Annotated in this window: 75 protein-coding genes; 43 read left to right on the top strand and 32 right to left on the bottom strand. The window is 41.8% G+C overall.

Annotation, left to right across the window (positions count from 1 at the left end; genetic code table 11):
- Positions 1 to 377: 377 nt before the first annotated feature.
- The 6 genes from ACTQ9S_RS13020 to ACTQ9S_RS12995 all read left to right on the top strand — a co-directional run bounded on the left by ACTQ9S_RS13020 (position 378) and on the right by ACTQ9S_RS12995 (position 6013).
- A complete protein-coding gene (locus tag ACTQ9S_RS13020; RefSeq protein ID WP_440455170.1) occupies positions 378 to 1436 on the top strand; it encodes a TRAP transporter substrate-binding protein in 1059 nt (352 codons plus the stop codon).
- 21 nt (positions 1437 to 1457) lie between these two features.
- On the top strand, positions 1458 to 1985 hold the full coding sequence (locus ACTQ9S_RS13015) for a TRAP transporter small permease (protein ID WP_068038174.1): 528 nt from the start codon (positions 1458 to 1460) through the stop codon (positions 1983 to 1985).
- Between the two features lie 35 nt (positions 1986 to 2020).
- A complete protein-coding gene (locus ACTQ9S_RS13010) occupies positions 2021 to 3271 on the top strand; it encodes a TRAP transporter large permease (protein ID WP_440455169.1) in 1251 nt (416 codons plus the stop codon).
- 44 nt (positions 3272 to 3315) lie between these two features.
- Positions 3316 to 3966 carry an IS1595 family transposase gene (locus tag ACTQ9S_RS13005; RefSeq protein ID WP_440455168.1) on the top strand — a complete coding sequence of 217 codons (651 nt, stop codon included), beginning with the start codon at positions 3316 to 3318 and terminating at the stop codon, positions 3964 to 3966.
- A 343-nt stretch (positions 3967 to 4309) separates the two neighbouring features.
- Positions 4310 to 5356, top strand: a complete 1047-nt coding sequence (locus tag ACTQ9S_RS13000; RefSeq protein ID WP_068038170.1) for a 5'-nucleotidase — start codon at positions 4310 to 4312, stop codon at positions 5354 to 5356.
- A gap of 51 nt (positions 5357 to 5407) precedes the next feature.
- The gene (locus ACTQ9S_RS12995) at positions 5408 to 6013 is read left to right on the top strand and encodes a rhomboid family intramembrane serine protease (protein ID WP_068038167.1); all 606 of its coding nucleotides are present in this window, start codon (positions 5408 to 5410) and stop codon (positions 6011 to 6013) included.
- On the opposite strand, the gene ACTQ9S_RS12990 is transcribed toward ACTQ9S_RS12995, so the two are convergent.
- The 3 genes from ACTQ9S_RS12990 to ACTQ9S_RS12980 form a co-directional block, all read right to left on the bottom strand.
- Entirely contained in the window at positions 6010 to 6555 is a 546-nt protein-coding gene (locus ACTQ9S_RS12990; RefSeq protein WP_350657338.1) for a hypothetical protein, read from the bottom strand. The genes ACTQ9S_RS12995 and ACTQ9S_RS12990 overlap by 4 nt on opposite strands.
- A gap of 176 nt (positions 6556 to 6731) precedes the next feature.
- Positions 6732 to 8600: a sodium:solute symporter family protein gene (locus ACTQ9S_RS12985; protein WP_068038161.1), complete on the bottom strand. Its 1869-nt coding sequence runs from the start codon at positions 8598 to 8600 to the stop codon at positions 6732 to 6734.
- Positions 8601 to 8603: 3 nt separating this feature from the next.
- Positions 8604 to 8864, bottom strand: coding sequence for a DUF4212 domain-containing protein (locus ACTQ9S_RS12980; RefSeq protein ID WP_068038159.1), 261 nt, complete (start codon positions 8862 to 8864; stop codon positions 8604 to 8606).
- A 1263-nt stretch (positions 8865 to 10127) separates the two neighbouring features.
- Between ACTQ9S_RS12980 and ACTQ9S_RS12975 the strand changes: the two genes are divergently transcribed.
- Positions 10128 to 11624: an alanine/glycine:cation symporter family protein gene (locus tag ACTQ9S_RS12975; protein WP_068038156.1), complete on the top strand. Its 1497-nt coding sequence runs from the start codon at positions 10128 to 10130 to the stop codon at positions 11622 to 11624.
- Between the two features lie 101 nt (positions 11625 to 11725).
- Here ACTQ9S_RS12975 and ACTQ9S_RS12970 read toward each other — a convergent pair whose 3' ends face one another.
- Complete coding sequence (locus ACTQ9S_RS12970; RefSeq protein WP_440455167.1) at positions 11726 to 13663, bottom strand: 4Fe-4S dicluster domain-containing protein; 1938 nt, start codon at positions 13661 to 13663, stop codon at positions 11726 to 11728.
- A 394-nt stretch (positions 13664 to 14057) separates the two neighbouring features.
- On the opposite strand from ACTQ9S_RS12970, the gene ACTQ9S_RS12965 reads away from it, so the two are divergent.
- The 4 genes from ACTQ9S_RS12965 (at position 14058) to ACTQ9S_RS12950 (ending at position 17801) form a co-directional block, all read left to right on the top strand.
- On the top strand, positions 14058 to 14759 hold the full coding sequence (locus ACTQ9S_RS12965) for a DUF1285 domain-containing protein (RefSeq protein ID WP_440455166.1): 702 nt from the start codon (positions 14058 to 14060) through the stop codon (positions 14757 to 14759).
- A gap of 185 nt (positions 14760 to 14944) precedes the next feature.
- Entirely contained in the window at positions 14945 to 15913 is a 969-nt protein-coding gene (gene murI / locus ACTQ9S_RS12960) for a glutamate racemase (protein WP_440455165.1), read from the top strand.
- Positions 15914 to 16079: 166 nt separating this feature from the next.
- Complete coding sequence (locus tag ACTQ9S_RS12955; RefSeq protein ID WP_440455164.1) at positions 16080 to 17141, top strand: DUF4062 domain-containing protein; 1062 nt, start codon at positions 16080 to 16082, stop codon at positions 17139 to 17141.
- A gap of 360 nt (positions 17142 to 17501) precedes the next feature.
- A complete protein-coding gene (locus ACTQ9S_RS12950; RefSeq protein WP_068038150.1) occupies positions 17502 to 17801 on the top strand; it encodes a hypothetical protein in 300 nt (99 codons plus the stop codon).
- 153 nt (positions 17802 to 17954) lie between these two features.
- Here the strand turns inward: ACTQ9S_RS12950 and ACTQ9S_RS12945 are convergent, their stop codons facing one another.
- From ACTQ9S_RS12945 to msrA, 4 genes are all read right to left on the bottom strand, one after another.
- Positions 17955 to 19397 carry a lytic murein transglycosylase gene (locus ACTQ9S_RS12945; protein ID WP_440455163.1) on the bottom strand — a complete coding sequence of 481 codons (1443 nt, stop codon included), beginning with the start codon at positions 19395 to 19397 and terminating at the stop codon, positions 17955 to 17957.
- A gap of 254 nt (positions 19398 to 19651) precedes the next feature.
- Positions 19652 to 20365, bottom strand: coding sequence for a DUF1499 domain-containing protein (locus ACTQ9S_RS12940; protein WP_440455162.1), 714 nt, complete (start codon positions 20363 to 20365; stop codon positions 19652 to 19654).
- A 68-nt stretch (positions 20366 to 20433) separates the two neighbouring features.
- Positions 20434 to 21099, bottom strand: coding sequence for a thiopurine S-methyltransferase (gene tmpT / locus ACTQ9S_RS12935; protein ID WP_440455161.1), 666 nt, complete (start codon positions 21097 to 21099; stop codon positions 20434 to 20436).
- A 175-nt stretch (positions 21100 to 21274) separates the two neighbouring features.
- The gene (msrA, locus tag ACTQ9S_RS12930; protein ID WP_440455160.1) at positions 21275 to 21796 is read right to left on the bottom strand and encodes a peptide-methionine (S)-S-oxide reductase MsrA; all 522 of its coding nucleotides are present in this window, start codon (positions 21794 to 21796) and stop codon (positions 21275 to 21277) included.
- A gap of 280 nt (positions 21797 to 22076) precedes the next feature.
- On the opposite strand from msrA, the gene cmoA reads away from it, so the two are divergent.
- The 3 genes from cmoA to benE all read left to right on the top strand — a co-directional run bounded on the left by cmoA (position 22077) and on the right by benE (position 25259).
- Positions 22077 to 22850: a carboxy-S-adenosyl-L-methionine synthase CmoA gene (cmoA, locus tag ACTQ9S_RS12925; RefSeq protein WP_068329580.1), complete on the top strand. Its 774-nt coding sequence runs from the start codon at positions 22077 to 22079 to the stop codon at positions 22848 to 22850.
- A 62-nt stretch (positions 22851 to 22912) separates the two neighbouring features.
- A complete protein-coding gene (gene cmoB / locus ACTQ9S_RS12920) occupies positions 22913 to 23959 on the top strand; it encodes a tRNA 5-methoxyuridine(34)/uridine 5-oxyacetic acid(34) synthase CmoB (RefSeq protein ID WP_440455159.1) in 1047 nt (348 codons plus the stop codon).
- A 100-nt stretch (positions 23960 to 24059) separates the two neighbouring features.
- Positions 24060 to 25259 (top strand): benzoate/H(+) symporter BenE, encoded by a 1200-nt coding sequence (gene benE, locus ACTQ9S_RS12915; RefSeq protein WP_068038126.1) that lies wholly within the window; start codon positions 24060 to 24062, stop codon positions 25257 to 25259.
- Here benE and ACTQ9S_RS12910 read toward each other — a convergent pair.
- Positions 25256 to 25474 (bottom strand): DUF2788 domain-containing protein, encoded by a 219-nt coding sequence (locus tag ACTQ9S_RS12910; RefSeq protein ID WP_068038123.1) that lies wholly within the window; start codon positions 25472 to 25474, stop codon positions 25256 to 25258. The two genes, benE and ACTQ9S_RS12910, sit on opposite strands and share 4 nt — an antisense overlap.
- Positions 25475 to 26138: 664 nt before the next feature.
- On the opposite strand from ACTQ9S_RS12910, the gene argS reads away from it, so the two are divergent.
- The 3 genes from argS to ACTQ9S_RS12895 all read left to right on the top strand — a co-directional run bounded on the left by argS (position 26139) and on the right by ACTQ9S_RS12895 (position 30083).
- The gene (gene argS, locus ACTQ9S_RS12905; protein WP_350657348.1) at positions 26139 to 27968 is read left to right on the top strand and encodes an arginine--tRNA ligase; all 1830 of its coding nucleotides are present in this window, start codon (positions 26139 to 26141) and stop codon (positions 27966 to 27968) included.
- A gap of 69 nt (positions 27969 to 28037) precedes the next feature.
- Complete coding sequence (locus ACTQ9S_RS12900) at positions 28038 to 28853, top strand: SPOR domain-containing protein (protein WP_440455158.1); 816 nt, start codon at positions 28038 to 28040, stop codon at positions 28851 to 28853.
- 135 nt (positions 28854 to 28988) lie between these two features.
- The gene (locus ACTQ9S_RS12895) at positions 28989 to 30083 is read left to right on the top strand and encodes a PTS transporter subunit IIC (RefSeq protein WP_440455157.1); all 1095 of its coding nucleotides are present in this window, start codon (positions 28989 to 28991) and stop codon (positions 30081 to 30083) included.
- A gap of 109 nt (positions 30084 to 30192) precedes the next feature.
- Here ACTQ9S_RS12895 and ACTQ9S_RS12890 read toward each other — a convergent pair whose 3' ends face one another.
- The 6 genes from ACTQ9S_RS12890 to rdgB all read right to left on the bottom strand — a co-directional run bounded on the left by ACTQ9S_RS12890 (position 30193) and on the right by rdgB (position 37751).
- Entirely contained in the window at positions 30193 to 31155 is a 963-nt protein-coding gene (locus ACTQ9S_RS12890; RefSeq protein WP_440455156.1) for a c-type cytochrome, read from the bottom strand.
- Between the two features lie 319 nt (positions 31156 to 31474).
- Positions 31475 to 32491, bottom strand: coding sequence for an SDR family NAD(P)-dependent oxidoreductase (locus tag ACTQ9S_RS12885; RefSeq protein ID WP_440455155.1), 1017 nt, complete (start codon positions 32489 to 32491; stop codon positions 31475 to 31477).
- 295 nt (positions 32492 to 32786) lie between these two features.
- On the bottom strand, positions 32787 to 34061 hold the full coding sequence (clpX, locus tag ACTQ9S_RS12880) for an ATP-dependent protease ATP-binding subunit ClpX (RefSeq protein ID WP_440455154.1): 1275 nt from the start codon (positions 34059 to 34061) through the stop codon (positions 32787 to 32789).
- A gap of 191 nt (positions 34062 to 34252) precedes the next feature.
- Positions 34253 to 34888, bottom strand: coding sequence for an ATP-dependent Clp endopeptidase proteolytic subunit ClpP (gene clpP / locus ACTQ9S_RS12875; protein ID WP_203226545.1), 636 nt, complete (start codon positions 34886 to 34888; stop codon positions 34253 to 34255).
- 502 nt (positions 34889 to 35390) lie between these two features.
- Positions 35391 to 36734 carry a trigger factor gene (tig, locus tag ACTQ9S_RS12870; RefSeq protein ID WP_068038105.1) on the bottom strand — a complete coding sequence of 448 codons (1344 nt, stop codon included), beginning with the start codon at positions 36732 to 36734 and terminating at the stop codon, positions 35391 to 35393.
- 411 nt (positions 36735 to 37145) lie between these two features.
- Complete coding sequence (gene rdgB / locus ACTQ9S_RS12865) at positions 37146 to 37751, bottom strand: RdgB/HAM1 family non-canonical purine NTP pyrophosphatase (RefSeq protein WP_440455172.1); 606 nt, start codon at positions 37749 to 37751, stop codon at positions 37146 to 37148.
- Positions 37752 to 38307: 556 nt separating this feature from the next.
- On the opposite strand from rdgB, the gene ACTQ9S_RS12860 reads away from it, so the two are divergent.
- The gene (locus tag ACTQ9S_RS12860) at positions 38308 to 38937 is read left to right on the top strand and encodes a superoxide dismutase (protein WP_068038098.1); all 630 of its coding nucleotides are present in this window, start codon (positions 38308 to 38310) and stop codon (positions 38935 to 38937) included.
- Between the two features lie 107 nt (positions 38938 to 39044).
- Here ACTQ9S_RS12860 and ACTQ9S_RS12855 read toward each other — a convergent pair whose 3' ends face one another.
- The 4 genes from ACTQ9S_RS12855 to ACTQ9S_RS12840 all read right to left on the bottom strand — a co-directional run bounded on the left by ACTQ9S_RS12855 (position 39045) and on the right by ACTQ9S_RS12840 (position 42881).
- Positions 39045 to 39797 (bottom strand): IS5 family transposase, encoded by a 753-nt coding sequence (locus ACTQ9S_RS12855; protein WP_440455153.1) that lies wholly within the window; start codon positions 39795 to 39797, stop codon positions 39045 to 39047.
- Positions 39798 to 39943: 146 nt separating this feature from the next.
- Positions 39944 to 40678, bottom strand: a complete 735-nt coding sequence (locus ACTQ9S_RS12850) for a hypothetical protein (RefSeq protein ID WP_440455152.1) — start codon at positions 40676 to 40678, stop codon at positions 39944 to 39946.
- Positions 40679 to 40776: 98 nt separating this feature from the next.
- A complete protein-coding gene (locus ACTQ9S_RS12845; protein ID WP_440455151.1) occupies positions 40777 to 41595 on the bottom strand; it encodes a DUF72 domain-containing protein in 819 nt (272 codons plus the stop codon).
- A 206-nt stretch (positions 41596 to 41801) separates the two neighbouring features.
- A complete protein-coding gene (locus ACTQ9S_RS12840) occupies positions 41802 to 42881 on the bottom strand; it encodes a polyprenyl synthetase family protein (RefSeq protein WP_440455150.1) in 1080 nt (359 codons plus the stop codon).
- 721 nt (positions 42882 to 43602) lie between these two features.
- Between ACTQ9S_RS12840 and fadB the strand changes: the two genes are divergently transcribed.
- The 4 genes from fadB to ACTQ9S_RS12820 all read left to right on the top strand — a co-directional run bounded on the left by fadB (position 43603) and on the right by ACTQ9S_RS12820 (position 48692).
- Positions 43603 to 45762: a fatty acid oxidation complex subunit alpha FadB gene (gene fadB, locus ACTQ9S_RS12835; protein ID WP_440455149.1), complete on the top strand. Its 2160-nt coding sequence runs from the start codon at positions 43603 to 43605 to the stop codon at positions 45760 to 45762.
- Positions 45763 to 45989: 227 nt separating this feature from the next.
- Positions 45990 to 47162: an acetyl-CoA C-acyltransferase FadA gene (gene fadA, locus ACTQ9S_RS12830; protein WP_350657357.1), complete on the top strand. Its 1173-nt coding sequence runs from the start codon at positions 45990 to 45992 to the stop codon at positions 47160 to 47162.
- A 251-nt stretch (positions 47163 to 47413) separates the two neighbouring features.
- Positions 47414 to 47989 (top strand): isochorismatase family protein, encoded by a 576-nt coding sequence (locus tag ACTQ9S_RS12825; RefSeq protein ID WP_068038081.1) that lies wholly within the window; start codon positions 47414 to 47416, stop codon positions 47987 to 47989.
- A gap of 100 nt (positions 47990 to 48089) precedes the next feature.
- The gene (locus ACTQ9S_RS12820; protein ID WP_440455148.1) at positions 48090 to 48692 is read left to right on the top strand and encodes a DUF1287 domain-containing protein; all 603 of its coding nucleotides are present in this window, start codon (positions 48090 to 48092) and stop codon (positions 48690 to 48692) included.
- A gap of 115 nt (positions 48693 to 48807) precedes the next feature.
- Here ACTQ9S_RS12820 and asd read toward each other — a convergent pair whose 3' ends face one another.
- Complete coding sequence (gene asd, locus ACTQ9S_RS12815; protein WP_440455147.1) at positions 48808 to 49647, bottom strand: archaetidylserine decarboxylase; 840 nt, start codon at positions 49645 to 49647, stop codon at positions 48808 to 48810.
- Between the two features lie 121 nt (positions 49648 to 49768).
- On the opposite strand from asd, the gene dtd reads away from it, so the two are divergent.
- From dtd to phoR, 3 genes are all read left to right on the top strand, one after another.
- A complete protein-coding gene (dtd, locus tag ACTQ9S_RS12810; RefSeq protein WP_440455146.1) occupies positions 49769 to 50224 on the top strand; it encodes a D-aminoacyl-tRNA deacylase in 456 nt (151 codons plus the stop codon).
- Between the two features lie 198 nt (positions 50225 to 50422).
- A complete protein-coding gene (gene phoB / locus ACTQ9S_RS12805; protein ID WP_068038064.1) occupies positions 50423 to 51127 on the top strand; it encodes a phosphate regulon transcriptional regulator PhoB in 705 nt (234 codons plus the stop codon).
- A gap of 62 nt (positions 51128 to 51189) precedes the next feature.
- Positions 51190 to 52290 carry a phosphate regulon sensor histidine kinase PhoR gene (phoR, locus tag ACTQ9S_RS12800; RefSeq protein WP_440455145.1) on the top strand — a complete coding sequence of 367 codons (1101 nt, stop codon included), beginning with the start codon at positions 51190 to 51192 and terminating at the stop codon, positions 52288 to 52290.
- Between the two features lie 68 nt (positions 52291 to 52358).
- Here phoR and ACTQ9S_RS12795 read toward each other — a convergent pair whose 3' ends face one another.
- Positions 52359 to 52949: a M23 family metallopeptidase gene (locus ACTQ9S_RS12795; protein WP_440455144.1), complete on the bottom strand. Its 591-nt coding sequence runs from the start codon at positions 52947 to 52949 to the stop codon at positions 52359 to 52361.
- A 209-nt stretch (positions 52950 to 53158) separates the two neighbouring features.
- Between ACTQ9S_RS12795 and ACTQ9S_RS12790 the strand changes: the two genes are divergently transcribed.
- Entirely contained in the window at positions 53159 to 53845 is a 687-nt protein-coding gene (locus tag ACTQ9S_RS12790) for a putative quorum-sensing-regulated virulence factor (protein ID WP_440455143.1), read from the top strand.
- 2 nt (positions 53846 to 53847) lie between these two features.
- On the opposite strand, the gene ACTQ9S_RS12785 is transcribed toward ACTQ9S_RS12790, so the two are convergent.
- Complete coding sequence (locus ACTQ9S_RS12785; RefSeq protein WP_440455171.1) at positions 53848 to 54693, bottom strand: alpha/beta hydrolase family protein; 846 nt, start codon at positions 54691 to 54693, stop codon at positions 53848 to 53850.
- A 568-nt stretch (positions 54694 to 55261) separates the two neighbouring features.
- Between ACTQ9S_RS12785 and ACTQ9S_RS12780 the strand changes: the two genes are divergently transcribed.
- Complete coding sequence (locus ACTQ9S_RS12780) at positions 55262 to 55954, top strand: TIGR00730 family Rossman fold protein (RefSeq protein WP_068038053.1); 693 nt, start codon at positions 55262 to 55264, stop codon at positions 55952 to 55954.
- A 142-nt stretch (positions 55955 to 56096) separates the two neighbouring features.
- Here ACTQ9S_RS12780 and ACTQ9S_RS12775 read toward each other — a convergent pair whose 3' ends face one another.
- Positions 56097 to 57692 (bottom strand): FAD-dependent oxidoreductase, encoded by a 1596-nt coding sequence (locus ACTQ9S_RS12775; RefSeq protein WP_440455142.1) that lies wholly within the window; start codon positions 57690 to 57692, stop codon positions 56097 to 56099.
- A gap of 594 nt (positions 57693 to 58286) precedes the next feature.
- Here ACTQ9S_RS12775 and ACTQ9S_RS12770 point away from each other — a divergent pair.
- Positions 58287 to 58721 carry a COG4315 family predicted lipoprotein gene (locus tag ACTQ9S_RS12770; protein ID WP_440455141.1) on the top strand — a complete coding sequence of 145 codons (435 nt, stop codon included), beginning with the start codon at positions 58287 to 58289 and terminating at the stop codon, positions 58719 to 58721.
- 476 nt (positions 58722 to 59197) lie between these two features.
- Positions 59198 to 59476: a type B 50S ribosomal protein L31 gene (locus ACTQ9S_RS12765; protein ID WP_068038044.1), complete on the top strand. Its 279-nt coding sequence runs from the start codon at positions 59198 to 59200 to the stop codon at positions 59474 to 59476.
- Between the two features lie 113 nt (positions 59477 to 59589).
- Here ACTQ9S_RS12765 and ACTQ9S_RS12760 read toward each other — a convergent pair whose 3' ends face one another.
- The 5 genes from ACTQ9S_RS12760 to ACTQ9S_RS12740 form a co-directional block, all read right to left on the bottom strand.
- A complete protein-coding gene (locus tag ACTQ9S_RS12760; protein ID WP_440455140.1) occupies positions 59590 to 60432 on the bottom strand; it encodes an SGNH/GDSL hydrolase family protein in 843 nt (280 codons plus the stop codon).
- Entirely contained in the window at positions 60426 to 61823 is a 1398-nt protein-coding gene (locus tag ACTQ9S_RS12755; protein WP_440455139.1) for a nicotinate phosphoribosyltransferase, read from the bottom strand. Before ACTQ9S_RS12755 ends, ACTQ9S_RS12760 begins: the two co-directional genes overlap by 7 nt.
- Positions 61824 to 62035: 212 nt before the next feature.
- Positions 62036 to 63088, bottom strand: a complete 1053-nt coding sequence (locus ACTQ9S_RS12750; protein ID WP_440455138.1) for a bifunctional nicotinamide-nucleotide adenylyltransferase/Nudix hydroxylase — start codon at positions 63086 to 63088, stop codon at positions 62036 to 62038.
- Positions 63089 to 63488: 400 nt separating this feature from the next.
- Positions 63489 to 64118 (bottom strand): glutathione S-transferase family protein, encoded by a 630-nt coding sequence (locus ACTQ9S_RS12745; protein WP_068329525.1) that lies wholly within the window; start codon positions 64116 to 64118, stop codon positions 63489 to 63491.
- A 149-nt stretch (positions 64119 to 64267) separates the two neighbouring features.
- Positions 64268 to 65245 (bottom strand): alpha/beta fold hydrolase, encoded by a 978-nt coding sequence (locus tag ACTQ9S_RS12740; RefSeq protein ID WP_440455137.1) that lies wholly within the window; start codon positions 65243 to 65245, stop codon positions 64268 to 64270.
- A 597-nt stretch (positions 65246 to 65842) separates the two neighbouring features.
- Between ACTQ9S_RS12740 and nfuA the strand changes: the two genes are divergently transcribed.
- A complete protein-coding gene (nfuA, locus tag ACTQ9S_RS12735; protein ID WP_068038023.1) occupies positions 65843 to 66526 on the top strand; it encodes a Fe-S biogenesis protein NfuA in 684 nt (227 codons plus the stop codon).
- Between the two features lie 233 nt (positions 66527 to 66759).
- Positions 66760 to 68082 (top strand): O-acetylhomoserine aminocarboxypropyltransferase/cysteine synthase family protein, encoded by a 1323-nt coding sequence (locus ACTQ9S_RS12730; RefSeq protein ID WP_068329520.1) that lies wholly within the window; start codon positions 66760 to 66762, stop codon positions 68080 to 68082.
- An 83-nt stretch (positions 68083 to 68165) separates the two neighbouring features.
- Here ACTQ9S_RS12730 and ACTQ9S_RS12725 read toward each other — a convergent pair whose 3' ends face one another.
- Positions 68166 to 69188: an adenosine kinase gene (locus ACTQ9S_RS12725; protein ID WP_068038016.1), complete on the bottom strand. Its 1023-nt coding sequence runs from the start codon at positions 69186 to 69188 to the stop codon at positions 68166 to 68168.
- Positions 69189 to 69240: 52 nt separating this feature from the next.
- Positions 69241 to 70185 (bottom strand): 16S rRNA (cytidine(1402)-2'-O)-methyltransferase, encoded by a 945-nt coding sequence (gene rsmI, locus ACTQ9S_RS12720; protein ID WP_440455135.1) that lies wholly within the window; start codon positions 70183 to 70185, stop codon positions 69241 to 69243.
- A gap of 248 nt (positions 70186 to 70433) precedes the next feature.
- Between rsmI and ACTQ9S_RS12715 the strand changes: the two genes are divergently transcribed.
- The 8 genes from ACTQ9S_RS12715 to hisC all read left to right on the top strand — a co-directional run bounded on the left by ACTQ9S_RS12715 (position 70434) and on the right by hisC (position 79065).
- Positions 70434 to 70928, top strand: coding sequence for a YraN family protein (locus tag ACTQ9S_RS12715; RefSeq protein WP_440455134.1), 495 nt, complete (start codon positions 70434 to 70436; stop codon positions 70926 to 70928).
- Positions 70929 to 71236: 308 nt separating this feature from the next.
- Positions 71237 to 72085 (top strand): BON domain-containing protein, encoded by an 849-nt coding sequence (locus ACTQ9S_RS12710; protein WP_068329515.1) that lies wholly within the window; start codon positions 71237 to 71239, stop codon positions 72083 to 72085.
- 278 nt (positions 72086 to 72363) lie between these two features.
- The gene (locus ACTQ9S_RS12705) at positions 72364 to 73359 is read left to right on the top strand and encodes an alpha/beta hydrolase (RefSeq protein WP_440455133.1); all 996 of its coding nucleotides are present in this window, start codon (positions 72364 to 72366) and stop codon (positions 73357 to 73359) included.
- Positions 73360 to 73556: 197 nt separating this feature from the next.
- Positions 73557 to 73808, top strand: a complete 252-nt coding sequence (locus ACTQ9S_RS12700) for a BolA family protein (protein ID WP_068038007.1) — start codon at positions 73557 to 73559, stop codon at positions 73806 to 73808.
- 83 nt (positions 73809 to 73891) lie between these two features.
- Complete coding sequence (gene murA / locus ACTQ9S_RS12695) at positions 73892 to 75160, top strand: UDP-N-acetylglucosamine 1-carboxyvinyltransferase (RefSeq protein ID WP_440455132.1); 1269 nt, start codon at positions 73892 to 73894, stop codon at positions 75158 to 75160.
- 120 nt (positions 75161 to 75280) lie between these two features.
- Positions 75281 to 75976 (top strand): ATP phosphoribosyltransferase, encoded by a 696-nt coding sequence (hisG, locus tag ACTQ9S_RS12690; RefSeq protein ID WP_068038001.1) that lies wholly within the window; start codon positions 75281 to 75283, stop codon positions 75974 to 75976.
- A gap of 280 nt (positions 75977 to 76256) precedes the next feature.
- Positions 76257 to 77552 carry a histidinol dehydrogenase gene (gene hisD, locus ACTQ9S_RS12685; protein WP_440455131.1) on the top strand — a complete coding sequence of 432 codons (1296 nt, stop codon included), beginning with the start codon at positions 76257 to 76259 and terminating at the stop codon, positions 77550 to 77552.
- 364 nt (positions 77553 to 77916) lie between these two features.
- Positions 77917 to 79065, top strand: a complete 1149-nt coding sequence (hisC, locus tag ACTQ9S_RS12680; RefSeq protein ID WP_068037995.1) for a histidinol-phosphate transaminase — start codon at positions 77917 to 77919, stop codon at positions 79063 to 79065.
- A gap of 147 nt (positions 79066 to 79212) precedes the next feature.
- Here hisC and ACTQ9S_RS12675 read toward each other — a convergent pair whose 3' ends face one another.
- Together ACTQ9S_RS12675 and ACTQ9S_RS12670 are read right to left on the bottom strand one after the other, a co-directional pair.
- Positions 79213 to 80955: an anthranilate synthase component I family protein gene (locus tag ACTQ9S_RS12675; protein WP_440455130.1), complete on the bottom strand. Its 1743-nt coding sequence runs from the start codon at positions 80953 to 80955 to the stop codon at positions 79213 to 79215.
- Between the two features lie 3 nt (positions 80956 to 80958).
- Positions 80959 to 82209: a beta-ketoacyl synthase N-terminal-like domain-containing protein gene (locus ACTQ9S_RS12670; protein ID WP_068037989.1), complete on the bottom strand. Its 1251-nt coding sequence runs from the start codon at positions 82207 to 82209 to the stop codon at positions 80959 to 80961.
- 632 nt (positions 82210 to 82841) lie between these two features.
- Between ACTQ9S_RS12670 and ACTQ9S_RS12665 the strand changes: the two genes are divergently transcribed.
- From ACTQ9S_RS12665 to fusA, 4 genes are all read left to right on the top strand, one after another.
- The gene (locus tag ACTQ9S_RS12665; protein WP_440455129.1) at positions 82842 to 83981 is read left to right on the top strand and encodes an EcsC family protein; all 1140 of its coding nucleotides are present in this window, start codon (positions 82842 to 82844) and stop codon (positions 83979 to 83981) included.
- A gap of 393 nt (positions 83982 to 84374) precedes the next feature.
- Positions 84375 to 84749: a 30S ribosomal protein S12 gene (gene rpsL / locus ACTQ9S_RS12660; protein ID WP_010200611.1), complete on the top strand. Its 375-nt coding sequence runs from the start codon at positions 84375 to 84377 to the stop codon at positions 84747 to 84749.
- Between the two features lie 202 nt (positions 84750 to 84951).
- Positions 84952 to 85425 carry a 30S ribosomal protein S7 gene (gene rpsG, locus ACTQ9S_RS12655; RefSeq protein ID WP_068037983.1) on the top strand — a complete coding sequence of 158 codons (474 nt, stop codon included), beginning with the start codon at positions 84952 to 84954 and terminating at the stop codon, positions 85423 to 85425.
- Between the two features lie 394 nt (positions 85426 to 85819).
- A complete protein-coding gene (gene fusA, locus ACTQ9S_RS12650; RefSeq protein ID WP_440455128.1) occupies positions 85820 to 87946 on the top strand; it encodes an elongation factor G in 2127 nt (708 codons plus the stop codon).
- The last annotated feature ends 216 nt before the right edge of the window (positions 87947 to 88162 follow it).

Here is an 88162-nt window from a genome sequence, read left to right as displayed (position 1 = left end):
CCCCCCCAACGTTAATTCGTTGGGGGGGTTTCTTTGTTTGGCTTTTATTCCTAGCTTCTATTATTTAAAAACCTAATTATATCCAATGATTACATATCGAGTTTAAAAAAATAAACTGATTATGTCTATTTAATTTTATGGGATACTTCGATTATTCAGCTAAAATGATTTGACTTATATCATTATAACTGATAATTTTAAAGAGTATTTTTATTTATAAGCTATAACAAGTATCTCGTAACGTTATAGGAAAGTATTGTTTATGTAATGGATTTCGAATAAACTCTTAATAGTGTTACAAACAGAGTTTTATAATTAATTGGTTATTAAATATAAAGTCTTACTCCCTTTCACGTGATTATCAAAAGGAATTGATAATGAAGTTAGCTCCTCTTTTTTCAATAGGTGCATTGGCAGCCATGAGTCTTATTGGTTGTTCTAATCAAACGTCTGATAATGCTGATACTTCATCAGCTGCTTCTGAAGAAACTACTGTTCTGCGTTTTTCACATTTTTGGCCAGCTACATCTTCTATTAGTACAGAAGTATTTGAGCCTTGGGCTAAACAAATAGAAACAGATTCTAATGGCCGTCTAAAAGTTGAGTTGTATCCATCAGCTGGTCTTGCTAAAGCCGATGTGACTTATGAATCTGCTGCCAAAGGTACGATAGACATTGGTTCGCAAGCACATGGCTATACTAATGGTCGTTTCCCTCTAACTCAGATTACTGAGCTTCCTGGTTTATCTAATTCAGCCACTCAAATGGGCTGTATGTTACAAACCTTATATGATGATGGGACGCTTGCTGGTGAATATGAAGATTCGCATCTATTATTTATGTATGGTGCTGGACCTGGCTCTCTGCATACTACAGACAAGTTGATTCGTACACCAGCAGATATGAAGGGTATGCGTATCCGTCGTCCTTCTGCAGTTGCTGGTGACATTATTGAAAGTGCTGGCGCTTCACCTGTAGGGTTACCTGCTAATGACATGTATACCTCTTTACAACGTGGTGTTGTTGATGGTTTGAGTTTCCCTTGGGAGGCAGTCACAGCTTTCAAAATTGATGAAATAACGAAGTATCATACTAATATTCCCTTTTATAGTTCAGCTCTTATGGTCACTATGAATAAGGACAAATATGAAAGTCTGCCAGATGATTTGAAAAAGGTTCTTGATAAAAACTCAGGTATGGCACTTACCAATAAAGTCGGTGAAGTATTTGACAAGCATGATCAGATGGCAATACAAGCGGCTAGAGATAAAGGTGATGAAATTGTCGAAATCCCTGATCCACTTAACGATCCTGACTGGAAAGGTCCGCTTGAAAAAGGAACACAGAAATATCTTGCTGATGTCAATGCTTTAGGCTTGGATGCCGATGGTGTTTATGAAAAAGCCAAAGCCGCCAGTGCCGCCTGCAAAGTTTAACCCATTAAAGGCAGTCCCCTTATGGCATTTTTAATCAAAATCAGCACCCTCATCTCCAGACTGTGCCAGTTTATTGGTGGCGTCAGTCTGGTCATCATCGTCTTAACCACCATGCTAGACGTCATTGCCCGCTATGTCTTTAAGCTTACGGGCGGTGAGTTTGGCTTTACCGTCAAAGGCAGCGTCGAGATCGTCTCCTACTTCATGTTGTTTGCGCTCCTTGGCGCCTTTGCCGCCTTTGTCGAACGCTCACAAATCATCGTCGACGTCTTTACCCAAAAAATGTCCCAAGCCATGAAAGGCTACATGATGGGCACCTTTATGATGGGCTTCTTTATTATCGGCATCGTCTTCACTTGGGGACTGTATGAAAGCGCCATTGACGCCATAGAATACGGCAAAGTCACCCAAGACCTGCGCATCTCCATGATGCCCATCTACGCCATCAGCGCCTTCTTAAGTCTACTGCTGGCCATACGCTCACTAATTGAATCCATCAACATCTTTAAAACGGGCGAGTTCTTTGACGCCGAGGAGACAGGCGCATGAGTCCAGAAACTATCGGAGCCATCGGCTTACTTGTCATGATCCTGCTGGTCGTGGTCCGTGTCCCCGTGGCACTTGCCATGCTTGGTGTTGGCCTGGTCGGCTTTGGCGCCGTTACTTCCACAGGGGGCGCTTTGCAAATGCTCAAAGACATCCCCGTCGACGTCTTAGCAAAGTACGACTTTAGTGCCATTCCTTTATTTATATTGATGGGGGTCTTTGCCACCCATTCTGGTATGGCCGGCAAACTCTTTGAAGCCACCCGCACCATCTTTGGCGGCGTTAGAGGCAGCCTAGGGATTGCCGGTATTGGCTCCTCCGGCATCTTTGCCTCCATCTCAGGATCATCCCTAGCTACCGCCTCTACCATGACCAAAGTGGCCTTACCGCAAATGGAGAAGTACGGCTATCAGCCAGGCTTTGCCTGCGGCATCTTAGCCGCGGGTGGAACGCTCGGTATCATGATCCCGCCCAGTATTGCCTTACTGGTCTATGCCATCCTAACCCAGCAGTCAGTCGGTGACATGTTTATCGCAGGCTTCCTGCCTGGCATGCTTGGGATGGTGATGTACTCAATCACTGTCATGATTATGGTGCGCTGGAAACCGCATTTAGCCCGTCGCGGAGAGCCAACCTCTTGGAAAGCCAAACTGTTATCACTGACAGGTTTGATCCCCTTTAGCTTTATCTTTATCGTCATTATTGCCGGTATTTTCTTTGGTCTGTTTACCCCAACCGAAGGGGCAGCAGTCGGCGCCTTTGTCTCTTGGGCCTATGCTGCGGCCAAAGGCATGCGTATGCAAGGGCTCAAGCAGTCATTGATTGAAACCTTAGCACTGTCTGCGGTGGTGTTCTTTATGCTGCTGGGGGCAGAAGCACTCGGCTACTTTGTCTCAGTCTCGCGCCTGTCTTATTCATTAGCGACATGGATCGGGGGACTGGCAGTTAGTCCGATGATTGTTCTCATCTGCATCTTATTTATGTACTTCTTGCTTGGGCTGTTTATGGATGCCCTAGCGATGCTGGTGATTACCATTCCAGTGGTGTTCCCGATCATTTTAGCGCTCGGCTATGATCCAGTCTGGTTCGGTATCATTGCGGTATTGACGGTGGAGCTTGGCCTGATTACGCCGCCGATGGGAATGAATATCTTTGTGATTAAGGCGATGGCGCCACATATTAAGCTGTCTGATATGTTCCGTGGGGTGGCGCCCTTCATTGTCTCTGATGTGATTCGCTTGGTGATTTTAGTCGCTTTCCCAGCTATCTCTTTAGTGTTGTTGAATTAAAGATGGGGCTGTCCTAGATAAGTAAAATAATCTAGGATAGTCATATGAGAAAGAGTAGATTAAGTTGGTACAAACAAACTAAGCTTATCGAACTATTTGTTGCCGGTTCTACCGCAAGAACAGCAGCAAGCTTAGTGGGTGTTAATAAAACAACAGCTAGCTATTACTTTCACAGGCTAAGACTATTGATTTATGAAAATAGTCAGGAGCCAGGCCTTCTAGAAGGCGAAATAGAAGTTGATGAGAGCTACTTTGGCGGCAGACGCAAAGGCAAACGTGGTCGCGGTGCTGGTAACAAAGTTCCTGTTTTTGGACTGCTTAAGCGCAATGGTAGTGTCTATGCTTGTATCATCCCTGATGCCAGAGCTGATACCTTAATCCCTATTATAAGAGAGAAAGTAAAGCCTGATAGTATCGTTTACACGGACTCCTTTAGAAGTTACAACGCACTTGATGTCAGTGCGTTTACCCATTATCGCATTAATCATTCAAAAGAGTTTGTACAAGACAGTAATCATATTAACGGAATAGAGAACTTTTGGAGTCAAGCAAAGCGTCATATGCGTAAATATAATGGCGTCCCAAAAGAGCATTTTCATCTGTTTTTAAAGGAATGTGAGTGGCGTTTTAACTACAGTGATCCGAAACGTCAATTACGTCAGCTAAAACAATGGGTTAAAAAGGAACTGAACTAGTTATCTAGGACAGCCCCTTAAAGATTAATGACGCAGATAGACTGAGTAGATAAGTATAAGTAGGTAAGTATAAGCCTTTAGAATCAAATTGTGTTTTTCGGCCATATTGTTGCAATAACAATATGGCTTTTTTGTGGATTCACTATAAAGTCATTTACTCAGCTGATGCCGCATAAGATTAAAATAAACGTTAGAGCAGATAGTTAACCGTATTTATTACTTTAAACTTACTAACTACATTGTATTGCTGTATCAGTTCTTATGATTATAAGAACATAGAAGATGTAGTAAACTGGATACTTGGAGTTTTGAATGTATAAAAACATTATAAGTAGAGACCCTCATGGCAGTTGATTTTAGTAATACTCTGATAGTTGCAATCTCTGCAACCGCGTTATTTGATCTATCAGAATCAGAAACTCATTTATTACAATTATTGCAGCAGCGACCTAATACTGCTGTTAAAGAATTTCGTGATTATATGGCAGCACGTGAGAACGACGATTTAAGTATTGGTGCAGGATATCCGCTCATTAAGGCATTGCTTAATCTAAATCAATATAGTCGTCAGCACACAGATTTAGACATCGAAGCACCTCTAGTTGAAGTAGTTATTGTCTCTAAAAGTAGCCCTGATACTGGTATTCAAGTATTAAACGCTATTCGTGAATATAAATTAAATATATCGCGCTCAGCTTTTATTTCGGGTAGTCCAGTCGCCCCCTATATTGCTGATTTCAACGTTGATTTGTTTTTGACAACCAATCGTGATGATGCCCAGCAAGTTGCAGATGCTAATATCTGTGCTTGTGCAATACTTGATGCGACTCCTGTAAATACCTATGAGCTTGACACTGAACAGCTGCGTATTGCTTTTGATGGTGACGCAGTGCTGTTTGATGATTCAGGGGAGTTACTATATAAGCAAAAAGGGTTACGTGCTTTTCATGAACGTGAAGCACAAATGCATGATTTGCCTATTGAGAAAGGCCCATATGCTGAGTTGTTAATTAAGCTCTCAAGCTTACAAGAACGACTACCAGCACGACTACATCATTGTCCGATAAAGATTGCACTAGTCACTGCACGTAATGCACCTGCCGACTTGCGAGCTATCAAGACGCTACGTGAGTGGGGAGTAGATGTCGATATGGCATTTTTTTTAGGAGGGCTTGAAAAGACAGCAGTACTCAAAACCTTTGCGCCCCATATCTTTTTTGATGATTCTATTCAGCATATCGATGCTGCGCGTAGCTTTGTGCCTACAGCATTGGTGCCTTATCATTCAGAGTCGTTATTACACGCTAACAGCTATTTAACGGCCAGTAAAGATGCTTCATCGCTGTCTTTTACACCTGTGCAGCATCCTTCTTCTTTAGTAGACCAATAATATGAAAATGTTTCAATCTAGAGCAATAAAGACTAAAGGAAAAGATAAGAGATGAATTGGCGACAATTATTAACGTTGGTTATGGTTCGGCTTAAGCAGGTTGTTGGTTTATATGCGTTTGTACTAGTGCCGATGTGGGGCATGTTTTTTTTGAATAAAGTTGCCCTATTTGGTATGTGGAACATTTTCGGTATCGTGCCACGTGCATTAGATATAGGCAGTATGATCGGTGTATTTGCCTCATGGACAATGCACGGAAATTTCGCCCATCTATTAGGCAATACGTTAACGTTATTACAGATTTTGTTTTTGTTTGGTCTATTTGAAAATAATGCCTATCGCACGGTTCTAAAGCTGATCGTCGCTTCGGGGTTAGTGACTTGGATCATTGGCTCACCATTATCCATTCATATCGGCGCATCAGGGCTTTGTTTCGCTATGCTTGGTTACATGATAGGAGGGGCAGTATTTGCTCGGCGTTGGGGATATTTGCTTGCATGCATTATCATGGGAACAGGCTATTGGCTCACTATCAAGCAAGGCTTAATGCCACAATCTGGTATCTCATTTGCGGCGCACTTCGGTGGTTTATGCGCCGGTTTACTGCTAGGAGCGAACTCAAAGCATGCTTATACAAGTATGAGTGATCGTTATTAGACTTTATTTGAGCACAAACTAATAAATAACGGATCATCTGTCGCCAATTCTCGCCATGCAGTAGTCTTTTTTACATGCTCATCAATTGTAAGCTTGCTACCTTTCTCTGGTAGCACATAATCTGCACGTGCAGGAGTGTTGCAGTCTACGACTTGTGCAATCTTTTGCACACTTCTACGTCTTTCAAACAGATATAAATTAACCAAATATACATTTGGATTATCTACTTGTACGCTGGCATTACCAGTATCTGCTGCTATAAAGCGTAATATCTGTGGTTTAGCATAAGACCATGGACGGAACCATTCTGTACTTTCAGCTGTTTTGACAACGTTCACACCTGCAGGTAGCTTACTCACTTGTTGATCGTACCAGTTATACTCTTGATGTATTTGAAAGCCAAAAATACCAATAGCGGCAAATAAAGGAATCAGCCATTTTGGTGCGCGTTTGCCAGCCAGTTTACTGAGATGAGTTATAACTAGTGCTAAACCAGCCATACCAAATGCAGCAGCGATGGTAGCGATAAACTCAAAAAGCATAAAATCTTCCTTAATGCGATAGGCACGTTTAATTAAACACGTTTAATAAATTAAAAACCTAAAATTATTTATTATAAATATGAGATAAAAAAATCACTCACAAGCAGCTGCTGCCTGTGAGTGATAGATATAACTATAAACGATATGTCTAGCAGCTAAGATTATTAATTAATCAATTAGTGATCAACAGCACCGCCAGCGCCACGTGGAGAACGTACGCTCTCAACCAACTCTTGGATATGGGCTGGTGGTGGCGCAGTAGCGTAAGATACAGCGAACGCTACGATAAAGTTAAGTAAGGCGCCAACCGCACCAAATGATAATGGTGAAATACCAAACAACCAATACTCTTCAGTATCAGGGAAGTTAGCAGTACCACTAATGAAGAACCAACCTTTAAAGACAAAGATATACACTAAGATAGTAATTAAGCCTGTCAACATACCAGCGATAGCGCCTAGATTGTTAATACGCTTAGAGAAAATACCCATCATTAGTACAGGGAATAGTGATGCGCCTGCAATACCAAAGGCCAGTGCCACCACCTGTGCGGCAAACCCTGGTGGATTAATACCCAGATAAGTAGCTACTACGATCGCTACACCCATGGTGATACGAGCATATTTTAGCTCTTGTGCATCAGTGATATTTGGGTTTAGGTTACGTTTGATCAAGTCATGACTAATCGCTGATGAAATAGCAAGTAGTAGTCCAGCTGCTGTTGATAGTGCTGCTGCTAGACCACCTGCAGCGATAAGACCGATAACCCATGGTGGAAGATTCGCGATTTCTGGGTTAGCGAGTACTAAGATATCAGCATTTACATCAAGCTCGTTACCAGCCCAACCTGCATTTGCAAAGCGACCATCGACTTCTAGATCATGTGCTGCTTGTGCTTCTGCAACGGCTGTAGTTGCTGCTGCAACATCGCCACCTTCAGCTTCGGCAGTGTTCAATGCTAGCTGAGCTGCACCAAGTCCACTATCGCTATATAGCTGGATACGACCGTCATTGTTCAGATCGTTGTATTTAATGAGACCCGTATCTTCCCACGTTCTCATCCAATCTGGACGTTGATCATATTCTAAAGGCGCTTCAGCCACACCTTGTGGATAAACTGTATCGATCAAATTTAGACGTGCCATAGCACCTACTGCTGGAGCAGTAAAGTACAATAACGAGATGAATACTAGTGTCCAACCTGCTGTCCAACGTGCATCAGCCACTTTAGGTACAGTGAAAAAGCGAATGATAACGTGTGGTAGACCTGCTGTACCTATCATTAGAGATAAAGTAAACAGTACCATATTCAATTTGTTAGGAACATCAGCCGTATAAGAGGCAAATCCTAAGTCGGTAACGACTTGGTTAAGCTTAGTCAAAATAGGGATACCTGATTCGACATGGTTTGAGAACAAACCAAGGCCTGGAATCGGGTTACCCGTCAATTCAAGTGAGATAAACACCGCAGGGATGGTATAAGCAATCATTAGAACCACATATTGCGCAACCTGCGTGTATGTAATCCCTTTCATACCACCTAATACGGCATAGAAGAATACAACGATTGCCGCAATGATCAGACCAGTTGTGTTTTCAACTTCTAAGAAGCGTGAGAAAGCAACGCCAGCACCAGTCATCTGACCAATAACGTAAGTGGTTGATGCGACAATCAAGCAAACGACTGCAATCATAGCAGCAGTCTTCGAATAAAAGCGGTCACCGATGAAGTCAGGGACGGTAAATTTGCCGAACTTACGTAGATAAGGTGCTAAGAGCATGGCCAATAGAACGTAACCACCTGTCCAACCCATCAAATAGGTAGAAGCGCCATAACCACTAGCAGCAATAAGACCTGCCATTGAAATGAATGACGCAGCACTCATCCAGTCAGCAGCTGTTGCCATACCGTTAACGACCGGATGTACGCCACCGCCAGCAACATAAAATTCACTAGTTGAACCTGCGCGCGCCCAGATAGCAATACCGAAGTATAAAGCGAAGGATAGACCTACAAAAATAATATTAATCGTAAATTGACTCATGCTCTATTCCTCGTCTACGCCATATTGTTTATCTAACTTATTCATACGCCAAGCGTAAAAGAAAATTAAGATGATAAATACCCCAATAGACCCCTGTTGAGCGAACCAAAAGCCTAAATCAGTACCACCAATTTTGATACCTGCTAAGAGAGGACGTAAAAGAATAGCAAAACCATAAGAACATAGTGCCCAAATAAATAGGCTACCTAAGATAAGACGAATATTGGCGCGCCAATAACCGGATGGATCGTTGTGGTTCTCCATAGGACAACTCCTTTTGCCTGACATAAATACAAGATTATTGATTGGAGCCTAACAAGTCACTTTGGTTTAGCGTATACCATCTAAGGCAGTATTGTTTATATCGTAATTATAAAGCCATACGGCATAAACAACTAAAACAGAATGATCAACTAGTATCAATAATCAAAAGTTACTAACAACATGAGCAAGTTTTACACTATCTTTTATAAGACTAAAGCCTTGTAAGAAATAATAGCAACTGGCTCGATACCACTGAAAATAGATTGTAAGGTACTAAATTTAATATTGTAGATACTGAGTAACATTATAAATAGGTTGGTTGTATTCATAGAGGAAGGTATATGTGGTATAACGTTCCGCTGTTTTCTTTATCTCGTCTTCCTGACGACGTTATTTGTAAGAAATCTTTCAATCTAAGTCTAAAATATCTAAAGATAAGAATTCAAACTAAGTTCTATAGGGGTTTATTGCCCTAAGATAAATATTGTTTTTATTATTAAGTTTAATTATTAAATCTAATCATTTGAGCCAATTAAATTTTGTATGTGCAGTTAATGTTTATTACAATAAGTGGATATGTATATACGAATTATCTTAAATAAATAAGAGTATTATATTGGCTATACCAGTCAAACAAACATAGACGTTGACCTAGTACTAAACTGGATAGTCATAAACTTATTAGGAATATATACAAAATTTGTGTAATTAACAATAAGTAAATTTAAATTACTTATTGTAACTAAATGTTTATTTAACAGAAATTTAACTCAATCTACACCAAAAATAACGCTGATAGTGATTGTCAATCTATCGTTTTAGGTTAAAAGTCTTAAAATTCCATAAATATATTAATGATTATATTCATTATATGCCATTTATATTATAAATAAAAAATTGAAAAATATAATACAGATTGATAGTAGGCCTTTAAACACCGACAATCTAAAGAAATTCATTGAATAGCTAAGAAATCTTATTCTAGTTTAGATCCGTCATCTTTTGGCTGAATAGAGTAAAAGAGCTAAAACCATCATAGTAAGTTAAAATACAAATACAGAAGTGCTATGTGCAGTTATTGTGTATGTAAGGATATGAGACGCTTTGAAAAATGATCGAAAATAACCTTCGTATTACTAGTTGTTCATGTAGTTGCTCTATAGATTTTGGTGTGGAAATAATAAGTACAGAATCAGTAGGTAGAAAATACAAGTTTACGATGTGATTCAAAGCATCACTAATATATGAAATGAAGGTGAAAAAATGGGTGAAGGGATAGCAGGTCTGTTTAATAGCATCGTAAATTATGGTGTTAGTATAATTTGGGGTAACAATGATTGGTTGATTGTTAATAACCCTTGGTATGGGCTGTTAATGTTCGTACTAATTGGTGCTGGTCTTTATTTTACTATTGCCACACGCTTTATTCAGTTTCGACACTTTGGACACATGTGGAAGTTGTTACGTGTCTCTAACCAAGGACGCAAAGATGGTGGTATCAGCTCCTTTGAGGCCTTAATGACGTCTCTTGCAGCGCGTGTTGGTACTGGTAACTTGGCAGGGGTAGCGATTGCTATCTATCTTGGTGGGCCAGGGGCTGTGTTTTGGATGTGGATGACTGCGATCGTCGGGATGTCGACCAGCTTCATCGAGTCAACCCTAGCGCAAGCATATAAAGTACCACATAATGACAATGTTTATCGCGGTGGACCCGCTTATTATATTGAGAAAGGCTTAGGTAAGCGCTGGCTGGCGATATTTTTCTCGTTATGTTTGCTAGTCGCCTTCGGTTTAGCTTTTAATGGTGTGCAGTCAAACACCATCGCACAGGCAACTAATGAAGCTTTCGGTATTCCAACGTGGATGACGGGTATCGTATTGGTAGTATTGGTAGCACCAGTAGTATTCGGTGGCTTACGTTCGGTTGCGCGTATCGCGGGTAAAATCGTACCAGTAATGGCTATCTTATATATCTTATTAGCACTATTTATTATCGTTACTAACTTTAGCCAATTCCCAGCAGCGATTGCCTTGATTGTGAAGTCAGCATTTGGTTTTGAACAAGCAGCAGGTGGGGTGATTGGTTATGGTATTGCTCAGGCTATGATTAACGGTATCAAGCGTGGTTTGTTCTCTAACGAAGCAGGTATGGGTTCAGCACCTAACGCTGCGGCGACTGCGAAAAGTCATCCTGACCATCCAGCAGTACAAGGGTTTATGCAAATGTTGGGTGTCTTTATGGACACGTTAATAATTTGTACTGCAACTGCGTCAATCATTATCTTATCTGGCGTGGTCGATCCTAATGTTGAGCAAGAAGGTATCCAGCTGACTCAGTTGGCACTATCGCAATATGTTGGTGATTTGGGTGTTATATTCGTCGCGATTGCTATTTTCTTTTTCTCATTTACGTCAATTATCGCCAATTATAGCTACGGCGAGTCAAATCTTGAATTCATCTCTGGCGCCAAAAATGCCAAAGTGATGATTATGATATTCCGCTTCATGGTCTTAGGTATGGTGTTCGTTGGTGCAATTGCTAGCCTACCAGCGATATGGAACTTTGCTGACTTATCAATGGGTCTTATGGCCTTGACCAACTTAATAGCTATTCTAATTTTGTCACCTGTGGCACTAAGAATATTGCGCGACTATGAGCGTCAAGTCAAAGAAGGCAAAACGGGTGATCAGATCAAATTCAATCCTGATGACTTTGTGAAGTTAAAAGACGAAGCTAATCGCGATGCTTGGACCGATTAGCCTTTGTCATTAAGTTATCAAATGAATGTATGAGCATTAAAAAAACCGCCCTTATTATTAAGAGCGGTTTTTTATTAAGCTATATCTATATCAATAATGGTTTACATGTTTGGATAGTTAGGACCGCCGCCGCCTTCTGGCGTTACCCATGTGATGTTTTGTGAAGGATCTTTAATATCGCAAGTTTTACAATGCACGCAGTTTTGCGCATTGATGACAAACTTAGCGCCTTCAGCATCTTTTACCACTTCATAGACACCAGCTGGACAGTATAAACGCGCTGGCTCAGCATACAAAGGTAGATTAATAGAAACAGGTACAGTAGGATCCGTTAACTTTAAATGCGTTGGCTGGTTCTCTGCATGGTTAGTGTTAGAGATAAATACTGACGATAATTTATCAAACACCAGCTTACCATCAGGCTTAGGATAAACTGGCTGATAGGCATGGGCCGCACGATCGAGCTGATCGTAATCCTTTAAGTTATCATGAATAGTCAATGGCATCTTGCCACGTAGAATATTTTGGTCGATAAAGTTAAAGGCCCCGCCCATCCATTGACCCATACGGTGCATGGCAGGAGCAAAGTTACGTGCTTCATAGTTATCTTGATACAGCCATGACTCTCTATACATAGTGCTGTAGGCGACTACATCATCATGCTGACGGTCGGCCTTTAATGCTTCGAAAATAGCTTCAGCAGCGAGCATGCCTGACTTCATAGAGGTATGTGTACCTTTAATCTTCGCAGGATTCAAGAAGCCAGCATCATCACCGACAAGTACACCACCTGGGAAAGTGAATTTCGGTAAAGAGTTAAGGCCACCTTTGGTTAAAGCGCGTGCCCCATAAGAGATACGCTTACCACCTTCTAAAACGTTGCGAATGAGCGGATGCAGTTTGAGGCGCTGCATTTCATCAAACGGTGACATATATGGGTTGGAGTAGGACAGATCGATGACCATACCAAAGCTGACTTGGTTGTTTTCATCAAAGTACAACCACCAGCCGCCAGTAGAACCAGTATCAGTTAATGGCCAACCTGAGCCATGCATGACCACACCTTGCTCATGCTTATCTGGTGTCACTTCCCATAGCTCTTTTAGACCAATACCATAGTGCTGTGGGTCAGAATCTTTATCAAGACCAAATCGGCTGATTAAGCGCTTACCAAGGTGACCACGGCAGCCTTCAGCAAAAATAGTATATTTGGCCAGTAACTCATAACCCGGCTCAAAACTAGACTTGGCTTCACCGTCAGCTGCAACGCCCATATCACCCGTCAATATGCCTTTTACTGAGCCATCATCATTATATAGGATGTCAGAAGCAGGGAAGCCTGGGAACATCATGACTTCTAGCTCTTCGGCCTGCTCAGCGAGCCAGCGTACGACATTAGCTAGCGAGACGATATAGTTGCCTTCATTGTGCATACTAGCTGGGATGATTGAATCCATAAGTTTGGTACTTTTGGTCGCAGAACCAAGCATATAGACACGATCTTCAATCGCTGGCACATTTAAAGGCGCGCCTTTGGCTTTCCAGTCAGGTATTAACTCATCCAAGGCGCGTGGCTCAATAACAGCACCAGATAAAATATGCGCACCAAACTCAGAGCCTTTTTCGACGACACATACCATAAACTCATCGTTGCCCGCTTCGATAGCCAACTGCTTTAAACGAATAGCCGCTGATAGACCAGAAGGTCCGCCACCTACGACAATTACGTCAAACTCCATTGATTCGCGCTCAATTTCGGGCTCTACTGGAGCAGGCTCAGGGGCTGTTTCAGCAGGTGCTTTGTCAACTGGGTTGTGTTCGACGGCTTCTTCTTCAACCGCTTCTTCAGCTACAACAGTTTCGGCTGGAATCTCTTCAGCGGGAGTATTTTCAACAACTTCTTGAGTCGCTTCTGTGGACTCTGGTTTTGTCATATCTGGATTCGATGTATCTGGTTTGGTGGTGTCTACAGTTGCTGGCGTGTCAGTATTGACGATATCAGCATCAACGACTGGCGTTTGTTTATCTTGCTCTTGCATACCTACTCCTAAACTCTATAGTGGCTTGTCTATGGGTATCATTGGGGGCGCAATTAAATAATATGGCTTGCGACACGGTTACCTCTCAGACATGTGGCTGCCCGATAAAAACTGTCTTTGCGGCATTAATCGACAATATCGTCATTGAGATCATATTAATGAACAACATAGTAAGGGATGATTAAAACGACATACCTATCATCATTTTAATAAAAAATCGTTACTCATTATAAAAGAAAAGTCCTACAAACACGATACGCATTTATAGATATCGGTGTTAAGGTAAGACTAATACGATGAGCATACAAAGTCTAATCGTTTTATCATACCCGAAACTAAAATTAATAGTAATGCTGTCGTTGCCAAACTCTGACTAATATTAGGAAATAACGCTATGAGTAGTAATATAAATGATGGTGTTGAAACTGGCAATTTAGCAAGTAGTTCTATAGCTGACAACGTAAATAATAGTGGAACCACCCAAGATTTTAGCAATTTAGATTCCCTTAGTAACTACTTAAAGTCTTCAGCCGGTACGCGTCAAGGACGTTCTATACCACCTCTTGATGAGTGGCATCCAGAGCAGGTTGCTGATATGGATTTGGTCATTAAGGCCAATGGCGAATGGTGGCACGAAGGTGGCTTGGTGACCCGGCAGTCATTGGTGAGTCTATTTGCGACTATTTTGTGGAAAGAAGAGAGTAATGGTACTTGTGAGTATTTTTTAAAGACTCCAGTGCAAAAGTTGCGCATTCAAGTTGAAGATGTACCGTTATTGATTAATGATGTGGGCATTTTCACTGAGAATGGAGTAAGCTGGTTAGAGTTTACAACCACGACTGGTGATGTGGTACGTCTAGATAACGAGCACCCTATTGAACTACGCTCTTATAAGCCAACCGTAGCTCAAGAAGATATTGCAAAAGAGCAAGTGCGTCCTTATATGCTTGTTCGTAACGACTTAACGGCCCTCATCGGTCGTAATACGTTTTATCACTTAACAGAAATTGGTAAGTTGACAGAGCAGAACGATGAAGTGATACTCATTTTAGAAAGTGGTGGCAAGTCTTATCAACTATTAATGCCTGATAGCTAATTCTTCACTTTTTGTAGCATGAATTAATGTACAAAACTGTGTGCTAAACGCTAGCATGTTTTAAAATAGGTATGTTTTATAGTCCTCCTTTACTAAATTGCATGGCAATACACTGTGAACCAATATATCCAGCCTACTAGGCAATATCTCAATTATAAAATATACCATAATGGCAGTACTATCCTATGAGTACTGCCGATTCCGTCTCGCCTTCAATAACGTATAGACTCTCTGCTAATGATAGAGCATTTATCAATAAACCCTTTGTTGATGACAGTCTTTTGGTTAGCAAAGGCAGGTCAGCGAATATAGCTAACAGTAAAACTAGCTCGGCACCGATTGGTCTATTTGACTCAGGGATAGGTGGTCTTTCTGTTTATCTGCATTTAGCACAGCAGCTGCCTGCTGAACGTTATATTTATTATGCTGATACTCTGCACGTACCGTATGGCAATCGTGATAGCCAAGATATTGAAAAACTGACACTAGTAGCAGTAGAATGGCTATACCAAAGAGGCTGTAAACTCATCGTTATTGCTTGTAACAGTGCTTCTGCTCATGGGCTAGAAGCGGCACGTCGCCATTATCCAAACCTTCCTATTGTTGGTTTAGTACCAGCACTCAAGCCTGCTATAATAGCTAGCAATAGTGGTCATGTGGCAGTACTGGCTACCAAAGCTACTTTAGATGGAACATTGCTCAATCAAGTTATTACTAATATTGCGATGCCCAATGGTACTCAAGTAACCAAATACTTTGATCCGCAGCTGGTGCCGTGGGTAGAGTCTGGAATGCCAGAGACATCTGAGGTCGCGCAACGTTTACGACAACAAGTACAATGTTTTGCGCATGTTGGGGTCGATTACCTAGTGTTAGGGTGTACTCATTATCCTTTTTTTAAAGAGTTTTTGATTAATGAGATTAAAGCGCAGCAATTAGCCATACAAGTGGTAGACTCAGGACAGGCCATCGCCGCACGTGTACAGTCTTTGCTTGCTGAAAAAAACCTATTAGCTCAAGCCAAGGTTTCAGTAACGACTCATAATAACGAAAGACCGCCACTGATTTTTTATGCAACTAAACATGATGATAAGCTGGATAGGTTGATAACGCGTCTTTTAGGGGTGCAAACACAAATCCAGTATATGCTTTGATTGTTAGGCTGAGTCTTCGTACATTAATTTATAGCAGTTCACCATACTATCATTATCAGAATAATTCACTATTAGAATAATTGACATAAAGCACTCACAAACTGCCTGTATTTTGCTAAGATTGTGCTAGGTTAAAGTTTGTAAAAAATAAGTTGTTTAGGCGCTTTTGACTGTCATTACTATCATTGTCGTTGTAGAGGTTATATTGCAAAGTCGTCGCTATCACGTTCATATAATATGCGTAGCCCATGAGCAGCCGTTAATATTAGACGGTTTGGCAGTGTTTTTTCAATCGCGCGCGTTTTTAACTTATGATATTTCGCCTAGACTGCCGCAAGCCTCTTTATATGGGCGGCAATGTATTGACTCTTGCGATCATACGGTCGTTATTGTAGGTGACAGCTATGGCACGACACAGAATTTAGGGGTCAGCCAAATGCATCTGAGCTATTTGAGTGCTAAAGCGAAGCTCAAACCCATGCTCATTTTTATTAAATCTCAAAGTCACGATATTGACACGGGTCGTCAACTGCATGATTTTACCCGTCTGGTCGAGCAACAAGTAGAAGATGTCTATTATTATGATGACAGTACTAATATCGATGAGCTTCTCAAGACCGCTTATAACAATGTAGCTGCTAAATGGAATCTGAGACCAAGCTGGGTAAAAGCAGATGATATTAAAGAGCCTCTCATACAGAGTAATTTAACTCAGCAAGGCTCTACGCTAGAAACGGGTACTCCTACTGACGTAATTCGTAAATCCTATAATCCTACCGACAATCTCATTAGCCCGCCAACTGAAAGCGATGATGTGACGGATAACGTAACGCAATCAATTAATCTATTAGAAAAATTCGATATGAAGTACAGTGCTCAAGCTTATGAGGGTGGTAACTTAAGCGATATTACAATGACAACGAGTCTGACTTGGGAACAAGTGTTACATGCGCTGGTACGAATGCCTGGGGCTTTTTCCAGCCACGGTTTACAAGGCTGTCTAAATCGCTTAATCGCTGTTAAGGCAGATAAAGATATCAAAAAAAAGATGCCCAATGTTCATGCAGTCTCGCGCTGTCAAATTGCTCAAGATGACTTAAACAAATTACAGAACCTATTAATTGCTGCGAATTGGATTCAATTGACAGCTTCAGGTGCAAGAACGTCGCAAGAATTATGGAAGCTAACTTTCTATGCCAAAAAGCTATTTGAAGAGAACCAACAGTAAGTAAATCTACTAATCTACTCTGTACGTTAAATTATTCATATAAATGCATTATTAATGTTTGCCTTTCATAGTATTTAGCCGACAAAATCAGTAAGTGCTATCGTTGTCTATGATAGACAATGACAGACTACGTTTTGTAATACAAAGCATACGTGTCAGCGGTTGTTAATCTATTATACACTGGCGATAATAGGGTAGTAGATAAGGTTAATCTGTTAGCAAACAGATTGATCGACGCGAATAACCTTTATAAATAAAGCAAACTTATAAAAAAGCGTTTTTATAATATATCTATAAAAAATGATTTTGTGGAATTTTGCATATTGAACCAAATATTTTAAACTATTAAAGGAGAGCGTAATGACTAACTCTAAACATGATGAGCTAAATCATGAAATTGATGGCCTAGAAAAAGCTATGCATGATGCCGATCAGTTTCGTACATTAGAAGAGCAAGTGGCAGACATGAAACGTCGCGGCATTGATCCTAGTCAAGCCTATAAGGACTTGGATAGAAAAGAGGAAGATAATGATTGGGGCGATGCAACTTGGAAAGAAAATGGTAAGTGGGAGCCAAAAACGCCAGCTGACTTAGATGAAAAAGCTCGCGACAACTGGGATGGCGACAACGGCAAACCGAATCCACCACCTATCGTTTAAACGTTGCTTAAGTATCAACATTATTAGGTAGGTATCTTTGCACAAGTCTCCTAGCAACCAAAAAATATAAAAAAGCCACGCTATCATTAGCGTGGCTTTTTTGTGACTAAACTGAATAATTAAACGAAAATAATATTAATCTACTATTTGCAATTATGAGCCTTCATCGACTCTGACTAAGCGCGTTACGCCATCAATACCGACTACACGACGATAGCGGACATTACTTGAGGTTGCAGGCTGGCTCGGTGATGCATATGAAGGATTACTTGGGGTAATCGTCGTCTGCTGTTGAATCAGCTGACCCATACGATCAGCGGGTGCTGGCATAGAAGGTCGAGAGCTTCCTGGTTGAACATGACCTTGCATGATTTGGCGATGGAACTTTTGCCCTGCACGTCCGTCAGCTGGGAAAATACCACGGCTAGATTGATACTGCTGTATAGCGGTACGAGTATTATCCCCAATGATGCCATCGACACCGCCAATATCATAACCAGCATTTAATAAGGCTTGTTGGATATCTTTGGCTTGCTGACGACTGATACCTGGGTCATCCGTTGGCCATGCCGTTATAAAGTCAGTTTTACTGCTGTTTTCGCTAGTAATCAAATCAGATAGATGGGCAATCGCAAGCGCGTAGTTTTCTGAAGCGTTATATGAATAAAAAGTATCGAAGTTTTTACCCACTAAAAATGCAGGACCCTCAATACCAGCAGGAAGTAACAAACCTGCACTGCTAAGATCAGAAGGTAACGAGTTGCCATTAGCCAGCGTTAAACCTTGATTGCGCCAGTGGCTCATCGACTTTTTATCTTTACGATTGGATGCTGCCCAAAATCCGTTAGGCAATTTGACTTCGTAGCCCCAAGGCTCACCGGTACGGTAGCCGCGTTTATCTAAGAAGTTCGCGGTAGATGCTAGCGCATCGGGCACGTTATTGACTAAGTCGCGATGACCGTCACCATCAAAATCGACGGCCAACTCTAAAAAGGTGCTTGGCATAAACTGCGTCTGCCCAAAAGCACCTGCCCACGAGCCAGTCATGTCGTTTGGTGCGATATCGCCATTTTGTACGATTTTGAGCGCGTTGGCATATTCACCTTGAAAGTAGCTTTGACGACGATCAAAACAAGATAAGGTAGCCAACGATTCAAACAATGGTTTTTTGCCTAATGTCTGCCCAAAGTTCGACTCTACGCCCCATACACCCAGTACGTGTTCTGCTTTAACACCATAACGTGATTCAATACTACGCAAAGTATCTGCCCATTGGCGCTTGGCACGAATACCATCTTCTACGCGCTCTTTATCTACCAATACTGATAGATAATCCCAGACGTCCTTTTGAAACTCTGGTTGATAGTTTAACGACTGAATGACACTAGGGTCAGGCTGAGTGGGACGATAATTATCAAAGGTAGAGCTATTAACTCCACGGAATTTGCTTGAGTTTTTTAAATCATCTAGACATTGCTGAAATTCAGTATTGGATAAATTTGGTGCTTCTGGTCGAGCGGCTTGGGCAGTACTGGCTAGACTAAAGCCAATAGCAGCAGCCAATAAAGATAAAGTGGACAATGGAGTCAAACGCATGAAAATATCCTATAAACGTAAAGTGTGACAGATAAGGTAAGATGCTCAAAATATAGTATGACAATAGTGCTTTAGAGTAACCAATATCAACGATAAAGAAAAGGTATCGAAGTACTAAGGCTATAAATAATTACTATAGATTGATATAGGTGTGAGATTAGGAGAAGGTTTTGGATAGAGCACAGTTATAGTTTTTGACATCAACCCCAAACATAGTTTGGAGTCAATAAAATGCTATTCATATTTAAACCCAACTACTCCCCCAAAACTCCCTCAAACTCTTCAATAAAGGTACGAATGCGCTCTGCATTTTTGCCCAAATCGCTACCGCCAACCCGTGATTTACTGCGAATATCGACCAGACGTTCGCTACCTTCATCAGTTACACGTATGACGACATCATCTTGAAAGCCAAACCATGTCGTAGTATCTGTGGCCTCAATGATACCTGCGCTCGCATCATTATTTACGAGCTCCCAGCCCAAATTATTGACGGCTTTTTCGGTAGCTTCCATTAGTTCAGACTTTGGTTGCGTATAGGTTAGTGTTTGCAGTTCAGGATAGGCATCACGTTGTTGCTCTGCAGTCTCAATGCCATCGTATGCGGCAGGATTTGGTGCGTCAGCGCGTAGTGGGGCAATAGCCACAAATTCAGGTGGGTTAATTAAATCGGTCGAAATATCATGGATAGGCGGTACACTTTTAGCAGTATTCATCATGCTAAGCGGAATAATGATAGCAATCGCAGAAAGTACCACTGCTGTCAATGCGCTACTAAGCCTGACTGTATCACGCTTAAATAACACTTGTATACCCAGCAGTACAAGTGCAGCGATGCCAGCAAACACGCCAAATTTGAACCCTGTAAATGCAGTACCTAAGTCAAGAAGACCAAATTTATAAAGCGGACCTGGTAATGCGACCAGCAAAAAGGCGATTAAGCTTACGATACTAACTAGAATTTTCATTAGATCTCTCCGTTATGATTGAATCACTGCTTAACCATCATTTGATTATTGCTTAGTCATGGCGCTAATTAATCACGTTTATTATTCAACAGCCAAACATGCTCTGTCACTGCCAACTCTGGCGCTGAATGTAAACTTGCGACGACGCTTTCAAGCTCAGTAATTTGATAATGGCTACCGTAATATTGCTGCACTTGTGGGCCACTAATTGAAAATGGCGGTCCATCCTTTTTATTTTGATCATAATTTAACGTTAGTAAAATTTGTGAAGTATTGCGACTTAGCTGCCGTACTTGCTCACTATACTGTGGACGCATATCGGCTGGCAAAGCAATTAATGCGGCTTTGTCATACACCGCATCAACGCCACCGATATCTTCAGCTGTCAGCGCAAAAATATCAGCGACCCATAGCGTGACTGTCTGTTCTGCAAGCGGACCCTGATAATATTTAACGGCTGGATTATCTAGATGCTGATAGACGGTAGGGGAGATATTTTGCTCAGCAAAAAATTCTTGTACGGCTGTCTCAACCAATTCAACGCCAATTACATCATAGCCCTGTGCTGCTAGCCAAACCATATCAATGGACTTACCACATAAAGGCACAAAGATGCGGCTCCCAGCAGGCAAGTTTAAATGGTTAAAGTGCTTCATTAATAATGGATTAACTTCAGACTGATTAAAACCGATTCGTTTCTCCTGCCAGCGTGTTTGCCAAAATTCAGGGTTCATACGTTCGCCTTTATTCATTAAGGTTTATATTATTAGTTATTTTTATAATAACCTTTTAAGTGATAATGCTAAAGGTATTAAAAAGCCAAACACTTATATAATAAGCATTTGGCCTTAATTAAATACTACGCTAGAAATTTGTTATAAATGAATAACTTCTTATTCAATCCATTGGTTAGCTCACCATGTATTTACTAAATTCTTTACGTAATTTGGCAAGCTTTGGTGGTATCGCAAAGTTGCAATAAGCTTGTCCTGGGTTTCTGTTAAAGAAGTCTTGATGCGTTTCTTCCGCTTGATAGAATTCAACAGCAGGATGTACTTCTGTGACCACATTGACGCCCATATCGCGCAATTTATTGATGGTACGGTCAACGGTTGGTTTTTGATTTTCGTCAGTGTAGAACACCACGCTACGGTACTGACTACCAACATCATTGCCTTGACGATCCATCGTGGTGGGATCATGGGTGGCAAAAAACACATCGAGTATTACCTCTAACGGTACGATGGATTCATCAAACTCAACATTGATAACTTCAACATGTCCGGTGTTGCCACTGCAGACCGCTTCATAGTTAGCAGATACCGCGTCGCCACCCATATAACCTGAGACAACAGATTGCACACCTTTTACTGATAAAAATACTGATTCGGTGCACCAAAAACAGCCACCGCCTAATATAATGGTTTGCATAGTTTTTCCTATTATTATTGCTATAAAGGTGAGCTAAGGTCTTTATTTGGTTGCAATGTTTTCATTTTTCAATTACTTATTGCTTTCAATAATTTATTACCCTTAGCTCTACTTAATCAGCTTAACAGGCGAGCCAAACGCGATAAGTAACAAACAGTAATGTTATAATGGGCTTTTGCTACGTTAGTCTGCTCTGGGCTAATGGTATCAATCGAATCTTCTGAACACTTCCCAACCAAAGTTCCATTATGGAAACCAAAAATCAAAAACGAGTCGCACCATGAGCCAAGCCAAGCCTGCTATCAAACATGACACCTTATTTACCACACCGCTCGATAAAGCCGCGCGTTTTTCTTTCGATGAGCAAGTGGTGGCTTGTTTCCCTGATATGATTCGTCGCAGTGTCCCTGGTTATGGTCAAGTGCTGGCGATGCTGCCCATATTCGCCCGTCGTCATTGTAAGTATCGTCAACAAGATGATAGCGGTCAGCGTGTCAGTCGTATTTATGATTTGGGCTGCTCACTTGGTGCAGCAAGCATGACGTTGGCAGGCGAGTTTGAGCCGCAAGATTTGCAGATTAAAGCGATTGATATCTCACCAGCGATGACGACTGAAGCGACTACTTTACTGAGTGATAATTATCCTGAGCATGACATTGAAGTCATCACTGCCGATATCCGCGATGTCAAGCTTGAACCATGTGATATGGTCATCTTAAACTTAACCTTACAGTTTTTACCAGCTGCTGATAGGGTGGCGGTATTAGAGAATATCTATAACGCCTTGAGCGAGGGCGGCATATTGGTGCTGACTGAAAAGACCCATGCTTTTGATGAACAATACGATGCGTGGTTGGTTGAGCGTTATTATGATTTTAAACGCGCCAATGGCTATACTGAAATGGAAATCAGCGGCAAGCGTAATGCGCTAGAAAACGTCCTTATTACCGATACCTTAGACGAGCATCATGCGCGTTTAACACAGGTTGGTTTTGAGCGTCATCTTACGTGGTTTCAGTTCTTAAACTTTGTCTCTATTGTGGCGTTTAAATAAAAACTATTCTTGGCAATATAGTCTTTTATAATATCCTTCGATCAACATGGTAATCCGCTTTTATGCTTAACGACACTATTCTCCACGCCGAACGTGAACTGTATTTAACCTTGCTCGCATTAGCGCAGCAGCAGCCAAGCGCTTATGAGTGGCTGGCGCAATTGCCGAAATGGCTAGGTGATATAAAAGACAAAGCCAACTATGCGCATGCGCCTGCTTACCAAGCGTCGGTGGCGCGTTTACCAGAACTAACCGTTAATACTGTCGATCTGGATAGTGATGTCTTGACGATTGAGGCAAGTCTTAATGACTCTCAGCGCAAACAAACAACAGCGTTATTAAAGCAGCTAATGCCGTGGCGTAAAGGGCCGTTTAAAATTGGTGGTCAGATTGGCGATGATGAGTTAGGTATTAAGATTGATACCGAATGGCACAGTGATTGGAAATGGCAACGGGTTGTACCGCATTTGGGGACATTAAAAGGTCGGCGGGTATTAGATGTCGGTGGTGGCTCTGGTTATCACGGTTGGCGTATGGCAGGCGCTGGTGCGGATACGGTTATTATCATTGATCCGTCTTGCTTGTTTTACCATCAGTTTATGGCGATTCGTCATTTTGTTGGTACGGCAGATGCTCATGAGACAGGCCGCTACCGTACCCATTATATTCCTGTACCGCTTGAAGCTTTGCCTGAGCACAGTCAGCTATTTGATACCGTATTTAGTATGGGTGTGCTTTATCATCGTCAGTCACCGTTTGAGCATTTGCAACAGCTCAAAGGGCAGCTGGTAAAAGGTGGTGAGCTAGTGCTTGAGACTCTAGTCATTGAAGGCGATGCCAATACCGTACTGGTGCCGCATGACCGTTATGCACAGATGAATAATGTATTTTTTTTACCGTCAGTTGCGGCCTTAATCGGCTGGTTGGAAAAAGCAGGGTTCACTGACGTGCGTTGCGTAGATGTGGCAGTGACCTCGACTGAGGAGCAGCGCAAAACTGAATGGATGACTTATCACTCGTTAGCAGATTTTTTGGATCCCAATGATTCTACAAAGACCGTTGAAGGCTATCCTGCACCGATGCGTGCGACCATCATTGCCAAGAAATAAATTTGATTAGAAGTCGCTGCTGACAGATCGTTAATACTCAATACAATATCTTTTTCTATAACCGCCCTGACTGATTACTGCTGAGTTGCAAGGACGCAATATGGCCAGTTTAATAAAAACTTTGAAAAATGACTGGTCGTTATCAGCATCGGTAGCAGGTTTTTTGGCCGTGCTTATCGCTTATGCAGGGCCGTTGGTTATATTTTTTCAGGCGGCGCAAGCAGCGCAAGTATCCGATGCAATGATGGCTTCTTGGATTTGGGGCATCTCTATCGGTGCTGCCATACCTGGTATTTATTTATCTATCAAATACAAAACGCCCATTGTGGCTGGTTGGTCGGCGCCCGGTACGGCATTATTGGTTACTTTATTTCCAGAGATGAGCATCAATGAAGCGGTCGCTGCTTACATTATCTCCGCCGTTGTTATCTTTTTAGTCGGTATCACTGGATCCTTTGACAAAATCTTAAAATGGATTCCAAACGGCATTGCTGCCGGTATGATGGCGGGTATTTTATTTCAATTTGGCTTGGATCTGTTTGTGGCGACGGACACGATGCCTGTCATTGTCTTTAGTATGCTGGCATGCTATTTGTTGGCCAAGCGTTTCTCACCACGATATACCATGATTTGGGTGTTGTCATGCGGCGTTATATTGAGTGTTTTATTTGGCAAAATGAATCCTGTCGATATTAACTTGACAATAACCATACCTAAATTCATATCGCCAGAATGGACGTGGCGCTCGGTATTTAACCTTGCGCTTCCGCTTATTCTTGTCAGCTTAAGCGGACAGTTTTTGCCCGGTATGGCTATCCTAAGATTGAGTGGCTATGACACGCCAGCGAAACCTATTGTAAGTGTTTTTAGCGTTGCTTCTATCGCAGTCGCTTGCGTCGGTGGCATTACCATTGCGTTGGGCGCTATTACTGCCGCTCTATGTACCGGAAAAGATGCACATGAATGTAAAGACAGGCGCTATATTGCTGGTATCGCCAACGGTATCTTTTATATCTTAGGAGGCTTGTTCGCTGGTAGTATTGTGGCGGTATTTAGCCTGCTACCTAAAGAGTTGATTGCAGCGCTGGCAGGACTTGCACTAATTAGCGCTATTTCAGCTAATATTCATATTGCGATGAAAAATGACAGTCAAAGAGAGTCGGCCTTGATTACTTTTTTAGCCACTGCATCTGGTATGCAGTTTCTAGGGTTGAGCTCGGTATTTTGGGGTGTGCTTATCGGTATGATTGCCTATTATGTATTAGAGCGTATTATGCATTCGTCAACGATAAAGGCTTAGATCAGCCACTTTTTAAAGGCGACTTCTAATAGCAGCTTGAGCAAGAAGCCCACAAAACCTGCTCCCAAAGCTAAAAATATCCAAAAAGTACCAGCGCGACCAGCTTCGGATTTTTTAGAAATATCCCAAACAATAAAGAATAGAAACGCAATAAATATGGGTAGCAATACGTACAGTCCCCAACTGGTAACGGTACTAGCAGCAATAGCAAACATGGCATAATCCTATAAAGTAGTAACGTGTCCTCTATTTATATCTATTATTCTATAGCTTCTTTTCGTAACAATCGCCCTAACAAAGAAAGCGGGTCACCACTTATAAAATAAGCAGTGATAAATAAAATAAACGAGCAGTAAATAGAGGAGTACAATACAAACCGTCATTATAACGCGGAAGTGAGTTGGTATAAACTGTCGCTATTAGTGGGGCAACAGGAACGCTACAATTAGCATGGCAAATTTATCATCGCCAATTAGCAATATCATCCTATTCATACCGTATTAATTTGGCCTAAATTAAATTAAAAGGCTGACAAGTCTGTTATCTATATTAATTATCAGTGCCAGCTATCATAACAGTAAGATTTTAGCGCTAATTTTGGTGCAAATAGTGCAATAAAGCGCAAAGATTGTTATATTTACAGGTTACTTATCTTTTTACACTAATTTCTCCCCTACAAAGTCAGTCGCTATAGTCAATCCACTATAAAAGAGTTACAGCATTAACCTCGCTTGAAGTATTACTTATACATCTGCACTCGGTTGCCTTGACCCTCTTTTAACTTGAATCAACTATATTATAATAAGCAGTTATCGACTGCGCGCATTCACTACATTTCATACTGTTTTTTGTTGTTTATTTAATTGAGTTCAAATCCCTATGTCACAAGCCCAAATTGATACGCTAGCATCCCTATTTAATGATGCTATTCGCACCCTACAAGCTGATGGTGAGCTACCAGCTGATTGGCAGAATAATAGCCAAATTACTCGTACTAAAGACCTTAGTCATGGTGATTTTGCTAGTAATATCGCGCTCACGGCTGCCAAAGCAGCTAAGACCAACCCACGTCAGCTTGCTGAAAAGATTGTCAGCGCGTTACCTGAAAACCAAAATATTCGCCAAGTAGAAATCGCAGGCCCGGGGTTCATTAATGTATTCTTAAATGCCGAAGCTAAATTTGCCGTATTGGACGATATTTTTAAGTTGCAGGAGCGTTTTGGTTTAAGCGATCAGTTTGAAGGACAAAAAGTACAAGTTGAGTTCGTTTCTGCCAATCCAACGTCTAGCCTACATGTTGGTCACGGACGCGGTGCCGCATTCGGTATGAGCGTGGCAAACCTGCTTGAAGCAATCGGTTATGACGTTACGCGTGAGTATTATGTCAACGATGCCGGTCGTCAAATGGATATCTTGGCGACCAGTACTTATTTACGTTATCTAGAGACCAATGGTGAGCAAATAGTATTCCCAGTCAATGGTTATCAAGGTGACTATGTCAGTGATATTGCCCAGACATTAAAAATGCAACATGGTAATAGCTATGTACATAGCTTTGCAGAAATTGCTAAAGATGTGCCAGAAGATGCTCAGTTTGAGATAAACGCTGATGGCGAAAAGACATTGCTGTCAGGCGATAAAGAAGCGCACATCGATGGGCTTATTTTCAACAGCAAAGCCTTGCTTGGCGATAGCTATGAGCTGTTTTTAAATGCGGCATTAAGTAGTATTTTAGCCGATATCAAAGACGACTTAAACGACTTTGGCGTACGCTATGAATGCTGGTTCAGTGAAAGATCTATTGATAGCGAGATTGAACCTGCCCTGCAAGTGTTAGATGAAAAAGGCTATCTATACGAAAAAGACGGTAATATTTGGTTCAAATCGACTGATTTCGGTGACGAAAAAGATCGTGTTGTACGCCGTGCTAACGGTCAGACGACCTATTTTGCTTCTGATATTGCTTATCATAAAAACAAGTTTGATCGCGGTTTTGATAAAGTCATTAACGTCTGGGGCGCAGACCATCATGGTTATGTACCACGGGTAAAAGCGGCACTATTAGCGCTTGGTATCGATGCTGAACGTCTTGATGTGGTATTGGTACAGTTTGTGGCATTATGGCGCGGTAGTGAAAAAGTGCAAATGTCGTCACGTTCGGGCAAGTTTGTCACCTTACGTGAGCTGCGTCACGAAGTGGGTAATGATGCGGCGCGTTTCTATTATGTGGCACGCAAACCAGAGGTACATGTTGATTTTGATTTAGAGCTTGCCAAATCACAAAGCAAAGATAATCAAGTTTATTATATCCAGTACGCACATGCGCGTGTTTGCCGCGTGTTAGAGAAGCTGCAAAAAAGCGGTCTTGTTGTGAACGATGCGATTGGTCTTGAGCATCAAAACTTGCTCACTGCCCCTAATGAAGATGAGCTGATTAAACTACTAGCAGGTTATCCGGCGACATTACTACGAGCCGCGACAGGTTACGAGCCGCATGTATTGACCAATTATCTAAAAGATTTAGCCGCGTTATTTCATGGTTGGTATGACACCAATCGTATTTTGCCTGTAAGCTTGACCTCAGGTGAGACGCCAAGTCAGGAAGAAGTTGATTTGATGCAAGCGCGTCTACGTTTGTCTAAAGCCGTACGTCAAGTATTGGCCAACGGGCTTAGTTTATTAGGGTTGTCTGCACCGTCTAGCATGTAGTACAGATACAGGCGACTGATAGCAATAATTTGATTATGATAGATAGATTCAGTAGGGAGAAAGAGATCCATGCTAGCCAAAAAACCTAAAGGTGCGACTGAAAAGCGCAAATCAAGTAGCGTATCAGGCTTATTATGGATGTTTGTCGGGGCCATATTAACCCTTATGATCGGGGTATTTTTATACCTCTCACCATTATTTAACTTTAGTCCTGCTGATAGCACTGCTGGGACAGACCCTGATCGTCAGGTACAACAACGTGTTGAGACCGATACTGATAATAGCGATTATGAGTTCTATGATATTTTGCCCAATCAAGAAATGGCCACTATTCCTGATGAAGATATTGGTGAGACAGGTGATGGTCAAGTAGGTGATATGGGTGCTTTTGAGCCAGATGTGGTTGTCACTCAGCCTGAAAATAACTCTGCCAGTCGCAATGATGATACAGGTAACTTCGGTATCTCTGAAAGCACCGTTATTGAGCCTAATCGTGGTAATAGTGCGGCAACTAACAATAGTGGCGATGATATTGTTATTGTCGAAGAAGATGCAACCTATGATGGGTCAGCGCCTGCTGGAAATACGGCAAACCGAGCAAATAATACAGGTGCGGGTACTGCAAGCATCCAACAAGCTAAACCTGCTGCCACTTATATTTTGCAAATCAATAGCTTCGGTGATGCGGATGAAGCCGATCGCCGCCGTGCGCAAGTACTGATGGCTGGTGTAGACGCTAGAGTTGTGAAAAATACGACGGGTAATGGTCTGCCAATTTATCAAGTCATTTCGCGCCCGATGAATAGCCGTCAAGCAGTGACCACTGCACAGCAGCGCTTACAAAATAATGGGATCGACTCCATTATCGTTGAGCAGCGTCGTTAGTTTTAACTATCTATAATAGTTTTAGTCATCTGTTCATGATAAAAAAAGCGTCGTAATGACGTTTTTTTTATCTCTTATTTTTACTCAGCTGTTTTATTGTACCTTGCTTATCAAACATCCACGAAGAGTATAGCTATGACTGTATCTAACTCCGCAACAGCATCTACTGGCATGATTAAAACATTTTTTCAAAAGTATTTTATCGATGCCTTTACAGGTATGGCTCTAGGTCTGTTTGTCACCCTGATTGCTGGTCTTATCATCTCACAAATCGGTGACTGGTTAGACTTGCCCGCATTGGTCGCTGTCGGCAAGCTGGCTTCGATTTTGATGGGCGCTGGTATCGGAGTGGGTATTGCTTATTACCTTAAAGCACCAACGTTAGTCATGCTCAGTTGCTTGGTAGCAGGCATGCTTGGGGCACATTCTGAAGCACTAATGGCAGGGACGCTTTTCACGTCGCAAGTGGGCGGACCTGCAACCTTTGTGGCTTTACCTGGTAATCCGATAGGGGCGTATCTGGCCTCAGTATTCGCCTATCGCGCTGGTACTTGGGTCGCGGGTAAGACTAAGCTCGATATTTTGTTGGTGCCGTTATTAGTATGTGGTGTTGCTCTATTGGTCTGTGCGCTACTCAATCCACCTATCGTCGCAGCTGTCGATGCCATTGGACAAGGTATCCAAGCGGCCACTGAGCTACAACCATTATTAATGGGTATTGTCATTGCAGTGGTGGTTGGTATTTTATTGACACTGCCAACTTCAAGCGCGGCGATTTGTATTGCCATTGGGCTTGGTGGTTTGGCTGGTGGGGCAGCTGTCGTTGGCTGCGCAGCACATATGATTGGCTTTGCCGTTGCCAGTTTCAAAGATAACGGTGTGAGTGGTGTAGTATCTCAAGGTCTCGGCACGAGTATGCTACAAATTCCTAATGTATTAAGAAAGCCGCTAATACTATTACCAGCCGTTATCGCTAGCGCCATCGTCGGTCCTATCGCGACGGTAGGCTTTGGACTAGCCTGTACGGCTACAGGCGCTGGTATGGGAACTGCGGGACTGGTCGGCGTGTTTGGCGTTATTGAAGCGTCGCAAGGTATTATGAGCACAACGGAGTTATGGACAGCGATTATTTTATTAATGTTTATATTACCAGCTGTGATTGCTGGAACAGTCGCTTATGTGATGCGCCGTATGGGCTGGTTAGTTGCTGGTGATATGAAGCTGCCTTAAGCTTTATAAGTTTGAATATCTTTAATGATTTCTAAAATAGAAAAGCCCAGCTATCTAAATTAACTGGGCTTTTTATACGGGAAATTTTGGCTATATCTTAAGCGCCTTTTTAACGACGAACATCTTTGGGGGCATCACCGTTTGGCCAATCTTTATCTTTATTAGCTTTTACAGGGCGTGGTAAATGAGTAAAGTAGCCAGCAATATCGACCGCTTCTTGATCACTTAGCGAGTTGCCTTGCCCAAATGGCATTTTACCTTTGATAAAGGATGCAGCGGTATAAGTTCGTGCCATACCTGCGCCATCGTTAAAGGACTTGTCTCCGGCAACAGCTGGATAAACATAGGTGCCATCATCGTTATACTGACCTTCTCCATTCTCTCCATGACAAACGCTACATTTTTCAGCAAATAGTTTTTTGCCATTATCACTGTTTGGCTCTAAGGTTTTATCTACCTTAACAAAGCCACGGCCTTCAGGTGAGACGCCGTAAGGTAAGTCTTGCGACAACCAGCTCATATAAGACACCATTGCGTTCATATCATCTGAACCTAAATCAAGCGCCTTGCCATTCATTGAGCGCTCAAAACAACCATTGATCCTCTCTTGAATGGTATTGACACGACCAGCACGTGTGCGATAAATAGGATAAATACCTGGCATACCGTTCCAAGGTGCAGCATAGGCTTCTGAACCGTTGCCCAAGTGACAGCTGGTACAGTTAAGCTGGTTGCCCACGTTATCTGGCAATTCTTTATAAGTATGATTGGCAATTTGTAGGCCACGGCGTACCGCTGCGCCAAATTCATCATTTGGAATAGTAGACTCATCTGGCATGCTAATGGTTAGTTTGGCACTTGGCTTTGCGATCATGTCCTCTCTAATTTCTGCTGCACGTGCTTCAAGTGATTTTACTCGTGCTAAGGCTTCAGCTTCTTCGACACGGTCAACAGCCTTGGTATCAGTTTCACTACAAGCTGTCATGCTCGCAGTACCAATAGTAAGGATAGCAGCCATGAGGATGGAAAGGGAAGGCTTGACCCTTAAGTTGGTTCGTAAAATCATTTTCATTGGAATATCCTTATTATAAAAAATAATATGTAAATCCGTATTTTCGTGATAATTTAATCTGCATGATGACAATAATAAACTTAAATTTCGTGAAAACGATTGAATAAGCAATCAATCTGTGAGTTGCCAGTAACATGATTGTATCAAATATAAATATATAAAGTATATAAAAACGTAAAGTGTTTTTATATTTAAGATAAATGTTAATTTAATTTTATTAAATATAAGAACCTTTCTATTATTCTATTGATTAAAAAAGCGCTTAAACATTGCTAATGTTTGAGCGCTTTTTTGTGTGAATAAGGATTTCTAAACAAGGCTATTTAACTGGGTTTGGTTTTTTATTACGACTCGGCTTTAACTTACGAGACAACTTATTGACGTTGTTTAACACTTGACTATAACGTGATGGAAATACGCGCTGTACAGCATCTATCATCTTGGCATCATTACCAATCAAACAGCGTGGCTGATTGGTCGCGGTAGCATGCAAGATAATCGAAGCGGCCTCGCTGGCATCAAATTTTAAAAATTTATTAAAACTTCTAATAGCTTTTGGGCCAGTACGCATGCCAATGTCGTTTATGCTGTCATTACCGCGTGCACTGTTGGCGATATTGGTTTTGATACCACCTGGATGGATACAAGTTGCTGACACGCCGCAGCGCTGGATATCTAACTCTTGGCGCAGGCTTTCGGTAAAGCCGCGTACAGCGAATTTGCTGGCGTTATAAGCAGATTGTGAAGGCTGAGCGGTTAAGCCAAACAGGCTCGAGATATTTACGATATGACCATGCTCATTAAACTGGCGTGACTTATTGTCTGTCTTAGCAGCACTGCTATCGGTTTCACTGAGTTTTACGCTATTTTTAATCAAAGGCAAAAACGCCTTAGTGCCATAAACCACACCCCAAAAGTTGATATCCATTACCCATTCAAGTTCGCTAATGCTACTGCCCTCTACGGTAGAGTAGAGGGCCACGCCTGCATTATTAAAGATAAAATTTACTTTGCCATGATTGCTCATGACCTCATCTGCCCAAGCTTCAACCGCTTTATTGTCTGAGACATCGAGTATTGTGGTGGTCACTTTTATATCGTAACCAACGAGTAAACCCTTGGTTTGTGTCAACTGCTCAGCATTGATATCGGATAGCGCGACATGACAGCCCATTTGCGCTAAATGAATGGCAATCTCGCGCCCCATGCCAGAGCCGGCACCAGTGATAGCCCCGACATGATCGCGATAATAGGGGGCAATGTCATGGTCTTGATTGGATGAAAAAGGCAAGTGTTGGCGTAATGAGCTCGCCATAGCAGTAACGTTATTCAGCATAACAAACAGTCCTTTGTTATAGTAATTAATGGTCAGTATCTAAACTTAAGATTCAAGATGAATGACAGCAGTTAAATATGGGGATTAAGACAGAATATCTACATTAGCATGATTTTAATTTTATCTACTTATCATTAATAGACGCAGCTGTCATTTTCGGTGTAATGGACATTTTGAGGATTCAGTGAAGACAAATAAACAGACATAAAAAAAGCGTCTTAGCACGATATGCTAGACGCTTTTTCTACAGTGATAGCCAGTTAATGATAATTAACTGTCTTAATTGAACAATAAATTAAGCAATTTTAGGTGTTTTACCTTCGTTGATAACCTGCTCATCAACCATTACTGTTTTGGCGTTCTTCATTGATGGTAGCTCATACATCGTTTCAAGTAAGGCATTTTCAACGATAGAGCGCAGACCACGGGCACCCGTTTTACGCTCCATAGCTTTTTTGGCGATAGCAGCAAGCGCTTCATCGGTAAAGCTAATATCAGCACCTTCCATATCGAACAGATATTTGTACTGCTTAACTAGAGCATTCTTAGGCTCTGTCAAAATCTGTTTAAGGGCTTCTTCATCCAGCTCTTGTAATGCAGCTAGTACAGGTAGACGACCAATCAATTCTGGAATAAGACCAAATTTGATTAAATCTTCTGGCTCAACTTGTTGTAGTAAGTCTGAACTGCGACGGCTGTCATCTTTTGAGCTCACATCAGCATTAAAGCCAATACCGCCTTTTTCAGTACGCTGCTGAATCACTTGATCAAGACCTGCAAATGCACCACCAACGATGATGAGGATATTGCTGGTATCTACTTGAATTAGCTCTTGCTGTGGATGCTTACGTCCACCGTGTGGCGGGATAGCAGCTACCGTACCTTCGATAAGCTTTAGCAAGGCCTGTTGTACGCCTTCGCCTGACACATCACGAGTGATAGACGGGTTATCGCCTTTTTTACTGATTTTATCAATCTCATCAATATAGATGATGCCTTGCTCAGCTTTACTCACATCATAATCAGACGCTTGCAATAGCTTTTGTACGATGTTTTCAACGTCTTCACCGACATAACCTGCTTCGGTCAAAGTAGTAGCATCAGCCATCGCAAAAGGCACATCTAATAGACGCGCCAATGTTTGCGCCAGTAAAGTCTTACCAGAACCTGTTGGACCAATCAGCAAGATGTTACTTTTAGCCAACTCAACCATTGCATCGTCAGCGCCAATTTTAGCTTTTTTACTGTCATTAGCTAAGGTTTGGCTGACTTTTAGACGCTTATAATGGTTATAAACGGCAACAGCTAACGCCTTTTTAGCAGCGTCTTGACCGATAACGTACTCATCAAGCTTGGCACGCAACTCTTTAGGCGTTGGCAATTTTTTATTGACCCATGAGGTATCGATATCGCCATCAGAGTCATCATCGGTAGCACTATCAGCGATTAAATCAGTACATAATTCAATGCATTCGTTACAGATATTGGCATCATCAGCAGCAATTAGTTGCTTAACTTCGCTTTTGGCTTTACCACAAAACGAGCAATGCGGGTTGTTATCTTCTGCCATATACAGGCACTCCTAAAATTTAAAACTCATACCATTCCCAAGAAACAAGCTAACACGCAGTCATTAAAACTGATCAGAATCGCGAAGTCTACAGGCGTAGTACTTACGCTCATCTTCCGCGTTAAATTTAGTTTTTGGAAAAGGTATTATCGTTAACTTCATATTATATAGCTGCAAAGCAGATGCTTCTATTACAACGAAGCAGGGCGGCGTTCTAATACTTCATCAACCAGACCGTATTCTTTTGCTTCTTTGGCATCTAACCAAAAGTCACGCTCAACGTCTTTTTCGATTTTCTCTACTGGTTGACCAGTACGCTCAGCCAAAATCTCGTTTAAGCGCGCACGAGTTTTTAGAATTTCACGAGCATTAATTTCGATATCTGTTGCCTGACCTTGAGCACCACCTGAAGGCTGGTGAATCATGACGCGAGAATTGGCTAGCGCATAACGTTTGCCTTTTTGACCAGCGGCCAACAGGAAAGAACCCATGCTATAAGCACCGCCCATACAAATGGTAGATACTTCAGGCTTGATAAAGTTCATGGTATCAAAAATAGCCAAACCGGCACTCACTGAACCACCTGGCGAGTTGATATATAAATGAATATCTTTATCAGGGTTTTCAGCTTCTAAGAATAATAGCTGCGCTACGATAAGGTTAGCCATATGGTCTTCGACTTGACCGGTCAAAAAGATAACGCGCTCACGTAATAGACGCGAGAAAATATCAAAAGAGCGTTCACCGCGTGACGATTGCTCAACGACCATCGGTACTAAAGCACCTTGAGTATTTTGAGCGCTTTGCACATTAGTGTGTGCACTCATTAGCATATCGAAATGAGGGTTAGCAGTGATGCGTTCATAATCTGTCATAAAATGTCCTATAAATAAATAATTGCATAAAATAGTTATATAGAATGAGCTAAGGATTTTGCAATGATACGGTGTAATAGCTGTACGTTAAATAGCGTATCGAATAATAATCGTGTTTAAGTGTTATAAAATATTAAACTCTGCTCAACATGAATTTGCTGTAATCAACAATAATTATGATTCATTACAACAACTGGAACTATGATAACTGGTTTAATTATTGGGCTGTATCTAATTTCAGTTAACTTTAATAATAATGCTCAATAACTGTGCTTTCATAATAGCTACGTTCACAATAACTACTTAAACCACTATATGAAGAATTGTCCCCTATTGATAGGGTGTCTGTGCACAATTATCAAGGGGCTAGCCCATAAACCACGAATAAAAATGCCCTAACAAGTTGTCAGGGCATTCATAATACATTCTAAACCAATAGCGCTAAAACGCTAAATTACATAGCTTGTTGCTGTTGTTGCTGAGCAGCAAGTAGGTCTTGGTAGCTAACTTCTTTGTCAGTTACTTTACCTTGCTCGATTAGATAATCAACCACTTGGTCTTCTAGAACCACAGACTCAATGTTTGCACGTTGTTGCTTATCAGTCGTGTAGTACTCAATTACTTCTGCTGGATCTTCGTAGTTTTCTGCTGCTTCTTTAATGAAGGTTTCAACGCGATCTTGATCTACTTCTATTTTTTGCGTGTCGATAACACGGGCAACGATGATACCAAGACGGGCAGCACGTAGCGCTTGCTCTTCAAACAGCTCGTTTGGCAGCATGTCTTTATCAAAGCTCTCAGCATTCGCACCGAACTGCTGAGAAAAACGTTGCATCATCATGTTGCGTTGACGCTCGATTTCTTGCTCTAGCATAGCGTTTGGTACGTCAAACTCGTTCTTTTCTAACAATGCATCAAAAGTCGCTTGCTTAACTTGGCTACGGGCAGCGTTTTTAATTTCGCGTTCCATGTTTTTGCGCACGTCAGCTTTTAGCTTCTCAACACCGCCTTCTTTTACGCCGAATAGCTCAAGGAACTCTTCATTGATTTCTGGTAGCTTAGACTTTTCAACCAATTTTACGTTGATTTTGAACTGTGCTTCTTTACCAGCCAAGTTTTCAGCTTGATAATCTTCTGGGAAAGTTACGTCGATTGTTTTTTCTTCGCCAGCTTTCATGCCTTTGATGCCAGCTTCAAAACCTGGAATCATCTGGTTGCTACCGATGACTAGTTTGAAGTCTTCAGCAGAGCCGCCTTCGAATTTTTCGCCGTCGATTGAGCCTTCAAAGTCAAAAGTAACCTGATTGCCTTTATCAGCTTTACCTTTTTTCTCAACGAACTCTTCACGCTGCTTTTGCAAGTTTTCGATCATGGTGTCAACGTCTTCCTCTTTAACAGACGCAGAATGACGCTCAACTTCGATCTCATTAATACCTTGGACGTCAACTTCTGGGAAGATCTCAACAGTCGCTTGATAAACTAAGAAGTCGTCTTCAAGTTTTACATCGTCAATATTAGGCATGCCTACGGCACGGATATCTTCAGATTTAATCGCTTCAAATACAGTATCGCGGATGACATCGTTGATAACTTCTTGTTGAATACCAGCACCATACTGAGAGCGGATATGCGACATAGGGACGTTACCTTTACGGAAACCGTCAATCTTGGCAGTTTTCGCAACTTGGCGAATACGACCTTCAACTTTGTTTTGAATTTTTTCGACAGGAACTTTCACAGTCAGCTGAGTTTCTTTTTCTGACAGCTTGTTGGTTGTGACTTGTAAATCTGTAGCCATGTTGATTACACCTTTATGATTAAAATAACAGGCAATCGCACCTCAAAATACGTACGGGTTATGTCGATTGCCATTGGAATGAATAGGGTTTTCGATACTTATATCTCGATAATCAGATAGAGCAAATAACCATATCTGATATCCAATATCGAGAGTGAATCACTAGCGTTCTCTACCTAATGCGCTTCAATCACCATTGCTCTTTCATAAATGGTAGAGATAACCGGATTCTTTCGATAAAATTTTAAAAGTAGAACAGTATAATCTATCTGTTAATTAAAGTAAAAGCTATCTGTCACGATAGGCGGTAGGCAAAATCGCTAATAAACTTATACTAAAAATTAATACTGAGAAACTTATATTAATAAAAACTACTAATTGTACTGACTATCAATGGTTATAACTAAATAACTATAACTGTTGCAATAGTTGCTGAATAGCTTGACCACGATGGCTGATGCTATTTTTATCAGTGGCGCTTAAGCTTGCCGCTGTCGCTCGTATATCTGCCAACCAAAACAGTGGATCATAACCAAACCCACCATCACCATGCGGTGCATCTAAGATTTCACCGTGCCACAAGCCTTGTGCGATAATCGGTAGGGGATCATCAGCATGGCGTACCATTGCTAGTACGCAAACAAACATGCCTTTAATAGGAGCATCTGGTTGCTCATCACGGATAGGCTGCAAGTCAGTGACGAGCTTGGCGTTGTTTTTGGCATCATTGCCGTGCTCACCTGCATAGCGAGCCGAGTAGATGCCCGGTGCATTATCCAATACGGGAACGCATAAGCCTGAGTCATCGGCAATAGCAGGTAGTCCACTGACTCGGCTAGCGTGACGCGCCTTAATAATGGCATTTTCAACGAAGCTTAAGCCGTCCTCGACAGCGTCATCAATGTTTAACTGCCCTTGTGGTACGATAGTAACGTCTAAGTTGGCTTCAGCGAACAGTCTTTTAAATTCTGCGAGCTTGCCTTTATTATTACTGGCGAGTACCCATTTTTTTGGCATGTGATTTTGAGTAGATTCGGGTGATGATGAAGCATAGCTCATAAGATACGTCCGTTATTGTTTGATGAAACTGACTAGGTTTCAGAAAGTTTAAAGGCTCTAATATGCTGACTATATTATCGCATAACCTTTTTCGCTCAAAATAGTTGCGTTATTCATACTGAAAATTAATAATAAGAGTTAACGGAAAATAGTTACCTTTATTCGCAGTATTTAGCGTTTAAAGCCTTATAAATAGGGACTATAACATTCGGTAACTGATATTGTCCTAATGTGTTGCTATAATAGCTGGCAAGCTACAGTGAATTATAGCTTATAGCTTGTGAATTTAAAGTTAATAATAGCTTTTAAGTCAATCACTTGGCTTTTGAGTGAATAACAATGCTTACGCTAATTTGTTTAAATTAGCCTTTAGATTCATCCTGATGGGACTAGCTCATCAAGCAATAACGTTCATTCATTAACAATAAACCCAGCCAATTTAGCTCGGTGTTTTGTGTATTGTCTTTAAGATAAACAAAATACGAGTGGCCAAATAAGCAAGGATAAAATAACTATGTCAAAGATTACTTTACCAGACCTACCTTATGCAAAAGACGCACTTGAGCCGCATATCAGCGCTGAGACGCTAGAATATCATCATGATAAGCATCATGCTGCCTATGTAAACAAGTTAAACGATTTGCTGCCAGGTTCTGGTCTAGAAGACAAAACATTGCCAGAAATCATCGAAGCGACGTCAAAAGATGACAGCAAGCAAGGTATGTTTAATCAAGCAGCGCAAGTATGGAACCACACGTTCTATTGGAACTGCATGACGCCAGACAATGGCGGCGGCGAACCTACTGGCGATCTAAAAGCCAAAATCGAAGAAGATTTTGGTAGCTATGATAAGTTCCGTGAAGAGTTTAAAAATGCAGCGTTAACGCAGTTCGGTTCTGGTTGGGCATGGTTAGTTGCTGATAAAGAAGGCGGCAAATTATCAATCGCCAAAACAGCTAACGCTGATACGCCACTGGCACACGGTCAAGTAGCGGTATTGACTTGTGATGTATGGGAACATGCGTATTACATCGATTATCGTAACCGTCGTCCTGACTACGTCGACACGTTCCTAGACAAACTAGTGAACTGGGACTACGCAAATGCTAAATATAAAGGTCAAGATGCTGGTGTTGAAGAGTAATCTTTAACCACTAAGTATTTGATTAATAAAAAAGGACGCTGAGAGGCGTCCTTTTTTATGTAGAAGATAAGTAGTTTTACTATGTGAACTTAGGGCGTGTTGAACATTCATAATTTAAGCCAGATAAAGGCACAAGCTAGCGCCACTGTATTCTCATAGCTTTGTTTAAGCTTGTCGTATCTAGTGGCTATTGCTCGGAATCGTTTTAAGTGAGCGAATGCATTTTCAACTAAGTGGCGAACTTTGTACAAGTCCCAGTCCATATGGTTATTATCTAATTTTGTATTCTGCTTTCTAGGAATATTATCGAAGCTTCCTGCTCGTTTAATATGTTCTCGCAGCGCATCAGAGTCATAGCCTTTATCAGCACATAGAATATCTGTATCACTCAGATCGATATTATCAACTAAATCTGGTGCTACCTTAACATCGTGAGTCGTACCATCTGATACGATAAAACTGATCGGGTTACCGTGAGCATCCACTGCTAAGTGAATCTTAGTAGCGCGACCTGCCACACTTTTACTAATAGCTTGCGCAGTCTCATGAGCACCACTACTGTGCTGATGCGCTTTTATATGAGTACCGTCTATAAACACCCATTCAAGGTCTGAGTCTTTGATTAATAAAGCAAACAGTTGAATCAACTTATTGCTGCGAAACCAACGCTGATATGCCTTATAGACGGTGTTGGGCTTGCCAAAGTAAGCTGGCAGATCACGCCAAGGACAACCAACACGCATCCGATAAAGGACGCCTTCAACGGTTAGTCTAAGATTTCCTTTGTCATAGATGTTAAGTTCTAGTAGTATAAATCTTAGTCTTGTCCAGTTCTCATTCGTGAGCATTGTCCGAGGCATAGCGAACGGTATCTTTTTTGTGTGAGAACTTAAAGATTACTGCTTCGCTATTTTTTTTGCCATCAATTTATTCCCAATGTTCAACAGACCCTAATATTATTTGTTCAAGCATAAAGGTGTAATTGGACGAAGACTGTTTCTAATCTTTAGGTTTCATTTTCAGCAATCTGTTTTTTGAAATAATCTAGCTGTTCTTTAACCCAATTTGGTGCATATATCTCGAAACGAACATTATTGGGGTCATCAAGTTCAAATGTAGGCTTTATTAATTGGGCACCCATTGTTCCGGCCACATCAAATAATGCCTGAGCCACCTTCTCCCATGCAGTTGCCGCTAATTCAGTAAGCTCTGTATCAGGAAATTCTGATAACCGCCATTGGCGTTCAACACAAGTATATTCCCCACTTTCATCTTCTTCCGTATAAAGAATACCTAGAAAATCTTCATCTTTCGCAGCAATATAAATATATTTTTTTACTGCTTCTTCACTGTTACTAAGAGGGTTTATTGGTAGTTCAACTCCTAATTTCATACCTCGACCTCTCGTGAAACCAACACTGCCTGTACTAGCTGGTTTAAGCATTGATTTATGAACAATAATATCTCGCTGCTTATACAGATATTTAATTAATGGGTCAGATGAAAGTTCAGCTTTTTTTTCGTTTACAAAAGAAGAAGCTACCCTATCTTTTTGCAACTCCATCGTTAATAGTTGCATTACTTCTTTTAGAGCTCTGAGAAATGATGATAAAGACCATCTGAACATGTCTGCAGAGTGATAGTTTTCTTCCATAAGTCGAATGAACCATGCTGATTCTTCCAGACGGTCAAATGTAGAAGATAATGACTCAAAAACTTCTTTGTTTGGGCATTTATTCATATGAAAGAATATCCGATAGGTTTTCGTAGGGTGCGTTCCACGCACCGTTTTAAAGGTTATTGGTGCGTGGAACGCACCTTACGTGCATCAATATTATCTCACAACACCTCAAAACCAAACCTACTCAAAGCTTCCCTTAACATCGCAATATTATAGTAAGCATGTGCATTAACTGTATTTTGAAAGAAAATATACAGCGTATCAAAATGCTGACGCTGATTGACAATTGCTTGCGCCCAATCCTGCATCTCCGCCTCGCTATAACGATAATCATGACGATCAGCCGCACTCATCGCATCCCACCAGTTTAGATTATTACCATGCATACGCAGGTAGCCAGTACGCTCGGTAAACATCAGCCGTGACGGTGGTAGACCACTGACTTTAGGATAATCAACGCTACACCAAATCAAGCCTTGCTCAGTAAAGCTATCGACCACTTGCGGGGTATGCCAGCCGTTATGACGAAATTCAACTGCTAATGGATAATCTTTAAACCAGCTAACAAGATTGGCTAGATAGAGCCGATGCTCGCGGGTACGATCAAAGCCGTGCGGGAATTGGAGTAGTAGAGGCGCTAGACAATCGGCTTCGATAAGCGGGGTGAGAGCAGTAAGAAATGCTTGCGCGTGTTCGGCAGTGCCTTTACGCGCATGAGTAAAGTCTTGATGCAGCTTAACGGCAAACTTTAACTGACTGTCTGCTTGCACATACGCTTTATTGACCATACCGGCAAAGGCTTTTTGTCCAATAGGTGCATAAAAAGTGCTATTAATCTCTACCGCGCCGTATTGCTTAGCATACTCACGTAAGAAGTCAGCCTTTTTAGTGCCTGTTGGATAAAGCGTGCCTAATAAGTCAGTATCGCTATAACCACCAGTGCCGAGGTAAATAGTAGGAGTAGGGGTACTGTCCATGTTGACCACTCTTAGCTGTTTTTGATGATTAAAGTTTTAACGGAGTTGTTAATCTGTAGTCAATATCAAATAAAACAGATACATGGTTTTATGACGTGTGACTGGTATGAGTTTTTCTAGCTTGCTATGCCTATGCCTATGCCGACAGAGGCTGCAAAAAATTCATACCAGTCATGCTATATCGTTTCTACATTGAGTTGACTGTATTATTTTTTACGCGACCATAACCATTCTATCAATGCTAATAACGCATTATTGTCTTCATTATCGCTAAGCTCGCGACTGCTCAATTCACGAATGATGGCTGCACTGCCATCATCAAATAAGGATTGTGCGTAGCTTTTTGCCACATCCACACCCATTAATTTTACATAGGTAGATTTGTCTAATTTTTCATCGCTACCAGCAGGCTTGCCTAAAGTGTCAGTGGTTGTGGTGACATCCAAGATATCATCTTGGACTTGAAAAGCCAGACCAATATGCTGCGCGCATTCTTGTAATGCCATACGCTGTGGAGCGGTCGCGCCAGCACAAATTCCGCCCATCAGCATAGCGGCTTCAATTAACGCGCCAGTTTTGTCACGGTGGATAGCCTCTAAATCTTCTTGTAAAATATTAGCGCTGGCTTCAGCATTAAGATCAAGCATTTGACCAGATACCATGCGCCTAGCGCGCGGAGCAAATACTGCTAATAGCTGGCTGGCGATGTTTGAATCAAAAGGTGCAAAGGTTGGAAGTTCGGCAGTTAACACTTCAAAAGCGAGTGTTTGCAGCACGTCACCAGCCAGTAAAGCAGTGGCTTCGTCAAACACAATATGACAAGTCGGCTGACCACGGCGCAGTTCATCATCGTCCATGCATGGCAGATCGTCATGTACCAGTGAGTAAGTATGCAGCAGCTCTACAGCCAATGCAGCACGGCGGCACATATCATAATCTGAGTCGTTTTCTAACAACGACTCGAAATCAGTACTTATCAAGTGGTCTGTCAGATTTGTAGGGTCAGATGAGGGGTTGTCTACATCGACACTTATATCAATGACACTTATATCAATATCTGTACTAATACTCGCATCGATGCTAACAAAGCTACTGGCTACCAATAAAGGCCGCACCAATTTGCCTTGCCCCGTCATTACATAGCGACAAGCATCATTGAGTGGATTTGGTAAGCTTGCATAGGCAAACAGTACTTCGATATCTTGCGCTAATTGCGCGCGCAACGTGCTATGGAATTGCTCAAAATTGGTAAAAGGCACAAAACGAGGCGCAGAAGAAACAGACATAACTCAACCAACCACCATGTGAATAGAAATAGAAAAGATGTGAATAAAAACGAATAACAAGCTAGTGTAGCATGATAGCTGATACGGCTTGTACGTACACGCTAAGCGCTGTTTTATTTTGGTTACGTATTGGTGATTTAACTTGTAGGTTGAATGTGTTTTTATAAAGTGTTGACTGTAATGTTGATTAATGATGTTAACTGTAAGAATAACCTATAAGCTGACTGATATATAAAACAGGCTTGTCATAAGGAAAATGTCAGCTATTGATTTACTAGGTAGCGGTTCACCAGCTAATAATTTAATAGTGACTTGTGAGTCTGGCATTAGCTTGTGACAGTCGGGGGCATAATCCCCTACACTAAATGACGTCAAAATGGTCTAATGGTACAAAAGCCCCGTAGTTAAGTTACTATTAGGGAATGAACCTGCTACGGATTAAACCTGCGTCTAAATTTACGTTTGATTGAATATATTTATCATTAGACTTATATCGAAGCAAAAAATTAGGATAATAACGATGCGCCATGTCAGTGAGCGCGGGATAATAAAGACATCATCACTGCTCAATTTAGCAAGTTATTCGTTTACAAGCTTGCAAGTTGACAGTATTTTTACTCGTTTTATTAACAGCAACGAGCTATTCATTTTAATTCTAAAACGTAGCTTTTATGATTTGATTTTTATCAAATAGTTTTTATTACATAGCAAGGAGTTTGAAATGGTATATCAAGGAAATCGCATCACGGTGACAATGCTAGAGGATGGCATCGCCAATATGCAGTACAACGCCGAAAATGAGAGCGTGAATAAGTTTGATGCTGAGACCAATAAGCAGTTTACTGAAGCGGTCAGTGCACTTGAAAAGTCTGATGACGTCAAAGGTTTAATCGTCACTTCAAGCAAAGGCGTCTTTATCGCTGGTGCTGACATCACTGAATTCGTCGGCTCATTTAAGAAGCCAGAAAGTGAGATTAAAGAGTGGGTCGTTGGTATTAATGATACTTTTAATCGCTTTGAAGACTTACCGTTCCCGAAAGTAGCTGCTATCAATGGCGCGGCGCTTGGCGGTGGTTGTGAGATGACCTTAGTTTGCGAATATCGCGTCATGAGTGACAAAGCGATTATCGGTTTACCAGAAACTCAACTGGGTATCTTCCCAGGTTTTGGTGGTACGGTTCGTAGTACACGTGTGATTGGTATCGATAATGCTCTTGAATTGATTGCAACTGGTGCACCTAAAAAAGCGCTTGATGCACTAAAATTAGGCCTAGTTGATGCGACAGTACCTGCTGATGACTTGCAAGATGCGGCGATTGACCTAGTCAAAAAATGTATCTCAGGTGAGCTTGATTGGAAAGCGAAGCGTGAAGAGAAACTGGTGCCTGTTAAATTAAATCAGCTTGAGCAAGCGATGGCGTTTAACAGTGCAAAAGGTATGATCTTTGCCAAAGCCAATCCTAAGCAATATCCTGCGCCTGCGCTTGCTATTGAAGCGATTGAAAAGCATGTAAATCTGCCACGTGATAAAGCAATTGAAGTGGAAGCGACTTACTTTGCTAAAGCGGCGAAAACGCCACAAGCAGAAAGCTTAGTTGGTCTATTCTTAAATGATCAATTGGTTAAAAAATTAGCGAAGCAGCACAGCAAGCAAGCACATGACATCAATGAAGCGGCTGTATTGGGCGCTGGTATCATGGGCGGCGGTATCGCTTATCAGGCAGCGAGCAAGGGCTTGCCAATTATTATGAAAGATATCAAGTCTGAGCAATTAGATCTTGGTATGGGCGAAGCCAGCAAGCTACTAGGCAAGATGGTTGATCGCGGTAAAATGACCCCAACCAAAATGGGTGAAACCTTGAGCCGTATCCGTCCAACGCTTAACTATGGTGACTTTGCTGAAACTGACATCGTTATCGAAGCGGTAGTAGAAAATCCAAACGTTAAGCGTGCGGTACTAAAAGAAGTAGAAGGCCTAGTAAAAGACGATTGTATCCTAGCGTCAAACACCTCGACTATTTCTATTACTTTCCTAGCGGAAGCACTTGAGCGTCCAGAAAACTTCGTCGGTATGCACTTCTTTAACCCTGTGAGTCGTATGCCATTGGTCGAGGTCATTCGTGGTGAAAAGTCTTCAGAAGAAGCTATTTCTACTACTGTTGCTTTAGCCTCTAAGATGGGTAAAGTGCCAGTTGTGGTGAATGATTGCCCAGGTTTCTTAGTGAACCGTGTATTGTTCCCATACTTCGGCGCATTTGACTTATTACTTAAGCAAGGCGCTGACTTCGTTCATGTCGATAAAGTTATGGAAAAATTTGGCTGGCCGATGGGTCCTGCTTACCTAATCGACGTCGTCGGTTTAGATACTGGTGTCCATGGTGCAGAAGTCATGGCAGATGGGTATCCTGACCGCATGAAGCCTGATTATAAAGGTGCGATTCAGCATTTATATGAGAACGAGCGTTTAGGTCAGAAAAACGGCGTTGGTTTCTATAAGTATGAAACAGACAAGCGTGGTAAGCCAAAGAAAGTGGCTGACGAAGCGACTTATGAGCTATTAAAAGCGACGACTGATAGCGACAAGCAAACGTTTGAGGATCAAGCGATAATCGACCGCACCATGCTGGCTTTCTGTAATGAGACCGTACGCTGCCTAGAAGACAACATCGTTAGCACGCCATCTGAAGCGGATATGGCGATGATTATGGGCGTTGGTTTCCCGCCATTCCGCGGTGGTCCTTGCCGTTATATCGACCAAATGGGTCTAGATAACTACTTGGCACTGTGTGAAAAGTACGCATACCTTGGCAAAGCCTATGAAGCCCCGCAAAAGATTCGCGACATGGCAGAAGCAGGCGAAACTTTTTACGCAACAGCGTAATAGGCAGTCATTACTAGGATGAAGTGCAGTACGTTTGCTGGCGAAGCGGATAGCAATGGCTATATCGATAGCTTTGACCGCAAACGTACCGTTTTAGTCGGTTCAATGAAAGTTTAATACAGTCAGATTGCATACCAAGATACACATCGTACTGGTAGCGAGATTGACGAGTATAGAGCCAGATTGGATCGACAACACTGACAATAAAAATTGAAAAGGAAGACAGTATGACAACTTTAAGTCCAAAAGACGTGGTCATCGTAGATGGCGTACGCTCAGCGATGGGTAAAACTAAAAACGGTATGTTCCGTCACGTCCGCGCTGATAGCATATCTGCTGAGCTAGTACGTGCATTGGTTGAGCGTAACGACTTTGACCCACGTGACGTTGAAGACATCATTTGGGGCTGTGTCAACCAAACCCTAGAGCAAGGTTTGAATATCGGTCGTAACATCGGTCTGCTGGCTGGTATTCCAAAAACAGCGGGCGGCCAAACAGTCAACCGTCTATGTGGTTCTTCTATGCAGGCGCTACACACTGCTGCAGCTCAAATCATGACCAACCAAGGTGAGGTTTTCATCATCGGTGGTGTTGAGCACATGGGCCACGTAGGTATGATGCATGGTGTTGATCTAAACCCTGAAGCGTCAAAGCATTATGCAAAAGCCTCAAACATGATGGGCTTGACTGCGGAAATGCTTGGTCGTATGAACAACATCACCCGCGAAGAGCAAGATGCTTTTGGTCTTGAATCTCATCGCCGTGCATGGGCTGCGACCACTGAAGGTCGTTTTGACAATGAAATCATCGGTATCGAAGGTCATGATGCGACTGGTCGTCTGCAACTATGTACCGTTGATGAAGTAATTCGCCCAGATGCAACGATGGAGCAAATGCAAAAGCTACGTCCAGCTTTTGATCCTAAAGGCGGTACAGTGACTGCTGCTACCTCATCTGCATTATCTGATGGTGCGTCAGCAATGTTAGTGATGAGCGCACAAAAAGCCAAAGATCTAGGTCTTAAACCTCGTGCTCGTATTCGTAGCATGGCAGTCGCTGGTTGTGATGCGGCTATCATGGGTTACGGTCCTGTACCTGCCACGAACAAAGCACTTAAGCGTGCTGGCATGAGCATCGATGATATGCAAACCATCGAGCTAAACGAAGCATTCGCAGCGCAAGGCTTGTCAGTCCTTAAAGCCTTGAACTTGACGGACAAGCAAGACATCGTCAATATCAACGGTGGCGCAATTGCGCTAGGCCATCCACTAGGCTGTTCGGGTGCTCGTATCACGGTTACCTTGTTAAATGCCATGGAGCAGTCTGATACAGAAATTGGTCTAGCGACGATGTGTATCGGTCTTGGTCAAGGCATCGCTACGATTATTGAGCGTGTTTAATTTTCTAAACTTGTAGTAGCTTTGCAAGATTTCAGCATTTTAGAAGAAGTCTCCAGTCAGATGATTGGAGGCTTTTTTATTGGTAAATAATAATGAAGCCTCTATGACACAACGTTCGTAAGTTGTTAATAAAGAGGATGGTCATTGACGCATTGAACGAAATATGACTAAATAAGAGTATATCTAATAATTATAAACTAACAATTTAGTCTGCAGCGACCTGCTGCAAGCGTACAAGGAGTGTACCTAACATGGCCACTATGATTACCGATCGTACCTACCGCATTGCCCGCGAAAACACGCAAGCAATGCTTATTGATGTACAAGAGCGTCTAACGCCACATATCTACGATCACGAGAACATCGTCAAAAAAATATCAACATTAATTAAAGGTCTACAGGCTCTTGGTATTCCTATTATGCTCAATGAGCAATATAAAAAAGGGCTCGGTGATACGTTGCCTGAGATTTTTGAGCTTTTAGAAGGTGATAACGCTAAAAGTTTTGAAAAAGTTACGTTTAGTGCTTGCGACAACGATGATTCATGGCATTATTTAGCACAACAAAATCGTAGTATCGTTCTACTATTTGGCGTTGAGACGCATGTGTGTGTCATGCAGACGGCGTTAGATTTACTAGATAATGGCATGCAACCAGTAATCGTTGGCGATGCTGTAGGGTCACGCTTCCCGTACGACAAAAAACAAGCCATACGGCGTATTCGCCGCGCAGGTGGGGTCATTACTACTGTTGAAACTGTCTTGTTTGAGCTATGTCGCACTAGTAAAGATCCGGCCTTTAAGACCATTAGTAATCTGATTAAGTAGCTAATTATTATTAAAGATAACTATTATTAAATGAGCTATATAATGAATTGCCTAATCAGATGTTATTCAACATAAAATAGATAAATATAAGGCACAACGAATGAATAGGGTGACGCAGTACGGTTTAAAACCTCTCTTAGCAGTTGCATTCTCATTGATGATGATACAGCCGGTGATGGCTGCCAGCCCTATTAGTAGTGGAAATAAGCTGGCGCTGGATGCAAAAAAACAGATCGGAGTGACAGTTAGCTATGATCCTGCCTATCGTCAAATGGACTTTCCACGCGGCGATGTGCCAATGGATACGGGCATAAGTACCGATGTAATTGTGCGCGCTTATCGTTTACAAAATATAGATTTACAGCAGCTAGTTAATCACGACATGAAGTCAAGTTGGTCGGAATATCCAAAGACTTGGGGCCTAAAATCACCAGATAAGAATATTGATCATCGCCGTGTGACCAACCTCGAAGTGTTTTTTGATAATCATGGTAAATCACTATCTATCACTGATAAAGACAGTTTTTTGGCAGGAGACATTGTGACATGGCGACTACCAGACGGCAATTTGCCGCATATTGGTATCGTCTCAGATAAGAAGGCCGCCGATGGTACGCCGCTAATTATTCATAACATCGGAAGCGGTACTCAAGAAGAGAATATCCTTTTTGCTTATCCTATTACTAAGCACTTTCGTTATTAACGTAGACGATAACTTTAGTATGACGTTCTCGGAAAGCACAGTAAATCTATAAGAAAAATAAAACCCAGTCAATAGCAATAAATACTTGCTACTGACTGGGTTTTTTAGTGGTATTTTATTTGTCAGTATTGGCCATACCTAACAGCTGACCCATTTGTACCAAACTATTAGCCATCATGTTATCTTGCCAGTCAGCTTTTGCAGCTTTGGGCAATATGACAATAGCGGTTGAACCTAAATAAAAGCGGCCAAGTTCATCACCTTTTTCAAGTTTCATGTCATGATCAGCTTCTTGAATATCATCGGTTCGCGTAATTTTGCCTGTCGCTACGGTCTCGATACCGGCGACAATCATGGCTCCGACCATTACAACTGCTGCTTTACCGTATGCCGTATCGAACATACAAACCAAGCGCTCATTACGCGCAAACAAGTCAGGAATATTGGCGGCAGTGGTAGTATTGACTGAAAACAGTGTGCCAGGCACATAGCGAGTTTTAGTCAAAGTTCCCGCAAATGGCATGTGTACGCGGTGATAGTTGCTAGGAGCTAGATAGACAGTAGCAAAGCTACCATCAGCGAAATAGCTGCCATCTTCACTATCGGCAAGTAGCTGTCCGATGTCGTAGTATCGACCCTTAGCCTGTAGCATTTTGTGGTCTTCTATCTGACCGAGCTGGGAAATTATGCCATCAGCAGGACTTACGATGCCATGCGCGGTAGTATCGATAGCACGGGCATCGTCTTTGAGCTCACGGGTAAAAAAGTCATTAAAGCTTTCGTAAGCGTTGAGGCTCTGGCGTTCATATTCATCCAGCTTTACGTTATAAGCTTTGGCAAAGCTACGAATAAAGGCGCGTTTAACTATTGGATGACGACTGGCGGCTAAACGTCCGGCCACTTTGCTGATCTTTTGCTGCGGTACAAACTGCTGGATAGTGGTAAATAAAGTCATAACGGGTTACCAGAATAATAATTAAGATGAGAAGATAGAGCTGGAAAATAATAAGAAGTGTTTGTATTTTATCATGGTCAGCACTCAATCGTATGACCATAATTGTTTAAGGAGGTAATCTATGAAAGCACTTATTCAGCGGGTAAATCGTGCTAGTGTTACAGTTGATGAATGTTGTATAGGCTCAATTGAGCACGGAATAGTGGCATATATTGGCTTAGGGCATGACGATAACTTGCAGAATGCAAAGCGGATGATCGATAAAATCCTAACTTATCGTATTTTTGATAATCATGATGATCCAGCTAAGTATGGCAAGCTAGATTTAAACGTGCAGCAGGTAGGCGGCGAGTTGTTGTTGGTACCGCAGTTTACTTTGATGGCGAAGACAGTCAAAGGCCGTCGCCCTGATTTTGGCGGCGCGATGGCACCTGATGCAGCACAAGTACTGTTTGAGCAATTAGTCGCTTATGCTAAGACCCAATATCCTGATATTGCAACTGGTGAGTTTGCTGCTGATATGCAGGTCGAAAGTATCAATGATGGGCCGCTAAACTTTTTATTAGAAATAGTATAAGGTATTAAAGCGTGTACTCATTTTTATTACCATTTTTAAAATGAGGACACGCCCTAGAAGTTTAAAACGCGAATGTCATCAAACTGTCATAATTAATCCGTTTAATAAGCAGACATTAGTGAATGTTTATCGCCTTTTTTGCACCCTAAATTTCCGTACCATATAGCTTTTACCAATGCTTAATAATAAGGTTGTCGTATGTATAATGAGCAGATTTTGATTGTCGAAGATGAACCAGCGATTCGTGAGATGGTTGTGATGACATTGGAGATGGCCGGATTTGATAGTTTGCAGGCAGCTGATGTCTCAGAAGCGCATCAACAAGTGGTGGATCATCGTCCTGCGCTGATCTTATTAGACTGGATGTTACCCGGAGATAAAAGCGGCATTGATTTTTGTCGCATGCTCAAAAGTGATGAATTGCTCGCTGAGATACCGGTCATTATGTTGACGGCCAAAAGTGAAGAGGATAGTAAGGTTCATGGCCTTGATGCTGGTGCTGATGACTATATGACCAAGCCCTTTTCAACACGTGAATTAATCTCAAGAATTAAAGCGGTATTGCGTCGTAGTAGTGCGCTGAGTGCTGATAAGCCTATCGAAATAGGTAAACTGAGCCTAGACCCCAAAGGCCAACGCGTTATGGCTAACGATAAGGTCGTTGATATTGGTCCAACAGAATATAGGCTGTTGGCGTTTTTTATGAGCCATCCAGAGCGTGCTTATACGCGGACACAATTGCTAGATCAGGTTTGGGGCGGTAATGTCTATATTGAAGATCGGACCATTGATGTACACATCAGGCGTTTACGTAAATTATTGAAGCCCCACGACTGCGATACTTTAATTCAAACCGTTCGTGGTACGGGTTATCGGTTCTCTAGTCTCATTGAAAAAGTATAACCATTTTAAAAAACGGCACGTGAATCATAACGCAGTAGATAGTGGTAAGGATAATGAATTATATGATAACGCCTACGGAAAACGAGCAACAAAGTAAGCAAGAAAAGGGAAAGCAAGAGCAAGTTGCTCAGCAAGAAGTAATGGGTCAACTTAAGAAAATCAGAAGCTCACTACGGGCACTACAAGATGCAGTAATTTTGCTGAATGATGATGATAGTCTGGAGTGGTGGAATCAGGCCGCAGAGGATTTGCTATTACTGCAAGCAGCCGATCAGGGCAAGAGCATTTTTGACTTCATTACCGTACCTGAATTTCGTCAGTACTATCAGACGATGACCACACCTAACGATGGGGTTCATATGGCGTCATGGCGAGACCCTAAGCGTTATTTGAAATGTGAGCTCACGCCTTTTGGTGACGAGAAGTTATTGATTATTTATGATGTGACTCGCTTGCATCATTTAGAGGAGATGCGCCGCGATTTTGTGGCAAATGTCTCGCATGAGCTCAGAACACCACTAACAGTGCTCATGGGCTATCTCGAAAACTTTTCAGATCAGCCCGACATGCCATCGCAGTGGCGGCGCGGTTTTGAGCTGATGACCCAGCAGACTGCACGGATGAATAGAATTGTTAATGACTTATTGCTGCTCTCTCGAATCGAAATCGAAGAAACCCATGAGCTGAATTATATCGATATGACCAAGCTACTGACTCATATCTATGATGACGCGCAGGCCTATAACCAAGAATATAATCATAGCATTCACCTGCAGATAGACACCTATGATGGATTGTATGGGTCAGAGATGTACTTAAATAGTGCCTTATCTAACTTGGTGATTAACGCCATTAAGTACACGCCAAAAGGTGGCAATATAGCCATTAGCTGGACTAGAACCTCAGACGGCTGCCGCTTCGCCGTCGAAGATAATGGCATTGGTATAGCGCCGCAGCATATTACGCGCTTGACGGAGCGCTTCTATCGCATTGATAGTGGTCGCAGTCGTGCCACAGGCGGGACCGGGTTGGGACTAGCGATTGTGAAACACGTCTTGTATCAATATGATGCCAACTTGCAAATTGAGTCGATGGAAGGCAAAGGCTCGACTTTTAGTGCAGTATTCCCAGCTGCCCATGTTCGGTCAGCGCCTACGGACTGATACTACAGTCGATCTCTACCATGTGTAAGCAGCCGTTAGTATTGGCCAGTTTTACACACCTATGCGCGCTAATCTTTTTGCAAAAATGGGTAGGGGTTAACTGCGCTACCATTGATATAAATACCGTAATGCACATGTGGCGGTGTGCCTTTTGCATTGCCACTGTCGCCGACATAGCCAATGATATCGCCAGCATCAACCCAGTCATTAGGTGAGATGTCGGCATAATCTTCTAAATGCGCATAATAATGTCCTGCGCCGCCAGGACCTACGATGACGACTACTTTCCCACCTAAATTATTTTCACCAACTTTTCTGACAATACCTTGCGTCGTTGCCTGTATTGGCGTGCCTCGCGGTGCAAAAATATCAATACCTTCATGCGTACGGCCTTGGCTACGTGCAGCGCCCCATGTATCAGTTAGATGCTGTTCTGGTAGCGGACTGGGTAGGCTGTTTTCTGTGGGCAGTTCTTGTTGTAATAAGCTAAGTTGTTGCCATTTCGCTACTACAAACGACTGTGTTTGTTGGCTGATGCTCGGTAGTAGTTTGTCGAATACAAATAATAAGGTCAATAGTACAGCAGCCTTAATGAGCACACTTAGCACACGGCTTAAATATGCAGACTTTGGGTGCTGATGCTTGTTATCTAATGGCATTAATTTCTCTTAAATCTTTGTTATTGTTTACATTGATATTATAGGAGTCTTGTTCTATAACGTTTGTATCGCATTGTTATGCTTAGTTGTTATATTTGGCTTTTAGCCCCATAAATATAACGTTTCTTTTCCTTTAAAATTCTGCGTAAAACATCACGTAGATAAAATACCATGTAAAAATAAATGCTGCTATTTATGGCTAAATCTCTATGACTAATATTGCACTTATTATCGATACTGAAACCGATCAAGGTCGAGATCCACGACCTATCCAAGTTGCGACTATCAATGTGGCGACTGGATTTGAGTGGATGAAATATTTTAATAGCGGTCGTCCTATATCACCAATCGTGATTAAAGTTCATGGCATTACTGATGATGATGTGGCTGGGCTTGAGCGTTTTGATTTGGAAGAGTTCGAGTTACCAACGTACCTGATTGGTCATAATGTACGTTTTGATTGGCGAGTAATTGGCAGCCCATCTGCCAAGCTTATATGTACCGTGCGGCTAGCGCGCGTTGCTTTTCCAGAGTGGCGTTTTTATGGACAGTCCAAATGTATCGAGCAGTTATTGGGACAATCTGAGGCAAGCAGGATGACGGTCGCGGCTCATGATGCGCTAGGTGATGCACGCATGTGTTATTTGCTCTATCAAGCCTGCTGCGAGCGCTTAGAAATTGCGCCGACTGACTTTGCTGCTGCTCATGCCATTTCTAATAAAGCCAATCCTGTAAGCAAGATGCCGTTTGGAAAACATAAAGGTAAGCTGATCAAAGACGTGCCAATCAACTATGTGAAATGGATGCTGGGTAATATTCATAATATGACACCTTCATTGCATTCTGCTTTGACTAAGCGGGTCAAAGCAGAAGCTGCAAAAAATATAAAAGACTAAACTTATTGCTGCTTATTTAGCCAATCAACTGCCATCTGCCACAGCTCAGGGGCTTTAGCGTTGGTTCTACTACTAAAATAGCGCATGTGTCCGATACTGCTTAGCCCCAAGTCTTTCGGATCAAGGAAGCGTTTTTCGACTGGCATTTTGGTAAATACGCGAATCATGTCATCCATATTTTTACTATTGGCAATTTCATCATCGCTAAAGCCGAGCCATAATGCAGGCATGCTCAGCTCATCATAAAAATGGGTGTGTACGCTTTTGCCAAAGGCTGTCTTGATATAACCTGCGCCATTACACCACTCGCGCCACTGCCTAGCTACGCCGCGCGGTAGCGGTTCGCCCATGCCAATTTTATCTGATGGGGTGTAGCCTAACGTCAAGTTAGTGAGTGGAATAAAGGCCTCCATAAAGCCCATTGCCTTAAGTTTATAAGGCATATCCATGTTTTTGATACGGCCTGATGAACAAGCAACGTTGAATACGGACGCGATAGCCTTATAGTTTGGCATTAAACCCATTAGCTGACCGCCCGCGCTGTGACCAATTAAGTGATGAGTAGCATCGGTAAACTCATCTTGCAGGGCATCAAGTACGGCTGGCATATCGTGACGTCCCCAACTGATAAGAGATGCATCGCACTTAGCCAAATCGGTTGTAAGCGATTCGCCGATACCTTCATTATCAAAGGTCAGTACCCCAAAGCCATGCTCTGCTAAAAAGTTAGCGAAATTATGATAAAACTGGCGTTTAATACCAGTAGCTGGCGCTATCATGACCGCTGCTTGTACCTCATCTTTAGGACGATAAACAGTGGCTGCTAGCGCTCGATTATGATCGGTCATTATAGTCAGTGAATAAGTATCAATATTAGTATTGGGCTGATCGTTCGTTGCAGTATCAACATGAGTGACAGTAATATTGTCTTGTTGGTTTAAAGAAAGTGGAACTTGGTTGTTGTACATCGTTATACCTTAATGAATTTGTTATTTTATTAGTCAGTAGTAATTACTAATAGGCAGTACGCTATTAGCGTGAGCTTACTCATGAGTACTTACAAAAAATTTTGCAATTGCGTCATAGTCATAAATCGTTGCTACTATTAGGTAGCATGGCTTATGTTAAGATAAATACTGACAAATAGGAATGAAACAAAAGATGCTTAATAGTCTCATTGTTGGCCAGAGTTATTTTTTATCAAATATATATCCAGAAAACTGAAAATAGACGTGAACTTCATTTATGTTTATTATGCGTAATTAACATACCGCTAGCAACGCTCTGAACATAACGAAATAATGTAGAGATATTTGAACTAAGGCATAAGCAAAATAATGATCTAAATCAATAAATCAGCAAAAATAATTTAACACAATAATCCACGTAGAATTTACGCAAAGTTAAGGGCATTATATGCAAATGAAAATTAACAACGACACTTATGAAGTACTAACCAGTCAAGATATTGCTCATATTGAAAAAGCAGTAGATAAATCAGCGTTAGCTATGCCATTGGTCGCCGTCTATTGTGGCTCACGTTTGGGCAATAGTGATGTCTATGAGCAAGCAGCACGCGAGCTTGGTCGTGCTTTGGCAGACAATGGTATGGGCTTGGTTTATGGCGGCGCAAGCATCGGTCTTATGGGTGCAGTAGCTGACGAAGTTATAAAAGGCGGGGCGCAGGCTGTCGGTGTGATTCCGACCTTTATGCTTAAACATGAAATCGCTCATGAGCAGCTAACACGTCTGCATTTGACTGACACGATGCATACGCGCAAAACAGTTATGGCAGAGTACGCTGATGCTTTTATCACTTTACCGGGCGGACTTGGAACGCTGGAAGAGATAATGGAAATCGCCACATGGCGTCAACTATATCAACATGAAAAACCGATGATCATTCTTAATATCAATGGCTTCTATGATCGTATGATTGACCACCTAAAATATACTACTGAGCAAGGTTTTATGAAGCAGCAGGATCTCGATCGTTTGGTGGTTTGCAATACCATTAACGAAGCGATTGACTTGTTACAGACATTAGTAACGATAGACGATGCGGTTGATACAGAAAAAATGGCAGGAACCGAGAGCCAAGTTCTATAAAACTAACTGAGTAGAACGCTATAATATTAATAGCGATGCTATCAGTAATTATGATAAAAAATAAAAGGGAGCAGGTGACCAAAGACTGGTTATCTGCTCCCTTTTTTATGCCTTTCCCAAAGTTACAAGCTAATGATAAATACTATATTTTAACAGCGGACAAATCAGCTGAAGTTGCTTCACAAATACTACGATTAACGCCAGCCATTGCCTGTGGAAACCCACGTTCTTCGGCCAATATACGCGCAACCTTGTCAATCGCTAAGCTATCGTTGTGCAAAAGATAAGACCATTTATGGGCGTAGCGGCTACGATTTTCAGCTGTATCATTATCTACTAAACCAAGCTCTGTCAGCTCATCAACGATCTGATCAGCAGCAATCAAAGTTGAGGATGCTTTGACATTCTCTGCGCGCGCATAGCGTATATTAGAATACAGACTTACATCAGCCACCCGCAGCGTGTCATCCTGCCCCGGAATTTGCTGCCCACCATATAAGGCATTACCGACCGTACGTGCGCTATGAAATGTCGGTACAAACTCAGCCACATATTCAATCGCTTGCTGGCTACGCGCTTGTAGCGGCGCTTTATCCCAACCATCTTCAATATAATGTACATATTGCTGCGGTAGCTTAGGCTGCGCGCTACCTTTATTAGAGGCGACTAAACCATCACTAAATAAGGTAATCGCTTTACTCATACCGTGAATCTGAAAGTAGCCACCCGGATAGGGGGTGAGCTGCGCCATACCTTCTGGCGTACCGCGACTACCATAGATAATAATCTCTGGTATCTGTCCGCCAGCATCATCCCAGTGCGTAATATAAGAGGACTTAAACTCAACCATACGCGTGACTTTGACACCGACCATATCGTCGATAACGCCGGTACGAAAGCCGCAAGCATTAACTAGATAATCAACTTCGATATACTCGGTTTGCGGCTCGCTCGCTTGTTGGTAGTCAATACGCCACTTAGTGACATGGTGATCAGCGTTCGAACAATTCTCGCAATCTACAGGCATTACTTGCTTGATTTGGGTATCCGTAAACACATGCGCATGGTCATATTCTGCTAACGCTAGCTGTGCAGAGGCCGCTAAACGAAAAATATTCCAACCGTATTCTTGTACGACAATCAGCGGAAATTTGACTTTATTTAGATCTAAATACTTGGCAACCGGTATCATCCATTCGTCGACCGTACTGGGCACCGCGACTTGCTCACGCTCAGACAGCTCCAGCACCTGCTCGTGGCTATAGAGCTGATAGTAGTTTTCAGGAGCGCCCAATACTTTGTTATTGACGTCCTTTGCAATAAGCTCACGATAAGCATCCGTTAAAATATCAAGACGCGGTAGCAAATCTTCGGGCAACCCTTCATCGCGAGTCGGCACTGCAAATACCGTTGGACGTACATCAATCGTATAAGGATAGAGGCGCAAGATGTCGATACATTGTTTGAGAAGTGCGACGCAGTCTTCATCAGGGATTTCACGATACAGATTGCCACCAGCATGCAAATGACACATTGGCGGCCCATCGATAAGCGATTTTTTCTTTTCAAATAAGTAAGTCTCAAGCCCTAAAGCGGCTAGGCGAATAGCAATAGTTGCTCCTGCTGTACCGCCGCCCAGAATACCAACGCGTTTAGGAGCTTCGGTATTCTTTAGCGTATAAGATAAAGCATCGTGCTGGACGGATTGTGATTGATCTTTGATAAAAGATTGGGTCATTGTCGTTGTCATATCCTTGATAGCATTAGCATAAGGTCATGCTCGGCGTATTCGTTGAGTGTCTTTTTATATATTTTGTTAAATGCGTTATTTGTATTGATATGCGTGCAGATACCAACAAGTTCAACGTCTATATTGAATCGTGATAGTCATACTTTTAATTATTTATGAGTATTGGTATTTCATGACGTTATTTTACGAAAATCTATAACCAACATGATGGCAAATAAGTAAGTAGATGCATTAGTTTTGTCAACGAATAGCTGTGATTAGCATTGGGTGGACAAGTAATGAATAAGCAAGTATTAGATAGATAAGATTCACTAGATGTGAGAGTAAAATCAAAATTAATTTTGATGATAGTTAACATTGATTCTTAGAGTAAGAAACAGACTAGTTTAATGAATTTGTAAAAATTACGCGCTTTTGTAAACTTATATTTTGATAGAAACGACTTTTTCAAAGCATATGCTATATTAAAATGCTTGAAGTCAAGTTTGAGTGTATTGATAAATCAGAGCTTAGATTACAAGTAAAAATATACATAAAAATTTAAACTAACAAAATTTTGTTCTTAATTACAAGGAAGTTATTATGAAACGTATTCTTATGTTATCTGCATTAACGGGTGTTTTAACGCTTACCGGTTGTTCTACATTAAACAACGTGTTTGGTAATGACAAATCAGGTATGCATGATGTTAAAGCAACTAGCAATAACACAGCGCCAGTGGCTAGTAAAAATGGCGTGTTAGTTGATGCGACCAATCACATGACTTTATATACCTTTGATAAAGATTCAATGAATAAATCAGAATGTGGTGCCGCTTGTTTAGTCGCTTGGCCTGCATTTATGGCACCTAACAACGCTAAAGCTTCTGGTCAGTTTTCTGCATTCCAACGAGAAGATGGCAAGTACCAGTGGGCAATGAATGGTAAGCCATTATATTTCTACGCCAATGATACAAAAGTTGGTGACAAAGATGGTGATAACAAGCTTGGCGTTTGGCATGTTGTTCCAGCCAAATAAAGTATAAAACTACAATATTAATAATAAAAAAGCAGCCATTATAATGGCTGCTTTTTTATAGAACGCTTGGCGAGAATATTCGTAAGCCAAGGTTAGTGAGGAGAAATTAGCTTTATTTTGCTTTGTTCTCTACCAGTTCGCTATCTATTTGGATAGGGACATTAATAGAGATACCTTCAGTGAACGTAGTCGTACCATAGGCAGCACAATCGATATTTCTGATAGCACGAAAATCAATGACTTAGCCTATATGCTGCTTGCATCAAACACTAAAAACCGTTAAAATCGCGGTTTGATTTTCCCGCTGGGGAAGGCTAGGTGAGCAGAGGTGTGGTGTTGGGTGCTGGAATAAGCCAGTGACGCAGTTGCCAGACTTGCAGATGTCCTTAGTGCCTCAGTTACGTATGCCCAGTGTTGCAAGAACTTTGACCCATCGTCAATAATACTGTGTATACATCGGACATAGAGAGTTTATTATGCGTAAAGATATCCATCCTAATTACCAAGAAGTTTTATTCCATGACACTAACGCTGACGTGTTTTTCTTAACTCGTTCAACGGCTAAGACTAAAGCTACTCGTGAATACGAAGGTAAAGAATACCCATACTACCCACTTGATATTTCAAGTGCGTCGCATCCGTTCTATACTGGCGAGCAGCGTAAAACTTCTACTGAAGGCCGTGTTGCAAGCTTCAACAAACGCTTTGGTGCGTTTGGTGGCCGTAACAAGAAAGCTGCTGATTCTGCTGAATAATTTACGCTTATTGCGTAAACTTATTTTGCTAAGTAATAAAAAACCGCTGATAATTCAGCGGTTTTTTTTGCATTTTTTTAAGCGTTTTTAAGTGGTTTATCGTTTAGAGGCTTTTAATTGCTATGCCCATCAAGCTGAGAATTAAGCAATTGAGCAATCAGTTCTGCCAATTGCTGTGCCCAAAAGCCATAAGTCAAGCTGCTTGGGTGAAAGCCATCGCTAGCAAACATAGCGGCGCTATCGATAGGGGTACCATGGGCATGCTTTTCTGCCATTAGCGTAAAGTTTGCTGCCATATAATGTACACCATTATGCTCAGCACAAACGCCTTCCAATACTTGATCAAGCCTTGTGGCTTTCGCACCAATAAAGTTATTAAGCGGAGAAGGTAGTGCTGGCATCTGCGCCATCGGTGGTATACTTGAAAATATAAGCTCTCGTACACCAAATTTACGCTGAGCAATGGCAATAATGTGCTCAAGCTGCTGTTGCCACTTTACTGCAGAGACATTGGATGTAGTGTCATTAACGCCGACACTCAGAACCATAATATCAACTGGCTGGTAAGGAGTAGGCAGAACATACAATCGACGTAAAATATCGAAACTAGTATGTCCAGTCGTAGCCTGTAACGACCAGCTAAGCGTATCAAACTGGGTGTGAGTGACTAATTTTTGCTGTAAAGCAGGTATCAACTTGCCAGCAAGCGCTTCTTGCTGCGTCAAACTACCGACACCAGCTGCTGCGGAGTCACCTACAATCATTAGGCTCAGCGTTTTCGTAGTCTCACTTGCTACCATCTCAGTAGAGTCGCGTAATTGAATATGACCGTGTCTTTCGCCTTCTGGTTCAGGAAGGCGCACGGTATCGCGTTTGACTTTGCGACCTTGATATAAGTAAATAGGGGCGAGCAATACATCCTTGGCAATGGCTGACATTTTAAGAGGAGCTACCATCCTGCACGCTCCCGTATACTAGTGAGACTGTCTTCTATGAGTAGTTTACCATCGACATATACATCACGTAGTAGACTGTCAGTATCAGCATTTAAATCATCAGTTTTTATGGTTTTTATCTGTCCGTTATCATCTTTTATCAATGCTAAGCGGCCTTTTTTAGAGCGTTTGGAATGGCTAGTCACTGGATCTTTATAGATGTCTTTCCATATTCCATCGATACAAATGGCGCTGGCTTTCATCGCCCAGTTCATCGTATCGCGATTGACTTGCTGCAAAAGGCCACCACCCATACCAAAGGTAATATTCTCCGCGCTAAAGCCAGCGTTCATCACTACATCAATGATCTTACTTAAGCTTTGCGGGCTAATGCCATCACCTTGAATGATACGTACGTAATCAGGCAAGACTTTATAGCCTTTACTGTTAAGAGTCGTACCAAACTTTACTGCCAAACGTTCTAACGCCTCACGTACGACTTTGGTTGGCTCGCCACTGTCTGGTCGAATAACCAAGGTGCCACCCATATTTTTGACATCGTCTTTTAACGCATCGCCCCAGATATTATCAATGGCATTCCACAAGTCATAGCTATCAGAGACCACTGAAAAGGCTTTATCTTCACCACCAAACTGTTTAATCATATTGGCAAAAGCAGCAGTCTCCCCATCGCGACCCCATGCGGTCATGGTGCTGTGTTCAGCGGCAGGAATAGAGAACGCTGGCATATCATTGCCCATTTGATACCAACGACTAGCAGCAACCAAAGCGGTCATAGAATCGGTACCAGCGAAATTAACCAAATGCGCTAAGCTACCGAGCGCTACCGACTCATGACTAGAAGCGCCACGTGAGCCAAAATCATGCAAACGGAAAATGAGTGATTCTGAATTATCAGCAGACTTTTCTAACGCACGGCGGATAACACCCTTGCAATAATGTGACACGCTAGCGACAGTGGAGGGATACCAAATGGCGCGCAGCAGGGCAGTTTCGATATAGCTTGGTAACCAATAAAAATCAGGATCAGTATTGGTAATTTGGCAAACGACATTGGATACAGGCACGATGCTGCCTTCAGGCATAGCCTCGATACGTAGAGGCAAATAACCGCCATGCTTATCGACCAAACGCTCCCAGCCAGCACGATTAAATGTCAGACCGTGAGCATGGATTACTGTTTCAGCTTCATCGATATCTTGATGAGTAATAGGAGTACTTAAGTACTCTTTAATAAAAGCTTGTAAGCCGAAAAATACCACATCATAGTCGCCACCACGGGCTTCGATGTAACTGGACAGATACTCACTGCCAGCTGGGTATTGCACCCAATGTGAGGTCTTATAACTGTCGCTATTAAGAATGAGATTATTCAAATTGCTGGTATACATCACAGAACTCCTCTGCTTTTAGATGTCACAGCTGCTTTTTTGAATGACAGTTGCGACGGTTAGACCCTTGCCGTCTATCGGCTTGGGCGGTGAAACTAATATATATAGAATCTATAAAATAGAAGTTCATTAAAGGGAATTAATAAATTATATAGACTCTTGTTGGTCAAGAATTTATAGATAATGAACTAAGTGGTCAACTAAATGAGCTATTACAACCCAACCATTTTGGTGATGATCGCATAATGGTCTTCAAACATCATAGTGGCATCAAGCTCAGCCAGTGGTAACCAAAAAGCTTGAGCAGCATCGTCGCCACCTTTTACTTTTGGCAAGCCTTTTGCGTCATTCTTTAGTTGAAAATAAAATGCTTGGGTAAGCGTGCGTCCGCGTGCGGAGCGGTAAGGATCATCGAAAGTATGTTGACTATGACAAGAGCCGCGCAGTACGGGCTCAGGGACTTTTAGCCGAGTCTCTTCACGTAGCTCACGGATGCAGGCATCAAATAAGGTCTCTTTTGGATTAAGGAACCCGCCTGGCAATGCCCAAAGTCCTCGTCCTGGCATGCTACGACGCTCTACCAACAAGATATGTCCCGACTGTACAACCAACGCATCAGCAGTCATAAATGTCGGTGGATAAGGCGCAGATTCCCATTGTTTTTTATACTTATCAATAAAGCCTGCTTCCTCATGCAATTGCTGATAATGGCTCGTCTTTTTAAATTCGTTCAAGACTTTTCGAGTGGACTCAGGCGTGCGCTCAGGGGTAGGCGATGCACCCATTAAGTAGCTGTCGCGAATGGGTGTGGCAGATAAGTTATGATAATTTGGCACAGAAACCGATGCCCAGTTAGGAAATAACGATAAGTAATAAGAAGAGCTGTCTTTAGAGTGACCGATAAGACCGATATCAGCATTTAAGTCACCGGTGACAGATTTTACGCCTGCTTGAACATATTGTAGCCAGCGCGTGTCATTATAAAGTGCATCATCTAGGCCTACGCAATGAATGCGTGCTGCCTCATCCGCTGAATAAGCGCCTTGAATCATAGCTGCACGCTCAGCGACACTGAACGGATTGCGCAAACTACGCGGCAAATTGGCTGAACCGATTAACATGATTACTTCATCAGCACGTTTTAGTGCTTCGTCAATGACAGCTTTATGCCCACGGTGGAACGGTTGAAAGCGACCAATAAATACCAGATAGCGGTAGTGTTTACTCTCTTGCTTATCTGAACTTTGCTCTGATAATTCACTCATAGACGCCGATTTCCTACTACTTATTTTTTTGGTTGAAAATAATTTAATGACGCCAATACTGACACAGCCTATGACTTGCTGACAAGTGCAAAGATGTTTAGCGGTGTGTAATCACTGATGTTAGCGTATTTTAGTCATTGTTTTTTAACGTAACAATTTTATTTTGAATTGAATAATTATAGTCAGTCCTAAATAAAAGAAGTACATAAATTATAAGGCACTACTGGAACAAACTTTCCTTGCTTGCTGTGCCTATTCAGACAGAGGCTGCGCAAAATTTATCCCAGTAGTGCTGTATTTATTTTATAGTGGATCTACTATATTTTGAACTGGCTATAAAATAAAAAACCCTCCTAAAACATTAGAAGGGCTTTACTAAAAAGTTAATAGCTATAGAAAACTACAGTGAGCCAATTTTCTCTAAGCCTTGCTGTTCAATCACAGCGGTTAAGCCTTCGTCTTCTTCAATGCGTTTGATAAAGGCATCAAAATTTTTATAAGCAGACAAATCGATGTCAAACTTCTTCGCCCACGTCAGGGTGACGTAAAGATAGATATCAGCGGTCGTTTTAGTACCTGTTAGATAATCCTGTTTACCAAGCTGCTCATTGGGCAATCTTAGTAGATGAGCGATGTTCTCTTTTGCCTTATCTTTTAGCTTTTCTTGCGCTGACTCATCTTCGATAAAACCATCAGGACCAAATAACGGGGCAAATGCTTTATGCAGATCGGCATTTAAAAATGCTAGCCAATGCATAATCTGTGCTTGTCCGTCAGGCGATTTATCTGTACCAAAAATATTAGCATTAGGATAGTTGGCATCAACATAGACTTGGGTAGCAATGTTTTGGGTGACAATTGTCTCACCATCAACTATCGAAGGTACTGCGCCTTGCGGATTAATGCGCAAATATTCTTCTGATTTCACTGAGTCGTGATCTAACAGCTCAAGCTCGTAATCGGTGCCTGTCCACTCAAGTGCTGTATGTGGCACGACTGCGCATGTGCCTGGTATCACATATAACTTCATAAAATACTCCTTTATGTATTTAGTTATAATTATTCATATCACCGTATTAACGATATTAACTTTAGCTAATCAACCAAGCTTATTCAGTTATCTTATGTGAAGTTAATTTGGATAGATGTAATAGATATATAGGTTTAATAGTTATAAAGTCATTTTGCGTGCTTATCAATCCATGCGACAACCGTCGGCCAGACCTCTTTGGCAGCGTTACGGCTAATCATGATGCGGCTATGGGTATAATCGTCCAAATTTCCATTACTGATGGAGTATTCACGAAACACGTTAGTAGGATTATCAAAAGCATTGAAAAACAATTCACAGCCACTGGTCGGAGAGATGAAGTTATCGCCTTTGGCACTAATAGCGTAGATAGGCGTGGTAATCATTGGCATATGCTGTCGATAATCGAAGCTGTCATCATGATTGGCCTCTTTATCAATGATGTTTTCTGCGAGCTTGCTTTGCTCAATATTACTCTGTTTAATAAAGCTGCTCTTAAAGTTCTTTTGTAGGTTCCAATCAAACCACTGATTCATCGTGTAATAACTTTCGTTAATAGGCCCCATCTTGAGTTTTTTTGCAGGGATGTAGCCAAATAGTCGTGTAAATAATTTGGCTGTTAGTATCTTAGTGTGATTTTTGCGATTTACTACCGCCCCATAGGCTTGGCAGGCAAACATGCTGATGCTAACCAGCTTGGTAACATAAAGTGGGTTTTGGATTAAAAACATGGTCAAGCCAACGCCACCACCGCTATGAGTGACACAATGCAAGTTATCCAATTCTAATTCATCAAATAAATAACGAAAAGTTGCTTCAAAATCATAAGTAGCGACGGTTTCGAAGTTGAATTTATCTTTTGGCACTGAGCTGTGACCATGACCACGCCATTCCATAATATAGCAGTGATGACCAAAGCTGGCTAAATGCTCTGCAATTTTTAAGCAGGTGTGTTTGTCCGAAAACGTACCGTGCGTTAGTAATATATTTTGCGCTTTGGCTATAGAGCTGTCAGCTGCAACATTATCATCAGTCTCACTATTATCCTTTGCGCTATCAATAACTTGCCAAACAGCAATTTGCTCACCATCTTGAGTGGTCACTAGATTTAGCGTTTGTGTCATCATAAAAGTGGTCTCGTTCAAATCATTTACTCAAATCATTTAGTATAGGTACGCAGGATTCTTAAAAGATACCATTATTAAGTAGAGAGCGAGTAAACATCGTTCAAGTACTTTAATAATAGATGCTCTAATAACCAGTGCTTTAATAAAAGATACTTTAATAAAATGCCAAAAAATGGAAAGTTGCTCTTACTAGAGCTTTGCGCTTTTTATTTTGTATATCGCAAGAGACTACGATGCTTGATAATTGGCAATACCGTCTTAATATAGTCACTAATAGATATGGTATTTGCAATAGAACAACTTTGTATCGTTGTTTTTGTATCGTTGTTATAGCTTCACAGCATTTACGCTTTAGATTTGAGTATTAAAAAAACCAATAGCAGCCATTTATGACAGTCACAGTTAAATCACAGTGGCGCAGTCGGAATTATCGCTTGAGTGCGCTATAATAGCCGTTATAACTTTATTGAAATCGTAGTTAAACCAAGCCAATATAACGATAAGCTGCGATGATTGATAATCTGCCTATTTTTCAAAATTCACGACACAGCAGCCATGACAGATATAGCATTTGTGTCATAACGCATAGGAAACCTTATGAGTGAGCACAACCAAACTGACAGTCAATTAGACCAGTCTACAGACTTCGAATCAGCATTAGATACTGATCAAACCGAGACCAAAAGCAATATTACTATTACTGAGTCAGCGCAAGGTTACTTGGCAGATTTGTTGTCAAAACAAGATACTGACGGCATCGGTGTGCGTATATTCGTTGAACATCCAGGTACACCGCGTGCTGAATGCTGTATGGCATATAATCAGCCGGGCGAGGAAGATAGCGCCGATCTGCGTTTTACCTATGATAATTTCTCTGCATTTATTGAGGCGGCATCAGTCCCTTATTTAGAAGATGCCGTCATTGATTATAATAAAGATCGTTTTGGTGGTCAGCTGACCTTCCGTGCACCAAATTCTAAAGTGCCAAAAGTTGGCGCTGATGCGAGTGTCGAAGAGCGTATCAACTACGTCTTGCAGTCTGAAATTAATCCAAGCTTGGCCGCGCATGGCGGTGATGTACAATTGCTTGAACTGATTGAAGAAGAAGGCATTGGCTTAACCGCGGTATTGAAGTTCGGTGGTGGTTGCCAAGGTTGCTCAGCCGTTGATATGACCTTGCGTCAAGGCGTGGAAGTGCAGCTCAAGCAGCAAATACCAGAGTTGACTCAAGTCGTCGATGAGACTGACCATACTCGCACTGAAAACGCCTACTATAAATAAAGGTTTAATAGTAAGTAAGCGCCTAATAACTGCTAAAGACAGTATGAATAACGCTTATTAATTTTACGGCTTATGAATATTAGTCATTAAGTGTTGAATAAATTGCTATTCTTTTAATAAAGAAGCTGAGTTATGATGAACTCAGCTTTTTTTATTGCTATGATTTAGAGAATAGCTTTTTTAGAGATGATTTTTTAATCAAGACGTTTTCAACCAATGCCAAGGAGTATGTAATGAGTGATGGACAACCAGAGAATAATACTGATAACAGCCCAAAAAATTCGCAGCACCTAGAGACCTTAGCGATTCATGCTGGCTATACCGTGGAGCCAACCACCAAAGCCGTGGCGGTGCCTATTTATCATACTAGCTCATATGCCTTTGATGATACTCAGCACGGGGCAGATTTATTTGACCTAAAAGTTGCGGGCAATATCTATACGCGTATTATGAACCCGACTAATGCGGTGTTAGAAGAGCGCGTAGCAGCGCTTGAGGGCGGATTAGGCGGGCTCGCAGTTGCCTCTGGGATGGCGGCCATTACTTACACAGTACAGACCATTTGTGAAATGGGTGACAACATCGTTGCCGTATCGACACTATATGGTGGTACATATAATTTATTTGCGCATACTTTACCGCGTCAAGGTATCGAAGTACGCTTCTTTGACCATAAAAATCCTGACTCTATTCGTGATCTAATCGATGATAAGACCAAGATGGTCTTTGCAGAGAGTATCGGTAATCCACTTGGCAATATCATTGATATTCAAGCGGTCAGCGATATTGCCCATGAATACGGTGTGCCTGTGGTGATTGATAATACCGTGGCGACGCCAGCGCTTTGCCGTCCATTTGAGTTCGGTGCAGATATCGTGGTGCATTCATTGACCAAGTATATGAGCGGTACGGGTACGTCTATCGGTGGTGCAATCATTGATAGTGGTACATTTGCATGGGGCGACTATCCTGAACGTTTTCCACTCTTGAATGAGCCGGACGTTAGCTATCATGGCGTAAACTTCGTCAAAGACGTAGGTGCAGCGGCCTTTATTGCTCGTGCTCGCGTTGCGCCATTACGCAATACTGGTGCTGCCTTAAGTCCGCTTAATGCCTTTAGTATCCTCCAAGGTATGGAGACGTTAAGCTTACGCATGGAGCGCCATGTCCAAAACGCTCAAGCGGTGGCTGAGTATCTCAAAAGCCATGATAAAGTGGCTTGGATTAAGTATGCCGGCTTGTCTGATCATCCAGACCATGAGCTGGCTAAAAAGTATATGAAAGGCACGCCATCAGCGATTTTGACCTTTGGGGTGAAAGGCGGCCGTGATGCTGGTGCACGTTTCATTGATGCGCTACAGCTCATTACGCGTTTGGTGAATATCGGCGATGCAAAATCTCTAGCTAGTCATCCTGCGACGACCACACACCGTCAGTTAAATGAGCAAGAATTAGAGCAAGCAGGCGTTAGTGAAGATATGGTGCGCTTGTCTATTGGTATTGAGCATATTGAAGATATCAAAGCAGATTTGGAACAAGCTCTAGCGTCTGCTTAATGCATAATTGGTCATCTAAAAAAGCCCATATCGATTTGATATGGGCTTTTTTATTTGTTCAACTATGTAGAAAAGGCTTAATTTTAGGCTACCAATACACGGCGTGCGATATCTCGATAGTCTTGTGACGCTAAACGTGGACCAAACTGTTGAATGACTTGACTGGCGACTTCGCTGGCAAGACGACCACATTCTGGCAAGCTGTATTGCTGCGATAAGGCATATAGAAACGCTCCAGCATAGTTATCGCCTGCACCGTTGGTATCTATAACATTAGCTACTTTTGGTGTTGGTACTTCATAAATAACAATATCATCACCGTCCTTTTCAGGTTTATGGGCAATAACTGCACCATTCGCGCCATTAGTTACGACGGCTATCTGGCAATATTCAAGCAATGCACGTGCTGAAGCTTTATATTGTTTTTTCTCAGTAAATAACCGCGCCTCTTCACTATTGCAGAATATTACCTCGACTTTATTGCCTAGCATATTGAGTAGACCGTCTTTTGCAAACTTTACTACCGCTGGATCTGCAAAACTGACCGCGATTTTGGCACCATGAATACCTGCTTGTTGGCGCAACTGAGTCATGGCGGGTTGAATGCTCTCAGACATCGCTAAGTAGCCTTCTATATATAACCAATCTGCTTGCGTCAATGCTTCAAAATCGACATTCTCAGCAGTAATATCACTTGAAGTGCCAAGGTAGGTTTGCATTGTACGCTCACCATCGTGAGTAACAGCGACCACACATGATCCAGTTACGCCACCTGTATGTATCGACTTAGCTGAGGTTGCAACGCCAGCTTCGTTTAAGTCTTTTATATAAAATGTTCCTTGTACATCGTCACCTATGCGACAGGCGTAAAATGGCTTACCACCCAAGCTAGCAAAGGTAAACATGGTATTAGCTGCTGAACCGCCACCCGCTTTTTTTGATAGTTTGATTTCTGCCAGTTTTAAAAATGCCAATACTTGCTGTTGCTCATCAAAGTTTGCCAAGGTCATGTTGCCTTTGGTCAGCTCTGTCTCTTCTAGGGCTGCATCGCTCAACACAAATTCGTAGTCAACCAAGGCATTGCCTATCGCCATCACATCGTACATAGATTATCTCTCCAATTTTAATATTAAAATAAAACAGCGCTTTCATTGATTGTTAAGCTTGCAGCTCAAGGAGGCGCTGATATAAGGCGTTCTTTTTGACGCCAGTAATATCAGCCGCTAGAGCCGCCGATTTTTTGACTGACATATCTTCTAATAGACGTTGCAAGAGCTTATCGTGGACGCTTATATCATCATCGTCCTGCGCTACGTTTACGCCTGCGACGACCACAACTATTTCGCCACGTTGTTGATTATCATCAGCCTTAACAAATTCAATAAGCTCCCCTAAAGTCGACTTGAATACAGTCTCAAAGGTCTTAGTCAGCTCTCGGCAAAAAGCTACCCCGCGATCCGCACCAAACACTTCTGCCATATCCTCTAAACTTGCTACGATACGATGCGGTGCTTCATAAAATATGAGCGTTTCAGTGCGCGACTTCAACGCTGATAGCTGTTTTTGGCGACCATGGGTTTTTGTAGGTAAAAAACCAATAAAGCTAAAACGATCAGAAGGTAGTCCTGCTACTGACAACGCGGCAATAGCAGCTGACGCACCGATAATAGGCGAGACCATGACACCAGCAGCATGCGCCGCTTGTACCAGCTGATAACCAGGATCGCTGACCAGTGGCGTTCCTGCATCACTAATCAATGCAACCGAATGCCCTTGTTGAATCATCTCAATAATCTTGGGTGTTTGGATAGCGCTGTTGTGCTCATGGTAGGCCCAAAGCTTATTATGTCCACGAGTTTTATTGTCTGTTGTACTGTCAGTGTTGTCAATTTTATTAGCAGTCTTGTCATCATCGTTTGTATTGCTACCTTTGGTATCGATACTAAAATGCGCCAATAGTTTCCCTGAGGTACGAGTGTCCTCACAAGCGATGATAGCCACTTGCTTTAAGGTCTCAATCGCGCGCGGCGTCATGTCGCTTAAATTACCAATTGGAGTAGCAACGATATATAGACAAGCTGGCATCGCGGTAGGGGTAGACATGAAAACCTCGTAAATATGATGATAAATAAAAACAGCATGATTGGTTTTTCGGCTATTATCATCATTGCCACTTATAAAAGCAGTCATAGGTATGATGTTAAATGCTGAAAAGTAGTTAGTTTATCATGTTGTGCTATTATAAATCTGAATTGACTATTCTGTGATTACTTATAAGTCATAAAGTCTATTTTAAATGCAGACTATCTTTGGAGTTGCTGTTTTTATGAAAGATGAGGAGAGCATGCGTTATGGCTAGGCCAACTAATGGTCATCGTCCGTTGGCTTTGACGTCTCCTAAGCAACGTCAAGGTAGCCTCTTTGAGCAACAGGCATGTCAGTTTTTGCAGCAACAGGGTTTAGTGCTTATCGCTCAAAACTGGCAGCAACCAAAAATTGGTGAGCTTGATTTGGTGATGTTAGAAATAGGGCAGACATGGTCGACATTGGTATTTATTGAAGTGCGTCAGCGATTACGTTCAAGTTTTGGTGATGCCGCGCTTAGTGTGACCAAGGCCAAGCAGCGCAAGATTATAAAAACGGCTAAATATTTTTTGCAACAACATTCTGAATACGCTCATTTTGAATGTCGCTTCGATGTGATTGCCTATAATATTGAACGCTCTACGAGTAACATTGCAAACAACGATAAAAATAACAATGATAAAAATAATATAGCCGAGCATTCCACAGCATCTTATCAACCAGAGTGGCTTTCGGGTGCATTTATGGCGACAGCGTGGTAGCGTATTGGGTTTGTATGATTTAGAAAAATGCATTCAGCAATAAGCATAAAGCCGATATCTAATAAGCTGCCGTTACTAAAAACCTAACCGTTGATGGTAAAAATTGAGTAAAGTAACTGGCATGGTGCTCAGGGTAGAGTACTGATGCATGACAGTAATTAACACAACAACTCTGAATATAACAGGGCGGCTATGACCGACCATACTGCCTATATAATTATTATAATATTTAGTCTGAATCAGTGACATAAATTTTCTATATTCTATTACTAAAACTTAAATATTGACTGTGCTTTATGAGGAAGATAATGACAAGGTTGCATACACTTAAATCCGTTTTTAAAACACCGCGTGTCGCTATAAATCGTACGATGATAAGTGCTATTGTAATGGCTAGCCTAGTTAGTACGGGCTGTACGACCAATTATTTGACCAATAGTACTGAAGGTACTTATGGCGTGCCAGTGACTGAACGGACTATCCCTCAGCGCTTGCTTGATCGTAGTATTGAACATACAGCAAAGATAAACGTCTATGGTTTGCAAGAAGACCTGCAAGCCAATAGTCGAATAAGCATTGATAGTTTTTATAGCGAAATTCTGCTTACAGGTGAGGTGCCAACTGAGGCTCTGAAAGTGCAAATCGAGCAAGTAGTCAGCTCTATGCCTGACGTACGCCGCGTCTATAATGAGCTAGATGTTAGTGTTGCTAGAGGCTATAGCTCGACCGTACATGATGGTTATATTACCTCAAAGCTAATGGCCAAAACTGCAGCTAATAATGCAGTCAAAGCGTCACAATTAAAGGCAGTGACTAATGATGGTGTGGTCTATGTTATGGGCAGAGTGACACCTACTCAGCAAAGCCATCTGATCGATATTGCCAACAGTACTGCTGGTATTACTGAGTTGGTATTACTGACTACTGTCGTGGATGACAGAGGCTTGCCTATCAATGATGCAGATATCATGTCAGAAAGTAATCCTGCCAACGCTACTACTGCGCAATCAACGGGGGCAACACCGATTATTAGAGAGGTCGCTCCAACAAACTCAGCAAGTAACGATACTTTAATAGAAGACAGTGATATAGAAAACAGCAACTCAACTGAGCAACAATCTTCCAGCCCTTATATTGATTTATACCAAAATCCATAAATTAGCTTTAAGTAACTGTTTCTATTTCTACGAAAAAATTTCTGTTTATATTTATCATTGATAAATAGGGTTTGGTTTATAGATGAATGACTTCATTTGCTGCTCTAAAGTCATTCACAATAACCTTTAACAGTCATAACACTAAAAACACGTCAAATTATGAGATAGCCAGTAAAATGACTGAATGCAGAAATGCAGACAAACAAGGCAATGGATTAGTCACCAAATCATTTGGCGTATTGGCAGCTGTAGACTGGGTAATCATAGGGATAATAACAATGAAAGGTTCGAATTCTGATAATGCACAACAAAAAACAGATATTACTGAGATAACAAACGATATTTCTGCGAGCAATCAACCTCGCAATACGCGTACGTTAAAGCTGGTAGGTGCAGGCATAGTGGCAGTAGGTGCTATTACGTTAGCCACTCAACAAGCGCAAGCATTGTCAGCGTTGGCAGTAGTAAATGGTATCACTTCAAACAGCGGCGTTGGTGTCAGCAAAAACATCTTATATGGTGACGAGCCAGCACAAGATTTGGATATCTATTACCCTAAGCCATTGGCACAGGCGATGAAAGCACAAGATACCATTCATAATACTTATCCGATGGTGGTATTCGTGCATGGTGGCTCATGGGAGAGCGGCAGTAAAGAAGAGTATGCTTTCGTCGGTCAAAGCTTAGCCCAAGCAGGTTATGTCACTGCAGTGATTAATTATCGAAAAGCACCCGAGCATGTATATCCTGATTACGTTGAAGATACCGCTCAAGCAATTGCATGGAGTATTAATAATGCACCAAGTCTTCATGTCGATCCTAAGCGCGTAGCGGTGGTCGGGCATTCTGCTGGCGCGTTCAATGCGGTAGCTGCAATGTCTAATGAAGATTTTTTAGCACCTTATGGAATTAAACCGAGAGACATCGCTGCGGTCATTGGTATCGCTGGCCCTTATAGCTATGATTTTCGTAAATTTGCCAGTGTGACTGCTTTTGCCGCTGATGCTACCCCAGATGCAGTGATGCCTGACCGTCAAATCAAAGGCGAGCAGCCACCGTATTTATTATTAACTGCCGAAAAAGACAAAGTTGTGCATAAGACCAATACCATCAAAATGACTCAGGCGCTGAAAGATCATGGCGTAACGGTGGAAAATGGCGAAATCGAAGGTGCCAGTCATGCTACCAGTATTGGAGCGATGGCACCGCCATTACGTTGGGTCAATGATGTACGTGCGCAAGTATTAACTTATTTAGATAAAAATTTAAAATAGACAGTTTAATAAACGTAGAGTTGCTACATGCGCTTATGAGTAGACAGTACTGTAAGATGGTTAAACTCTTGTTATAATGATGCCTTTGTATGAGGCCTAGCATTTTTATGCTAATGCCAATCAGTATTGGTAAGCAAATTATACAAACTCATACAGAACATACAAACGCTACTTCTAATATAATAATAGGATATTCTATGAGCATGAACGCTGACGATTTAATCGCATTTTTACAGCAGCATTTTCCAGACGCTTTTATTCAAGCTGCTAATCAGGGCAATAAGTTTGATGTACGTGTAGTCGATGCCAGTTTTGAAGGCAAACGTGCCGTACAGCGTCAACAATCTATCTATGCGTTGGTCAATGACAAGATTGCTAGTGGCGACATACATGCGCTTAATATTCAGGCATTGACGCCTGCTGAGTGGGAAGTACAGTCACAAGGTTAAATGTTTTTATTTTTACAGTGCAAGCTTTTAGTTTTCTAATTTACTGCACTTTTCTTCACACATACAGCTAGGTTGTTACTTTTATGGATCAGTTTTTAATCACCGGTAGTAGTCGTATCGCAGGGGAAGTTACTATCTCTGGCGCCAAAAATGCCGCTTTGCCTTTGCTTGCAGCTATGATATTGGCTGAGACCCCAACGACATTGCACAATGTGCCATCGTTACAAGATGTGCGGACGTTGATTGAACTGATCGGTGGCATGGGTATCGATATCCAAAAGCAAGGCGATACGGTCACTTGCGATACCAAAAATATCGATAACTTTTATGCACCCTATGATCTAGTAAAGACCATGCGCGCATCGATTTTAGTACTTGGGCCATTGCTAGCACGTTTTGGTGAAGCAGAAGTCTCATTGCCAGGCGGCTGTGCTATTGGTTCACGCCCTGTTGATCAGCATTTAAAAGCATTTGAAGCCATGGGTGCTACAATTAGCGTAGAGAATGGCTATGTAAAAGCACAAGCACCTAAAGGTGGCAAGCTGATTGGTTGTAATTTCTCATTTGATATGATTACCGTTGGCGGTACTGAAAACGTCATTATGGCGGCAGCACTTGCTAAGGGTACGACGGTCTTGGGTAACTGTGCGCTTGAGCCAGAAGTCGTTGATTTGGCCAATATGTTGGTGGCGATGGGTGCAAAAATAGGCGGTATCGGCACCTCAACGATGACTATCGAGGGCGTTGAGCGCTTGCATGGCTGTGAATATTCAGTAGTGGCTGATCGTATCGAGACAGGCTCTTATCTTGCTGGCGCGTTGATGACGCGCGGTGATGTGTTGGCCAAAAACACGTCTGCGTTATTATTAACGCCCGTGTTAGAAAAGTTCGAAGATATGGGTGCCGTGATTACTACAGGTGATGATTGGATTCGCGCCCAAATGACTGGTCGCCCAAGACCTGTAAACATCCGTACTCAGCCGCACCCTGGCTTTCCAACTGATATGCAAGCGCAAGTAATGGCGATATCTTGTTTGGCAGATGGTACCAGTACCTTTATCGAAAATATCTTTGAAAACCGCTATATGCATGTGCCTGAGCTCAATCGTTTGGGTGCATCTATCCAAGTGGATGGTCATGCAGCGGTAGTAACAGGCGTCGAAAACTTCACGGCAGCACCTGTGATGGCGACTGACTTACGTGCATCGATGTCATTGGTAATGGCAGCTGCGGCAGCTGAAGGTGAGAGCTTGATTGACCGCATTTACCATATCGATCGCGGTTATGAACATGTTGAAGAAAAACTACGTGCGCTTGGCGTTAATATTGAGCGTATCAATACTAATGATTAACCTTACGATGCTTTGTGTGTGACACGCAGATTTATCCACGTTATAACATTAATAATCCCTAATATATTGCTAATCACCTGATATATAGGGATATCAATTGTACACGGACACCCTGTCATTATGACTGAGAAAACTGAACGCTTACAGACTAACGACTTATTGAATGAAGTAGACAACGAATTTAACGGCTTAACTTTAGCATTATCTAAAGGGCGTATTTTAGAAGAGACGATGCCGCTCCTGCGAGCAGCTGGCGTTGATCTCCTCGAAGATCCTGATGCGTCACGTAAGCTGATTTTTCCTACTTCAAACCCGCATGTCCGCGTGCTTATTCTACGGGCCAGCGATGTGCCGACCTATGTAGAACATGGCGCTGCTGATTTTGGAGTAGCAGGTAAAGATGTGCTTCTTGAACATGGTGCTAATCATGTTTATGAATTGCTAGACCTGAAAATCGCTCAATGCAAACTTATGACGGCTGGCGTAAAGGATGCACCATTACCCAATCGTCGTCTGCGCATTGCTACTAAATACGTCAACGTCGCTCGTGCTTACTTCGCTAGCCAAGGTCAGCAAGTAGACGTCATCAAGCTCTATGGTTCTATGGAACTTGCGCCATTAGTTGGCTTGGGTGATTTGATTGTTGATGTGGTCGATACTGGTAATACTCTACGAGCTAACGGTCTAGAGCCGCGTGAGCACATTTGTGATGTATCTTCTCGTTTGATTGTAAATCAAGTCAGCTATAAGCGTAAGTTTGCGTTACTTGAGCCTATCCTTGAAAGCTTTAAAGCTAGTATCGCTGCTGCCTCTTGATTGTCATTTGTTTGATGCATGTTAAGTGTTAGCGTTATTTATTATTGATAATACCAAAAGCTATTATGTGAGTTTTAAAACCAGTTTGGCGCTCTATGATAGACATAGCATGCTAAACTGGTTTTTTCATGTGTATTTACTGGAAGATATAAGCCTCTTATCATTTGCTTATAGCAATAGGTAAGTAGGCTGAAGCCATTATCCCATTACCATAGTTTGATTGTTTTCATAGCGTTTATTTTCTACAGTGATCTTTTTAGCTTAAACATAGGATTGAGTCATGCGCCAGTTAAGTACCCAAGATACCGATTTTGAGCAGCAGTTAACGACACTGTTAGCCTTTGAGACGGTTAATGATGCTGATTTATTAAAAACCGTTGATGATATTATTACCCAAGTACGCCGCGATGGTGATAATGCAGTGTTAACATTGACTCAGCAGTTTGATCAGCATCCAGCAACGACGATGCAAGAGTTAGAGCTATCGAAAGATTCACTTGCTAAAGCTTTTGATAATTTGGATGCGAAAGTAAAGTCTGCATTGACGACAGCGGCAACGCGGGTACAGACATTTCATGAACGACAAGTACAAGAAACATGGCAATATGAGGATGAGCTAGGTAATCGCTTAGGTCAAAAAGTTACGCCACTTGATCGCGTGGGTATTTATGTACCCGGCGGTCTTGCATCCTATCCTTCTTCTGTACTTATGAATGCTATTCCTGCAAAAGTTGCTGGCGTTACTGAAGTCATCATGGTCGTACCAGCGCCAAACGGCGTACTTAATCCATTAGTATTGGCAGCGGCACATTTAGCACAAGTTGATCGTGTCTTTACGATTGGTGGGGCACAAGCTGTTGCAGCATTAGCATATGGCACCGAAGCTATTCCAGCAGTGGATAAAATAACGGGTCCGGGTAATAAATATGTGGCGGCGGCTAAACGTGCCGTTTTTGGACAGGTAGGTATCGATATGATAGCTGGCCCATCTGAAGTATTAGTATATGCAGAAGGTGAAGCGCAAGATCGCGCTGACTGGCTAGCTATGGATTTATTGTCTCAAGCTGAACATGACCGTATTGCCCAAGCGATCTTTGTAACGACAAGTAGCGAGCAGCTAGCAGAGGTAGCTGCTGAGATTGAAAAAGCATTAGCAGAGTTGCCAAAAGCTGATATCGCTCGTGACTCTCTACAGAATCGTGGTGCGCTTATCTTGGTCAAAGATAGAAGTGAGGGTATGGCACTCGTTAATCGTATTGCTCCTGAGCATTTAGAGCTGTCTGTTAACGACCCTGATGCGCTGCTTGGCGATATTCGTCATGCTGGTGCTATATTTATGGGACGTCACACGCCTGAGGCCATCGGTGATTACTGTGCTGGCCCTAATCATGTGCTCCCTACATCGGGAACTGCGCGTTTTTCTTCTCCGCTAGGTGTCTATGACTTTCAAAAGAAATCATCAATCATTTATTGTAGTGAAAGCGGTAGTAAGCCACTGGCTGAGACAGCTGATATTTTAGCGCAGCGTGAAGATTTAGAAGCTCATGCGCGCTCAGCTCGTTATCGTTACCAGTAAAATGCTTTTAAATAGCCGATATATAGACAGGATAGCGGCTATAAAGAACCCTTTGTCAGAAATACATAGTCGTTATAGTAGTGACTGTATAGAATTTAAGTAGGATATTAATAGAGACTATTTTTTAGGTACCACTTCTAAAATAGCCGCAAAAAAATCTTATCTGATTTTTTTATTATACATAGATAAGCTTTATATCCTACAAAGACAAGGAAGTGTTACTCCTGTTTATCAGGTAAGAGCTGATGTAGAGACTGCTCTCCCGCTATTCATAAACAGAGCGTTGTAAACCTAATTGAGGCATGATTATTACTATCATTTTATGTCTTGTCTGCAACCATTTTAGCTATTAGTAGGATAACATATGAGCGAACGAAAAGTTGATACCAGACTTTGGTCATCCAAAGCGCGTAACTTGTCACCTTACGTCCCTGGCGAGCAGCCTCAGCATGCTAATTTATGCAAATTAAACACCAATGAAAACCCGTTTCCGCCATCGCCGAAAGTGGGGGAAGCCATTGCTAAAGTCTTAGAGCAGCAAGCTGATGATCTACGTTTGTATCCAGCGCCTGAATCTGATGACTTGCGTAGTGCATTAGCACAGCTATATAGTCTTGATGTAAACCAAGTATTTGTCGGTAATGGTTCAGATGAAGTTCTAGCTTTAGTATTTGCCAGCTTCTTTCTAAAAGAACGCCCTGTGTTAGCGCCAGATATTAGCTATAGCTTCTATCCTGTTTATGCACAGACCTTTGGTGTAGAACTGGTGCAGATTGCGTTAGAGGCTGACTTTAGTATAGATCCTGACGCTTATCGTCAGCCTTGTAGTGGTATTATTATTGCCAATCCTAATGCACCAACAGGTCTATTGTTATCGCTTGCTGATATTCGCAAACTTGCCAGCGAGCATTCTAATTCGGTGGTTGTTATTGATGAGGCCTATATTGACTTTGCCTGTATAGATGAAGTCAGTTCAAACACACAAGCTTCAGCAGTAAGTTTAATTAATGAGTTTGATAATATCTTAGTGACCCAAACCTTTTCAAAGTCTCGCTCTCTGGCAGGTTTGCGTGTTGGAATGGCTTTTGGAAATGCGTCATTAATCGAAGCATTGACCCGTATGAAAAATAGCTTTAACAGCTATCCGTTAGATAAGTTAGCTCAAGCTGGAGCGACTGCCAGTGTTTTAGATGCCGACTATTTTGAGCAAACACGTCAGCAAGTTATTGATTTACGCGAGTCATTAACGATTCAGCTGACGGCATTGGGCTATCAAGTATTGCCATCACATGCTAACTTTGTGTTTGCCCGTCCTCACGACGGTGATGCTAGCGCAGTCGCTAGCACATTGCGCGAACAAGGTATCATTGTGCGTCATTTTGATAAACCACGGATTCAGGAATACTTACGTATTACTATTGGTACGCAAGCACAACATGAGCGTTTAATTGATGCGCTGACTGCCATGCAAGCGACCAATGAAGACAGTAACTCTATATCAAATATTGGCTAATTTTTTTATTAGTGCAAAATTGAATTATTCGCTGGTAGTTAACGTTTTTATTAAGTTAGAAACCAGCGAATAATTCACCTACTCAACTTTGTATTTAATTATATGAGTCTTTTCAACTGCCCAGCTAAAATTTTCAAAGCAAATTTTTTAGGTTATGCCTGCTTGATTTAATACATTCAGTAAGTTGCCAACTTTATCAAGACATTCTTGATATTCTTCGTCACAATCAGAGGCGACAGTAATACCGCCACCAGCCCATAAACTTACTTGCCCTGCTGCATTCAACGATGTATCGGCTTGCAATGTACGAATGAGCACATTCCATTGACCACTCCCATCAAAATTCATAAAGCCCATGGTGCCACAGTAGGCCCCGCGTGCTGCGGTTTCCAACTCAGAGATGATTTCAACAGCACGCCTTTTGGGCGTACCAGTGATTGAGCCTGCAGGTAGACTACCAAATAATACTGCTAACGGATGTGCATCGGGCTTTAGCTCAGCGGCAATGGTACTGACCATGTGATGCACATTGCTAAAGCTTTCAATTGCGAATAAATGCGGTACTTTTACACTTCCAGTTTTGGCATATTTACCTAAATCATTACGCAATAAATCAACAATCATGACATTCTCAGCACGATCTTTATTACTGTCAATTAATTGCTGCTTTAAGGTTAAATCTTGCTCATCATCCATACCTCTAGGGCGAGTACCTTTGATTGGTTTAGTAATAATGTGATGCGAGCCTGTAGCCATATCTTTTATAAAAGTAAAAAACAGCTCAGGTGAGCAGCTCAATAGCTCAAAGCTTAAGGGTGGGGTTTTGACATGCTTAACGTTTTTAGCATGGTTATCAGTTGTTGAATGGTTAGCTTCCAAACTATCTAAGTTATCTAAGTCACCTAAGTCATCTAAATTACTATTAACCCCTAAATAACCAGCAAATGGTGCCTGAGTATTTCGATGTAGGGTAGGTAAGTAGTCAATGAGCGTTGTTATAGAATCATTATAGTTGTATGAGCTATCTAACTTATTAAGGCAGCCTTGCCAAGCTTGCGTTAGATTGATTTGATAACAGTCACCCTGTTGTAAGTAGTCTTGGGTTTTATCAAAAGCATTCTGATAATCATCTTTATGCCAGCGCGCATTCAATACTAAGGGAGTTAGTTGGCATTCAAGATTGTCAGCTGTCTTTTTTATCTGGGATAGTTCATGGTCTAAGATACTAAAGTAAGATATAAGCTCAGCTAGTATTGAACTTGTTGTTTCGTTATCAGTATCCAGTGCTAAAGTATTTAATTTCCAGCCAGTTTTGTCTTCATTAGACGGGGTCAGATAGATATCATAATGTCCCAATACCGCACAAGGCTGCGCTGCCAGTTCGATTTTAGCTGCTGGACTTAATTCATAAGCAGCAATGTCATAACCAATAAAGCCTATTAGACCGTGATGATAACTTGGTTCCTCATTAGATTTATCTATTAAGTTTGAAACGCTACTACCAGACTCGTAAGCCTGACTATAATGGATTAGTTCATCCTGCCATTCTGCATAACTCATATGCGCTGTCGTTAGTGCATTACTATCATTTCGAAAGTTTTTTATCACTCTATATTTAGAATCGGGCAGCTGCTTGTTAGATATTTTGCTGTCAGCAGAGTAAACAGACCAGCTTACTTTAGGTAGTAGGCCAATTACAGGTCGCCCATTATTATTTAACCAAACCAATTGCCAATTAGCTTTAGTATCTTGGGAAAGTAAATGCCTCTGCAGTTGTGGTAGCAGTTCTGCGGCTGATAAGTCGCCAAAACGCCAGCTATTTTTGATAGCTGGCGTTTGTGCATATTGAGTCTGTCTAATCTCATCTTGAGAAGAGTTTGATGCGAGCATAATTTAAGCGTCAAACCTTTTAATAATTAAGGTCGCGTTGGTGCCACCAAAACCAAAGCTATTGCTCATAAGGGTATTTAGCTTAGTTTCACGTAGCTCAGTGACGATATCGAAAGGGGCAGCTGCCTCATCAAGATTTTCAATATTAATACTTGGGGCAATAAAGCCTTCTTGCAGCATAAGTAAACAGTAGATTAATTCCTGCGCTCCAACAGCACCCAAGCTATGACCTGTCATTGACTTGGTAGAACTAATAGGTGGCACAGAGTTTTTAGTAGGAGTGTCAGTGTCTGATGCAAATACTTTAGCAATAGCCTTAAGCTCAGTAATATCCCCTAGCGGTGTGCTGGTACCATGGGTATTAACATAATCAACACGCTCTAATCCGGCTTGAGCTAATGCTTGCTGCATACAACGTACGGCACCTTCACCACTTGGCGCAACCATTTCTGCCCCATCCGAGCTGGCACCATAGCCGACAATCTCTGCTAAAATATTTGCGCCACGTGCCTGTGCATGCTCGAGACTTTCAACGACTACCATTGCGCCGCCACCAGCGATTACGAAGCCATCGCGATCTCTGTCATAAGCACGCGAAGATTGTTTAGGCGTATCATTGTACTGAGTGCTCATCGCACCCATCGCATCAAACATACACGACTGGGTCCAGTCTTCAGCTTCACTACCACCAGCAAGTATCACATCGGCCTTACCTAGTTGAATGAGTTCAGCTGCATGGCCGATACAATGAGTTGAAGTTGCACAGGCAGAAGAAATAGAGTAAGAAATACCTTGAATTTTAAGCCCAGTTGCTAGTGCTGCTGATACCGAGCTACTCATAGTCTTTGGTACAGCCATTGCTCCGACCCCGCGTAGGCCTTTTTCGCGCATAGCATCGACTGCGCTGACTACATCTTCTGTCGATGCACCACCCGAACCTGCTACCACGCCGACACGCGGATTATGATTGATGGTTTCAAGTGACAAACCAGATTGTTTAATTGCCGCTAACGCACTGACGTAAGCATAAAGACTCGCATCGCTAAAAAATCGTTTCAATTTACGATCAATACCAGCCGTATCTAGCGCCGTTTTGTCGATGCTACCGCTTACTTGCGACTTAAACCCATGTTCAGCGTAAGTTTCATTAAATGTAATACCAGACTGACCTTGTTTAAGAGCAGATGTGACGGTGGCTAAATCATGTCCGATACAAGAGACAATCCCTGCTCCAGTAATAACAACTCGGCGCATATTCCATTCCTTATAGTAATTAATTGTTGTCAATATCTAGCTGTGAATACTTATAACTGCTATCTATGTGTAGATGTTTGCCGCTTTTACTAGGTAGCTGCCTTCGTACTTGATATATTTAAAATATTTGATAATGTCATATTAAATGACGAAGCAATCATTCAACCATATCTGAATTTGCATATTATTATGATAACGTATCAACGACTCAAAATCTTTTCTCTAATGCAAAACAGTCGCAAAAAAATAATAATTCTTGAAGGTAAGATAAAAAGGCTTGTTTGACTGGTTTCTATAAATATAACATGCGTTATTATAGCAGTCATAGAGATAGTAGATGGGCTAAAAAATACACATATATAGTTTCTATATCATGCTTATAGCGTTAGATAAGCCATACTTTTAGATACAAACTTTACGATATTGATAACATTGTTCACACTGACATAGAAGTTAAGATATAGCTAAAATGATGACCTAAGCATTGATATAGACAAACATTTTTGTTGTTTTATCAGAATTTATTGGTACATTAAATTGGTACGTCAAAAAACTCAATGCATAGCCGCACATAATAAAGATTTGTCGATTTTAATTTTAAGTTATTTAATCATCATACTAAGGATATAACGATGGCAAAACGAAGCACTCTTTCTCAAGGTATCAATACTATTGGCCATTTTACCCGTAATAATCTTGAACGTATGGGATCATTAATTGATAGTGCTAATGCCAAAGCAAGTAAGCCACGTCAGTACAAGGCAGTAAACTTAGGTGATGAGGATTATCAACAAGATTTATTTCGTGAGCAAACCTTAAAAACGACACAGCAATTATTAGGTACACGTTTTGCTATGTATGGTAAATATGCTAAAAAAGTCGTACCTAATAGTTTATTTCAGTCTGTATTAGACAGCGCCTTTGTTCAAGTAGCCAAACTAGCAGCTAATTGGAGCCAATTAGATTTGCCGAACGAGCATCGTTTTGCTGATACTACTGTACTAGATGATGAACAACGTTATGCGCTAGCCACTGATATCGCCAATCAGAATAGAGCGTTGGCAACTCTGGGTGGTCTGACGGGCTTAGCAGGTTTACCAGGATTGCTGGCTGATACTTTGTGGCTTTTGTTGGTATCATTGCGTTCTGTTTATCAATTAGCTGCTGTCTATGACAAGCCTTTGACTGGTAAGCAAGGGATCAAGATGGCTTATGAGCTACTTGCCAGTGCAGATTTGAGCAAGATGCAAGAAAAGCAAGCGCTGCTAGCAGGTATTGGGGTGGGTAAGGGTTTACTCGATAATGCTCAAAGTCGCGGATTGCACAGCGAACTGAAAAACCTTGGTCTTAAAAATCAAAATGTCAACTTTTACGCTGAGCAAATAGACAATATCGCTGGGCAAGTAGGGGTTGATTTAGATCAAATTAATCTATCGTGGATACGCCGTTTCTTACCATTAAGTGCTGTTGCTGTCGGTATGCACTACAATAGTCGTCTAATTGACGAAGTGCTTGGGGTAGCTCAAGCAACATTTGCGCCAGAGCCAAAACTCGCTAACCGATTTATCACTGATGATAGTAGTAGCGAAGAAGAAGTAAGCCAAATGACAACCAAGCAGGATAAAGACTCAGATAACAAATCTGATAATGTTGATAGTTCCTCAGAGAAAAAGTCAGACGAACCTGCTGACACTAAATCTAATAATAAAGATAATGAGAAATCAGCTGATACTGGAAAGAAGACTAAGACTAAGACTAAGGCTAAGAAATAACGGTTGATTGACTCTTATTGATTAAGATAATAGAGGATGTTGGTATATAAAGCACGAAACAAAATATCCCAAAAGTTACCTTGAAAAATAAGACTTTATCGCCATTTAGTCGATAATAAATTAAAAGCTTATTACAGTTGTAGAAGTACGTAGTAAGTTGTTTATAGTTGCTGCCAATGCTTTACTGTATTGCTAACCGATATTAGAGTATACTTAATGCATATCTATTCAGCATTGTAAAGTGAAACTGACTATAAGTAGTTGAAATAGCAGCAACATATCTTTATAATACATTGTCCTAAAAATGGGTGCCTCAAAATCTTCACTTTTAATGAAGAGGATGGTGGATTCGCCCATTTTTTTGTTTTATACCAAACGGGAGAAGGATGCCTTATGGCAACAACTAACCAATTGATTCGTAAGGGTCGCAAAACCATCAAGGAAAAGTCAAAAGTTCCTGCGTTGCAAGCGTGCCCACAGCGTCGCGGTGTATGTACTCGCGTATATACTACCACGCCTAAAAAACCTAACTCAGCAATGCGTAAAGTTTGTCGTGTACGTTTGACTTCTGGTTATGAAGTATCAAGCTACATCGGCGGCGAAGGTCATAACTTACAAGAGCATAGTGTTGTACTTATTCGTGGTGGTCGTGTAAAAGATCTACCAGGTGTACGTTATCACACTGTTCGCGGTGCATTAGATTGTGCTGGCGTAAAAGACCGTAGACAAGGTCGCTCTAAATATGGTGCGAAGAAGCCTAAAGCTTAATATTAGCTAAGCCTATTTGTATCACCCATTAACTGTGCATGGGTTTGGTGTTAACAGTATTCTTATTCTAAATGAGTAATATGCTGTCATAACATACCGCCATGCAGTAAGGCTGACTGACAACTCGATATAACATCGCCTATATTATTAACTGGTGCGAGATTGTGAATGTCAGACACTCCTGAAGATAAGGATTATTATTATGCCAAGACGTCGCGTCGTTGCTACCCGTGAGATCCTACCGGATCCTAAGTTTGGTAGCCAAACCATCGCTAAGTTCATCAACCATGTAATGAGTCATGGTAAAAAATCTACTGCTGAGCGTATCGTTTACGGTGCCCTTGAGACAGTAAGCCAGAAGCGTAACATCGAAGATCCAGTATCTTTCTTTGAAGAAGTTTTAGAAAATGTACGCCCAATGGTTGAAGTGAAAGCTCGCCGTGTTGGTGGTGCAACCTATCAAGTACCAATGGAAGTACGCCCCTCCCGTCGTACTGCCTTGGCTATGCGTTGGTTAGCTGAAGCTGCTGCTAAGCGTTCTGAAAAATCAATGGCTCTACGCCTTGCTGGCGAATTGTCTGATGCATCAGAAGGCAAAGGTAATGCTATGAAAAAGCGTGACGAAGTTCACCGCATGGCAGATGCTAACAAAGCATTCTCTCATTATCGCTTCTAAAGCGGCTTAGCATTTATAAATAACTTTTTTATTAAGTTGTTTATACGCTATATGTGATTGATACGATTAACTTGTAGATAATATATCTGCTGGTTAATCGTTATACTACTTATTCTATTGATTCTCGTCATGATTAATAAGACGATTAGATAGCTTAAGGCTTTTCAACAGCCTGAACTATTATATGTCTTAAATGGCGAACATCTATCATGATGCTGTCCTACATAAAGCATCCCAAATTTGATGCCGCACTATTCTTAGTATTTGCTCTTTTTTTGTCCGTATTAGGCCCAATAATCAGTAAGTAATATTACGAAGCTGACCGCTTTGTCATAGAGTATAAGGTAGAGACACAACACATTAATCTATACACGAATTTCCCTAGGAAAACACTATGGCTCGTAAAACTCCCCTAAAACGCTATCGCAATATTGGTATCTCAGCGCACATCGATGCTGGTAAGACAACCACCACTGAACGTGTTTTATTCTATACCGGTGTTAGCCACAAAATTGGCGAAGTACATGATGGCGCAGCCACTATGGACTGGATGGAGCAAGAACAAGAGCGTGGTATTACTATTACCTCAGCGGCAACGACTTGTTTTTGGTCAGGTATGGCAAAACAGTTCGATGAACATCGCATCAATATCATTGACACCCCAGGTCACGTCGACTTCACTATCGAAGTTGAACGTTCTATGCGTGTACTTGATGGCGCTTGCATGGTTTACTGTGCAGTAGGCGGCGTTCAGCCACAGTCCGAGACCGTTTGGCGTCAGGCTAACAAATATAAAGTTCCACGTCTTGCATTCGTAAATAAAATGGATCGCGTTGGTGCTGATTTCTATCGTGTTATCGAACAGATCAAAACTCGCTTAGGTGGTAATCCTGTACCATTGGTTATTCCAATTGGTAAAGAAGATGATTTCGAAGGCGTTGTTGATCTTGTGACTATGAAAGCCATCTATTGGGACGAAGCGTCTCAAGGTATGGAATACGAAGAGCGCGAAATCCCAGCTGAATTGCAAGAAAAAGCAGAAGAGTATCGCGAAAATCTTGTAGAAAATGCGGCTGAAGCTTCAGACGAACTCATGAATGAGTATCTAGAAGGTGGTGAATTGTCTGTAGAGCAGATCAATACTGCTATTCGTCAGTTGACTATTGATAATCAAATTATTCCACTTCTTTGTGGTACTGCTTTTAAAAACAAAGGTGTACAAAAGATGTTGGATGCAGTCATTCAATATCTTCCAGCACCAATGGATGTACCTGCTATTAAAGGTATCCTTGATGATAAAGATGAAAGTGAAGGTACTCGTGAAGCATCAGACGAAGCCCCATTCTCAGCTTTAGCATTCAAAATCATGAATGATAAGTTCGTTGGTAACTTAACCTTCGTTCGTGTTTATTCAGGTGTTTTAACGCAAGGTAGCAGTGTTTATAACCCAGTTAAAATGAAGCGTGAGCGCGTTGGTCGTATCGTACAGATGATGGCTAACTCTCAAGAAGAGTTGCAAGAAATTCGTACTGGTGATATCGCAGCATTAGTTGGCATGAAAGATGTGACAACTGGCGATACGCTATGTGACGAAAGCAACGTAATCACTCTTGAGCGCATGGAATTCCCAGATCCAGTTATTAGTCTTGCTGTTGAACCTAAGACTAAAGCGGATCAAGAAAGAATGTCAATCGCTCTAGGTCGCCTGGCGAAAGAAGATCCATCGTTCCGTGTACACACTGACGAAGAATCTGGTCAGACAATCATCAGTGGTATGGGTGAGCTGCATTTAGAAATTCTTGTTGACCGTATGAAGCGTGAATTCAACGTTGAAGCAAACATCGGTGCACCACAAGTTGCTTATCGTGAAACGATTCGTGACACTGTTGAACAAGAAGGCAAATTCGTACGTCAAACAGGTGGTCGTGGTAAATTCGGTCACGTTTGGTTACGTCTTGAGCCACTTGATCCAGCGGGTGATGTTGAATACGAATTCGCTGAAGAAGTTGTTGGTGGTACCGTACCTAAAGAATTCCATGGTGCCGTTGATAAAGGTATCCAAGAACGCATGAAAAATGGCGTACTTGCTGGTTACCCAGTAGTTAACGTAAAAGCGACCTTGTATGACGGTTCTTACCATGACGTTGACTCGGACGAGCTTTCGTTTAAGATGGCAGGCTCTATGGCTTTCAGAAAAGGCTTCATGGCAGCAAACCCTGCGTTACTTGAGCCAATCATGAAAGTTGAAGTTGAAACGCCTGAAGACTACATGGGCGATATCATGGGTGATCTTAACCGTCGTCGTGGTTTGGTACAGGGTATGGAAGACTTACCTGGTGGTACTAAGCAGATCCGTGCCGAAGTACCATTAGCAGAAATGTTTGGTTATGCCACACAAATGCGCTCAATGTCACAAGGCCGTGCTACATACTCAATGGAATTCCAAAAATACGCTGAAATTCCAAAATCAGTTGCTGCTGAAATCATCTCTAAGTTCAATTCTAAAGATGGCGACGAGTAAATAAAGTACTTAATAGTGGCGATATAGAGTGCATCTCTATATTGCCATTGAAGAATATACCAATAACTTGTTAAAAGACTTGTTATTGGTTGTGATTTTCTTATAATATCTGCACATTGCATGTGCAACCTTTTAACAATTATCTTAATGTGGTCAGAATGCTTTAGCTATTGTCTTAACATTATTTAAGCACTTTAGTTGAAAATTCTAATCCCA

It is taken from the genome of Psychrobacter sp. ASPA161_9 (assembly GCF_051970275.1).
Classification (GTDB): Bacteria; Pseudomonadota; Gammaproteobacteria; order Pseudomonadales; family Moraxellaceae; genus Psychrobacter.
This window is presented reverse-complemented; position numbering and strand designations above follow the sequence as displayed.

Excerpts from the sequence above, each read along its gene's own strand:
- phoB (WP_068038064.1), top strand. The coding sequence starts at position 50,423 with ATGTATAATGAGCAGATTTTGATTGTCGAAGATGAACCAGCGATTCGT.
- rpsG (WP_068037983.1), top strand. The coding sequence starts at position 84,952 with ATGCCAAGACGTCGCGTCGTTGCTACCCGTGAGATCCTACCGGATCCT.
- phoR (WP_440455145.1), top strand. The coding sequence starts at position 51,190 with ATGATAACGCCTACGGAAAACGAGCAACAAAGTAAGCAAGAAAAGGGA.
- dtd (WP_440455146.1), top strand. The coding sequence starts at position 49,769 with ATGAAAGCACTTATTCAGCGGGTAAATCGTGCTAGTGTTACAGTTGAT.
- ACTQ9S_RS12820 (WP_440455148.1), top strand. The coding sequence starts at position 48,090 with ATGAATAGGGTGACGCAGTACGGTTTAAAACCTCTCTTAGCAGTTGCA.
- clpX (WP_440455154.1), bottom strand. The coding sequence starts at position 34,061 with ATGGCAGAAGATAACAACCCGCATTGCTCGTTTTGTGGTAAAGCCAAA.
- rsmI (WP_440455135.1), bottom strand. The coding sequence starts at position 70,185 with ATGTCTACCCCTACCGCGATGCCAGCTTGTCTATATATCGTTGCTACT.
- ACTQ9S_RS12755 (WP_440455139.1), bottom strand. The coding sequence starts at position 61,823 with ATGTATACCAGCAATTTGAATAATCTCATTCTTAATAGCGACAGTTAT.
- ACTQ9S_RS12760 (WP_440455140.1), bottom strand. The coding sequence starts at position 60,432 with ATGGTAGCTCCTCTTAAAATGTCAGCCATTGCCAAGGATGTATTGCTC.
- nfuA (WP_068038023.1), top strand. The coding sequence starts at position 65,843 with ATGAGTGAGCACAACCAAACTGACAGTCAATTAGACCAGTCTACAGAC.
- ACTQ9S_RS12985 (WP_068038161.1), bottom strand. The coding sequence starts at position 8,600 with ATGAGTCAATTTACGATTAATATTATTTTTGTAGGTCTATCCTTCGCT.
- ACTQ9S_RS12860 (WP_068038098.1), top strand. The coding sequence starts at position 38,308 with ATGTCAAAGATTACTTTACCAGACCTACCTTATGCAAAAGACGCACTT.
- ACTQ9S_RS12715 (WP_440455134.1), top strand. The coding sequence starts at position 70,434 with ATGGCTAGGCCAACTAATGGTCATCGTCCGTTGGCTTTGACGTCTCCT.
- ACTQ9S_RS12795 (WP_440455144.1), bottom strand. The coding sequence starts at position 52,949 with ATGCCATTAGATAACAAGCATCAGCACCCAAAGTCTGCATATTTAAGC.
- ACTQ9S_RS12825 (WP_068038081.1), top strand. The coding sequence starts at position 47,414 with ATGGCCACTATGATTACCGATCGTACCTACCGCATTGCCCGCGAAAAC.
- ACTQ9S_RS12790 (WP_440455143.1), top strand. The coding sequence starts at position 53,159 with ATGACTAATATTGCACTTATTATCGATACTGAAACCGATCAAGGTCGA.
- argS (WP_350657348.1), top strand. The coding sequence starts at position 26,139 with ATGTCACAAGCCCAAATTGATACGCTAGCATCCCTATTTAATGATGCT.
- ACTQ9S_RS12710 (WP_068329515.1), top strand. The coding sequence starts at position 71,237 with ATGACAAGGTTGCATACACTTAAATCCGTTTTTAAAACACCGCGTGTC.
- ACTQ9S_RS12670 (WP_068037989.1), bottom strand. The coding sequence starts at position 82,209 with ATGCGCCGAGTTGTTATTACTGGAGCAGGGATTGTCTCTTGTATCGGA.
- ACTQ9S_RS12745 (WP_068329525.1), bottom strand. The coding sequence starts at position 64,118 with ATGAAGTTATATGTGATACCAGGCACATGCGCAGTCGTGCCACATACA.
- ACTQ9S_RS12750 (WP_440455138.1), bottom strand. The coding sequence starts at position 63,088 with ATGAGTGAATTATCAGAGCAAAGTTCAGATAAGCAAGAGAGTAAACAC.
- ACTQ9S_RS12965 (WP_440455166.1), top strand. The coding sequence starts at position 14,058 with ATGAGTAGTAATATAAATGATGGTGTTGAAACTGGCAATTTAGCAAGT.
- ACTQ9S_RS12890 (WP_440455156.1), bottom strand. The coding sequence starts at position 31,155 with ATGAAAATGATTTTACGAACCAACTTAAGGGTCAAGCCTTCCCTTTCC.
- ACTQ9S_RS12950 (WP_068038150.1), top strand. The coding sequence starts at position 17,502 with ATGACTAACTCTAAACATGATGAGCTAAATCATGAAATTGATGGCCTA.
- ACTQ9S_RS12895 (WP_440455157.1), top strand. The coding sequence starts at position 28,989 with ATGACTGTATCTAACTCCGCAACAGCATCTACTGGCATGATTAAAACA.
- fadA (WP_350657357.1), top strand. The coding sequence starts at position 45,990 with ATGACAACTTTAAGTCCAAAAGACGTGGTCATCGTAGATGGCGTACGC.
- hisC (WP_068037995.1), top strand. The coding sequence starts at position 77,917 with ATGAGCGAACGAAAAGTTGATACCAGACTTTGGTCATCCAAAGCGCGT.
- ACTQ9S_RS12775 (WP_440455142.1), bottom strand. The coding sequence starts at position 57,692 with ATGACCCAATCTTTTATCAAAGATCAATCACAATCCGTCCAGCACGAT.
- asd (WP_440455147.1), bottom strand. The coding sequence starts at position 49,647 with ATGACTTTATTTACCACTATCCAGCAGTTTGTACCGCAGCAAAAGATC.
- ACTQ9S_RS12675 (WP_440455130.1), bottom strand. The coding sequence starts at position 80,955 with ATGCTCGCATCAAACTCTTCTCAAGATGAGATTAGACAGACTCAATAT.
- ACTQ9S_RS12855 (WP_440455153.1), bottom strand. The coding sequence starts at position 39,797 with ATGCCTCGGACAATGCTCACGAATGAGAACTGGACAAGACTAAGATTT.
- ACTQ9S_RS12885 (WP_440455155.1), bottom strand. The coding sequence starts at position 32,491 with ATGCTGAATAACGTTACTGCTATGGCGAGCTCATTACGCCAACACTTG.
- ACTQ9S_RS12850 (WP_440455152.1), bottom strand. The coding sequence starts at position 40,678 with ATGAATAAATGCCCAAACAAAGAAGTTTTTGAGTCATTATCTTCTACA.
- ACTQ9S_RS12940 (WP_440455162.1), bottom strand. The coding sequence starts at position 20,365 with ATGAAAATTCTAGTTAGTATCGTAAGCTTAATCGCCTTTTTGCTGGTC.
- ACTQ9S_RS12910 (WP_068038123.1), bottom strand. The coding sequence starts at position 25,474 with ATGTTTGCTATTGCTGCTAGTACCGTTACCAGTTGGGGACTGTACGTA.
- murA (WP_440455132.1), top strand. The coding sequence starts at position 73,892 with ATGGATCAGTTTTTAATCACCGGTAGTAGTCGTATCGCAGGGGAAGTT.
- ACTQ9S_RS12765 (WP_068038044.1), top strand. The coding sequence starts at position 59,198 with ATGCGTAAAGATATCCATCCTAATTACCAAGAAGTTTTATTCCATGAC.
- rpsL (WP_010200611.1), top strand. The coding sequence starts at position 84,375 with ATGGCAACAACTAACCAATTGATTCGTAAGGGTCGCAAAACCATCAAG.
- clpP (WP_203226545.1), bottom strand. The coding sequence starts at position 34,888 with ATGAGTGCACACACTAATGTGCAAAGCGCTCAAAATACTCAAGGTGCT.
- ACTQ9S_RS12705 (WP_440455133.1), top strand. The coding sequence starts at position 72,364 with ATGAAAGGTTCGAATTCTGATAATGCACAACAAAAAACAGATATTACT.
- cmoB (WP_440455159.1), top strand. The coding sequence starts at position 22,913 with ATGCTTAACGACACTATTCTCCACGCCGAACGTGAACTGTATTTAACC.
- ACTQ9S_RS12730 (WP_068329520.1), top strand. The coding sequence starts at position 66,760 with ATGAGTGATGGACAACCAGAGAATAATACTGATAACAGCCCAAAAAAT.
- ACTQ9S_RS13015 (WP_068038174.1), top strand. The coding sequence starts at position 1,458 with ATGGCATTTTTAATCAAAATCAGCACCCTCATCTCCAGACTGTGCCAG.
- hisG (WP_068038001.1), top strand. The coding sequence starts at position 75,281 with ATGACTGAGAAAACTGAACGCTTACAGACTAACGACTTATTGAATGAA.
- ACTQ9S_RS12665 (WP_440455129.1), top strand. The coding sequence starts at position 82,842 with ATGGCAAAACGAAGCACTCTTTCTCAAGGTATCAATACTATTGGCCAT.
- ACTQ9S_RS12995 (WP_068038167.1), top strand. The coding sequence starts at position 5,408 with ATGAATTGGCGACAATTATTAACGTTGGTTATGGTTCGGCTTAAGCAG.
- hisD (WP_440455131.1), top strand. The coding sequence starts at position 76,257 with ATGCGCCAGTTAAGTACCCAAGATACCGATTTTGAGCAGCAGTTAACG.
- fusA (WP_440455128.1), top strand. The coding sequence starts at position 85,820 with ATGGCTCGTAAAACTCCCCTAAAACGCTATCGCAATATTGGTATCTCA.
- ACTQ9S_RS12785 (WP_440455171.1), bottom strand. The coding sequence starts at position 54,693 with ATGACCGATCATAATCGAGCGCTAGCAGCCACTGTTTATCGTCCTAAA.
- ACTQ9S_RS13000 (WP_068038170.1), top strand. The coding sequence starts at position 4,310 with ATGGCAGTTGATTTTAGTAATACTCTGATAGTTGCAATCTCTGCAACC.
- ACTQ9S_RS12740 (WP_440455137.1), bottom strand. The coding sequence starts at position 65,245 with ATGATGACACAAACGCTAAATCTAGTGACCACTCAAGATGGTGAGCAA.
- ACTQ9S_RS12975 (WP_068038156.1), top strand. The coding sequence starts at position 10,128 with ATGGGTGAAGGGATAGCAGGTCTGTTTAATAGCATCGTAAATTATGGT.
- ACTQ9S_RS13020 (WP_440455170.1), top strand. The coding sequence starts at position 378 with ATGAAGTTAGCTCCTCTTTTTTCAATAGGTGCATTGGCAGCCATGAGT.
- murI (WP_440455165.1), top strand. The coding sequence starts at position 14,945 with ATGAGTACTGCCGATTCCGTCTCGCCTTCAATAACGTATAGACTCTCT.
- ACTQ9S_RS12845 (WP_440455151.1), bottom strand. The coding sequence starts at position 41,595 with ATGGACAGTACCCCTACTCCTACTATTTACCTCGGCACTGGTGGTTAT.
- cmoA (WP_068329580.1), top strand. The coding sequence starts at position 22,077 with ATGAGCCAAGCCAAGCCTGCTATCAAACATGACACCTTATTTACCACA.
- tig (WP_068038105.1), bottom strand. The coding sequence starts at position 36,734 with ATGGCTACAGATTTACAAGTCACAACCAACAAGCTGTCAGAAAAAGAA.
- ACTQ9S_RS12900 (WP_440455158.1), top strand. The coding sequence starts at position 28,038 with ATGCTAGCCAAAAAACCTAAAGGTGCGACTGAAAAGCGCAAATCAAGT.
- benE (WP_068038126.1), top strand. The coding sequence starts at position 24,060 with ATGGCCAGTTTAATAAAAACTTTGAAAAATGACTGGTCGTTATCAGCA.
- ACTQ9S_RS12725 (WP_068038016.1), bottom strand. The coding sequence starts at position 69,188 with ATGTACGATGTGATGGCGATAGGCAATGCCTTGGTTGACTACGAATTT.
- rdgB (WP_440455172.1), bottom strand. The coding sequence starts at position 37,751 with ATGCCAAAAAAATGGGTACTCGCCAGTAATAATAAAGGCAAGCTCGCA.
- ACTQ9S_RS13010 (WP_440455169.1), top strand. The coding sequence starts at position 2,021 with ATGATCCTGCTGGTCGTGGTCCGTGTCCCCGTGGCACTTGCCATGCTT.
- ACTQ9S_RS12700 (WP_068038007.1), top strand. The coding sequence starts at position 73,557 with ATGAGCATGAACGCTGACGATTTAATCGCATTTTTACAGCAGCATTTT.
- ACTQ9S_RS12840 (WP_440455150.1), bottom strand. The coding sequence starts at position 42,881 with ATGTCTGTTTCTTCTGCGCCTCGTTTTGTGCCTTTTACCAATTTTGAG.
- ACTQ9S_RS12945 (WP_440455163.1), bottom strand. The coding sequence starts at position 19,397 with ATGCGTTTGACTCCATTGTCCACTTTATCTTTATTGGCTGCTGCTATT.
- ACTQ9S_RS12770 (WP_440455141.1), top strand. The coding sequence starts at position 58,287 with ATGAAACGTATTCTTATGTTATCTGCATTAACGGGTGTTTTAACGCTT.
- fadB (WP_440455149.1), top strand. The coding sequence starts at position 43,603 with ATGGTATATCAAGGAAATCGCATCACGGTGACAATGCTAGAGGATGGC.
- ACTQ9S_RS12990 (WP_350657338.1), bottom strand. The coding sequence starts at position 6,555 with ATGCTTTTTGAGTTTATCGCTACCATCGCTGCTGCATTTGGTATGGCT.
- ACTQ9S_RS12980 (WP_068038159.1), bottom strand. The coding sequence starts at position 8,864 with ATGGAGAACCACAACGATCCATCCGGTTATTGGCGCGCCAATATTCGT.
- msrA (WP_440455160.1), bottom strand. The coding sequence starts at position 21,796 with ATGCAAACCATTATATTAGGCGGTGGCTGTTTTTGGTGCACCGAATCA.
- ACTQ9S_RS13005 (WP_440455168.1), top strand. The coding sequence starts at position 3,316 with ATGAGAAAGAGTAGATTAAGTTGGTACAAACAAACTAAGCTTATCGAA.
- tmpT (WP_440455161.1), bottom strand. The coding sequence starts at position 21,099 with ATGAACCCTGAATTTTGGCAAACACGCTGGCAGGAGAAACGAATCGGT.
- ACTQ9S_RS12780 (WP_068038053.1), top strand. The coding sequence starts at position 55,262 with ATGCAAATGAAAATTAACAACGACACTTATGAAGTACTAACCAGTCAA.
- ACTQ9S_RS12970 (WP_440455167.1), bottom strand. The coding sequence starts at position 13,663 with ATGCAAGAGCAAGATAAACAAACGCCAGTCGTTGATGCTGATATCGTC.